General features: G+C 43.6%; 102 protein-coding genes, 2 tRNA genes and 2 pseudogenes (1 of these 106 running past the window's edge). 68 read left to right on the top strand and 38 right to left on the bottom strand.

Annotated elements, in window-relative coordinates; genetic code table 11:
* Positions 1-1301, top strand: partial view of a winged helix-turn-helix domain-containing protein gene (locus OPS28_RS03600; RefSeq protein ID WP_265608071.1) — the 3' portion only. 730 nt of this gene lie to the left of the window's left edge; only the last 1301 of its 2031 coding nucleotides appear in the window; its start codon lies off the left edge, out of view; it ends in the stop codon at positions 1299-1301.
* 29 nt (positions 1302-1330) lie between these two features.
* Here OPS28_RS03600 and OPS28_RS03595 read toward each other — a convergent pair whose 3' ends face one another.
* From OPS28_RS03595 to OPS28_RS03585, 3 genes are all read right to left on the bottom strand, one after another.
* Positions 1331-2428 carry a Fic family protein gene (locus tag OPS28_RS03595; RefSeq protein ID WP_265608069.1) on the bottom strand — a complete coding sequence of 366 codons (1098 nt, stop codon included), beginning with the start codon at positions 2426-2428 and terminating at the stop codon, positions 1331-1333.
* Positions 2429-2496: 68 nt separating this feature from the next.
* The gene (locus OPS28_RS03590) at positions 2497-4629 is read right to left on the bottom strand and encodes a hypothetical protein (RefSeq protein WP_265608068.1); all 2133 of its coding nucleotides are present in this window, start codon (positions 4627-4629) and stop codon (positions 2497-2499) included.
* A gap of 902 nt (positions 4630-5531) precedes the next feature.
* Entirely contained in the window at positions 5532-6368 is an 837-nt protein-coding gene (locus tag OPS28_RS03585) for a PhzF family phenazine biosynthesis protein (RefSeq protein WP_265608067.1), read from the bottom strand.
* A gap of 164 nt (positions 6369-6532) precedes the next feature.
* Here OPS28_RS03585 and OPS28_RS03580 point away from each other — a divergent pair, with 164 nt between their 5' ends.
* Entirely contained in the window at positions 6533-6982 is a 450-nt protein-coding gene (locus OPS28_RS03580) for an Lrp/AsnC family transcriptional regulator (protein WP_265608372.1), read from the top strand.
* A 302-nt stretch (positions 6983-7284) separates the two neighbouring features.
* Here the strand turns inward: OPS28_RS03580 and OPS28_RS03575 are convergent, their stop codons facing one another.
* On the bottom strand, positions 7285-8259 hold the full coding sequence (locus OPS28_RS03575) for a threonine/serine dehydratase (RefSeq protein WP_265608066.1): 975 nt from the start codon (positions 8257-8259) through the stop codon (positions 7285-7287).
* A 259-nt stretch (positions 8260-8518) separates the two neighbouring features.
* Here OPS28_RS03575 and OPS28_RS03570 point away from each other — a divergent pair, with 259 nt between their 5' ends.
* Positions 8519-9274, top strand: a complete 756-nt coding sequence (locus tag OPS28_RS03570) for a divergent polysaccharide deacetylase family protein (protein WP_265608065.1) — start codon at positions 8519-8521, stop codon at positions 9272-9274.
* A 416-nt stretch (positions 9275-9690) separates the two neighbouring features.
* Positions 9691-10092, top strand: coding sequence for a MerC domain-containing protein (locus OPS28_RS03565; RefSeq protein WP_265608371.1), 402 nt, complete (start codon positions 9691-9693; stop codon positions 10090-10092).
* Positions 10093-10112: 20 nt separating this feature from the next.
* On the opposite strand, the gene OPS28_RS03560 is transcribed toward OPS28_RS03565, so the two are convergent.
* The 4 genes from OPS28_RS03560 to rsgA all read right to left on the bottom strand — a co-directional run bounded on the left by OPS28_RS03560 (position 10113) and on the right by rsgA (position 13995).
* Entirely contained in the window at positions 10113-10835 is a 723-nt protein-coding gene (locus tag OPS28_RS03560) for a glycerophosphodiester phosphodiesterase (protein WP_265608064.1), read from the bottom strand.
* Positions 10835-11710 (bottom strand): DMT family transporter, encoded by an 876-nt coding sequence (locus tag OPS28_RS03555; RefSeq protein WP_265608063.1) that lies wholly within the window; start codon positions 11708-11710, stop codon positions 10835-10837. Before OPS28_RS03555 ends, OPS28_RS03560 begins: the two co-directional genes overlap by 1 nt.
* Before the next feature lie 7 nt (positions 11711-11717).
* On the bottom strand, positions 11718-12596 hold the full coding sequence (gene asd / locus OPS28_RS03550; protein ID WP_265608062.1) for an archaetidylserine decarboxylase: 879 nt from the start codon (positions 12594-12596) through the stop codon (positions 11718-11720).
* A gap of 361 nt (positions 12597-12957) precedes the next feature.
* On the bottom strand, positions 12958-13995 hold the full coding sequence (rsgA, locus tag OPS28_RS03545) for a small ribosomal subunit biogenesis GTPase RsgA (protein WP_265608061.1): 1038 nt from the start codon (positions 13993-13995) through the stop codon (positions 12958-12960).
* Between the two features lie 82 nt (positions 13996-14077).
* On the opposite strand from rsgA, the gene orn reads away from it, so the two are divergent.
* The 6 genes from orn to ilvN all read left to right on the top strand — a co-directional run bounded on the left by orn (position 14078) and on the right by ilvN (position 22145).
* A complete protein-coding gene (orn, locus tag OPS28_RS03540; protein WP_265608060.1) occupies positions 14078-14623 on the top strand; it encodes an oligoribonuclease in 546 nt (181 codons plus the stop codon).
* 218 nt (positions 14624-14841) lie between these two features.
* Positions 14842-14917, top strand: a tRNA-Gly gene (locus OPS28_RS03535).
* A 1995-nt stretch (positions 14918-16912) separates the two neighbouring features.
* On the top strand, positions 16913-18457 hold the full coding sequence (locus tag OPS28_RS03530; RefSeq protein ID WP_265608058.1) for a tetratricopeptide repeat-containing sulfotransferase family protein: 1545 nt from the start codon (positions 16913-16915) through the stop codon (positions 18455-18457).
* Positions 18458-19236: 779 nt separating this feature from the next.
* Positions 19237-19740: a DUF4442 domain-containing protein gene (locus tag OPS28_RS03525; RefSeq protein WP_265608057.1), complete on the top strand. Its 504-nt coding sequence runs from the start codon at positions 19237-19239 to the stop codon at positions 19738-19740.
* A 189-nt stretch (positions 19741-19929) separates the two neighbouring features.
* Positions 19930-21648, top strand: coding sequence for an acetolactate synthase 3 large subunit (locus OPS28_RS03520; RefSeq protein ID WP_265608056.1), 1719 nt, complete (start codon positions 19930-19932; stop codon positions 21646-21648).
* Positions 21648-22145 carry an acetolactate synthase small subunit gene (gene ilvN / locus OPS28_RS03515; RefSeq protein ID WP_265608055.1) on the top strand — a complete coding sequence of 166 codons (498 nt, stop codon included), beginning with the start codon at positions 21648-21650 and terminating at the stop codon, positions 22143-22145. The genes OPS28_RS03520 and ilvN overlap by 1 nt, the downstream gene beginning before the upstream one ends.
* Positions 22146-22158: 13 nt before the next feature.
* Here ilvN and OPS28_RS03510 read toward each other — a convergent pair whose 3' ends face one another.
* Positions 22159-23157, bottom strand: a complete 999-nt coding sequence (locus OPS28_RS03510; RefSeq protein WP_265608054.1) for a hypothetical protein — start codon at positions 23155-23157, stop codon at positions 22159-22161.
* A gap of 152 nt (positions 23158-23309) precedes the next feature.
* On the opposite strand from OPS28_RS03510, the gene tatA reads away from it, so the two are divergent.
* From tatA to hemB, 7 genes are read left to right on the top strand one after another with little or no spacing between them, the layout of a single operon-like run.
* Positions 23310-23552, top strand: a complete 243-nt coding sequence (gene tatA / locus OPS28_RS03505) for a Sec-independent protein translocase subunit TatA (protein WP_265608052.1) — start codon at positions 23310-23312, stop codon at positions 23550-23552.
* Positions 23552-23851: a Sec-independent protein translocase protein TatB gene (gene tatB / locus OPS28_RS03500; protein WP_265608050.1), complete on the top strand. Its 300-nt coding sequence runs from the start codon at positions 23552-23554 to the stop codon at positions 23849-23851. Before tatA ends, tatB begins: the two co-directional genes overlap by 1 nt.
* The gene (gene tatC / locus OPS28_RS03495; RefSeq protein ID WP_265608049.1) at positions 23851-24597 is read left to right on the top strand and encodes a twin-arginine translocase subunit TatC; all 747 of its coding nucleotides are present in this window, start codon (positions 23851-23853) and stop codon (positions 24595-24597) included. Before tatB ends, tatC begins: the two co-directional genes overlap by 1 nt.
* A 17-nt stretch (positions 24598-24614) precedes the next feature.
* Positions 24615-25154 (top strand): hypothetical protein, encoded by a 540-nt coding sequence (locus OPS28_RS03490; protein WP_265608048.1) that lies wholly within the window; start codon positions 24615-24617, stop codon positions 25152-25154.
* Between the two features lies 1 nt (position 25155).
* On the top strand, positions 25156-25935 hold the full coding sequence (locus tag OPS28_RS03485; protein ID WP_265608047.1) for a TatD family hydrolase: 780 nt from the start codon (positions 25156-25158) through the stop codon (positions 25933-25935).
* 4 nt (positions 25936-25939) lie between these two features.
* Entirely contained in the window at positions 25940-27820 is a 1881-nt protein-coding gene (locus OPS28_RS03480; RefSeq protein ID WP_265608045.1) for a GGDEF domain-containing protein, read from the top strand.
* Positions 27817-28827: a porphobilinogen synthase gene (gene hemB, locus OPS28_RS03475; protein WP_265608044.1), complete on the top strand. Its 1011-nt coding sequence runs from the start codon at positions 27817-27819 to the stop codon at positions 28825-28827. Before OPS28_RS03480 ends, hemB begins: the two co-directional genes overlap by 4 nt.
* A gap of 25 nt (positions 28828-28852) precedes the next feature.
* Here the strand turns inward: hemB and OPS28_RS03470 are convergent, their stop codons facing one another.
* Entirely contained in the window at positions 28853-30364 is a 1512-nt protein-coding gene (locus OPS28_RS03470) for a Ppx/GppA phosphatase family protein (RefSeq protein WP_265608043.1), read from the bottom strand.
* Positions 30365-30367: 3 nt separating this feature from the next.
* Positions 30368-31654, bottom strand: coding sequence for an ATP-dependent RNA helicase RhlB (gene rhlB, locus OPS28_RS03465; RefSeq protein ID WP_265608042.1), 1287 nt, complete (start codon positions 31652-31654; stop codon positions 30368-30370).
* Positions 31655-31754: 100 nt separating this feature from the next.
* Here rhlB and trxA (OPS28_RS03460) point away from each other — a divergent pair, with 100 nt between their 5' ends.
* Complete coding sequence (trxA, locus tag OPS28_RS03460) at positions 31755-32081, top strand: thioredoxin TrxA (protein WP_265608041.1); 327 nt, start codon at positions 31755-31757, stop codon at positions 32079-32081.
* 179 nt (positions 32082-32260) lie between these two features.
* Here trxA (OPS28_RS03460) and OPS28_RS03455 read toward each other — a convergent pair whose 3' ends face one another.
* Positions 32261-33580 carry a M24 family metallopeptidase gene (locus tag OPS28_RS03455; RefSeq protein WP_442863964.1) on the bottom strand — a complete coding sequence of 440 codons (1320 nt, stop codon included), beginning with the start codon at positions 33578-33580 and terminating at the stop codon, positions 32261-32263.
* 495 nt (positions 33581-34075) lie between these two features.
* Between OPS28_RS03455 and rho the strand changes: the two genes are divergently transcribed.
* The 9 genes from rho (at position 34076) to OPS28_RS03410 (ending at position 44367) form a co-directional block, all read left to right on the top strand.
* A complete protein-coding gene (gene rho, locus OPS28_RS03450; RefSeq protein ID WP_265608039.1) occupies positions 34076-35341 on the top strand; it encodes a transcription termination factor Rho in 1266 nt (421 codons plus the stop codon).
* A 173-nt stretch (positions 35342-35514) separates the two neighbouring features.
* Entirely contained in the window at positions 35515-36801 is a 1287-nt protein-coding gene (locus OPS28_RS03445) for an amidohydrolase (RefSeq protein WP_265608038.1), read from the top strand.
* 23 nt (positions 36802-36824) lie between these two features.
* A complete protein-coding gene (locus tag OPS28_RS03440) occupies positions 36825-39620 on the top strand; it encodes an ATP-binding protein (protein ID WP_265608037.1) in 2796 nt (931 codons plus the stop codon).
* A 574-nt stretch (positions 39621-40194) separates the two neighbouring features.
* Complete coding sequence (purE, locus tag OPS28_RS03435) at positions 40195-40683, top strand: 5-(carboxyamino)imidazole ribonucleotide mutase (RefSeq protein ID WP_265608036.1); 489 nt, start codon at positions 40195-40197, stop codon at positions 40681-40683.
* A complete protein-coding gene (locus OPS28_RS03430; RefSeq protein WP_265608034.1) occupies positions 40683-41831 on the top strand; it encodes a 5-(carboxyamino)imidazole ribonucleotide synthase in 1149 nt (382 codons plus the stop codon). Before purE ends, OPS28_RS03430 begins: the two co-directional genes overlap by 1 nt.
* A 106-nt stretch (positions 41832-41937) precedes the next feature.
* Positions 41938-42013 (top strand) — tRNA-Thr (locus OPS28_RS03425).
* Positions 42014-42164: 151 nt separating this feature from the next.
* On the top strand, positions 42165-42650 hold the full coding sequence (locus tag OPS28_RS03420; RefSeq protein ID WP_265608033.1) for a copper chaperone PCu(A)C: 486 nt from the start codon (positions 42165-42167) through the stop codon (positions 42648-42650).
* A gap of 120 nt (positions 42651-42770) precedes the next feature.
* The gene (locus OPS28_RS03415; RefSeq protein ID WP_265608032.1) at positions 42771-43244 is read left to right on the top strand and encodes a Dps family protein; all 474 of its coding nucleotides are present in this window, start codon (positions 42771-42773) and stop codon (positions 43242-43244) included.
* Between the two features lie 13 nt (positions 43245-43257).
* Positions 43258-44367: a PQQ-dependent sugar dehydrogenase gene (locus OPS28_RS03410; RefSeq protein WP_265608030.1), complete on the top strand. Its 1110-nt coding sequence runs from the start codon at positions 43258-43260 to the stop codon at positions 44365-44367.
* 764 nt (positions 44368-45131) lie between these two features.
* Here OPS28_RS03410 and OPS28_RS03405 read toward each other — a convergent pair.
* The 4 genes from OPS28_RS03405 to OPS28_RS03390 all read right to left on the bottom strand — a co-directional run bounded on the left by OPS28_RS03405 (position 45132) and on the right by OPS28_RS03390 (position 48814).
* Positions 45132-45620 (bottom strand): NYN domain-containing protein, encoded by a 489-nt coding sequence (locus tag OPS28_RS03405; protein ID WP_265608029.1) that lies wholly within the window; start codon positions 45618-45620, stop codon positions 45132-45134.
* 77 nt (positions 45621-45697) lie between these two features.
* On the bottom strand, positions 45698-45898 hold the full coding sequence (locus OPS28_RS03400; protein ID WP_265608028.1) for a hypothetical protein: 201 nt from the start codon (positions 45896-45898) through the stop codon (positions 45698-45700).
* A gap of 453 nt (positions 45899-46351) precedes the next feature.
* Positions 46352-48430, bottom strand: a complete 2079-nt coding sequence (locus OPS28_RS03395; protein WP_265608027.1) for a S9 family peptidase — start codon at positions 48428-48430, stop codon at positions 46352-46354.
* Positions 48431-48463: 33 nt separating this feature from the next.
* Positions 48464-48814, bottom strand: a complete 351-nt coding sequence (locus tag OPS28_RS03390) for a DUF962 domain-containing protein (RefSeq protein ID WP_265608026.1) — start codon at positions 48812-48814, stop codon at positions 48464-48466.
* A 163-nt stretch (positions 48815-48977) separates the two neighbouring features.
* On the opposite strand from OPS28_RS03390, the gene trxA (OPS28_RS03385) reads away from it, so the two are divergent.
* The 6 genes from trxA (OPS28_RS03385) to OPS28_RS03360 all read left to right on the top strand — a co-directional run bounded on the left by trxA (OPS28_RS03385) (position 48978) and on the right by OPS28_RS03360 (position 54573).
* On the top strand, positions 48978-49838 hold the full coding sequence (trxA, locus tag OPS28_RS03385; protein WP_265608024.1) for a thioredoxin: 861 nt from the start codon (positions 48978-48980) through the stop codon (positions 49836-49838).
* A gap of 28 nt (positions 49839-49866) precedes the next feature.
* On the top strand, positions 49867-51036 hold the full coding sequence (locus OPS28_RS03380; RefSeq protein WP_265608023.1) for an aminotransferase class V-fold PLP-dependent enzyme: 1170 nt from the start codon (positions 49867-49869) through the stop codon (positions 51034-51036).
* Positions 51036-51221 carry a DUF2065 domain-containing protein gene (locus OPS28_RS03375; protein WP_265608022.1) on the top strand — a complete coding sequence of 62 codons (186 nt, stop codon included), beginning with the start codon at positions 51036-51038 and terminating at the stop codon, positions 51219-51221. The genes OPS28_RS03380 and OPS28_RS03375 overlap by 1 nt, the downstream gene beginning before the upstream one ends.
* Before the next feature lie 104 nt (positions 51222-51325).
* Positions 51326-52624, top strand: a complete 1299-nt coding sequence (locus tag OPS28_RS03370) for an adenylosuccinate synthase (protein ID WP_265608021.1) — start codon at positions 51326-51328, stop codon at positions 52622-52624.
* Positions 52625-52738: 114 nt separating this feature from the next.
* Entirely contained in the window at positions 52739-54139 is a 1401-nt protein-coding gene (locus tag OPS28_RS03365) for an aldehyde dehydrogenase family protein (protein ID WP_265608020.1), read from the top strand.
* A 17-nt stretch (positions 54140-54156) separates the two neighbouring features.
* Positions 54157-54573 (top strand): VOC family protein, encoded by a 417-nt coding sequence (locus OPS28_RS03360; RefSeq protein ID WP_265608019.1) that lies wholly within the window; start codon positions 54157-54159, stop codon positions 54571-54573.
* Between the two features lie 44 nt (positions 54574-54617).
* On the opposite strand, the gene ggt is transcribed toward OPS28_RS03360, so the two are convergent.
* Positions 54618-56303, bottom strand: coding sequence for a gamma-glutamyltransferase (gene ggt, locus OPS28_RS03355; RefSeq protein ID WP_265608018.1), 1686 nt, complete (start codon positions 56301-56303; stop codon positions 54618-54620).
* A gap of 314 nt (positions 56304-56617) precedes the next feature.
* On the opposite strand from ggt, the gene OPS28_RS03350 reads away from it, so the two are divergent.
* Complete coding sequence (locus OPS28_RS03350) at positions 56618-58465, top strand: glycoside hydrolase family 3 protein (RefSeq protein ID WP_265608017.1); 1848 nt, start codon at positions 56618-56620, stop codon at positions 58463-58465.
* Positions 58466-58524: 59 nt separating this feature from the next.
* Here the strand turns inward: OPS28_RS03350 and OPS28_RS03345 are convergent, their stop codons facing one another.
* The 3 genes from OPS28_RS03345 to OPS28_RS03335 are packed head-to-tail and all read right to left on the bottom strand — an operon-like array spanning position 58525 to position 64157.
* Complete coding sequence (locus OPS28_RS03345) at positions 58525-61362, bottom strand: FAD-binding and (Fe-S)-binding domain-containing protein (RefSeq protein WP_265608016.1); 2838 nt, start codon at positions 61360-61362, stop codon at positions 58525-58527.
* Between the two features lie 8 nt (positions 61363-61370).
* Positions 61371-62537, bottom strand: a complete 1167-nt coding sequence (locus tag OPS28_RS03340; protein WP_265608015.1) for an exo-beta-N-acetylmuramidase NamZ family protein — start codon at positions 62535-62537, stop codon at positions 61371-61373.
* 42 nt (positions 62538-62579) lie between these two features.
* Positions 62580-64157, bottom strand: a complete 1578-nt coding sequence (locus tag OPS28_RS03335; RefSeq protein WP_265608014.1) for a sodium:solute symporter — start codon at positions 64155-64157, stop codon at positions 62580-62582.
* Between the two features lie 132 nt (positions 64158-64289).
* On the opposite strand from OPS28_RS03335, the gene alr reads away from it, so the two are divergent.
* Positions 64290-65363: an alanine racemase gene (gene alr, locus OPS28_RS03330; protein WP_265608013.1), complete on the top strand. Its 1074-nt coding sequence runs from the start codon at positions 64290-64292 to the stop codon at positions 65361-65363.
* Between the two features lie 4 nt (positions 65364-65367).
* On the opposite strand, the gene OPS28_RS03325 is transcribed toward alr, so the two are convergent.
* Positions 65368-66351 carry a GGDEF domain-containing protein gene (locus tag OPS28_RS03325; RefSeq protein WP_265608012.1) on the bottom strand — a complete coding sequence of 328 codons (984 nt, stop codon included), beginning with the start codon at positions 66349-66351 and terminating at the stop codon, positions 65368-65370.
* Between the two features lie 214 nt (positions 66352-66565).
* Between OPS28_RS03325 and OPS28_RS03320 the strand changes: the two genes are divergently transcribed.
* On the top strand, positions 66566-67456 hold the full coding sequence (locus tag OPS28_RS03320; RefSeq protein ID WP_265608011.1) for a BadF/BadG/BcrA/BcrD ATPase family protein: 891 nt from the start codon (positions 66566-66568) through the stop codon (positions 67454-67456).
* A gap of 15 nt (positions 67457-67471) precedes the next feature.
* On the opposite strand, the gene OPS28_RS03315 is transcribed toward OPS28_RS03320, so the two are convergent.
* From OPS28_RS03315 to ubiD, 15 genes are all read right to left on the bottom strand, one after another.
* On the bottom strand, positions 67472-68113 hold the full coding sequence (locus tag OPS28_RS03315) for a YitT family protein (protein WP_265608010.1): 642 nt from the start codon (positions 68111-68113) through the stop codon (positions 67472-67474).
* Positions 68114-68264: 151 nt separating this feature from the next.
* A complete protein-coding gene (locus OPS28_RS03310) occupies positions 68265-68786 on the bottom strand; it encodes an O-acetyl-ADP-ribose deacetylase (protein ID WP_265608009.1) in 522 nt (173 codons plus the stop codon).
* 11 nt (positions 68787-68797) lie between these two features.
* Positions 68798-69151, bottom strand: a complete 354-nt coding sequence (locus OPS28_RS03305; protein ID WP_265608008.1) for a DUF1428 domain-containing protein — start codon at positions 69149-69151, stop codon at positions 68798-68800.
* A gap of 116 nt (positions 69152-69267) precedes the next feature.
* Entirely contained in the window at positions 69268-69732 is a 465-nt protein-coding gene (locus OPS28_RS03300) for a GNAT family N-acetyltransferase (RefSeq protein ID WP_265608007.1), read from the bottom strand.
* A 512-nt stretch (positions 69733-70244) separates the two neighbouring features.
* Complete coding sequence (locus tag OPS28_RS03295) at positions 70245-71288, bottom strand: hypothetical protein (RefSeq protein WP_265608006.1); 1044 nt, start codon at positions 71286-71288, stop codon at positions 70245-70247.
* Positions 71288-72463, bottom strand: a complete 1176-nt coding sequence (locus OPS28_RS03290) for a tyrosine/phenylalanine carboxypeptidase domain-containing protein (protein ID WP_265608005.1) — start codon at positions 72461-72463, stop codon at positions 71288-71290. The genes OPS28_RS03295 and OPS28_RS03290 overlap by 1 nt, the downstream gene beginning before the upstream one ends.
* Positions 72451-73263: an N-formylglutamate amidohydrolase gene (locus OPS28_RS03285; protein ID WP_265608004.1), complete on the bottom strand. Its 813-nt coding sequence runs from the start codon at positions 73261-73263 to the stop codon at positions 72451-72453. The genes OPS28_RS03290 and OPS28_RS03285 overlap by 13 nt, the downstream gene beginning before the upstream one ends.
* Positions 73264-73541: 278 nt before the next feature.
* Positions 73542-74003 (bottom strand): nuclear transport factor 2 family protein, encoded by a 462-nt coding sequence (locus OPS28_RS03280; protein ID WP_265608003.1) that lies wholly within the window; start codon positions 74001-74003, stop codon positions 73542-73544.
* Positions 74004-74014: 11 nt separating this feature from the next.
* Positions 74015-75025, bottom strand: a complete 1011-nt coding sequence (locus OPS28_RS03275) for a cytochrome d ubiquinol oxidase subunit II (protein ID WP_265608002.1) — start codon at positions 75023-75025, stop codon at positions 74015-74017.
* Between the two features lie 8 nt (positions 75026-75033).
* Positions 75034-76395: a cytochrome ubiquinol oxidase subunit I gene (locus OPS28_RS03270; RefSeq protein ID WP_265608001.1), complete on the bottom strand. Its 1362-nt coding sequence runs from the start codon at positions 76393-76395 to the stop codon at positions 75034-75036.
* A 31-nt stretch (positions 76396-76426) separates the two neighbouring features.
* Positions 76427-76969 carry a GbsR/MarR family transcriptional regulator gene (locus tag OPS28_RS03265; protein WP_265608000.1) on the bottom strand — a complete coding sequence of 181 codons (543 nt, stop codon included), beginning with the start codon at positions 76967-76969 and terminating at the stop codon, positions 76427-76429.
* A gap of 730 nt (positions 76970-77699) precedes the next feature.
* The gene (locus OPS28_RS03260) at positions 77700-77921 is read right to left on the bottom strand and encodes a hypothetical protein (protein WP_265607999.1); all 222 of its coding nucleotides are present in this window, start codon (positions 77919-77921) and stop codon (positions 77700-77702) included.
* 80 nt (positions 77922-78001) lie between these two features.
* Positions 78002-79021 carry a substrate-binding periplasmic protein gene (locus tag OPS28_RS03255; protein ID WP_265607998.1) on the bottom strand — a complete coding sequence of 340 codons (1020 nt, stop codon included), beginning with the start codon at positions 79019-79021 and terminating at the stop codon, positions 78002-78004.
* 9 nt (positions 79022-79030) lie between these two features.
* Positions 79031-79726: an NAD(P)H-flavin reductase gene (fre, locus tag OPS28_RS03250; protein WP_265607997.1), complete on the bottom strand. Its 696-nt coding sequence runs from the start codon at positions 79724-79726 to the stop codon at positions 79031-79033.
* A gap of 60 nt (positions 79727-79786) precedes the next feature.
* Positions 79787-81277: a 4-hydroxy-3-polyprenylbenzoate decarboxylase gene (gene ubiD / locus OPS28_RS03245; protein WP_265607996.1), complete on the bottom strand. Its 1491-nt coding sequence runs from the start codon at positions 81275-81277 to the stop codon at positions 79787-79789.
* 77 nt (positions 81278-81354) lie between these two features.
* Between ubiD and OPS28_RS03240 the strand changes: the two genes are divergently transcribed.
* The 27 genes and pseudogenes from OPS28_RS03240 to OPS28_RS17125 all read left to right on the top strand — a co-directional run.
* Positions 81355-81882 carry a hypothetical protein gene (locus OPS28_RS03240; RefSeq protein WP_265607995.1) on the top strand — a complete coding sequence of 176 codons (528 nt, stop codon included), beginning with the start codon at positions 81355-81357 and terminating at the stop codon, positions 81880-81882.
* 70 nt (positions 81883-81952) lie between these two features.
* Positions 81953-82198 carry a TIGR02647 family protein gene (locus OPS28_RS03235; RefSeq protein WP_265607994.1) on the top strand — a complete coding sequence of 82 codons (246 nt, stop codon included), beginning with the start codon at positions 81953-81955 and terminating at the stop codon, positions 82196-82198.
* Between the two features lie 59 nt (positions 82199-82257).
* Positions 82258-82908: a tetratricopeptide repeat protein gene (locus tag OPS28_RS03230; protein ID WP_442863968.1), complete on the top strand. Its 651-nt coding sequence runs from the start codon at positions 82258-82260 to the stop codon at positions 82906-82908.
* A gap of 146 nt (positions 82909-83054) precedes the next feature.
* On the top strand, positions 83055-85349 hold the full coding sequence (rnr, locus tag OPS28_RS03225) for a ribonuclease R (RefSeq protein ID WP_265607992.1): 2295 nt from the start codon (positions 83055-83057) through the stop codon (positions 85347-85349).
* Positions 85350-86093: a 23S rRNA (guanosine(2251)-2'-O)-methyltransferase RlmB gene (gene rlmB / locus OPS28_RS03220; protein ID WP_265607991.1), complete on the top strand. Its 744-nt coding sequence runs from the start codon at positions 85350-85352 to the stop codon at positions 86091-86093. It abuts the gene before it with no gap.
* Positions 86094-86605: 512 nt separating this feature from the next.
* The gene (locus OPS28_RS03215) at positions 86606-88243 is read left to right on the top strand and encodes a S8 family serine peptidase (protein WP_265607990.1); all 1638 of its coding nucleotides are present in this window, start codon (positions 86606-86608) and stop codon (positions 88241-88243) included.
* A gap of 148 nt (positions 88244-88391) precedes the next feature.
* Positions 88392-90455 (top strand): GAF domain-containing hybrid sensor histidine kinase/response regulator, encoded by a 2064-nt coding sequence (locus OPS28_RS03210; RefSeq protein ID WP_265607989.1) that lies wholly within the window; start codon positions 88392-88394, stop codon positions 90453-90455.
* A gap of 210 nt (positions 90456-90665) precedes the next feature.
* Positions 90666-91034, top strand: coding sequence for a 50S ribosomal protein L14 (gene rplN / locus OPS28_RS03205; RefSeq protein WP_265607988.1), 369 nt, complete (start codon positions 90666-90668; stop codon positions 91032-91034).
* A 12-nt stretch (positions 91035-91046) separates the two neighbouring features.
* A complete protein-coding gene (gene rplX / locus OPS28_RS03200) occupies positions 91047-91361 on the top strand; it encodes a 50S ribosomal protein L24 (RefSeq protein ID WP_265607987.1) in 315 nt (104 codons plus the stop codon).
* 16 nt (positions 91362-91377) lie between these two features.
* Positions 91378-91917, top strand: a complete 540-nt coding sequence (gene rplE, locus OPS28_RS03195; protein ID WP_265607986.1) for a 50S ribosomal protein L5 — start codon at positions 91378-91380, stop codon at positions 91915-91917.
* Positions 91918-91928: 11 nt separating this feature from the next.
* Positions 91929-92234: a 30S ribosomal protein S14 gene (gene rpsN, locus OPS28_RS03190; RefSeq protein ID WP_265607985.1), complete on the top strand. Its 306-nt coding sequence runs from the start codon at positions 91929-91931 to the stop codon at positions 92232-92234.
* A gap of 12 nt (positions 92235-92246) precedes the next feature.
* On the top strand, positions 92247-92639 hold the full coding sequence (gene rpsH, locus OPS28_RS03185; RefSeq protein WP_265607984.1) for a 30S ribosomal protein S8: 393 nt from the start codon (positions 92247-92249) through the stop codon (positions 92637-92639).
* A 14-nt stretch (positions 92640-92653) separates the two neighbouring features.
* Entirely contained in the window at positions 92654-93187 is a 534-nt protein-coding gene (rplF, locus tag OPS28_RS03180) for a 50S ribosomal protein L6 (RefSeq protein ID WP_265607983.1), read from the top strand.
* Positions 93188-93199: 12 nt separating this feature from the next.
* Positions 93200-93553 carry a 50S ribosomal protein L18 gene (gene rplR / locus OPS28_RS03175; RefSeq protein ID WP_169210718.1) on the top strand — a complete coding sequence of 118 codons (354 nt, stop codon included), beginning with the start codon at positions 93200-93202 and terminating at the stop codon, positions 93551-93553.
* A gap of 9 nt (positions 93554-93562) precedes the next feature.
* Positions 93563-94063 carry a 30S ribosomal protein S5 gene (rpsE, locus tag OPS28_RS03170; RefSeq protein ID WP_265607982.1) on the top strand — a complete coding sequence of 167 codons (501 nt, stop codon included), beginning with the start codon at positions 93563-93565 and terminating at the stop codon, positions 94061-94063.
* A gap of 6 nt (positions 94064-94069) precedes the next feature.
* Positions 94070-94249 (top strand): 50S ribosomal protein L30, encoded by a 180-nt coding sequence (gene rpmD, locus OPS28_RS03165; RefSeq protein ID WP_044058207.1) that lies wholly within the window; start codon positions 94070-94072, stop codon positions 94247-94249.
* Between the two features lie 3 nt (positions 94250-94252).
* Positions 94253-94687 (top strand): 50S ribosomal protein L15, encoded by a 435-nt coding sequence (rplO, locus tag OPS28_RS03160; protein WP_265607981.1) that lies wholly within the window; start codon positions 94253-94255, stop codon positions 94685-94687.
* Positions 94688-94692: 5 nt separating this feature from the next.
* Entirely contained in the window at positions 94693-96012 is a 1320-nt protein-coding gene (gene secY, locus OPS28_RS03155; RefSeq protein ID WP_265607980.1) for a preprotein translocase subunit SecY, read from the top strand.
* A 25-nt stretch (positions 96013-96037) separates the two neighbouring features.
* The gene (gene rpmJ / locus OPS28_RS03150; protein WP_005417265.1) at positions 96038-96151 is read left to right on the top strand and encodes a 50S ribosomal protein L36; all 114 of its coding nucleotides are present in this window, start codon (positions 96038-96040) and stop codon (positions 96149-96151) included.
* A 162-nt stretch (positions 96152-96313) separates the two neighbouring features.
* Positions 96314-96670 (top strand): 30S ribosomal protein S13, encoded by a 357-nt coding sequence (gene rpsM, locus OPS28_RS03145; RefSeq protein ID WP_265607979.1) that lies wholly within the window; start codon positions 96314-96316, stop codon positions 96668-96670.
* A 15-nt stretch (positions 96671-96685) separates the two neighbouring features.
* Positions 96686-97078 (top strand): 30S ribosomal protein S11, encoded by a 393-nt coding sequence (rpsK, locus tag OPS28_RS03140; protein ID WP_265607978.1) that lies wholly within the window; start codon positions 96686-96688, stop codon positions 97076-97078.
* A 24-nt stretch (positions 97079-97102) separates the two neighbouring features.
* The gene (rpsD, locus tag OPS28_RS03135) at positions 97103-97723 is read left to right on the top strand and encodes a 30S ribosomal protein S4 (RefSeq protein ID WP_265607977.1); all 621 of its coding nucleotides are present in this window, start codon (positions 97103-97105) and stop codon (positions 97721-97723) included.
* Positions 97724-97742: 19 nt separating this feature from the next.
* Positions 97743-98732, top strand: coding sequence for a DNA-directed RNA polymerase subunit alpha (locus OPS28_RS03130; protein ID WP_265608370.1), 990 nt, complete (start codon positions 97743-97745; stop codon positions 98730-98732).
* Positions 98733-98774: 42 nt separating this feature from the next.
* The gene (gene rplQ / locus OPS28_RS03125) at positions 98775-99173 is read left to right on the top strand and encodes a 50S ribosomal protein L17 (RefSeq protein ID WP_265607976.1); all 399 of its coding nucleotides are present in this window, start codon (positions 98775-98777) and stop codon (positions 99171-99173) included.
* Between the two features lie 1240 nt (positions 99174-100413).
* Entirely contained in the window at positions 100414-101664 is a 1251-nt protein-coding gene (locus tag OPS28_RS03120; RefSeq protein WP_265607975.1) for a nucleotide sugar dehydrogenase, read from the top strand.
* A gap of 416 nt (positions 101665-102080) precedes the next feature.
* Positions 102081-103272: pseudogene (locus tag OPS28_RS03115) on the top strand (IS256 family transposase).
* A 45-nt stretch (positions 103273-103317) separates the two neighbouring features.
* Positions 103318-103510, top strand: a pseudogene (locus OPS28_RS17125) (IS66 family transposase); the annotation flags it as partial.
* Between the two features lie 412 nt (positions 103511-103922).
* Here OPS28_RS17125 and OPS28_RS03110 read toward each other — a convergent pair.
* On the bottom strand, positions 103923-107510 hold the full coding sequence (locus OPS28_RS03110; RefSeq protein ID WP_265607974.1) for a glycosyltransferase: 3588 nt from the start codon (positions 107508-107510) through the stop codon (positions 103923-103925).
* Between the two features lie 1283 nt (positions 107511-108793).
* On the opposite strand from OPS28_RS03110, the gene rfbA reads away from it, so the two are divergent.
* From rfbA to OPS28_RS03085, 5 genes are all read left to right on the top strand, one after another.
* Complete coding sequence (rfbA, locus tag OPS28_RS03105; protein ID WP_265607973.1) at positions 108794-109672, top strand: glucose-1-phosphate thymidylyltransferase RfbA; 879 nt, start codon at positions 108794-108796, stop codon at positions 109670-109672.
* A 93-nt stretch (positions 109673-109765) separates the two neighbouring features.
* A complete protein-coding gene (gene rfbC / locus OPS28_RS03100; protein WP_265607972.1) occupies positions 109766-110311 on the top strand; it encodes a dTDP-4-dehydrorhamnose 3,5-epimerase in 546 nt (181 codons plus the stop codon).
* A 9-nt stretch (positions 110312-110320) separates the two neighbouring features.
* Positions 110321-111199, top strand: coding sequence for a dTDP-4-dehydrorhamnose reductase (gene rfbD, locus OPS28_RS03095; RefSeq protein WP_265607971.1), 879 nt, complete (start codon positions 110321-110323; stop codon positions 111197-111199).
* Positions 111196-112275 carry a dTDP-glucose 4,6-dehydratase gene (gene rfbB / locus OPS28_RS03090; RefSeq protein WP_265607970.1) on the top strand — a complete coding sequence of 360 codons (1080 nt, stop codon included), beginning with the start codon at positions 111196-111198 and terminating at the stop codon, positions 112273-112275. The genes rfbD and rfbB overlap by 4 nt, the downstream gene beginning before the upstream one ends.
* Positions 112276-112351: 76 nt before the next feature.
* The gene (locus OPS28_RS03085) at positions 112352-114061 is read left to right on the top strand and encodes a glycosyltransferase family 2 protein (protein WP_265607969.1); all 1710 of its coding nucleotides are present in this window, start codon (positions 112352-112354) and stop codon (positions 114059-114061) included.
* A 12-nt stretch (positions 114062-114073) separates the two neighbouring features.
* Here the strand turns inward: OPS28_RS03085 and OPS28_RS03080 are convergent, their stop codons facing one another.
* Positions 114074-114841 carry a hypothetical protein gene (locus OPS28_RS03080; RefSeq protein WP_265607968.1) on the bottom strand — a complete coding sequence of 256 codons (768 nt, stop codon included), beginning with the start codon at positions 114839-114841 and terminating at the stop codon, positions 114074-114076.
* Positions 114842-115343: the final 502 nt, after the last annotated feature.

Genomic DNA, 115343 nt, shown 5'->3' with positions numbered 1-115343 from the left:
ACTCGGCAGCGTACCTGGGACAATTATCTGCGCTAAAAAGCCTCTATCATGGCATCGGTGCTTTTAAAGAGGCCAGGCTGCTTGCGGGTCGTGTAGAACAAGCTACCGACAGCGTATATGGCGTCGACTCTGAGGAATCGATTCGGGCCAAACTCAGCACACTCGACAGTTTAATTGCGCTTAAAAACAGGGAAGAAGCATATAATACCGGAACGCATATTCTGAAGGTGCTTGAGCAAAGTAGTGCGTACTCCGATCTCTTAGTCGCAGATGCGCATATTCAGGTTAGTCGAACACGTCTGATTTGTGTTGAGCCGTATTGTCATCGTGAGCGCGCTTTAGCGCGAGGCCAAAAAATGGCCCAATTGGCCAAGAATATTTATATACGGCAACTTGGGAGCGACAGTGTAAGCGTGGCCGATAGCAATGTACTATTGAATTGGTATGAATTCGACGGTGATGTTAAGCGCCAGCTTATGGAAGACGCCATTCGTATTTATAAAACAAAGCTTAGTCGATTTGATTTAAAAGCTATCGAAGCCCAGGAAGAGCTTAGCCGCATCGTTGCTTTTTTTGACTATGACTGGGCGGAAGCGGAACTCCTGCTGATATCTGCTATAGAAGCTCGACAACAAATTTTACCGCACACGCATCAAAGTGTTGCAAGGCAGAAACGGTATCTGGGGGAGCTTTATTTTATGAGCGGCCAGTATCAAAAAGCACTCACAGCACTATCTGAGGCGAAAGAGTTAACTCGCGCCAATATTGGTGCGGAAAATAATGTCTACCTTGAGCAAATTATGTTGAAGTCGAGAACCCACTTATATAGTGGCGAGATAGAGTTAAGCCAGCATGAACTAGAGCAAGCGAGAGTGATAATTGATGAGTCTAATTTGACCCCAGCTACCATTATCAAACGTGCATTAGAAGTAACGCAACTGCGAATCGATAGTGTGCGACCAGCGAAATCAATTCCATTTAGACAGTTACGTCTGCTAATTGATGAGCAGAAAGACACCTTCAAGTCACCTAAATCGGTCTATGTTCATGAATATTTAACTACGATGTTGGCTCATTACCCAAGCGAAACTGACGAAAATTATATCTCAACGTTACGTGAACTAAGCAATCATCTGAGCATCGAAAACCGCTATTTCTACCCAGCTGACTTAAATTTTATCATCGCTAGGGCGCGAAAACTTTGTTCGCTGCACAGTGAACAGCTTTGTGATCAAGTTGAAAGCGTGATCACAAAAACGTCTGAAAAAAGTGTAAATTTAGCGAAAACCATACCAGACTGATTGGGCGAGTTGCAGCCACGTGTGATGGGTTAGTATTCATCACTGAAAAGTAGTGCGTCAAGTTCAGACCACAGTTGAAAAATCGGTTCGCAACTAAATACTACCGTTCCCAGTGGACGCTTTAACGCAAAACGTTTCAACACATTGTTGTGGCAAAACAACTCCAGCAGCGTATTCGCTGTTAAAACATCTATCTTCAGCCGTTTACATATGTACTCGAGTGTGACCACAGGTTGTTCGAACAACAGGGTTAATAATTCCTTTGTATGCGTAGTCGGGCTTGCCAAAAGTAACGCATTATCCAATAACCTTTTGGTAGTATTGACCTTCTCAGTCATTGCAAGCGAGATTTTACGTTGCCACGTAAAGGCTTGTTTCCAATAAGATAACACGGGTGACCACTCACCTGAGAGTGTTGCTTTTGGGGTGGCGGATAATTCTTTTTGTGTCTCAACGGGATGATTTAGTCTATACAATGCGGGGCTGACGAACCCTGGACGGTGTAAACCACCCGACAGGCAGCGAGATAAGATGAGCCGCGACAGTCGCCCATTACCATCGCTAAAGGGATGTAGAATGATAAAATAGCTGAAAACGAGAATTGCATTAAATGGGTCGTCGAGTTTGCAGTTAAGCGTAAATTGTTGCCACTCTTTTAATAATACAGGTAAACATTCTGGAGAGGGGGGGAGCAATTTCGCTGATTCTGCACTGTCGCCACCCACCCAGTTTTGATGTTGGCGAATGATGCCGCGCGAATCATGTTCTGGTGAGAGTAACTGATGAATATCGCTAACAGTTTCGATTGAAAGTATATTTTCAGCAGCAATGGTTGTCGCAATTTCGTAGCGCTCTATACGTTGGGCTAAAGTCGTGGCTAACTCATCTTCGGTATGTATTCCCGCCATCACAGTACTTATCCGCTTTCGGCTCACTGCTCTGCCTTCCTTCAAACTTTCTGCGCCGCACATATACCGGCCGGCAAAGCGTGTCATATTAATCAGAGGAATAGCAGGATAAAGTGGGGGGAAGTCGGTTGATTGCGAGCGTAAGCTTTGCTCTTGTGCCTTAATTGATAGCGGCTTATCAATTATCGTTTGAATAGTGCTGTGTAAAGCCATTGTCATAATCCCTTCCATGATAAACACTGAAATAAAACCATGAGGCAACGCGCACCCCATGGTTTTACTATGCGTTAAAGTGAGTAACCTTGGTTTCGCGTGGTAAATCCGAACATAATATTGTTAGATTCGTATCTACCGCCCGATCCCCAGCCGCCTTGACCATATACTTTTGCGTAAGCAGAAAAGCAGAATTGACCACTACTATTTTGATACACACTGTTGCGTGCTTCTTTAACATTCCATGCTCTGTCAATAATCGCAGTCAAACCGCGCACGGCACCTGTTTGGTAACTGCTCGATATAACCTTATTTCGATTGAAATCAGGCACAGTACTTACGCTAGTAAAGCATTGGTCAATTTTTTCTGACTTATAGCAAGGACCAATCATGCACCCCCCTCTTGCAACATCCAATCGTTGTGCAATTTTGGTCGGTGTTTTGTACGTGATTCGTTCAGCGCGCGCAAGACATTGAGAGCCGTTGTTGTTGTCCCAACAATTGCTTTCGATTGGCTGATAGCATTTTGACCATTCACCTTGGTTGGTACAGTATTCAGTAAATTTGGTCACCATGTTTTTTACAGCCTGACACATGTCCATCTCGTTGGTTGTGCCTTGGAAGTAGGTTTCACCGAAGCCATCAATAAAATCTGCTAAAGCGTCTTCACCTACTTTATTGGGATCAAGCATCCAGCATCGACGAGAAAGTTGTGAATCAAAGTTACTCCACGTATATAACTTGTCGCGAATAACAGTGTAGTCTTCAAATACATCAAAATGCCCTTGTCCAAGCATAGAAGTTGGAATAGGGTAGTCTTTGTCTGTTGAGTTGATATTGACCAGCGCATCATTTGAACTGTTCGCAAAATTTTGCAATACAGACATAAATTCACCAATATCGTTTAAGTTTAATAGGTTGCTTGAGGAATCGGCCCCTGCTTGATAACCTTTAATGTCAAACGTGTAGCCTTTAAAGTTCTTTTCGATTTCGCTTCGCTCAGTTGAATCGAAGTTACCATCAGCACTGTATTGTTCCAGTGATGCCTTCAACTCAGCGGTTTTAGTTTTAATTTGAGAATTGGACTCTGACGTACTTTCCATGCGAATGGTGAAGGTTATTTTTCTGCCAGTGGTGACCGAGTCTACATATCTATCGCCGCAGTGTTTACGAAACTCTTTAGTATACCCATTTTCCAAATAAGAAATTTTGTCACTAGTCATTTGCAACTCTGACGCTTGTTTGGCTTTGTATTTATTTTGCTCGTCTGTAAACGATGCCACGATGACGGACGTATCAGTGACCTTTTCCGTTTTACTGTACAAGGAAGAACTACCTGAGCCCCCCACCGAAAATCCGCCAAATGAAAGGTTAAGTCCACCTGAACGTTTGATGTCCAGTGTTTCTGCGAGCTGGGTATAAGTATCTACTTGAGTGAACAAATAATCTTGTTCATTGACATACTCAATATTATCGAGCATGTTTGTGCCGCTTGTACTCCAGCAGGTAGCGTTATAAACCTCTCCACTCAGTGCATCGACGCCTGCACCTAGCGCGGATAACGCAGTATCTTGTGCAGTTGCTGTTGTACGCAATGGATCTGAAAGGTCCTTACTTAAAAAAAGTGGACTAATAAGTTGTGGCTTTTTTTGGTCGAGCGGTTTGGTAGCAATGCCATCATTATTGAATTGGCCGTTTATCAGGAGGTAAGGAGAGTCTTTATAACCACTGCATCCGACGCTATTACATGCGCGAACTGAATAGCGGACATTTTTATTGGTCCCAGCATAGTGAGCCTTGCTTCTGCTGGTGCCTGAATAGATACGAGAACGGCTTCCACCTTTAGGTTGTTGGTACACTTCATATTTGAAATCTGTGCCCGTTCCCTTGGACGTGGTCGGCCAGCTTAACGAAACGCTACCCGACCCCTTTTTGTATTTAACAAAGATATGTTCAACTGATCCCGGCTTAGTCAATGTCGGGTTACCGCCCCCGCCTCCCGTCGTATCGCAATCTGTATCATAGATTGAGCATACTGCATTCCAACCCCACCCGTCTGCGAGTGGTTTTGAAGTTGAAGCATAGTCACCTTCATCTTCAAAAAAAGGGCCGTCTGAAACCTCTAATGGGGTATTGGCTAAAGTCAAACTACTGAATCCAATCCCAATCGTACCAAGTAATATTGATAGCTTAGTTAATTTAGACACTCTACTGTCCTTAATATATTAAAAGTAAAAATAAAAAATAAATTTAAAAAGTATCCACTAGAAAAGGTTTGAAATAAGAAAAATCAATGCCATTTCTACGCGTTCTTCGTGAACGACTAAATCAGCGAAAGTGCTATGCCATTCTAATGTGAGCGACCTGGTAATAGGTTCGAAACACGGTTAAAAAGTGCGCTATTTTGTTGTGAAAAAACTGAAAAAATTGTGAAATGATGTTGATTTAACAAAAGTTTAAGGAAGGCAGGAATTAGAAAGGATTTTTAGCGTAAAATTCGAATCAATCGCGTAGCGAAAACATATATATGAGTTTTTGTGGTACTTATTCGTCTTAGCGAGAGGACGGTAAGCTTATTTTTCATGCTAGTACTCTCACGATAAGCACTCGTGTTACGTTAAAAAATAGAGCTACCGAATTTTGAAACATTCAGATTCATTTTCGTAGAAAGGGTTATCGAAATATTTCTTTTAATACAGAACTGTTGAAGCGGTCGCTCTTTTTAATAACGCAGCATCGAGGGGACGATATTGGGACGCTATGAAATGTTGGGACCGTTTGTCATAACAGTGACCGAGCTTTGTAGGATAATAATTACTTCGTGTCCCGACAAACAGGGGGAAGATATATCAACGTTTACTCTTTTAGAATTGTGTTTTTCCTTTAAGCTTTCTTCAATAAATATACCCTTACTTCGCGCTATTAAAAGAACGGTATTCATTTCAGTTAGACACCCTCATAACGTGGAAAATACCACCGCATTTACAGGCTGAATTATAAGCCACAAAGGTGAAATCCGGGACGGTAGGTTTTATAACAAGCGGTGGTCAATTTTACATCTGTGTTAGTTAAATTTTGCTACGGTAAAAGAAGCAAACCACGAAAAGTGTCAGATGACTCTCGCCTGACCCGATACTTCTACAGCGCTACCTTTTTCGGAGCTTATTTTTACGTTAATCAAAGAAGGTTGTCCCATATCTTCACCCTGTCGAATAGTAATGTTATTGTGATGCGGCCAGTCGATATCTCTTAAATAACCAGCGAACGCGGCCGCCGCAGCGCCAGTTGCAGGGTCCTCTAACACCCCGCCTGAGGCAAATGCGTTACGAGCAATAAAAGTTTGATTATCTTCGATAAACACTATCATAATCGTCACTAAACCGTGGCGTAGCATAAGGTTACGACCCTCATGTAATTCATAATTCATTGCAGCCAGCTGTTCTCTGGATAGTAGTGGCAGTACGATATGATCAGCTCCGCCATGAATTCGCGCCGGCGGTATTTTGGTATCCAAATCTTCATGGTGTAAGTTAAATAAATTTAGCGCTTCAGATAGCTCGGCTTCTGTCACGTGCTGACTTTTTGTGGGAGGCGACATAAGGCTAGCAACGATTTTGTTGCCAACACGCTTCGCCTCAACAGAAATAGCGGCATTATTTAATGTCAGATCGTATTTACCCGCACCTATAGTTTCCCCTAGAACAGTACTGAGCGCTAAGGTTGCATGGCCACAAAATGGGACCTCAGATTCGGGTGAAAAATAGCGAACCCGCCAACTTGTCTTTTGTTCATTTTGGGCCACGGCAAAAACGGTTTCTGAATAACCTATTTCAGCGGCCATGTTAGCCATTTCGCTTTCACTTAACCATTCTGTAAGTAAGACCACACCTGCCGGGTTGCCTCCTGTATCGCCACAGCTAAACGCTGCAATACGTTGTATTTCCATCAATGCTCTCCTGAATATTGGTAAGGTAACAATGCTTATTTTACTAAAGCGAAGGGAGGGTATTCACTGTGATTTGACCGAAAAAATTGATGATTAGGTTTTAATTTGTTTTAGTATTACCGAATTTTCTTTCGAAATGAATGGGGAGAGGAGTTGGCGTGAAAATGTTGGATTATTTAGATGCAGCCATCATTGGCGTATTAGAGCATGATGCCCGAGCCAGTTTAGCTGATATTGGTAAGCAGGTTGGTATATCCGGCCCTGCCGTAGGTGAACGTTTACGACGATTAAGAGAGTCGGGGGTTATCGAAACCTTTGGTGTCAATATTAATTTAAAAACGCTAGGATTTACGCTTCAGGCATTAGTTAGAATAAAGCCACGTAGCGGACACTTAAGAAAAGTGGAAGCCATTATCGCGGAACAAAACCGCTTTTTATGGTGCGATAGGGTGACCGGTGAAGATTGTTTTATTGCCAAGTTAGCATTAGTAGATGTGGCGGAGTTAGATGATATTCTATTTGAGCTTCACGATTACGCAGAAACCCATACGTCTATTGTGAAATCTTCAATCATATCGTCTAGACTTCCACCTGTGCTGCCGCATAAAAAATAATGCGTTTTAGCAATTAGTAAAACCGTTGAGGATGTAATCAGTATATTAGATGAGTACTGAGTCTACTTATTGAATTTGTAGAGCTCACGCGGTTTCGCGGTTATCAGGTGGCTGACTTATGGGGGGCGTTGGCGTAAGAACCGCTATTGCAGCAAACAACAGGAAGTTCTCTAATTATTAAAGTGGTTGTATACGAACAGTGAATTTTGTTTCTCTCAAGCAAGTTTACTTCGATAAAATCTTTCCAAGCAGAAAGATTTTATCAAGCGCGGGGGAGAGCGTAAGAATAATAGCGCAAGCCACTACGTTATGATGGAAAATAGGGTTTCATACGCGATGTTTCTGCCACACAAAATAATTGCTACGTTTTTTCCTTTTAATGCAGATCCATACTTTATCGCTCCCGCCAGCGCTACTCCAGCAGCACCTTCAACAACCAGTTGCTCGTTTTTGAGCATATCTAGCATTTGATTACGAATTTCATTTTCTGTAACTAATACTTTTTCATCGATAACCTGTTGGCATACTTCGAAAGTGATTGCGTTGTCTTCTACATTGCCTGCCGTCCCATCGGAAAGGGTGGGGGACTCATCAACCTGAATAATTTGACCAGCCTCAAGACATCGCGCCATCGCTGGGGAATTGGACGGCCAACACCCTATAACTTTGATATCAGGCCGTTTTGCTTTTAGCAGTGCGCCTACACCACCAATCAGGCCGCCTCCGCCCACCGCAATAAATACCGCATCCAATTCCGGTAACTGAGTAAGTAACTCTACACCTATGGTGCCTTGTCCAGCCATCACACTGTGGTTATTGTATGGAGAGATATAGGTTTTGCCTTGCTTTGTTGCTTCCATGCGCGCCTCAGTCTCGGCGTTAAGACAATCGCCCGCAACTTTTTTTATTGTGGCGCCAAGGCTTCCAATTTTCTTCAACTTTAGCGCTGATGCATTCTCAGGAACATACACAGTTAACGGGACCGATGCGGCTTTAGCTGCCATCGCGCATGCCATACCGTGATTGCCAGAACTTGCGGTTAAAGCGCCAGCGGCTCGTTCCGTGGACGACAACGACAAAATACAGTTAAGCGCGCCTCGGTATTTAAAAGAGCCCGTTAATTGCATTTGCTCATGTTTAAGAAAAACCTGCATGCCGGTTAATTCTGAAAGTCTATTATTTCGTTCAAGCAATGTTCGATGAGGTGGAGTTGGGCAGTGGCTAAAACGCTCAACCGCTGCCAACACGTTTTGGCTGATACCCTTCAGTGAATTCATACGTTATTAATCCCGTTACCGTGCAAGTTGTGCCAGTGGCAATATTTCATAACCCATGTACCGAACAAAACTGCTGGCAATGGAAAGCAAGGTTAGCAAGTATTTACTTTAGCAGTTGATTTGCTTAGATGCGCTGGTATGCTTTAGGCATAATAACCAAACTCAATAATAATTAAAACGAATTCCCGTGCGCAAAACTTGTAACCCTTCATGTCCAGATACGCGGCCTCGCTTGTCGGTTAATTGCAGCCGTTTCGTTATGGCGTGGTTACTATTCTTGCTTAGTCCTTTCGCCTTCTCAGCGCCACAGATAATGTTGATCATGGATGATATTGGTTATCGTCATACTGACAGAGCCGCTTTAGCGCTTCCAAAGGAAGTCGTGTTTTCTATTCTTCCGGCCACCCCGCTCGCACAAGAGTTAGCTTACGAAGCTAATGCGCAAGGTCGCGATGTAATGTTACATCTGCCGATGGAAGCATTAAATGGGAAAGCGCTTGGCCCCCAAGGCTTGCAGGCGGGAATGTTTCCCAGTGCTATTAGCGAAACTTTTTCAGTTGCGATAGACAGTGTACCGTTTGCAATTGGTGTCAATAACCACATGGGTAGCAGGCTCACGCAGGAAGCAGCGCCCATGCTTGCATTAATGCAGGAAATTAAAGCCCGCGATTTATTTTTTATTGATAGTCGCACTACCGTCAATAGTGTTGCCGAGCAAATTGCAACAGACATTGGGTTGCCGGTTGTATCGCGTAATGTGTTTATTGACCATACGCTAACCGTAGAATCGATGAAACAAGCACTGGAGCGCTTAATGACACTGGCTAAGCAAAAAGGGTTTGCCGTGGGTATCGCTCACCCCCATCCGCTAACTGTTAGTTTTTTATTAGACGCGCTGCCATTGTTAGAAAAAGAAAACATCCGCCTGGTGTCCGCCAATCAATATTTTAAGCCTGCAACCGAGATGTTAGCGATAGAATCTTCGGCCCCAGAAACCAATTCAGCCCCGCAATAATAGTAACGATCCCCAATAGATAGTAATTGATGCCTAATTTAGGCAAGAATTTTTCACCTTATGACAATCCATTTTGTTGAAAAGTGGTGGGGCTAAGTCGAATGAAATTGGAACAAGTTCAAAGGTGTAAAAGCTTCGTCCGATAGGTAATTGAGAAATTTATCTGTCAGCGTTACGGGGGTTTGAAAGTTCATGGTATGCACCACATTAACCCGGTTCAGTGGTGTGATTCGATTCACAACGCCCGCTTTTCATAAACGGCTCTGATACTTTTTTAAAGAGGTATAGGATTTGAAGCCTACCAAAATTTAATCATTCTCTATTTTGCATTGTTGGCATAATGTTATATTATAACGTCATTGATTTGATTCTTGAGATGGGCAAAGACAGTGAAACCTGCCGTAGGAACACAAGGTATGTTGGATAAGTTAGGCATTTGGGTGTCTGGCCTATGTGCATTGCATTGTCTCTCGTTACCTATACTTGTCCCCCTTATTCCTCTCGTGGCAGCAAGTTTTTTTGCGCAGGCATGGTTTGAGCGAACAATTCTGTCCATTTCCATCCTAGTAGGTTTGGTGGCGTTAGTAAGTGGCGCAATACGTCAACATGGACAAGTTTACCCCGTAATACTACTTATTTCAGGGGCTACGATTTACTGGTTTAAGAATATATTTGGTGAGAGTTTTGAGCCTTTTACCATAGCTTTTGGTGCATTACTCATTGCTATAGCGCACGTCAGTAATTTACGTTTATGCCGACAGAGTGGCAAATCGGATACTAACTACGCTGGGCGGCAACTTGCTTCAGCTTCCAAATAGTTTATTAATAATTTTTAGAACTATCGAACATCCGCAAATTGATACATCTCACATTTTCCAAGGGCTGAACGCGCCGTATCAGGTACGTTGGTAAATATACCGTCAACTCCCCATGTACTGAGCATAAGCATATCTTCTGTTTTATCCACAGTGAACACCAGGACTTTGGTATTCAGCGTTTTTAACTCTTCAATATATTCTTTGCTGACAACTTCTAAATCGACGTGGAATGAATATGCATTCATCGTGTCTACGAGATCCCGACAGTTCTCTAGGACTGCCGAGGTTAAAATACCTAGTTTTATGTCAGGACGCTTGTGACTGAGTTGCTTTAACCAATGGTGATTAAATGAAGAGACAATGATATTGTCCAATGGGAAACCACTCGAATCCATTGCTTTGTCAAAATGCTTAAGCCAGCTATCTAAATTTGCTATATGTTTCATTTCTACGTTACAAATGCAATCGTGCGGTAGCATGTGCATGACTTCACTTAACAACGGGATCACTTCACCGTTGCCTGCATCTAACGAACGTAAATAATCAATTGGTTTATCTGCAACCAGACCCTCACCATCCGTTGTTCGTTCCAGCCAGCGATCATGAAAAATAATGACATGATTATCAACTTCAATGGTATCAAACTCGATTCCATCAGCACCCTGATGAATAGCGAGATCAAACGCACTTAGCGTGTTTTCTGGTGCTGCCTTGCTTGCACCTCGATGACCAAGAATAAGCATTATCCAACCTCCTGTTGGTGAGAACGCCCTGTATTGACAGTTTCGTATATGGATGCGGAGATAATTAATAAACCTCCCAAAAGAGTGGTTAATTCAGGTGTTTCATTCAACAACACCACCGCTAAAAACACACCATATAGGGGCTGCATACAGGCAATTAATGAAAAGGTTTTTGCTCGAAGATAAATTAATGAATTCGCAATGAGGGCATGGGGTAAGGCCGTAAAAAGGGTGCCCAGCGTAGCTAGCAGCAACCCGGTAGGTATACTTAAATCGGTCAGCTCACTGCTGCCGACCGGAATAAGGACGATACAAATAACTAAAATTTGCCACGCCATCGCTTTCGCGCCACCATAATGTGAAAAATACTGCCGGTGAAGCAGATTTCTTAATGAATAAAGTATGGCAGAGGCTATGCCAATTGCCACTCCCAGCGTAATATTATTGTTAAGATCTGGGGTCGGAACCAAAAGGTATATACCCGTTAATACCACGATTGCGCTTACCACATCCTGCCATTTCAGTTTTACTGCTTCAAAGAAGGGCTCCATAAAAACGGTAATGACGGGGAAAGTAAATAAGGCGATGAGACCTACCGATATACTTGCATACTGCATAGCCGCGAAATAACTAACCCAGTGCGCAGCCATTAATGCACCCAACCCAAACGCGGTAAAGTAGTCGCGGGATCGTGCTAGCTTTAGCGACTCGCCTGTCCAAAGTAGATAGATAAAAAGTGCCAGGCAGGCGAATACTGAGCGCCCAATAGTGATATCAGTAGCGTTTAATGGGATAAGGTGAGAGAACAAGGCCGTCCCGCCAAGCAGGACGACAGTAAGGTGAAGCGTTATCAGGCTTCGCTTTACCGGATTCATGCCCTATTTATTTGGGTACGGCGTGGGAGGTAGTCGTTGTCGCCATAGGCTGACCTAAGCGCGTAACCTGTAGTGGCGCAAGATCGGTAAATTCAACTTTATCAGGCTCAAAGCACACAACGATAGTTGAGCCCAGTTTAAAGCGGCCCATTTCATCACCTTTTTTAAGATGAACGCTGGCTTCATTATCGGTTTCATACTTCCAATGTTGGACATTCTTACCAGCGGGCGGTGTTATGGTGCCAGCCCAGACCGTTTCAATACTCGCAACAATAGTGGCACCCACTAATACCATTGCCATTTTGCCTACAGGCGTATTAAAGTAAGCAACGACACGTTCATTACGGGCAAATAAACCCGGAATGTTCGCTGCGGTAAGAGGATTAACTGAAAACAGTTCACCAGGAATGTATACCATATCAGTCAACGTACCATCAACGGGCATGTGAATGCGGTGGTAGTCTCTCGGGGCTAAATAGATAGTAGCGAATTTTCCATTTTGGAAGGGTTTGGCTAATTCAGGCTTCCCGCCTAATAGCGTGGTCAAGCTGTAGTCGTGTCCTTTAGCCTGAAAAACACTGTCCTGACGGATATCGCCAAACTGACTAACCGCGCCATCTACCGCGTGAATAATAACATTCTGATCAGGGTCAATGGGTCGGGCGTCTTCCCGAAGGGGCCGGGTGAAAAATTCGTTAAAGGTTTTGTAATGTTCAGGCTCAGGATGCAAAGCTTCATCCATATTCACTTTATATTTTTTAATAAAAAGCTTAATCAATCCTGTAGTTAATCCACCTGCTTCGGCACTGGCTAGTTTTCCTATTAGTCTTGATAACAAATGTTTCGGCAATAGGTACTGAAGGTTCACTTTTAACCAATCCAACACAACGATTCTCCGCTTTTAATCCTGGTATTTAATTTTCGGGCGCGATTGTAACCTATCTGTACGTAAAGTGGTGTACTTTTGGGTTATACCGTTTCAGATTGCCCCCCCAATCAGTCCATCGGCCGAAGGATTAAGCTAATTTCGGCAAATAGGTAATTAGTAGCAGGGAGCGGGAATTATCACTCTCTTCGAAGCTGAGTAGTTAAATTTTTCTATCCCCAAAAAAACGCTGTTATTAAAACTTATCAGCGGCTTTAATTGTCTATCGAAGCGGGCCTGCAATTTAACCATAATGGGCTTATTGCAAACCGAACAGTCCAGCCACGCAATGCATACACTTTAGTGCAAACGGGTATTATACCTAATTCGAAGAAATATAACTTGGACGCTGCTCTTCCATAGTCGCAAGGATCTTGTGATAGCTATCAAATCTGGTCTGATTGATTTCCCCATTTTCGACGGCTTTACGAATCATACAACCCGGATCATTTAGATGTTTGCAGTCGCGGAACTTACAGCCGCCGACGAACTGTCGAAATTCGATAAAGCCCCACGTGACTTCTTCTTGCGTCAGATGCCAAAGACCAAATTCACGCACTCCAGGTGAATCAATTAAGTCTCCTCCACAGGGCAAGTGAAGTAGTTTAGCAGCGGTAGTGGTATGTTGTCCGAGGCCGGAGGTTTCAGAAACATCTCCCACCACTTCGTGTGCCTGAGGAAGAATTTGATTAATTAGGCTGGATTTACCTACGCCAGATTGACCCACAAAAATATTTGTCTGTGCGCTCAATTGTGTATTTAATTCATCCAAGCCAACTGTAGTTTTGCAACTGGTATAAATAGTTGTGTAGCCAAGTTCTTGGTAAATTTGCAGGTCAGCTTTGAGCTGTTTTTCGGCTTCTGAACTCAGGAGTTCAACTTTATTCATTACGATTAAAGGATGAATGTTAATATGTTCACAAGCCACTAGGTAGCGGTCGATGATATTCAACGATACCGCAGGTAGCACTGCGCTAACGATGATGATTTGATCAATGTTCGCGGCTACGGGTTTAATACCATCGTAATAATCAGGGCGACTCAGTATACTGCGGCGATCTTTTACAATTTCAATCACCCCCTGACGTGTCGCGCTGGTGTTTTCATCTTTACTGATCAGGACGTCGTCGCCACAAACCACTGACGCAATTGTTCGACGAATATGGCAGCGATAGATTTGATGACCTTCATCGTCGTAAACTTCAACGTCTGCGTGTTTGCCAAATCGCCCTACCACGCGACCTTCAATTAAATCTGCGGTATTGACCTTTTCTTCCGCAGGGCCTTTTCCAAGCCTTTTGCTGCGATTGGCTGCTACTTGTCTTTGTTGACGGTGTGTCAATTTAGGTTTCTTAGCCACGATATCCTGATAAATTAGCGTATACTTTGACAATCATACCGTTTGTTGGGCGAGCATGCTACGCCAATACACTGAGGACATTATGACAAAAGACAGTAAGAACCTGGTTTGGATAGATATGGAGATGACAGGGCTGGATCCTGAGACATGTAAAGTGTTGGAAATTGCTACTATTGTAACCGATGCTCAGCTGAACGTCTTGGCTGAAGGACCCGTTATCGCTGTACATCAGCCTGATGAGATTCTCGATAATATGGATGAGTGGTGTGTTCGCGTCCATGGCGAAAGTGGGTTAACTAAGCGCTGTCGAGAGAGTCGTTATTCAGAGCAACAGGCCGCAGATGCTACCATTAAATTTCTTAGTGAGTATGTCGATAAAGGTGTTTCACCGCTATGCGGCAATACTATTGGGCAGGATCGCCGCTTTATGGTGAAATATATGCCAGAACTAGAAGACTACTTTCATTATCGTAGTATAGATGTATCAACGATCAAAGAGCTGACAAAACGCTGGAAACCCGATGTACTAAACGGTTTCACTAAAAAAGGCGTTCATTTAGCGCTCGATGATATTCGTGAATCAATTGAAGAACTTAAGTACTATCGGGAACACGTTTTTAGTATTTAATTTCTGCGTTATTATAAAAAAATTGCAATTAGGTATTGCGTTAGCAAAAATTTTTTGTAAAATGCGCACCTCTTCAAGCAAAGCGATGTTTGAAGAGGTCTTCGTAATGCGGGAATAGCTCAGTTGGTAGTGTACATACCTCGTCACGACAGTGATTGCCAAGTTTGGCAGGTTGTGCAGAGTGTAAACTTCGACTGAATTACAACGCCATACAATACGCGGGAATAGCTCAGTTGGTAGAGCACAACCTTGCCAAGGTTGGGGTCGCGAGTTCGAGTCTCGTTTCCCGCTCCAAATCTTCTTCATTTTATCTACATCTAAGCATTGTTTAGTGGCGCTGATTTGCGTATAAAGCGTCGTATTTGCTGTGATTGCCAAGGTTGGGGTCGCGACCGGAGTGCCGGCCAGTTACGACTCTGTTTCCCGCTCCAAATCTTCTTCATTTTATCTACTCTAAACATTGTTTAGTTGCGCTGACTTGCGCATAAAGCGTCGAATTTGCGGTGATTGCCAAGGTTGGGGGCGCGACCGGAGTGCCGGCCAGTTAGGACTCTGTTTCCCGCTCCAAATCTTCTTCATTTTATCTACATCTAAGCACTGTTTAGTTGCACTGGTTTGCGTATGAAGCGTCGAATTTGCGGTGATTGCCAAGGTTGGGGTCGCGACCGGAGTGCCGGCCAGTTACGACTCTGTTTCCCGCTGCAAATTTTCTTCAGTTTATCTACATCTAAGCATTGTTTAGTGGCGCTGATTTGCGTATAAAGCGTCGAATTTGCGGTGATTGTCAAGGTTGGGGGCGCGACCGGAGTGCCGGCCAGTTACGACTCTGTTTCCCGCTGCAAATCTTCTTCAGTTTATCTACATCTAAGCATCGTTTAGTTGCGCTGATTTGCGTATGAAGCGTCGAATTTGCTGTGATTGCCAAGGTTGGGGTCGCGACCGGAGTGCCGGCCAGTTACGACTCTGTTTCCCGCTCCATACCTTCTTCATTTTATCTACATCTACGCATTGTTTAGTTGCACTGATTTGCGTATAAAGCGTCGAATTTGCTGTGATTGCCAAGGTTGCGGCCGCGACCGGAGTGCCGGCCAGTTACGACTCTGTTTCCCGCTCCAAATTTTCTTCAGTTTATCTACATCTAAGCATTGTTTAGTGGCGCTGATTTGCGTATAAAGCGTCGAATTTGTGGTGATTGCCGAGGTTGGGGTCGCGAGCGGAGTGCCGGCCAGTTACGACTCTGTTTCCCGCTGCAAATCTTCTTCAGTTTATCTACATCTAAGCATCGTTTAGTTGCGCTGATTTGCGTATGAAGCGTCGAATTTGCTGTGATTGTAAAGGTTGGGGTCGCGACCGGAGTGCCGGCCAGTTACGACTCTGTTTCCCGCTCCAAACCTTCTTCATTTTATCTACATCTACGCATTGTTTAGTTGCACTGATTTGCGTATAAAGCGTCGAATTTGCGGTGATTGCCAAGGTTGGGGTCGCGACCGGAGTGCCGGCCAGTTACGACTCTGTTTCCCGCTCCAAATTTTCTTCAGTTTATCTACATCTAAGCATTGTTTAGTGGCGCTGATTTGCGTATAAAGCGTCGAATTTGCGGTGATTGCCAAGGTTGGGGTCGCGACCGGAGTGCCGGCCAGTTACGACTCTGTTTCCCGCTGCAAATCTTCTTCATTTTATCTACTCTAAACATTGTTTAGTTGCGCTGACTTGCGCATAAAGCGTCGAATTTGCGGTGATTGCCAAGGTTGGGGGCGCGACCGGAGTGCCGGCCAGTTACGACTCTGTTTCCCGCTCCAAATCTTCTTCATTTTATCTACTCTAAACATTGTTTAGTTGCGCCGACTTGCGCATAAAGCGTCGAATTTGCGGTGATTGCCAAGGTTGGGGTCGCGACCGGAGTGCCGGCCAGTTACGACTCTGTTTCCCGCACCAAATTTTCTTCAGTTTATCTACATCTACGCATTGTTTAGTTGCGCTGATTTGCGCATAAATCTTCAGAATTTTAATTAAATTCTAATCCATTATCTCCAATCGACGTACCTTCTGCACGTCCCAATCAATTTTAAAACGGGGCTTTTACTGTGCGCGTCTATTTAATAAGCCCTTATTTCGCGTGCCAGTCGTTTACCAATACATTATACGATCTGATACGACCTCATCTAATCCGGTTACATCAAATCGCTGTAATCATTTATAATCGCCCTGAATTCGTAAATCGGAGTAAGACGACTACTTTTCGTTAAGAAAAATGTATCAAAATCATAGTTAGTCGTTGCAGTATTAAAAATGGAAACCCGTAGTCAGTTATTCTCAAAAGCCGAAGCCGCATGTGATGCAGGGGATGTTATCAATGCACAACGAACGTGTTCAATTTACCAACGAAATTTTGGTGAAGATGCGAATATTTTATATTTGTCTGGCCGAACGCATCTAAACCTTCAGCAGCATCAAAAAGCGGTTGAAGCGTTAGCGCAATCGTATAAGCAGGCTACGAATAATCTAACACTGGCTTACCTTATTGTGGCGGCAGCCGCGGCATTTAACCGTACACTCGTTCAGCAATATGCGTCACAGCTAAAATTAGACCAGATTGACCGCGCCGAATTGCTTTTGGAGCTGGGCCACGGCTTTGCGGCAATGCATTTAGATGAACACGCGTGTACTGCATTTTTTCAATTCAGTGAAAAGTGGCCGCACCATCCAGAAGGCTATTATCACTTAGGGATGCTGCTGATGAAACAGAATAAATCTGAGAGGGCAGCAGAACTGTTTTTGAAAGCGATCAAAAGTGAGCCAGAACATGCGCTCGCCCAACATGCGTTATCCATTGTGAATCCTGCCCACTTTGACGCCATAAATTTATCTACGCTTCAATCGCACCTTGAATATGTCCAGCGAAAGGGTGCGTTTGAAACCAGTACGATCATCGCCCATGCTCTTAGCAGAATTCATGCACATCAAGGTTGTTTTAGTAAAGCTGAAGACGTATTGCTAAACGCAAAACGCCCGTTTATCAGTAAAGCTAAGAAGACTGAAGCTAAAAATGCAGCTATTTTTGATTGGTTGCTGGAAGGCAAACGTGAAAGCTGTTCTGGTTCGCTTGGAAGCGCAAGTACTCAGCCAATCTTTGTGGTGGGGATGCCAGAAACGGGATTAGACATTGTGGCTCAAATTATATCGAGTCATCCCGATGTGGCCAGTGCATTTAGCGCAAACCACTTTGCCCAAGCCGTTAATCAACTGTGTAGTGGTAAAAATAAAAAAACGCTAAATATAAAGGCTATGTTAGCCGCTGAACAAGCAGATAATCAGCAGCTCGGCGAACACTACTTGCGGTTAACAGGCAACTTAAAGGCGGATGAACATGAATATACCCTAGACGTTCAACCGCTGAACTTTTTAAACGTAAGCTTAATTAAGAGAGCACTTCCGAATGCTAAAGTCATTATCATGCTTCGTGAGCCGATTGAAACCGTGCTACTTAATTATTTACGTCTTCAGGTGCCTTTCAATCAATCGAACGGATATCGTTACGATCTACTGTTAAGCTGCCGATACTACCGTCATTTTTACAATCTCGTATTACGGTGGCAATCAATTTTCGGGGAGTCAATCAGAGTCCAGTCTTATGCATCTTTGAAAAGCAATTTTGATAAGGAAGTGACTGCTCTGATGGATTATTGTGGCCTAGCGACCGATGATAGATACGCGGATAGTAGCTGCGTTGACTTCTCAGCTTATACACAAATGTTCGCAGAAGAGCCTCTTCACCAATACAGCAAATTTGGTGAAATTATCCAGGCAAATCTGGGTGATCTTATTGACCATTGATTAGCAAAGTAGAAAACCATCTGATACTTCTTGGCCTTTAGGTATCGTCTTACTACTCAGAAATATGAAGGATTCGATATGATTTTTATTGACTAGAAATGAATGATGGATGCGCAAAGAAAATTTAAATTAACGTAATGTGCGAAAAGTCACTGCACAACCGCTGTCACTGCGATCAGTGCAGCGAAGTAACAAAAGGAATAGTATGTATTTTTATTTGTTCAACTAATACGGCCAAGAACATATAACATACATTATTCAGTCTGAATACGAGCTGACATAAACACATATTCAAATTCAAGAAAAATGGATTAGGCAGCTCTTGCACAGGCATTGATAAAATGACACTACACACCCAGTGATAGAGTAACCAAAAAGCGGCACGGGTAACTATTCTGTAACCAAACAAATAGTGGGAGCCAGTTGGATTACAATGATTGAACAGTTATTAATCGACAATAAACACGCGAATTATAAATACACACATCCTCTAAATTAGACCACTGATACGCGCTGAAAACGCCTGTTGATACATCATTTAACGGGGAAAAAAGTATAGGACAGGGATCTCGAAGATCAACGTATGCGGTGGGTAGCGAACTAAACACTAAATCTTATAAAAGCAATTGACTTCCATTTCCCCTCAGCAAAGCAGAGTCTCTGTCATTATATGGATAATCTAGCTCACTTTTGTACTTGTTAATATTGTAATCTCACCTATATCCAATTAGGCTGACTGGTCTAACCAGATAAGCGGAATGTGAGAAGTGAAAAATAGCGTGTCGAAAACTAATCCTTTAAGAAAATTTGCCACATGGGCAATTAATAAACCTGATTGGCTGAGCCGAAAATTATTAACGTGGATGTTTCGTTATAAGGTCAAGTTAACAGGTACAACTAAATTAGAAATACTTAATACTGATTTAACGACGGTAACATTTCGTCAGCGCAATTTAAAACGGGTACAAAACCATATTGGTAGCGTGCATGCAGCAGGAATGGCGCTATTAGCTGAGTCGGCCACAGGTTTCGTTGTAGGTGTGAACTTACCCGGCGATAAATTGCCTCTTATCAAATCAATGGATCTTAAATATGTTAAACGTGCTACCGGCGATATGCAGGCAGTGGCAACTCTCACCAAAGATCAACTTGAACTAATGCAATTAGAAGATAAAGGTGAAGTATGGGTTGATGTCAAAGTGACGGATGCCACTGGTATTGAACCAGTAGTATGTCAAATGGTCTGGGCATGGGTTCCGCGGAAAAAACAGGTGGTCAATTGAAATCCGCGATGTAAAAAAGATGTTAAATCACCTAATTTCGCAAGGAATTCCGGTGCTATTGTGATGTGCATCCTATTTTTTTCATATATAGGGATATGTGTCTCACTTTTTTTAAAATGTAGTTTAACCTTCCTACTTCCTTCGATATAGTCTTCAGACGAGGCTTTTATAGACGACGGTGGAGGGAGTGTGAAAACGATGTCAGGTGCGGCCATGGTGGTCGAAGCATTGAAAGATGCTGGTGTAAGCCATGTTTTTGGGTATCCGGGGGGGGCTGTTCTTGACATTTACGATGCGCTATTTGCACAGGATGCTGTCAAACATATCTTGGTTCGTCATGAACAAGCTGCTGCGCATATGGCCGATGGTTATGCGCGATCAACGGGAAAAACAGGTACTGTTTTGGTTACGTCTGGTCCGGGGGCAACCAATACTATAACCGGAATCGCTACAGCTTATATGGACTCGATTCCCATGGTGGTATTGTCTGGTCAAGTGCCTTCTATGCACATTGGGGAGGATGCTTTTCAGGAAACTGATATGGTCGGGTGCTCCCGACCTATAGTAAAGCATAGCTTTTTAGTCAAACGCACAATAGATATACCCGATGCCATAGCTAAAGCATACTATATTGCCAATACCGGACGACCAGGTCCGGTGGTGGTCGATTTACCCAAAGACCTGGTTAATATTCAAGAGCAACACCCCTACAATTATCCGCAGTCGATATCGATGCGTTCATATAACCCAACGCTGAAAGGGCACAAAAAGCAGATCAAGAAAGCGGTAGAAACGCTTTGCGATTCGCAGCGGCCCGTGCTTTACGTCGGAGGGGGCGCAATAGCCGCCAATGCCGCAGAAACAGTGATTGAACTCGCCGAACGTTTACATGCGCCGGTTACCTGTACACTGATGGGGTTAGGTGCGTTTCCCGGACAACACCCACAAAGCTTGGGGATGCTTGGTATGCACGGTACGCTGGAAGCAAACAAAGCCATGCATAACGCCGATTGTATTCTGGCCTTGGGAGCGCGTTTCGACGACAGGGTGACTAATAATGTAGCCAAGTTTTGTCCACACGCCACCATTATTCATGTAGATATCGATCCTGCTTCAATTTCGAAGACAGTTAATGCCCATATACCCGTCGTAGGAAGCGTTGACAAAGTCGTTGAACAAATTTTGGATGCGCTTAAAACTCTGACGACCGATTCGCAACACGAAAAACGAGCAGATTGGTGGCGACAAATTGAACAATGGCGAGGACGACAATGCCTGCAGTATCAAAGCGATGGGGAACAGATTAAACCCCAGCAAGTGGTAGAAAGCGTTTACCGACATACCCAAGGGAAAGCCTTTGTAAGTTCGGATGTCGGGCAACATCAAATGTTTGCAGCCCTATACTATAAGTTCGCGCAACCAAGGCAATGGATAAATTCCGGGGGATTGGGAACCATGGGGTTTGGTTTACCTGCCGCGATGGGTGTACAGGTGGCCCACCCTGATGCTACTTCAATTGTGATCACCGGAGACGGAAGTATACAAATGAATATTCAGGAGCTTTCTACCTGCCTGCAATACAACCTGCCGATAAAAATAATTTCATTGAATAATCGGGCGTTGGGAATGGTCCGTCAATGGCAAGACATGATCTATAAGGGTCGACATTCACATTCCTATATGGAATCAATGCCGGATTTTGCCAAATTGGCTGAAGCGTATGGACATGTTGGCATTCGTGTGGACCATCCGGATCAGCTCGAAGCGGCTATGGAAAAATGTTTCAGTCTAAAAGATCGCTTAGTGTTTATGGATGTAAGGATAGATCAAAACGAGCACGTTTACCCGATGCAAATAAAGTTCGGAGCGATGGACGATATGCGATTAAGTAAAATGGAGCGTACTTGATGAAAAGAATTATTTCAGTGTTGATGGAAAATGCACCAGGCGCTTTATCCCGTATCGTGGGTGTCTTTTCTCAGCGGGGGTATAACGTTGATTCTCTATGTGTTGCGCCAACCAATGATGCAAGCTTATCTCGCTTAACCATCATCACCCATGGCGATGATAAGGTTATAGAACAAATTACCAAACAGGTTAATAAACTTATTGATGTGCTAAAAGTGGCTGATCTTACCGAAGGAGCACACATAGAGCGCGAGCTGATGCTAATAAAAGTGGCAACGCGAACAGAAGCTATTCGCGCTGAAGTAAAACGCAATGCGGATATTTTCAGGGCTCGGATTGTAGACGTTAATATCCATAATTATACTATCGAAATTACAGGCACAACGGATAAACTCGATGCTTTCGCGCTGACAATGAGTCAAGCGGCTGAAATCATTGAATCATCGCGAACCGGCGTTTGTGGGCTTGGTAGAGGAGAACGGGCACTTCGCCCATAGCAAGCAAAGTGTGTTACAAATGATATCGTCCGTAGTACACCTCTATCCGCAGGGCTAAACCATAGGAGGGCTTAAAGTCCTCCTCTCTTAACCAGAGTACAAAGGGTTCCACTTCGTAAAAAAGCCATTCGCGGTGAGGATTCGTACGGTATCGCGCACTAATATAATACTGGTCTAATCGGTTTGCTGGCTTTGTGAAGCCTTCCGTAAACAAATTATAAATTACAGCAGAGTCATCAGTAAGAGGTTGTAAAAACTGCACTTCGTGCCGCCACATCCAGTCTTCAGTTAAATCTCGATAGTAGTAGCGGTTATTAAAGCGAAAAACATGGTCCGACTCGCTTACTCGCTGAAATGAAGCTCCCAGCTCTGCGCCAAACTGATCGCGGGTGTAATAATAAGCTTCCGCATCGTATAACATTGACCAGTTTTCGGTGATGGGATAAGTGTCGCGATAGCGAGACTTAACATAAACCTGTCCTCGTCTACCTGTTCCTAAGCGATAAGATAAGGGGGAGTCATCTGATTGCTTGAATCGTAGCGCAATAGTTGTACTTTCTTTGCGTGGTAGCCCGGGGTCTCGAACCGCATTTATTGTATCTTCGTCATCATAGTCATCATCGTCGCTAAGTAGCAAGTCAACTCGGTCTTTTAAAGCAGGCAGCTTCACCCTTACGCGGAACTTCAGATCGAGTTCTGACATATCCCGCGTACGGGGCTCCCACCCTAGTCTGATCCGTCCTTCTGCGCGGGCATCTTTATAGGCGTCGCTACCTTCAACTGCAAAAAAACTATCCAGTTTTCGCGCCGTACTATCCATGGAATCAGTGAAGCTTCTCTGCCAATGATCAAACCAGTATGCATCTTCATTTTCAACCGAATTTTGGGGGAGAGGGCGAGATGTTTCATCGATTTGGCGTTCAGCATCAGCCGCACGATGACTTAAGTTCGTGCTCGTTGAGATGTCCTCAACCGCTAATGAAGAGCAAAACAATAATATCAGGCAAGACATTGGCTTCTATCTACTACTAGTCCTTGTATTACTCTAGCATGCTTGTAGATAGTTGTGAGGTCAAATGAGTTTTTTATCTTATACCGATAAAGATAATGAAAGCGGCTCCCACCAGTGGCATACTGTAGCATCAGATGTAAAGGAGAAAAAATATGGGGATCAGTATTTGGCAATTGCTGATAGTGTTGATTATTGTGATTCTATTGTTCGGTACCAAACGTCTAAAAAATATCGGCAGCGATCTGGGTGGGGCATTGAAAGGCTTCAAAAAAGCAGTCAATGACGAAAACGACGATAAAGATGCTGATTTTGAAGCTGATGAATCGAAGAAGGTAGAACAACAAAATTCTCACAAGCAAAACGCAGTTAAGCAGGATACAAAAGAAAAACGCTAATGTTTGATATAGGTTTTTGGGAACTATTGACTATTGCAGTACTTGCTTTACTTATACTGGGGCCTGAAAGGCTTCCGGGTGCATTACGTTCTACTATTTCAACCGCACGAAAGGTACGTAATATGGCCACTGGTTTTAAGCATGAAGTGGAGCACCAATTGCGAATCCATGAACTACACGAAAACCTTAAAAAAGCAGAGCAGGAAGGACTTGATAATGTCTCACCTGAACTAAAAAAAAGTGTGGAAGAGTTGAAGCAGGCCGCTAGCTCCGTGCAGGAACCTTATAAAAAGAAATAATGTCTGACGAAAACAGTTTGCTGTCCCATTTACTCGAACTTAGAAGTCGAATTTTAAAAGCATTACTAAGCGTATTGCTCGTTTTTCTGTGCCTGGCTTATTTCGCCCAAGACTTATATCAGTTGCTTGCGCGTCCGCTATTAGAGGCGCTACCCGATAATTCATCGATGATTGCAACCGATGTAGCATCACCTTTTTTTGCTCCCTTTAAACTGACTCTGGTACTGTCATTTTTTATTGCTATTCCCTATGTACTTTATCAGGTTTGGGCATTTGTCGCGCCAGGATTATATAAGAAGGAGAAGCGCCTGGTGGCGCCTTTGTTGTTTTCCAGTACATTGCTTTTCTATACGGGGATGGCATTTGCTTATTTCGTTGTTTTTCCGTTGGCTTTTGCGTTCTTCACGAGTGTTGCGCCTGAAGGGGTTACTGTCAGTACAGATATCAACAGTTATCTGGATTTTGTACTGAAATTGTTTTTTGCGTTTGGAATTTCGTTTGAGATCCCTATTGCTATTATTTTATTGTGTTGGACGGGGGCGACAGATGCTAATAGCTTACGCGCCAAGCGTCCTTATATTATTGTGGGTGCATTTGTCGTGGGGATGCTGTTGACCCCGCCCGATGTGATTTCGCAATCGCTGTTAGCGGTGCCGATGTGGCTGCTATTCGAAGTCGGCGTTATGCTTGGTAGCTTATATGCTCGGCGTAATGAACGATCTTCAGACTTGAACATACATGAATAATAAAAAAAGGAAAGAATATGAAATTTTTCTCGCTAATTGGCGCTGCGGCTTTAGTTCTTTCAGCCCATGCACAAGCAGAGACTATCGAAGAAGCACTGGTCAAATGTAGTAAAGTCGAGAACAGCTTGGAACGACTTGTGTGCTTTGACAAGGTAGTCAAAGACGTGAAGCAGTATTCCGGTCTAGAAGCAGCGATTACACGTGGCTATCAAGTACCTAATGCGGCCACTCGTTCGGATACATCGCCGCGTCCTGCTCCCCGCCAACCCTTGGATATCGTTGAGTCAGCTCAATCGGCAACCCCTTTTGGATTGGTCGCGAAGGAAAAAATTGAAGAGATTGACGAAATAACAGCCACGGTAGCGAAAGTCGAAAAAGCGCCTCGGGGCAAATTGATTATCACCATGGCTGACGGTGCCATTTGGCGTCAGACAGATTCTAAAAATTATAGATTGAAAGCTGGTGATATAGTCCAAATCGAACGAGGAATGCTTGGTTCATTTTTCCTCTCCAAACCGGATCTTAACGTGCGGTTGAAAGTTAAACGTACTAAATAACATGGGTTGGTTTGATGCTGGCGTAAATCTGCTGGATAAGCGATTTGACCCTGTTGCTATCGTTGAAAATGCAATTGCGGCAGGGGTGACAAAAATGTGCGTTATTACGACACTACCCGATGAGTGGGAACCTGCATCCGAATTAGCCAAAGCGTATCCAGATAACTTGGTTTTCACCGTTGGGATACACCCTCATCACGCTAAATCGGCTAAACCAGACGATTTTACAGAGCTTGCTGAGTTTTTAAAGCACCCTCAGGCTGTCGCGGTCGGCGAGTGTGGACTAGATTTCAATCGTAATTTTTCGCCACAAGATGTTCAATGTCACGTGTTTGAAAAGCAATTGCAAATTGCTTTGGAGGTAAATAAACCAGTCTACCTTCATGAGAGGGATGCATTTGAACAACAAATTAGTATACTCGCTCAATATGCTGACCGTCTTAAAGGTGGCGTAGCCCATTGCTTCACAGGGTCTAAAGATCAGTTAGAAGCATATCTAAACATGGGGTTGTATATCGGCATTACAGGTTGGCTGTGTGATGACAAGCGTAACCAGTCACTGGTAGAAGCTGTGAAATTTCTGCCGCAGGATAGGTTTCTACTTGAAACCGACGCGCCTTATTTATTTCCTAAAAATAGACGGCCGAGAGTACGCAATAATGAGCCCGCTTTCTTACCCTGTATAGCTGATAAATTAAGCGAAGTGCTTAATATTACAAGCGAAAGCCTGCGTCGGAAAAGTTATGCTAACACCTGTAAATTATTTGGATTAATTGACTAAATCGATGCAACAAACTGCTTTTACTGTGCGTAAATACGATGTGTGGCTACTGGGTGTAACGAGCATTCTGGTCGTTTTATTCATGCTCATTGCGTTTCGGTTTATGCCGGCAGATGTACAAGAACAGCGTATTAAGGATCTTCACTATAGTTTTAGCGTTGCTGAAAATCCAATTATTGAAGCCTCGGATAAATGGATACCTGTTGATAACCCAGTAAATTTAGGAATGCGAGATGAGCCCACATGGTTCCGATTCACCATAGCCCCTTCTCGTGGGGCTGTGCGTAATTTGTTAGAAGTGAAATATCCTTTGCTGGATAACATCAAGGTAACCTATTTCGCGAAAAACACGCTTAAGTCTATAGCGCAGTTTAAAGGGGGTGACATACGAGCCTTTGCTGAACGACCTATTTTGCATGAATCACTATTATTTCCTGTACCCGACAGCGAAGGTGAGGTGACTGTTCTTATCAAAGTGCAATCTACTGGCACCATAAAACTACCACTCAGGCTGTGGAAGAAAACGGAATTCATTGAGTACACTTCGAAGCATAATTTGCTCATGGGTGTATTTTTCGGCTTTCTTGCAGCCATGGGTATAAGTAATCTATTTTTCTTTTTTACCACGCATAATCGTACATTTCTTATTTATTCAGGCTACGTATTTTCGTTAGGACTAACACTGTTCTGTGTACAGGGTTTGGCCTATGCACATATTTGGCCAAATTGGGAGTGGCTGCAAGGGCGGGCAATTAGCATATTTGCAAATGCAGCTATTATGTGTGCAGTGATTTTTTCGAGCTGGTTATTAAATGTTAAGCACTATAGCCCTCGATTAGCGCTTGTACTGAAAGGATTTGGCTGGCTATTTCTATTTAATATCTTTGTAAGTTTGCTATTACCGTATTCTTACTTAATAAAGATCTTTTTCGTTTTACTCAGCTTTGCTGTGGTTGTGACCTTCTCTATTGGTATCTGGCTGGCGATAAAGGGAGTTATAATCGCACGCTACTACTCGTTTGCATGGTCTATTCTATTGCTCAGCGGGCTATTGGCCAGTCTGGATAACTTACAGCTTATTTCCGTAAATATTCAATCAAATTACCTGCTTATGTTTGGGGCAGCGGTCGAGACGTTGCTCCTTGCATTAGCTTTGGCTATTTCATACAACCTAAATCGCAAGGAAATGCTTGATGCGCAGGAAACGGCGATATCACAGGAGAAGTCCGCGTTAAATGCAAAAGAACAACTGTTGGCTGTGCAGGAACAGTATCAAAGCGAATTGGAATATAAGGTTCAAGAACGCACTCTGGAACTAGAGGTAGCCTTGCGAGAACTGTCTGAAGCTAATCGCGAATTAGAAACATTAAATACTATTGATTCGTTGACTAATATAAAAAATCGTCGTCATTTCGATAAACGCTTATTAGCGGAAGGACGACGTAGTCGCCGAGAGCAAACCCCCCTTAGTATCATAATGGCAGACATCGATTATTTTAAAAAGATCAACGACGAGTACGGTCATGCCGCAGGTGATGCCTGTATACGCCACGTCGCCGGCATAATTAAAGAAACCCTCCGTCGACCTACCGATGATGTATGTCGATATGGTGGCGAAGAGTTTGCAGTCATTCTCCCCAACACTGAGTTGGAAGGGGCTGCGATGGTCGCTGAGTCGATGCGCCAAAAAGTCGAAAGCTCAGCGGTCGTGGTAGACAATCTTACAATAAAAATGACCCTAAGTGCGGGAGTAGCCACCGCCACTGTAAAAAGTGAAGACCATGAACTTACTTTACTAAAACAAGCTGATCGTATGTTATATGCCGCTAAACAAGGCGGCAGAAATAAGGTTAAACTTAAAAATTTATCAGGAAGCGAAGAATGAGTAGCAACAGTTTTCCCGACCGCAGAATGCGTCGACTACGATTTAATGAGTCCCTTCGTTCGCTAGTTACCGAACATAACTTACGTGTCAGCGACTTTATTTATCCGGTATTCGTGCTGCCAGGAAGAAACGAACGTCAATCTGTACCATCCATGCCTGGAATTGAGCGTCTTTCTATCGATCAGTTGCTTGTGGATGCAAAAGAGTGGCTCGCTCTGGGTATAAAATCGATAGCCTTATTTCCGGTCACCCCCACAGATAAAAAATCACTATGTGCCAGTGAGTCGTTTAACGCAGAGGGTTTAGCGCAAAATGCTATCCGCGAAATTAAAAAAGCTTTTCCCGACATGTTGGTCATTTCCGATGTGGCGCTAGACCCTTTTACCTCCCACGGCCAGGATGGACTCATTGATGATTCGGGTTATGTATTAAACGATGAAACTGTAGAAGTTTTAGTTAAACAGGCTCTATCTCATGCTGAGGCGGGGGCAGACATAGTGGCGCCCTCCGACATGATGGATGGCCGAATAGGCACAATTCGCCGCGCATTGGACGCCAAAGGCTTTATTAACACTTGTATCATGGCCTACTCAGCAAAGTACGCTTCCAGCTACTATGGACCATTTCGCGATGCGGTTGGCTCAGCGGCAAATATTAAGGGCGGAAATAAAAAATCTTATCAAATGAACCCGGCAAACTCGGATGAAGCAATGGATGAGATTAGGCTGGATATTGAAGAAGGCGCCGATATGGTAATGGTAAAGCCAGGAATGCCCTATTTGGATATAGTCCGGCGTTGTAAAGATGAATTTAACACACCCACATTTGCGTATCAGGTGAGCGGCGAATACGCCATGCATATGGCAGCATTTGAACAAGGTTGGTTGGATAAGAATGCAGTTATACTCGAGTCCCTGCTGGCGTTCAAGCGCGCTGGAGCGAATGGTATATTAACGTATTTTGCCGTCGAAGCTGCCAAGTTACTCAACCAAAATCCAACGCCCTGAAGCCCAAGAATGTATCGAGGGGCTCTCAAATACAGTTTAATGTCCAACCTGCTTTGTGCTGTAACCAGCGTTCGTTGGCCAGTTCAGCTTTAATTAAAGGGTGGTGATTGAGCCACTCTTTGGGAAAGCACAATGTCCAGTCGTGATTATCCACGACGAGCTCAACATTGGGGATATGCTTGTTCTGCCGACGCAGACATAACACAACAGCGATACGCAATACACGAAGCATTCCAATTAACATAGGTTGAATATCAACATGATAACCTTCGAATACACGGGTTTCTATTGGCATGCGATGCGCAGATACTAGATCTCTGATAGCAGCACGTTGCAATCGAGTAAAACCGGGCAGTTCTATGTGATTGAGAATATAAGCTCCATGACGATGGTGTTTCTTATATTCAATATGAAGCCCCGTTTCGTGCAAAATAGCAGCCGCACCTAATACTGCTTCAGTATCGATGTGACAAATATTCTGTTGTGCACAAAGTTGATGACATAGCTTTAAGGCTAAATTTTTTACTAGCTCAGCATGGTGCTGGTCGATGTGATAGCGCAGTACAACCTGATTTAGCGTTTGCTGACGACGATCGTTTTCCTGCATATTGTCTAACATGCCATAAATCAAGCCTTCGCGCAGGGCACCACCAGCAATGTTCATGGTATCTATGCGCAAGCGTTCAAATAGCGTAATAAGAATGGCCAAACCACTAGGAAAAATAGCTTTTCGGCTTTCCTCCAGACCTTCAATATTTAATGTTTTCACAGACGCACAATCAATGCACTGCTGACGAAGATGATAAAGGTAAGTCAATCTAATCGCATCGCTGATCCCTTGCTTCACAAGAATTTCAACAATTGCTTGAGGTGTGCCAGATGCTCCCAGACAATTATGCCAGTCAAAACATAAAAAACTATCTACCCACTCATCTAGTAGTCTGTTCGCCGCATCCTGGGCGTTTTCAAACGCACTTTGGGTAATATTTCCGCCTGGGAAGTAACGCTCCATAAAGGTCACACAGCCCATATCGGTACTGACACAGTGAATAGGCTGTAAGTCATTTCCCAAGATGATTTCTGTGCTAGCGCCGCCGATATCCACGACCAAACTATTACCTTGGTTTGCCGATGTGTAGGCAACCCCCAGATAAATTTGACGCGCTTCCTCTTCACCGCTGATCACATCTAGATGTAACCCCAGAATTTCTTCTGCTCGTTTCACAAATTCGTGAGCATTGCTGGCTAAGCGTAGGGTCGCAGTGGCTACCGCTTTGACATTGGAGGCGGGTATATCCTCCAATCGTTCAGCAAAAGATTCGAGACACTTCCAGCCTCTTTCCATGCTCTCCAGACTCAACGTCATATTGTCATCGAGACCAGCAGCAAGCCGAACCTTTTGCTTTATTTTCCCAACGATTTGTACATTGCCATTAACGACATGTACTACTACCATGTGGAAGCTATTTGAGCCCAAGTCAATGGCGGCATAGTGTTCACCATTGACGAGGGGCTCCTGAAAAATCTCTGCCTGCATAGCTTACGTCTGTCTATTAGGTGGTCTTTTGTTACTGCGACCGCGACGGGGAGCGTTGCGATTGCTGGTATTACGCTTTCTATACTTAGGTTTAGGCGCTTTTATATCATCCAACAATGCGGTTCTGTCATAATCGGTAACCGGAATTGCGTGATGAATATACGACTCAATAGCGGGTAAGTTAAGCGCATATTTTTCACAAGCAAAACTAATAGCGTGCCCACTTTTGCCTGCGCGGCCTGTTCGACCAATGCGGTGCACGTAATCTTCTGCATCATCTGGCAAGTCATAATTGAAAACGTGCGAGACTTTATCGATGTGTAATCCACGTGCGGCAACATCTGTCGCTACCAATATATCCAGCTGATCTTTGGTAAAATCGTCTAATATGCCCAACCGCTTTTTCTGTGGTACGTCACCACTTAATAAACCAACGCGATGCCCATCTGCCTCAAGCCAATCATTCACTTTTTCACAAGCATGTTTAGTATTAGCAAATACAATGGCTTTTTCCGGCCATTCTTCTTCGAGCAGAGTAAGTAGCAGCAACATTTTGTCTTCGTCTGAAGGATAAAATAACTCTTCCTTAACGCGACTGGCTGTCATCTGTTCTGGCTCAATTTGTACGTGAGTTGGGTTGTTCATATGTTCATAAGCTAATTCTTGCACACGATAGGAAAGCGTGGCTGAAAATAGCATACTCAAACGTTCTGTTGGCGGCGGCATACGGCGGAACAGAAAGCGAATGTCTTTGATGAAACCTAAGTCGAACATGCGGTCGGCTTCATCAAGTACCGCAACCTGAATATGCTTAAGGGTAAAAATCCCTTGTTTATTGTAATCCAGTATGCGTCCAGTGGTGCCAATAATAATATCAACACCATCTTCTAAAACTTCCCGTTGACTTTGGTAGCCTTCGCCCCCATAGATCAATCCAAGTGACAAGCCTGTATGTTCACTGAGAAGTTTGGCGTCGTTATAAATTTGCACGGCAAGTTCTCGAGTAGGTGCCATAATAATAGCTCGAGGCGCGTTCGCGGGCCAATTTTCGCTCTCGTTTCGTTTTGAACTCTCCAATAGATAGTGGAAAGTTGCAACGAGAAATGCGATGGTTTTGCCTGTGCCGGTTTGAGCCTGCCCTGCGATGTCCAGTTTCTCCAATAGAGGAGGAAGGGCAAGTGCCTGAATAGGCGTGCAGTGAGTAAAGTTTGCAGCAGTAAGTGCTGCGACCACTTTCTCGTTAATGGGCAGATCTGAAAAATGAGTTTCGGTTAAATGAGTTGTTTGCATAGCTTATAGCTTATCAGTGCTTGCATTAAAAATCAGTTTCTATATAACACTTAGGGTAAAGCTGAGCAAATCAGCAGTAGACCAAATGACGGAGAAAAGAATGAGCGACAAAATTATCAAGTTAACTGACGATAAGTTTGAGGCAGATGTTATCAATGCTAACAGTCCTGTACTGGTTGACTTCTGGGCGGAATGGTGTGGCCCGTGTAAAATGATCGCACCTATTCTAGAAGAAGTTGCGAACGACTTTGATGGCAAGTTAACAGTTGGTAAACTGAATGTCGATGAAAATAATGAAACACCACCAAAATATGGTATTCGCGGCATCCCAACTTTATTGTTATTTAAAGACGGAAATGTAGCGGCAACCAAAGTCGGTGCATTATCTAAAGCGCAATTAACAGAGTTCTTAAACGAAAACCTGTAAGCCACCATTTATACTATGCCTCACCTAGTCATTCGGCTAGGTGAGGCATTATACTTCTCTTTTTCTTATTTACTAACACTAACGTTGTCGAATCGTGCACTGCATCGATTATCATTTGGTGTTGAAAACTACGATTCTGTACTAACGTGATTTGCAAAACAGTCACCATTAAATTGGGGTTAGTTCAGGAGGTTAGTTGAGGGTATCAGTATCAGGTCTTCCTGAGGCGGGATAAGGTATTCTGCCCCATCCTCAGTAATTAGCACCACCTCCTCCATGGAGATCGTCTTTATTGAACCATCGCTTAGTTTCCAGCTGTAAAAACCATCGAACGCGAATGTCATTCCTTGTTTTAATTCAAGCCTAGCTGCTTTTCTGGGGCGTATCTTGTTTCCATCGCTTAATGCGGGTCCGGTATCATGAGCTTCATATCCCACAGGATGACCGGTGGACCATTTTACCGGTAATGATTTCGTTTCTATCAATATTTTGCGTTGGGCGGCATCGACTTGCTGGTCTGTAGAACCGGGCTTCATGGCGCCAAATGCAGCCTTCCTGCCCGCCTTAGCATTTTCCCAATAGCGTGTGATGTCGGCAGGAGGTGCAATCTCATCGGGTTTAAGTACATAGGCAAAGCGTTGAATATCAGTGACCCACGTGTCATGCACCCGTATACCAAAATCTGTTTGAATGACATCTCCAGGCATTATTACTTTGTCAGTAGCATGGCTATGGCCTCTGTCTGCTCCTGATACAACGTTAGGGTTCTGATCTGGAGACCAAGCATCGGTCACCCCAGCGATTTCCATCTTTGCCTTTAAGTACCTGGCTACATCACTGTCTCTCGTTACACCGGGGACGATCTGGGCATAGGCTTCTAACTGCCACTGCGCGGTCAATTTTGCTGCGTTGCGCATTATTTCGACTTCTTCGGGCAATTTGACGGATAACCACGAATAAACTACATCCTCGCTGCTCACAAATTTGCTCGTGTGTTCGCGTCCGATTGCGTCAAGCAACGCTTGATATTGAGAATAACTGAGCCCATCAGCCTGTGGATTGTCAGTAGATACATTGATGGCAATTTTTTCCAACCCCTTTTTGTTGATAAATTCGGCTGCTTTTACTATTGCTGATTCACTGTTTTCGATGGGGATTACCGTATCCAATAAATCCAGATCGGCTAAAGCGAGCGCTTCACCAACCGGAGAATAAGCAATTTTTGATAATTTTCCGCCGTTTAAATAAAACAGAAAAACAGCTGTTTTCCCAGCATTTTCACAGCCAATATGCTTAGCTAACGGATCATTATTATTCTCACGACAAATGATTAACCACGCCTCGGCACCACCTGCTTTCAACGCATGGGGAAGCAATTGGTTAATGCGGTGTTGACGAATGGAGTCCCATGGAGAGGATTGCGCGGCTATGCAGACATTCACTACACTTAACAGCGTACCCAATAAGAAAATACGTAAAGTAATAATCAACGGCGTCATCTCAATTAATTAAGTGGTTGGAACTATACCTATGAAAGTGCCTGTATAGAAATAAACAATTTCAGATTTTTATTCAGAGGATGGTACTTATTTCATAGTCGTTTCATTTTCTCTTGACGAGGTCAAATAACAAGTGAAGCTGTATGGCAGACGGTTTCTAACAAATGAAATTTTATACAATAAACCATTGCACAGGTCCCTGTAGATAATAAATATTTAACTTCCTCACCCAACTTCCCGCCCACCAATTTCCTTTCATTTGCCTCAATTCGCAAAGCGCGTTTTTTTAAATCCATATCAAACCTTAATATGTTTTTGAAGATAAATTTGTGTTTTTTCTGTGAAAACACTGGACGTGATAAAAATATGGTGCTAACTTTCATCTTAGCTCATACCTGAGCTGCGTTCTGCATGCCCATATCCGGGCGGTATAAACTATTCAAATTAAACTAGTGACATTTAGTCCTGTATGCGAAGTCCAAAAGACCCACCAGTATGAATTTAACCGAACTTAAGAATAAACCGATAAGCGAATTGGTTTCCTTGGCCGAAGAAATGGGCCTGGAAAACATGGCACGTGCCAGAAAACAAGATATCATTTTTTCGATTTTGAAAAATCACGCCAAAGGCGGCGAAGATATTTTTGGTGATGGCGTATTAGAAATTCTACAAGATGGATTCGGCTTCTTAAGATCTGCCGATTCATCCTACCTCGCCGGACCTGACGACATCTATGTGTCACCCAGTCAGATTCGACGATTCAACCTTCGCACAGGCGACACTATTGCCGGCAAGATACGTCCACCTAAAGATAGTGAACGTTATTTTGCTTTGCTAAAAATTCGCGAAGTTAATTTTGACAAACCTGAAAACTCCCGTAATAAAATCCTTTTCGAAAACTTGACCCCGCTACATGCAGCGTCACGTATGCGTATGGAGCGTGGTAACGGCTCGACTGAAGATATTACAGCACGGGTGTTAGACCTGGCCTCACCGATTGGTAAAGGTCAACGTGGTCTGATAGTAGCGCCACCGAAGGCAGGTAAAACCTTACTACTTCAAAATATCGCACAATCTATCGCTGCGAATCAGCCTGACTGTGAATTAATGGTCTTACTCATTGATGAGCGTCCGGAAGAAGTGACCGAAATGCAACGCTTGGTGCAAGGAGAAGTTGTTGCATCAACGTTCGATGAACCAGCTAGCCGCCATGTTCAGGTTGCCGAAATGGTGATTGAAAAAGCCAAACGTTTGGTTGAGCATAAAAAAGATGTGGTTATTTTGCTTGATTCAATCACTCGTTTGGCGCGAGCCTATAACACCGTAATACCCTCATCCGGTAAAGTATTGACTGGTGGTGTAGATGCGAATGCACTACATAAACCTAAGCGTTTCTTCGGTGCAGCCAGAAACGTAGAAGAGGGTGGAAGCTTAACTATCATAGCAACAGCACTTATCGATACCGGCTCTAAGATGGATGAAGTTATCTACGAAGAGTTTAAAGGTACAGGTAACATGGAGCTGCATCTTAATCGTAAGATTGCAGAAAAGCGTGTCTTCCCAGCAATCGATTTCAATCGCTCGGGTACGCGTCGTGAAGAGTTGCTGACCACTCAGGAAGAACTACAGAAAATGTGGATCTTGCGTAAGATTGTTCATGAAATGTCGGAAATAGACGCAATGGAGTTTCTGATTAATAAGCTTTCCATGACTAAGACCAATGACGAATTTTTCAATGCAATGAAACGCCAGAAAAGTTAATCATTGAAAGAAAGCGCAGATATTTTCTGCGCTTTCTGCTATTCCTATTCCCCCTAAAACTCTTTTCTAAAAAATCGCTGTTTCAGCAAGTTAGCTCATTATCTCTATCTTCCTATTGGATCGGAATTACGTTACTGTTTAAAACGAGTAAACACACTAATTAGGAAAAAGATATGGTCCGCGCTCTGTTAGGCTCTTCGATACTTTTCTTGTCAGCTACTGTGCTAGCAGATGACAAAGTAAGCACTTTAATCAATAAAGTTGAGCCAGAGGTGATTAAATGGCGTCACCACTTTCACGAATTTCCTGAACTTTCGAATCGTGAATTTAAAACCGCAGAGTATATCGCCGAATATTTACATTCGCTTAATCTGGAAGTAACCACTGGTGTGGCTAAAACGGGTGTTGTAGCGGTGTTAGATAGCGGAAAGCCAGGTCCAGTTGTGGCGCTACGAGCGGATATGGATGGGCTACCGGTCAAAGAACAAAATGACCTGCCGTTCAAGTCGGTTCAAACTGCGCAGTTTAAGGGAGAAACTGTACCTGTAATGCATGCCTGTGGTCACGATACACATATGGCGATGTTAATGGGGGCGGCGAAAGTCCTGGCGCAGATGAAGGATCAACTTCAGGGCAAAGTGAAGTTTATTTTCCAGCCCGCTGAAGAGGGCGCTCCTCCTGGCGAAAAAGGAGGGGCCGAAGTCATGGTGGCTGAAAATGTGTTGAAAAATCCTGATGTGGACGTGATTTTTGGGCTGCATATTAGTGCTAATGCAGATGTAGGCACGGTGCGTTATAATTCAGGCGGAGTCATGGCCGCAGTGGACCCTTTTAAAATTGTTATAAAAGGTAAGCAAGCGCATGGGGCGTATCCGTGGAAAAGTGTTGACCCAATTGTTACCGCTGCGCAGATGGTAATGTCATTACAAACTATTGTGAGTCGTGAAATTAAAGTGATCGACGATGCGGCGGTGGTGACCATAGGCTCTATCCATGGGGGAAATCGTTCAAATATTATTCCATCAGAAGTGGAGTTGGTAGGAACAATCCGGACCTTGAATAAAACTGCTCGTGAGTTGATGTACGAAGCGATGCCTCGGAAAGTAAAAGGGATCGCAGATAGTATGGGCGCGGAAGCTGAACTTACTTTGCCGTTAGACTACAATTACCCAATTACTTTCAACGATCCAGATTTGATGGCGCAAATGCTACCGACCATTGAAGCTACAGCGGGTAAAGAAAATGCTATCCAGGCCAAACCTGTAACAGGTGCAGAAGATTTTTCTTTTTTTCAAGAACAGGTACCCGGTTTGTATTTATGGGTAGGTGGAAAACCAAAAGATGTGCCTGAGAGTGATTCGCCAGCACATCATACACCTGAATTCTATGTAGATGATAGTGGAATGAAGCTAGGTGTTAAGTTGTTGACAAATTTAACGCTGGATTACATGAATCAATAAGAGGCCAGTAAGGGAGTAAGGCTTTGAGTACGGCGAAAAATATATTGATTTACCTGCTTCTTGTCGTAGCAGGTGCTGCAGCAAACAGCCTTGCTCCGCCGATTATATCAGATGGGATTTTTGCTTTCGGGGTCGCGGCATCTATTTTTATTGCGTTGAAGTTCCCACCTCGTTACGCCACCCCAGCCGCACTGATAATTGCCATCCCGCTCGTATTAAATCATCCGGTTTTCGCCGTCGCTGCGTTGTTTCTCCAGCCGCTTATATTAAGCGTATTCTGTTCCCACCAGAAGGTAGTTAAGCCATTAATTTACGGCGGCTTCTACTGGAGTCTGTTGGCGTTACCCATTATCGGGCTCGATTTTATGGGCGAACAAATTGAAACTACCTCTGAACTGATAACAGCAACTATCATCAGCTGGCTGAGCGGAACAGTAGGGCTTATTGTTGGGCATATAGGTTATTGCATAACCAATAGACCAAAAATAGCGGCCTCTTCTGAGCTTATTCCAGCCAGAGGAATGCTTAGCTATATTTTCGCTAGCTTTCTATTTCTCATCATTTTAGCCATTTTCATCGGTTATCTGCATATATTTCAGAAACAGCAAAAAATGCAGATTAATAAATACATTCTTGAACGTACTGAAGTACTCGCTGAACAAGTAGAAGAATTTTTAACAAGTAATCGTAGCGCGATAAACCTGACCGCACACCTGTTAGGGTCGAGCAAAGAGTTTAAAAGTGTAACTGATGAAGCAGTAAATCAATATCTAAAAGCCCTTGCTACTAATCAACCGCATTTTTTAACGTTTCTAATTACAGATGAAAACGGAGAAATCACTAACTCTTATCCTTCTGAACTGATCGAAAAGTCTCGGAATTACGGTTTATTGAGCGTTGCTGATCGCCCTTACTTTAAACACGTCGAAGCATCAATTAAAACCTACCTTTCCAATGCATTTGAGGGGAGGGGATTTGGTGATGACCTCATTGTGGCAGTGGCTGCGCCAGTGATGGTAAACAATCAGTTTGCTGGAATTGTAGAAGGCTCTTTATCGCTAAATTCATTTGCACAATTTGATAAACAAAAAATTCCCGGTTTCGCCGTCATTATTGAAGATGCAGCTAATCAAGTGGTGTATGCAAGTGAAGTACTCAACTTACCTCGCCTCATCCCCGTTAAGTTTGAAGAATGTCTCAATAGCCGCTGTGAACAGGGGGTCAGGCTTAAAGATAACGATTGGATGCAGACACGACTAACCATTGCGAATACCCGCTGGCATGTTAGGCTTTTATACGATGTCTCTCGTTTTACAGACACCTTTAATACGTGGTTACTTTTAGCTTTAGGCGTTCTGCTTTGTCTGGCATTGTTTAGCGTATTAGTTGGGCATACACTCGCCACTGTATTCACCGCACCCATGAAGAATCTCGTGCTCTTTTTTGAATCATTCAATCCCGATAATGAAACTTCTGGAGCAGTGCTAAAGAAAAAACGTTTTTATGTGAATGAGATCAGTCAGCTTAATGAATCATTTATTAAACTACAAGAGCGCTTAATTAACGCGTTTAAAGACCTTGCCCACTCTCGCTCCGAGCAGGAAGAGTTAAATAAGCAATTACGAGTGTTAAATAGTTCACTTGAAGAAATCGTCGCGGAAAAAACGCAATCGTTAAAAGTTGCTCTTAAAAAAGCAGAGTCAGCAAACGAGGCGAAGAGTGAATTTTTAGCCAACATGTCACACGAAATTCGTACGCCTATGAATGGGATTTTGGGTAGCTGCGAAAATTTGCTGGAATTATCTTTGCCTTCTGGGGTAAACAAAAAAGTCGAAGTAATTCATCATTCAGCCGCCCACTTGCTATCAATTTTAAATAGCATACTCGACTGGTCGAAAATTGAAGCAGGGAAAATGACGCTTGATGAGCACCCGTTTTCGCTGCAGATATTGGTTGAGAACTGTTTGTTTTTACATGCCCAAACAGCACAACGAAAACAAGTGAAACTTCATTCTACTATCGACGAAACGATACCGCAGTACCTCAACGGCGATGGAGGTAAACTTAATCAAATTATCAACAATCTGCTCAGCAATGCAATTAAGTTTACTAATCAAGGCACTGTGCAAATAAAAGCTACATACGAAAAGGAAACCGTGACCATAGATATCGTTGACTCGGGCATTGGAATGAGCCAAGCACAACTAAATCGGATATTTGAACAATTCGAGCAGGCAGATTCATCTACCACTCGCGTATATGGCGGTACTGGGTTAGGGTTATCCATCACCAAAAAGTTGGTTGACTTAATGGGGGGGAGCATCTCTGTATCGAGCGTACTAGAAGAAGGGACTTCATTTACAGTAACGATCCCCTTATCTGCACATCATGACTTGATAGATGAAAACGAAATAGTTATTCCCGGACTCCCGCAAAAACTAAAGATATTGTTGGTCGAAGATAACGATATCAATGCTCAGATTGTCGCGGATATTATCAAGTCCCAAAAATGGGTGTATTTATGGGCCAAGGATGGACAACAAGCTTTAGATGTATTATCAAAACATAATTTTGATTTAGTGTTGATGGATTGTCAGATGCCAGTAATGGATGGCCTGGAAGCTACTCGCCGTATACGAGCGGGCGATGAGGATAAGGCGTCCACGCCTATTATAGCGCTTACCGCCAACGCATTTGAAGAAGACAAGCGTAAATGTTATGCGGCAGGTATGAATGCGCATTTGGCAAAACCCTTTAAGAAAGAAGAGTTGCTAAGAATTATTGCCAGTACATTACAACAGCGCTCGCAAGATAGTTAATTCATACTGGCAGCAAGTTTTGAGGCGGGTTCACGAAGCTGGTGAACTATTGCTTTTTGATAAGCTAGCGCAGTCTTTGTTTGATGATCTAAACCGAACATAGTTGAGGTAGTGTTTTTTATTACAATTTTCAATCTGTAAAAGCAGCACTACCTAAGGCAATTGATAAGCTTATCTACTCTCAATGCGTTTGCAGGTATGAGCATCACTCACCTTTCTGTTATTTTAGTTAGATAGATGCGAACCTATGACGCAATATATCCAACCTTCAAGGGGGGGGATTGCAACCGCAAAAGTTGCACGGCAAATATTGAGCCCAGCGCCACAGGCAACTACGTTGTGAAATACGTCTATCAATCGAGAGATGACCACATCTATAAGCGAACACGCAGTTTCAGTTAAAAATGCGCTAGGGCAGGTATTTATAAAAATAAAATCGGCCCCATTTTTTGGCTATGGGCAAGTGCCCGCTTTTACGCTAAAATTGCCTGCTTTTCCGACCACCCTATCTTCGCTTTCACAAAATAAGCTTTTGTGCTCGACGAAGCTAAATTACAGTTATCAGGAGCTGTTGATGGCAAAAGTCGCAATTGTTATGGGGTCAACATCAGATTGGCCCACAATGCAGCAGGCGGCAAAAATGCTGCAATCATTCGGTGTTGAATTTGATGCAAAAGTTGTCTCCGCTCATCGTACACCAAATTTGTTGGTTGAATTTGCAGAAGGAGCCGCCGAGCAAGGGTTTAGCGTTATTATCGCCGGTGCTGGCGGCGCAGCTCATTTGCCGGGGATGATTGCTGCACATACTCATTTGCCAGTATTTGGCTGTCCAGTAAAGTCGAAAGCCTTAAATGGGCTGGATTCCCTGCTATCCATTGTACAAATGCCTAAAGGGGTAGCTGTGGGAACGCTAGCTATTGGTGAAGCTGGCGCTGCAAACGCTGGCTTATTAGCGGCGCAGGTGGTGGCATTACAAAAGCCTGAAGTAGCTGAAGCGATTAAACAGTTTCGTCAAAAACAAACTGATACGGTTCTTGAAAACAGTAAGTTGGAGCTTGATTGATGCAGGTACTTGTTTATGGGGCCGGCCAGTTGGCACAAATGATGTACCTGGAAGGTTGCCCGATGGGTATAGAGGTGCTCGCCGTTGATGTCAAAAACGAGCAAGTTGTACATCCTGTAACTAAACAGACAGTTGACATCACGCTTGAGCAAGCAATTGAGAACGCGGTGGCTCTGACCGTTGAATTTGAACATGTTCCAGAACATTTGTTGGAACAGGCTTCGCGCTCTGGCAAATTACTTCCTTCCATCGATACAGTGTTGGCTGGCGCAGACCGTGTTCGCGAAAAACGCCTGCTGACTAAACTTGGCGTCGCCAATTGTCCGCATCAAGTAGTAACCAATATTCACCAATTAGATGATTGTGTTGAAGATCTAGGTGAGCGACTTATTCTGAAAGCGAGCCGTGATGGTTATGATGGATATGGGCAGTGGCGTCTCACTGCGCACTCAGGCCTGGCCGCCCTGAAATCCACTTTGCAGGGTTTAGATTTGGCAACAGTTCCTTTAGTTGTAGAACAGATGGTCGATTTTGACCGCGAAATCTCAATTATTGGCGTTAGAGATAAGTTGGGGAATACGCGTGTATATCCTCTGGCTGAAAACTTACATCATAAGGGACAGTTACATGTTTCCGTTGCCCCGGCGTTAAATATTACCGACTCACAGCAAAAACAGGCAGAATCTATTTTTGCGACATTAGCAGAAGGCATGGATTATGTCGGCGTATTGGCTATCGAGCTATTTCAGTGTGGCGAACAGTTATTGGTTAACGAAATTGCGCCCCGTGTTCATAACTCAGGCCATTGGACCTTGAGCGGTAGCGATGTGAGTCAATTTAATAATCACCTGCGGGCAGTTACAGGCCTACCTTTGGGGCAGAGTAACGCTCTAAATGTTAACGCAATGGTGAATGTCATTGGTTGTAGTTCTTTCTCGAGCGATTTATTGAGTATTCCGGGTTGCCACCTTTACTGGTATGGAAAAACAGCTCGCGAGAAGCGCAAAATGGGACATATCAATTTAACGGCCGAGAACTACACAGAGTTGGGCGATAAGCTTCTCTCATTAAGTGAATATGTTCCTCTCGAACACTTTCCCAAGCTTGTAGAAGAAGCTAAACGATTAAAATCACTTAGTGTCGCTTGACAAGTGTGATGCGATCGCTAAAATACGCGTCCACTTCGAGACTAAACTGTCTCAAGTGAAAGTAAGAAGTAAAAAGTAAAAAGTAAGAAGTAAAAAGTATTAGTGTGCCGACTTAGCTCAGTTGGTAGAGCAACTGACTTGTAATCAGTAGGTCGCCAGTTCGATTCCGGCAGTCGGCACCATTTTAATTTTACGTTTTGCTTTGTTCCTTTCGATACCCCATTGTTTTACTGCTCTCTAATTTTGTTTGCCTCTATCCCAAAATATTAGCTGTACCAATTGGCATGTTACTTTGCTAACGTAGTATTTCCTCAATTTGACTAAGAAAAAAAGATGATGAAATTACGTATTTTAGTGGGGCTGTTTTTAATCGGTGTGGTCAACTTTTCAGCACTAGCGGCTGATAAAATTAACGTAACTGACGCTTATGCCAGGGCGACGTTTGCCATGGCGACCACTGGAGCCGTTTACTTAACCCTGCAAAATCACAGTTCAGAGCAGCGAACGCTGACTTCAGTATCTGTCGATAAATCACTGGCCGATGATGCGCAAATTCATACTACCCAAATGATGGGCGAAATGGTTAAAATGCGCGAAGTAAAGGAAGGCGTAAAATTACCCTCTCATCAAAACGTATCTTTCATGCCCGGCGGGCATCATATAATGTTATTAGGGCTTAACCGGCCACTCAAAGAGGGGGAAAGTATCAATCTTACTTTGCTATTTGATAACGGTGCTACTAAAGACATACGTGCCACTATTCGAAAGACAAATGGTAAGGACTCTCAGGCAGAACATCACAGCCATGCCCATCATTAAAAATTAAAGCTGTGTTAATTACGTGGCTTAGGTAATCCAAAATTAACTTCTGCGTATATTAAATATGTACTATTCGGGGCGGATTCGCCCTGTTTTTGTTTAATTAACATGGAGTAATGCATGAGTAATATTGATATCGGTATTTCTGAAAATGACCGCAACCAAGTTGCAGATGGTCTCAAAAACCTGTTAGCAGATACTTACACGCTGTATCTTCAAACGCACAACTTCCATTGGAACGTTACAGGTCCGCAGTTTCGTGAACTACATTTGATGTTCGAAGAACATTATGTCGAGCTAGCAGAAGCCGTTGATGACATCGCTGAACGCATCCGCACACTCGATATTGCTGCTCCGGGTACCTACAAAGCTTTTGTCGAGTTAAGTTCGATAGAAGAAGTGGACGGAGTACCTGAAGCAACCGAAATGGTGCGCTTACTTACTCATGGTCATGAACAAGTAGTTAAAACGTGCAGAAAAGTGTTGAAAGTAGGCCAGGACGCTGATGACGAGTCCACGGTAGCGCTGGTATCGGACCGTATGCGTGTACACGAAAAAACGGCCTGGATGTTACGTGCATTAACCCAGAAATAAGAAAGGAAATATTTTGAACACAACTACCACGTTCGGACGCATAGCTGCGCTCACTCTTCTTGTCGGCTCATCTTCGGCACATGCCGCCGATTCGGTTAATTTACAGGTTAACGAATTGGCATCGGGTCTTAATCATCCCTGGGGTATGACGTTTCTCCCGGACAACAGGTTGGTTATTACCGAGCGTGGTGGGTCAATTCAGATATATGATGCTAAAAACGGGTTAAGCGGAAATCTGGAAGGTGTTCCAGATGTCGCTGCAAATAATCAGGGCGGTATGTTAGATATTCTTGCCGATCCTGATTTTGCCAACAACCATACTTTATATTTCTGCTACAGCAAACCTGGCGATGGGGGAAGTAGCTCGGCAGTAAGACGCGCCAAATTGGAAGGTGAGAAACTAGTAAATGGGGAAGATATTTTTATCGCCAAACCTCTGATTGACAACGGCTTTCACTTTGGCTGTCGATTGGGCTTTGATGCACAAAAAAACCTGTATATCACCTTAGGCGATCGCTACAAGTACATGCAGGAAGCGCAAAACCCTGATAATCATTACGGCACAATTGTTCGTGTTCGCGCTGACGGCAGTGTCCCAGAGGATAATCCATTTACAGAGGGTAAAGCCCCCGAGGTATTTAGTTACGGGCATCGCAATGTACAAGGACTTACTGTGCACCCAAAGACGGGGGATATATGGGCAATGGAGCATGGGCCTAAAGGTGGTGACGAAGTAAATAAGTTGGGCAAAGGGAAAAATTACGGTTGGCCAGTCATAACCTATGGTGTCGATTATAGTGGCGAGATTATTTCTGATAAAACTGAGCAGGAAGGAATGGAACAACCTGTTATTTATTGGGACCCTTCCATTGCACCCAGCGGTATGACCTTTTATTACGGTGATAAATTTAAAGAGTGGGAAGGCGATTTACTTGTGGGTGCCCTTAAATTTACCCACCTGCGTCGAATTGAGATGGACGGCGATAATCCTGGAAAGGAGCATGAATATTTGCGCGACCGTAACCAGCGTATTCGCGATGTTGAAGTGGGGCCGGATGGCTTGATTTATCTACTTACTGATGAAGCGAATGGTAAGTTGCTGCAAGTTTCACCGAAGGGTTAGCTAAATCGGTCGATATTTTTAGGTATTCGTGGCCTGCGTCACGATGGCGCCCCGTATGCTATAACAATGGCGCAAAAAAAGGATGGATAGCGCTATTTTATGTACGAAAGAGTTTTTGTTAATTACACCACGTGGTTGCAGCGATAGCTGCAACCCCCGAAATATAGCTAGCCTTCAATAATTGTGGCCCTTTCAGTATTAGCTTTTACAACTTTATATTTGGATTCGGGTCATGTTCGAATCCAGTTAAAAAAATCAGTTCTGCAGTCAAATAGAATTGCGTACTAAAAAATCTAGTAGCCCTTAAGATGGGGCGGAGATAAGGCTAATGAATTTGAGCTACTGATTTGCATATTCGTATTGAAAGGTCAAAAGGTGTAAAGGTGTAAAAACCAAACTGCACAGACACGTTATGACGCATATATTGTGAACATACCGTAAGTGATGCCAAATCGGAAATAATATGTACTCGCTAAATGAAAGAGTATCCAAGGATTTCCAAACCAATCTTTGAATAGGGTTGTGGTGTTACTTCTAAGGGTAAAACCCTACCTCATTCTCATTAAAACGGCCGACCCTAATGCACTGTTCTTTCATTGAGCAAAAATCCCCTTAACTGAGGTTGGGTATAAAGATTTTTTCTTTCAACATGGTACATTGTAGGCAAGTACAATGTACGACTGTTCCACTGTAATTGCTACGTTCAAACTACTTAAACGAGCGGTTGATGTACGCTTTCAACATCGACTTCTTTAATTAACATGTTAACTAAGTAAAAGGTTATTATCGATTTCTATATACTGACTAGCAGCATTAACCAAGCTTGTTGCTGTTAGCGCAGGCACGCCGTAGACATCTACCTCTACACCTTTACCTGACTTAAGCCTTTCGACCAATATATCAAAGTCACCATCGCCGGAGACAAGAACCACTTTGTCTACATCGTCCGAATAATCCATCACATCAATGGTAATGCCTACATCCCAGTCGCCTTTTGCACTGCCGTCAGCGCGTTGAATAAACGGCTTTAATTTTACCTCAAAGCCGATAGCTCGTAGAATATTTTGGAATTCTTGCTGTTTTTTGTCTCCGCGGTCTACAGCGTAAGCAAAGGCTTTAACAATTTCATACTGTGAAGAAATGAGTCGCCAAAACTTATTGTAGTTAAAGTTTTGTTTGTACGCTTGTCTTGTCGTGTAGTAGATGTTTTGAACGTCGACAAATACAGCTACTCTTGGTTTTATTATATCCATAGCAACTTTTTTCCTTTGACTTAAAATTTTGATCTAAACGATGTTAGCTATGAAGGATATAATTAATCGCCGCTGCGCTAAGAAAAATATGCGTCATATTGCAAACCTAACGAGGGCAAAATAGCGATAACGAATCCAGCTGTCAAACACACATGCAGGATAGAACTCGTCTGGAATAGGTTGGCTGAAGCTCGTCCATCGGTATGGCCCCCCTTCCAAGCGCGCTGCAAAATGAATAAGCCATGCCTAGCGACATACAGAATACGCAAGTAAGTCATGCCGCCACCCAGTTAACTCCTGGTCATCTATTGCGCCCAATGAACCTATAATAGCCTCATGGACATCAAGTCTCGGTGAACGGCTTACTTTATAGCAGATGCCGCCCTTTACTGGTCTCATTATTGACGATGAATAGTTCCCTACTCTTATTATTACTTTTTACTTATTACTTATTACTTATTACTTATTACTTATTACCTATTGTATTGTGTTAAATAGCCGGTGCGTATAGATATGCCGACAGGTACTCCGCACCCTTACTACTTCACACTTCACACTTCACACTTCACACTTCACACTTCACACTTCACACTTTACTCTGAAGCTGAAGAATAAAGTGTTTGGCCAATCGTTGTACCAGCGGCCCGGGCTGCAAGTGTATCGACCATTCAGGTCAAGAAGGACAGTACAAGGTGTTAATGCTAAAAAGCGCCCCTTAGGGCGCTAACTCATTAATGTGCAGTTGCCGTTTCGCTTTGGTTGGTAGCTTCTTTATCCTGGTAGCGCTCAAACCATGCCAGGATATTGCCTACTTTTTGAATTAGGCGTGAAGGTTTGCTGGCAATTCCATGAGGAGCGCCTGGAATTCTCACCATAGCCGCGTCTACGCCTTTTAAGCGTAATGCCTGGTAAAACTGCTCTGACTCACTAATGGGGGTGCGGTAGTCAGCTTCACCCGTTAACATTAGCGTTGGCGTGGTTACATTACCAACGAGGGAAAGAGGCGAGCGCTTCCATAACTGGTCCGCAATATTCCACGGCATATCAGGCATCCAGTATTGGCTGAAGAAGGGGTAAGCATCGGCAGTTAACGTAAAACTCATCCAGTTGATCACGGGCTTGGCAACCACAGCCGCTTTAAATCGATCTGTTTTACCGATAGACCACGCAGTAAGTACGCCACCACCAGAACCGCCAGTAATAAACAAGTTATCGGCATCCACATTTCCCTTGGCTATCGCTGCATCTACCACATCCATCAAGTCGTTGTAGTCCTGAGAGGGATAATTGTGATGAATAAGGTTCCCAAAGTCCTCACCATAGGAACTACTACCGCGAGGGTTAGACCATACCACCATGTAACCTTTGGAGGCCATCAACTGTACTTCCATTGAAAAGTGGGGGCCATAGGCGGCGTGCGGTCCCCCGTGAATTTCTAAAATAAGTGGATAATTTTTATTGCCGTCAAAATTCGGCGGATAGGCCACCCAGGCATCAATTTTTCGCGCGTCAACTGATGACTTTACTTCAAGCGGTTTCACTTCTGCTAAGGTAAGATGGCCCAGCGCATCACTGTTTAAATCGGTAAGTACTGTATGTTTATTATTCCCTGCTTTTATCAGCGCCAAATCTGCAGGCTTATTCATGTTGGCGAGGGTGAAAGCAATATCACCGTTTTTGTTAATAGCGAAGTCGCCAGAGGTATAAGGTCGGCCCATCGACTGACCACCTAAAGTCACAGCAATCTTATCAATGTTGCCAGTCAAATCCGCATCCGCAATTCTGTGCTCACCGTGATCAAGATAAGAAAATATAATGCCCTCGCTATCCGGTTTCCAGTAAAAATCTTGTATAGCGCGATCGAAAGATGAAGTAATTCGCATGAATTCGCCAGATGCAAGATCTAACACCATCACATCTGCATTTTGATAAGAAAGCTTTCTATCATTTAGTTGTTTAAACGCGAGTTTTTTACCGTCTGGACTTAATTGAGGCGAATATTCCGGCCCCTTCATACTCGTGATTTGGGTAATTTCTCTAGTGTTAATATTGACCTGATAGAGATCTGACGAAAGAGGATTCAGCGCATAATCTTCTGTACGATTCGCTGCAAAGTAAATCGATTTGTTATCCGGGGCGAATGCCAGCGAACCTGAACTAGGAAAATCCCCAATAGTTAGTTGCCTTGGTGTTCCGCCTGTTACGGGAAGAATATAAAGCTGCTTATGTCCACTTGGTAGATACCCCGCGCCGTCAGACCGGTAATGGGTTCGCTCGATAAATTTTGCACTATCTGCCCACTTCGCGCCCTTTGGTTTATGTGGCATGCCAGTGAATAACGACTTTTCTTTAGCTTGCGTGAACATACTGAATGCGAGCGATTTACTGTCGTGAGACCAGGTTACATTCGATGGACTAAAGGGCAACGTCGCTATTTTCGCATGCTCGCGGGAATCAAAATAATAGAGATAAATTTGAGAGCCCGATACATAGGCTAATGTATTCCCATCCGGCGAGAGCGTTGCCTGGCTGATACTGTCTTTCTGCGCAATGAGTGGGCGGTGTTTTTTTCCACCCAGTGATACCTGCCACAGTGCGGTGTGGACGCGGTCATTCATAATATCCATTGAGCGACGTTCATAAATAACGTTTTTTCCGTCGTGAGTGAACAGTATTGAACCAGGGTATTCAAGGTTAAATGTATCTTCATATTGCAAGGTAGTGGGAAGCGTGGTTGCTTCCTCTTGTGCTGTCGCACCTATACTGCAGGTTACTGCTATAAATAATGGTGCGCACCATGAATATCGCATTATCGTGTTTCTCCTTTTACATGCATTGTTCGGCTAGTTATTGTTATATCCAGAAGAGGTCGTTGATTTTTTTAAACTCACCCGGCCTAGTAAAATATCTTTAAACATCACCCAGTCGCCAATAAAGCTATAAAGCGGGTAGCGAAAGGTTGCTGGCTTATTTTTTTCGAAGAAAAAATGGCCCACCCAGGCAAAGCCATAGCCGATTAATGGAAGCAGCCATAAAAGCCCCCATCTCTGGGTAACTAATGATGCAATCAATACAACCAAAACGAGGGTCGAGCCAATAAAGTGTAACAAGCGGCATGTAGGATGGTTATGTTCATTCAAATAGGAGGGATAAAATTCACTAAATGTTTGGAATTGCTCTTCAGTTGTATTCATTTAAAAACCCCTTTAACTATTTAATCTAACATAGCATTAACATAATCACTAGAACAGGGCAGCTGCTTGCCCTGGTGTAATGAGTAAGAAAATGTAACATTGTTGTTTTTCTTACGGTGTACCCCATATACACTGTCACGATTGCACGAAAAAGGCAGAACAAATGGACAATTTAGTCGCAAACAATATTGTTGATATTACGCTTGAGAACTTCCAACAAGTTATCTTGCAAGAGTCCCGGGAAAAAATGGTATTGGTCGACTTCTGGGCTGAGTGGTGTGAGCCATGCAAAGATCTAATGCCAATTTTGGAAAAAATTGCCGGTGAATATCCAGACAGTATGATTCTGGCCAAAGTGGACTGTGAACAGCAACAAGAGGTGGCTGCACAGTTTGGCATTAGAAATCTGCCTACGGTAATGGTGGTTAAAGATGGCCAACCCGTCGATGGTTTCGCAGGGGCGCAAACTGAGACTCAAATTCGTGAAATGCTTGCCAAATACCTTCCGCAGCCAGAAGACGAATATCTAGAGAAAGCAATGCAAGCTATTTCTCAAGGTGATTATCAAGGCGCGTTCCCCTTGGCCAAACAGGCGTTTGAACTCGGTGAAGATAATCTCGAAGCCAAACTTCTTTATATAGACTGTATGATCGAAACAGGTTCTATTAACCAGGCAAAAGAGTTGCTCGCAACAATCAAGATGGTTGAGCAGGATAATCGCTTTCACGCGCTTAACAGCAAAATTGAATTAGCCGAGCAGGCTTCGCAAAGTCCAGAAATGCAGAAACTAAAAGAGGCTGTGGAACAAAACCCCAATGATTTGCAATTGAAAGTGGATTTAGCTGTTCAACTACAGCAGGCTCATAAGGCCGACGAAGCATTAGAGCTGTTATATCAGGTTTTACTGGAAGATCTAAACTTTGGCGATGCGAAGAAAATAATGTTGGATATGATTAATGCACTCGCTGATGGTGATGCGTTGAAGTCGTCTTATCGCCGTAAAGTGTATAGCTTGCTTTATTAATCACACTGCGCAAACAATGGGGATTCGGATGTATCAACAATTTTACCAACGTTTTTTAAAAGCGAATCAAGGTAAACAGCATTACTCATGTCATAGCCATTATTTTTGGCCCGATGTAACCCGTGATGCGATGCTGGCCTATTGGGATGATAGCGCTAAGTGGGTGGACGATAAATGGAGTCACTTCTTTAAAGATGTGGTGCCATGTGTGCAGCGACACATTTCACATACGTTAGGCACAGATTACCCAGAACAAATTGTTTTTGCACCGAATACCCATGAGTTTGTGTTTCGCATTTTGTCCTGTCTTGATTTGGCGGCGACACAAACTATCGTAACTACGGACAGTGAGTTTCATAGTTTTAACCGGCAAATTAACCGACTTGATGAGATGGATAATATTGAAGTAGTGCGTGTGCCGACTCAGCCATTTGCAACCTTCAACGAACGTTTTATCAATGCGATTCAACAGTGCAAACCAAATTTAGTTTTCTTCAGCCAGGTGTTCTTTAATTCAGGCTATAGCGTGCAGAATATTGATACAATCGTTGAAGCAGTGAAGGATGAAGACACCTTAATTGTAATTGATGGCTATCACGCGTTTATGGCGCAGCCAGTAGATATCAGTGCAATTCAGCAGCGCGTATTTTATTTGGCGGGGGGGTACAAGTATGCGCAAAGCGGTGAAGGTGTGTGTTTTGCTCATGTGCCACCTAATACAACACTACGGCCTGTATATACGGGGTGGTACGCTGAATTCGGGGCGTTGGAAAAGCGAAAAGATAGCAATGTTCAGTACAGTGATGACGGCATGCGTTTTGGCGGGGCCACGATGGATTTTTCGGGGCTTTACCGTATGCGCTCGGTATTTGAGTTGTTGCTTAGCGAAGGGATCAGTGTGGGCGATATTCATGCTCATGTAAAAAGTATCCAACACGCATTTTTGTTTGCTCTGGATAAACTCAATCACCATTTGGTTAATCGCGATGCGTTGTTAGTTAAATCGTTAAAACAAAGCGGCCACTTTCTTACCTTTTCTATGCCAGATGATGATATCACTGCGAGATTAGCGGCTTTTCTGAAAGAACATGGTGTATTAACTGATTATCGTGGCGACCGCCTTCGGTTTGGATTCGCCCTGTATCACAACGCAGATGAAATAGATTTAACCTGCCTAAGTAACTTTAAGGAAGGTTGATGGAATGGATATGGCCCGCACTGGCTATAGTGTGCATTATTGAAGGCTTAGGTCCTTTAATTATGCCGAACCGTTGGCGCCTGTATTTGTTAGAAGTCAGTCAGCAACCAACGAACACCCTACGTCAGATAGGGGGCGTATTGGTGGTAACTGGAGTGGTCAGCTTGCTGTTTTTAAGCCGCTAGTTATAAGGCAGGTTTAATTTGCATTAAAATTGTACATAAAGGGGGTGATCACTAAGGCACATTTTTGGTAGAATCCCCGCCTAATTTTTTTACACTTCTGATCCATGGCAAAAAATGTAGTCGTACTCGGCACCCAATGGGGTGACGAGGGTAAAGGCAAGGTCGTTGACCTTCTCACCGATCGAGCGAAGTATGTGGTGCGCTATCAGGGTGGCCATAACGCTGGTCATACGTTAGTTATTGATGGCGAAAAAACCGTTCTCCACCTTATTCCTTCTGGTATTCTTCGTGACAATGTTACCTGTATTATAGGTAACGGCGTGGTGCTCTCTCCAGAAGCACTCATGAAAGAAGTATCCATGCTGGAAGAGCGCGGTGTTCCTGTTCGTGAACGGCTGAAAATAAGTGAAGCTTGTCCACTTATTTTGCCTTACCACATAGCCTTAGATGTGGCACGAGAAAAAGCCCGCGGTAGCAAAGCTATTGGTACGACTGGGCGTGGTATTGGGCCTGCGTATGAAGACAAAGTTTCGCGCCGAGGCTTGCGTGTAGGGGATTTATTCAATCCTGATGACTTTGCCGCCAAACTAAAGGAAGTATTAGCCGTCCATAATTTCACACTGACACAATATTACGGTGAAGAAGCGGTAGACTTTGACAAGACGTTAGAAGATGCGCTTGCTGTGGCTGATATTCTGAAAGCTATGGTAGTCGATGTAACAGATGAGTTAGATAAAGCTCATCAGGCTGGCTTGCCCATTATGTTCGAAGGGGCGCAAGGTACGTTACTGGATATTGACCACGGCACATACCCTTATGTTACTTCGTCCAATACTACCGTTGGTGGTGTCGCCACCGGCGCTGGCTTTGGCCCGTTACGGTTAAATTATGTGCTGGGTATCGTAAAAGCTTACACTACACGGGTGGGGTCTGGGCCGTTCCCGACCGAATTAGATTGTGATGTGGGTGAGCACCTGGGCGTTAAAGGTCATGAATTTGGTGCTACTACCGGCCGCAAACGTCGTACAGGATGGTTTGACGCGGTTGCCATGAAACGGGCCGTACAAATTAATTCTATAACGGGTTTCTGTTTAACCAAGTTAGATGTCTTGGATGGTCTTGAGACCTTGAAGATTTGTGTAGGTTATAAAGACGCAGAGGGCAATATCAAAGATGTTCCACCTATGGCTGCAGACGGTTATGATTTAATTACCCCTGTATATGAAGCTATGCCCGGCTGGAGTGAAAACACCTTTGGGGTTACCGAATACGATAAGCTTCCCCAAGCGGCGAAAGATTATATTGCGCGACTTGAACAACTTACGAGTGTACCAGTGGATATCATTTCAACTGGCCCTGATCGTAACGAAACTATCGTACTTCGTCACCCATACGACGCATAATCTCCAAGCTCTTCCAGCACCCGCTGGAGGAGCTTTCTATTCAACCCACTTTTTCTTCATTATTTCCCTGATATACTGATAGTCCCATTTCGCCATAAGTATATCGGTAACGCTATGACCGTTTCTTCTGTTCCGTCGTTTCAAATCAGCAAAGCTGGTGATATTCAACAGTCACTTAGAAGCTGTTTTTTTACGGGTAAAACGCGCGCTTTATCATGGCGTAAACAACAGCTAGGACAATTGAAAAAGCTATTGGACGAAAACGAAAAAGAAATTTTTTCAGCCCTGGCAAGCGACTTAGGTAAATGTCAGACTGAGTCTTGGCTTGGCGAATTCGGCTTTTTACAGAACGATATTAAGCATACCCTGGCCCATTTGAAAAAATGGAGCGCACCGCGCAAGGTATCTACACCATTAATAGCACAACCCGGAAAAAGTTACTTACATGCAGAACCGTTAGGTACAGTACTCATAATTGGTGCGTGGAACTACCCTTTACAATTGTTGTTAGCCCCTTTCATCGCGGCAATAGCGGCAGGAAATTGTGCCGTATTGAAACCTTCTGAGCTGGCTGAAGCCACCTCCTCCTTGATTGCCAAACTCATCCCCAAATACATGGATACAGATGCTGTGCAGGTGGTTGAAGGGGGGAAAGATGAAACCACTGAGTTATTGGCTCAGCAGTGGGATCATATTTTCTATACGGGTGGCGAGCAAGTGGGCAAGGTCGTTATGCGAGCGGCGGCTGAACACCTAACCCCCGTTACGTTAGAGTTGGGTGGCAAAAGCCCCTGTATTGTAGACGGCGAAACGGACTTGCGCACCACGGCTAAGCGAATTGTTTGGGGTAAATGGATGAACGCCGGGCAAACCTGTATTGCACCAGACTATATTTTGGTTGAACAATCCTTAAAAGACGCCTTGATTGCTGAACTAAAGAAGGTGCTAAAAAAGCAATATGGTGATAACCCATTAGACAATAATGACTACGGGAAAATTATTAACCAACGTCATTTCCTTCGGCTTGTAAACTACCTAAATGATGCAAAGATAGTCTACGGTGGAAATAAAAATGAGCAACAAAACAAACTAGAACCCACACTTGTTGAAGTAGCGGATGATACTCATCCATTGCTTCAGGAAGAAATATTCGGTCCCATTTTACCAATTGTCACGGTAGAAAAAATTGAGAATGCAATTGGCTATATTAATCAACGGCCGAAACCGCTAGCTCTCTATTTGTTTACTAAGCGAAAAGAGTTTGAACACCAAGTGCTTGCACAAACCAGTGCAGGTAGTGTTTGTGTGAACGATACCCTGATGTTTATGACAAATCCTGAATTACCCTTCGGTGGAGTAGGCAATAGCGGAATGGGTAATTATCACGGTAAAGCGGGTTTTGATACTTTTAGTCATTTGAAAAGTATAATGAAGCGTTCATTTAAGTTCGATGTGCCAGTGCGTTACGCGCCGTTTAAAAAATGGAAACTGGCGGTATTGAAGAAGTTAGCTTAACTCATAGGTAAGTAGCGATGCCCCAACCGTTTCATTTAGCCATTCCAGTAGATGATTTATTAGCAGCAGAAGAGTTTTACGGTGGCCTATTAGGCTGCGATAAGGGAAGAAGCAGTGAGCATTGGATTGACTGGGACTTTTTTGGTCATCAACTGGTCACTCATTTAGTGAAGTCCATGCCATCGCTTCCTGAATTCAATAGGGTGGATAATCATCAGGTGCCCGTGCCGCATTTTGGGGTTGTACTGACTATGCAGCAGTGGCGAACACTCGCCACCCGTCTGGAAGATGCGCACATCGCATTTGTCATCAAACCCTATATCCGATTTAAAGATCAACCAGGTGAGCAGGCAACAATGTTCTTTATTGATCCGGCAGGGAATGCTTTGGAATTCAAAGCATTCGCCTCAATCGATCAGTTGTTTGCTACCTGATATTGATTAGCAGTCATAGGTGACGACAGAAGACGCTAATTTTATCAATTTTTACGATTATCTATTTCTATCACCAGACTTCGTCCCCGGCCGTTTTCTTCTGATGCGGCTTCCAAACCCGTTGCGGTGCGCTTAATTAATTGCAGATCACCGAATCGACGTTTATCTAATACATACCCCATATCACTCAGTTCTTTTAACGTTGTTTCGTCAAACCCCTGATGAACACGAATGGTGTCTTTAGGCAATAATTGATGATGGAAACGCGGCAGGTTCACCGCCTGATCTGCGTCTAAATTAAAATAAAGTGAAGACAAGATAGATTGAGCAACGGATGAAATAATGGTAGTACCACCGGGCGAACCTGTAACCAGCTTCACAGTATCACCCTTCAGCACAAGGGTGGGAGTCATAGAAGAAAGCATCCGCTTGTGAGGCTGAATTTCATTCGCTTTTCCACCCACTGCGCCAAAGAAATTTGGTACGCCGGGTTTAGCGCTAAAATCATCCATCTCATCATTTAACAAAAAGCCAGCGCCATCTACTACTACACCGCTTCCAAAACTCAAATTAATAGTAGTGGTGTTAGCAACAGCATTGCCCCACTTATCAACTATCGAAAAATGGGTAGTATCTTCACTTTCTTGCAAACCAGGTCTAATTGATTCTGTTGCAGAAATAGCGTTTAAGCTAATTTCTGCTGCACGAGATTGAATGTACTCATCGTTAATAAGCTTGGTCTGCGGCACGTTAACAAAATCGGGATCGCCCATATATTGGGCACGATCAGCAAATACCCGTTTGCTGATCTCTGCCATAAGATGGAGGTACTCAGCGCTATTGTGTTCGAGCTTTTCAAAATCATCCGCCCGTTGTGCAAACATTCCCAAAATCTGAGCAACCGCTACGCCTCCTGAACTAGGGGCCGGGGAGGTGACTACCTGATAATCCTGCCACTCAATTATGAGAGGCTCGCGCCACGCTGCTTCGTAATTCTTTAAATCAGCTTCGTTGATCAGCCCATTATTGTGTTGCATATAGGTGTTTATAAGCTGAGCGGTTTTTCCGTCATAAAATCCTGCGCGTCCATCCTCTTGAATGCGCCTAAGCGTGCTCGCCAGTTCTGGCTGACGAAAAGTTTCGTTCGCTTTCATGTGACCGAAATATCGATCAAAATTACTCGCCAACTTTTTATCCGCTAATTTCTTTTGATACCACACAACGTTGTCCGCTAATGCCTGTGGTACTTTAAAGCCTTCTTCTGCCAGAGTTACAGCGGGTTGTAAAAGACGTGCCCATGGTAACGTACCGTAACGATTGTGAGCGGCCCACATGCCTGCAACCGTGCCGGGGACGCCTGCTGCGCGTGCTCCGTATAGGGAGTCATTTGTTTTGACGTCTCCGTTTTCATCAAGGTACATATCGCGGGTGGCATTTTCAGGCGCCATCTCTCGATAATCCAGAAACGACGGCTCACCGTCCATCAGTAACGTCATAAAGCCACCGCCGCCAATATTACCTGCTTCCGGTAAAGTAACCGCCAGTACGAATTGTGCAGTAATAGCCGCATCAACCGCATTGCCCCCTTCTAACAGCACGTCCATCGCGGCTTCTGCACTGAACGTATCAGGCATCGCAACCGCGTGTTCTTCATATAGGAGAGTTTTTGAATCATTAGCAGCACAGCTGGTAAGAGTTAATGCAAACAAAAAGGGTGCAAATAAGCGCATAAAATTATTCAATCCTGATTAAGCTGGTAACAAATAAATCACTAACGTTAGTCCACTCGCCCTTAATTCATGCAGCAGTGGTTTCTCAATGCGAGTGAGGGAGCTCTCACTACAGCATTTGCATATACAGTAATAGCAGTGTGGTGGGATGATATACATCCTTTGCATAGAATCTCCTGGCACTCGAATAGATATAATTGCTATTCTGGCCAGGTTTATTGACCACGAAGACCTGAGCGCTCAAGTCATCATACTGTCATACAATTAAGTTTGAAACCTTGCGTGACTAAATTTCATTTAACAAGCAGAGAGTAATGAAGCCATTATCGTTTGTCATTTCCACTTTAGTTTTACTTTTACTTTTATTGTGTACAAAACAGGGTTTAGCGAACAGCTCAGAAGAAAGCTACGAGCATATGATTGGTCAAAAAATCATGCTGGATTTTCGTTATTATTGTGCTGAAAAAATATCCGGACGGCCATGTAACGAGCCTGTATTAGGTCTCACGGACGATGTGGCGGATATTCTAGTTACAGGGCAAATCGGTGGCGTTATTTTGTTTTCGGAGAATATCCAAAGCATTGAACAAGTGATTACGTTTATTTATGACATGCAAGCCCTAATGCAAAAGCACAGCTTGCCCCCTCTTTTTATCGCTGTCGATCAAGAAGGTGGCAGGGTAGCCCGCTTCCCGGATCAGATCACAACGCGTTTTGTTGGCAATATGGCCATAGGTGCCACATTTGAAAAATTTGGTACTGAATATGCTACCTCTGTAGCTGCTGGAATCGCACAGGCAATGAATTTATTGGGGGTAAACGTCAACTTTGCCCCCAATGTTGATGTAAACGTAAATCCCGCTAACCCGGTGATCAATGTGAGAAGTTATGGTGAGTCGCCCGCCGTAGTGGCTGAGCTAGGATTGGCAACGGTAAGGGCCTTTCAACAACAACATCTAATCAGTGCGATTAAACATTTCCCGGGGCACGGAGATACCCATGTAGACAGTCATTCAGGGCTACCCCGTGTAGATCATACTCGTACAGAGATTGAAGCCAAAGACATTTTTCCCTTCCGGACTATTATTGGCAGTAAAACCCCGCCGGCTATGGTAATGAGTGCGCATATTCAATACCCGGCGCTTGACGATAGCGAAATAATGTCAAAGACGGGGAAAAAAACCATCGTTCCCGCCACGCTTTCTCGGAAAATTCTCTATGACTTACTTCGGAAAGACTTATCGTTCGAGGGTGTTATTGTAACAGATGCACTAGACATGCAGGCAATTTCACAGTTTTTCACCCAGGCCGATGCCGCGTTACATGCATTTAAAGCCGGGGCTGATATCGCGCTCATGCCTTACATGATAAGAACGAAGTCTGACATTAAAGGTTTTTGGAAATGGCAGCAGCGACTTGTCCAAGCGTTAAGGTCAGGTAAGCTGGACAAAACAGAATTGTTAGAATCTGCCTCGCGCATCAAAAAGCTAAAACAACAATTTGAGGTCGGACGCATCTTAAATGAATCAAAGAAAGAAAGAATTAAACAAGCTAAAGATTTGTTGCCTATAGAAGCCAATAAAAAGCTTGAAAAACAACTCGCCAAACATTCTATTACGCGCTTAACTGATAATGACATATTGCCGCTATCAGAAAAGCAGGGTTGGGAAGTAGTTATGCCGGATAAAGCCAGATGTGATGCATTTATCCGCAGTGTCAAAAAAAGCAGTAGCGCGGTTAAAATTAATTGTACAAGTTTGGCTGCAATTCCAGCAGAGCCAATTCACGTATCCAAAAACAAAGTACTTGTTGTCGGCGATATTACCCCTTTGCATTCAGCCTACGAGATGGGGGGGATGGATCCCACAGACGTGCTGATAAAACGGGCGAGTAACCAACAACAACACGAATGGATATTGTCAACTATGCAGAATGCGAGAGCCAATAATGTTCCCGTTATTTTCGTAGCCTTGCGAGCGCCCTATATTGTTTCTGACTTTGCGCCTTACATTGATTCAGCTTTGGCTACCTATGGTTACAATGTTGAAGTACGCAACAACGTTGCTTCAGGTGCTGTGTATGAATCAATAGTAGAGGTTTTACTGGGCACGACCGAGCCGAAGGGACAACTACCAGTAACGGTTGAACTTCATTCTAAGTGACAAAAAGACGATAATATAGGAACCAATTTGTATGGTAGATCCCTAAGACGTAAAACTATCTACTTACTGACTTCATCGAGTAAATAGGCAACATGGGAAAATTCAATGCCGCTATAGCGGCTTAAACCTATTTCACAGCTGCGGTTGTTACTCACGCCGCGACGACAACTTGCGATGTCCGTTTCTTTAATTGGTGCTAATGCAGATTCATTTAATTCAGGAAGCCAAAACCCTTTTTCTCCTGCAAAACCGCAGCAACTGATTTCATCTACTTCAATAATCCTATCAACACACAACTGAGTAAGCTGTCTCAACATATCTGCTTGTTTGTTTCTTTTAGTCGAGCACGTTGTGTGTAATAGAACCGTTTCATTTAAAGGAACAATTTGGAGTTTGGGGACCACGTGCTCAAGCAAAAAAGCACTGAGCTCCCAATAAGATTGCCCACTTAGCTTAAACTGCAGCGCACATGAACTGGCATCTGTTAAAACAGGGTACTCTTTACCCGAATTCAAATGATGAATAGACTGCGATGTCTGGTTGTTCTTTTTGTCTGCAAGTTCAGCATAGCCTTTTGATTGCCAGGGTTGTCCACAACATAAGTTGTCGGAATCCTCTGGAATAATAACCTGGATGCCCGCCTTATTCAGCAGGGACGTGACCACGTATTGTAAAGGTAATTGCTGCTTATTGGCTGCAAATACACGCGTTGGGCAACTGGGTAAGTAGATGACCTTTTCATCGAATTGAACCGATTGACAATGTTTGGAAGATGCGCCTGATGGCGTTGTATCAAGCCAAACAGGAATGCGTTTACCAGTGAACCTATTCATCTTGCGGCTCACTTTTTCAAGTTTAGCGGGTGAGATGATATTGCTAACAGAGCGAGCGAGTGATAATGAGGTGCGGACAGCTTGTGTAACAACGGGAAAATGATGCATGGACAAGCGACCAAACCATGCATTTGTATTGCGTCGCCTGCGCAGATCTCGCACCCAGTCTCCAGTATCTATGTCCACCGGACAGGCAGATGCGCACATTCCTGTAGCTGCGCAGGAATCTACCCCTAAATATTGAAACGCTTTTTCTACCTGCTGTTTTTCGCCGACCTCAAGGTGGGTAGCTCGCCGCATTAGCGCGATTCGCTGACGGGGCGTCAAGGTTAAATTTTTGGACGGGCAACTGGGTTCACAAAATCCGCATTCAATACACGCGTCGACCTTGTCATCCACTTGAGGAAGTGCTTTCAAATGTGTCAGATGTGCATTCGGATTATCATTAAGAATGACGCCTGGATTAAAAATGCCTGACGGATCGAGTAAAAATTTGATTTTACGCATTAAATTGACGCTTTGCTGGCCCCATTGGTTGGATAAAAAAGGGGCCATGTTGCGACCAGTTCCATGCTCTGCCTTTAATGTGCCATCATATTTTATAGTAATGAGTTCAACCACCGCATCCATCATTGCCTGATAGCGTAATACTTCTGCTTGTGTGTCGAAGCGTTGGGTAAAAACAAAATGCACATTACCATCCAACGCATGACCAAAAATAATCGCTTCAGGATAGTTGTGCTCCTCGAATAAATTGTTAAGATCATTCAGCCCCTCAGCAAGTTGCGCTAAAGGTAAAGCGACATCTTCAATGATAACGGTGGTACCAGTTTTTCGCACCGCACCTACCGCTGGGAACAAGCCTTTACGAATGGCCCATAGCCTCTCAATGGTGTCTATCTCACTGGTAAACTCGCAGATAGGCCTTGCTACTGCCGTGGCTTCAAGTAATCCTTCAATAGCTTTCTTATTCACAGCCAATGAATTATCGCAATCAGCACCAATCTCGATTAATAATGCGACCTCTCCATCTGCGATAGGCTTAACTGTAAATGAGGTAAGTAAATGTTGGACTGCGCGCAAAGCTCTGGTATCCATCAGTTCAACCGCGTTAACGCTAAGCGCCTGAAGCCGGGCGGGAAGAGCACATGCCTGAGTCAGCGATGGAAATAAATAAAGTGCCACACTGCGGTGCGCGGGTATGGGAATGGTGTGATAAGTAATATTGGCAATAAAACCGAGTGTGCCTTCCGAGCCAATCATCAAATGCGTTAGCATGTCCAGTGGATCATCAAAATCCAGCAGCGCGTTGATCCCGTACCCCATGGTGTTTTTAAGCCTGAACTGGTGGCGAATAAGTTCACATTGAGGAGGGTCTGTTTGTAACTCGTCACTTAATTGTTTTAATTCGGCTAGCAATGGCGCCTGGGACGCCCTGAACTGCCGAGTGCTCTGCGGATCATCGGTTATAACCTCGCTACCATCGGCGAGGATTAGATGCATTGCCGAAAGCGTGTGATAACTATTGTGCTTTATTCCACAACACATGCCTGAGGCGTTATTTGCAGCAATACCACCAACTTTACATGCGTTGATAGAGGCTGGATCAGGGCCTATTTTCCGGCCGTAAGGGGCGAGCAGTCGATTAGCCCGAGCGCCAATGACACCGGGTTGTAATGCGATTCTAAGGCCATCTTCCAGCACTTTGCCAATTTGCCAGTCGGGGGTCAGCATTATTAGTACGGAATCAGTAACCGCTTGCCCTGATAAACTTGTTCCTGCTGCTCTGAATGTAAGCGCAATCGCGTATTTCTGTGCCAGCGAGATCACTTGCCGCATTTGTTGGGGGGTGGCAACGTGTAGAATGAGGCTTGGCGTTAACTGATAAAAACTGGCGTCGGTACTAAAGGCTAATCGGCGAGCAAGGTCGCGAATAATTTGGGGTGGCGGCAATAATGCGTCAATAGCATCGTCAAACGCGGCTCGTTGGGCGGCTGGCAGCTGATGCAGCGACTTGGCGGAATTGAGGGGCACCATGGCGATGTTGTGCGTTCGGTCGGCCATATAGAATCTTATTGTACTGGATATAACAGGTATGGCTCGCGAAGCTGGTGAAACTTATCGAGATCATGTTGCCAACTGGTGCGTATGGTCATTTCATCCAGCCCTTGTTCAATCGCTTCACGCAGTGCATGAGTACCGGCCAACTTATCCATAAACCCAGGGCGGTCGAAAAACGTTTCACCTGCTTTTGTAAAACGCCTATGTGCTTCAATAAGATACGTTAGCTGCAACCCTTGCCGCGGGCTTTGGCGCAAGTCCTGAGCAAAAAGCCTTTTGCCTTCTAATTTAGGACTGATCGCAGCCGGCTGACTGATAGGCGTAACCGACATATGACCTAGTTTTACCCTGTCATGTCCGATTAACTGAAACGGATAGGGTGTGCCACGTCCTACACTGACAACGGTTGCTTCAAAAAAACACAGAGAAGGGTATAAGCTTACAGCTATGTCATTAGGTAAGTTTGGACTGGGAGGAACGGGCAGCGGATAAGGTTTAGTTTTATTGTAATCCGCTACTGGTATCACATGCAAAATCAGCTCTTCTGCCTGCTTAATCCATTGTTCACCTTTAATCATTAAAGCCAATTCGCCAACTGTCATTCCATGTAGTACGGGAATAGGGTGCATGCCTACAAATGATTGTTGTTTACTGTCCCGTATAGGACCGTCAACATATTTACCATTGGGGTTAGGTCTATCCAGAATAATTAAAGGAATGCCCTGTTCGGCAGCGGCTTCCATAACATAGTGCATAGTACTTATATAGGTATAAAAACGAGCGCCCACATCCTGAATATCAAAAACCAGAATATCTATGTTTTTAAGCATGGAGGGTGTAGGCTTTTTGGTTTCACCATACAACGAAAGCAATGGCAAATTATTCATGGGGCTAACCGAATCTTTAATTTTTTCACCGGCTGAGGCTTGCCCTTTAAATCCATGCTCAGGGCTATATATTTTACTAACGTTAACGTTCTGAGAAAGTAAGAAATTCACTAAGTGGCGCTCGCCTACCAGTGAAGTGTGGTTCACCACGACGCCGACGTTTTTACCCTTTAGGAGCGGCAGATATTGTTCAGGTCGCTCAGCTGCCACAGTAATGGCCCGTGCCCAGCTACTTACAAGCAATAAAAGTAAAAGTAAAAGTAAAAGTATACCTATTCCACTGTTCTTCATTCTTGGAATGCCATTATCTTGTTCTTAACAACTAATCTGTTTTTAGGTTTGCTTATCATAAACTTCGGCGCGTACGGTTTCGTTAAACGTAGGCTTGCCCAACCAGCATACGATAGTCGCAGTAACTGTGCCAATGATAAGTTGCCAGGTAAACGCTAAATCGAATTGCCATGATCTTGGATAAAAAGCAACAATATAAGGTTGCATCAACAATGGCGTGATAAAACCTACTAACAGGGCCAGGCCGACTGAACAATTATTTCCTCGTTTGGTAAATAAACTCACAAAGTAAACCCCCAAAAGGCCACTGTAAGAAAAAATCATAACGCTTAAGGCAAATTCAAGTAATGGCGTATCGCTGTATTGCTGCCAGTAAAAACACAAAAAAGCCATGCCGCCTAATGCTATTGCGACACATGTCATCGATAGACGTCCGGCCTTAACTAAATGCCGGGGCGTAGGCGTTATTCCCTTTTTTTGTTTTATGGGGGCATAGAAATCTTGTACGATCACGCTCGCCATCGAATTCAAGCCCGAGTTCAATGAAGAAAGCGCAGCCGCAATTATTCCTGTCGTGACCAATCCTTTTATGCCAGGTGGCAAATCCGTCAGTACGAAATACATAAATATGGTGACGGTCTGGCCTAAGTAGTATGGCGAATTAGCCGCTGATTGTGGAGATACGTGCTGGTAATACAGGTAAAGCAATAACCCAATCGTGATAAATAGAAACATCACGCCCGCGGTAACCAACACTGATAGAAAAAGCGCTTGCTGGCTGGCTTTACTATCTCGACAGGTTAGCAAGCGTTGGGTCATGTCTTGATCGAGGCCAAACGCAGCCACGTTCAGAAGAACCATGCCTAAAAGAATGTTAGGAAGTGAAAATACCTCTGCTGCACTTAAAGAAAAAGAGGGGTTAATAAGCTGAAGCTTTGAGCTACCTTCATCGGTTGGCTGAGCGAGTAAATCTACTATCTCATTGATAGGCAGCGAAAGCTTATTATATAGCACAACGATAACAGCAATGGCTGAGGTAGTGTAAACAGCAGCTTGCAAGGTATCAGAAAAAATTACGGAGCGAATCCCCCCGAGGACTGTATACATAAGCCCGCACATCACGATTAACCCTATTGAAAAGAGAATGTTGGTGGGGGCTATATCGGCAAATAGAATCATCGAAACGGCCAAAGCCGCGATATAAAGCCTTGCGCCACTGGCAAACACGCGTCCTTGCAAGTACATCAAGCCTGCATATTTTCGCGCTCCTGAACCAAACCGTTTATCCAATAATTCATAAACAGTGTAAACATTATGCAGATAAAACTGAGGTAACAAATAGCGACTGACTATAAGAGCCGCTATTAGCGCCGATAGCGTGGTAGAAAGGTACGTTAAGTCACTACGGTAACCCTGGTCTGGGCCACCTAAAAAAGTGGCGGCGGATTGCGAGGTAGCGAGTACGGAAATCGCTACTAACCCCAAAGGCATAGCGTGATCACCTAGAAAGTAGCTTTGGTTGGAGGCCTGATGACGATTAATTAACCAGCCACTGCTTACCAATAACAGAAGGTAAATTAAAAGTACTACGCCATCTAATGCGGAAAACTGATGAAACATAAGAAAATTAAGTGCTTATCTTCAGCATGTTATAGCATGTAATAAATTAAATAGATAACCGCACGGGGAATTTCCTTCTTTCGATAACATGTTACACTTTGGTTTATATCAAAAGAAACAGTATACATTCCATTGAGTAGACAGACTCGGGCAATTATTCACGCTGACGCGCTTATTCATAACTTTGAAGTTTTAGCAGCCTTATCCCCTGATAGTAACACTATCGCAGTGATAAAGGCGGATGCATATGGTCACGGTGCGGTGAATGTCGCCACAATCCTTACCGGACGTTGTCAGTGTTACGGCGTAGCTATATCAGAAGAAGCATTATTATTACGAGAAGCAGGTATTAACGAGCCAATCGTAATTTTTGAAGGGGCACACCAACAACAAGAATGTGAAAGAGCAGCTAGACTGAATTGTATTTTGGTCGCCCATAACTTTCAGCAGTTAGATTGGTTAATGGATACTCCAAAAGATCAACGTCCCCCAGTATGGATTAAAATTGACAGTGGAATGCATAGACTGGGCTTTGATCCCTCCCAGGTCGAATACATCATGTCCGAATATGCGGATTTGGTAACCGCTGAAACAGTGCTCGTTACTCACCTGGCATGCGCCGAAGACATCTCCAATACGTTTACCCAGCAGCAACTGGATGAATTTGCGCAGCTACAGCGGCGATATTCATTTAAATCAAGTATTGCGAATTCATCTGCAACCCTAGGGTGGCCTGCTTCTAGAGCAGCCTGGAACCGAATAGGAATAGCCTTGTTTGGTGGCGGCCCTTTACCTCAATTAAACGATATTCCACCCCTCAAACCTGCAATGACGCTGGAAGCATCAGTTATGTCATTACGAACCATCGCCCCCGGCGAATCCGTAGGTTATGGCCAAACGTGGATTGCGCAAAGAAAAAGCGTCATTGCCACCGTTAGTATCGGTTACGCGGATGGATATCCAAGACATTGTCCGAACGGCACGCCTACAGTAATTAGAGGTGAACGGGCGCCGCTTGTTGGGCGGGTATCGATGGATATGATCACCGTTGATGTAACCGATGTGCCCGCAACTCAATTAGGCGATAAGGTGGAGTTATGGGGCACACAGGTATCCATTGATGAAGTGGCAGAGCGGGCGGGAACGATCTCTTATGAGTTGATGACACGGATATCGCCGCGGGTGCCCCGAATTATTTCGAAGTAGCCATCTAAAAGGGGGCGTCGGAAGCAGCGCAAGTTGTATTACGTCCGGACGCTTTTGCTTTGTACAACGCAGTATCGGCTCGTTCAAGCCAATGCCATTGATTTTCGTCCAGTGCGTATTGTGCAACGCCGAAAGAGGCGGTCAGTGAGCACTCACTTTTTAGTTCGACTTCTTCTATAGCGCGTCGCAATGATTCCGCTAGAGTAATAGCTTCTTCTTGTGACGTATTTTCAGCCACCACGACGAACTCTTCCCCACCATAGCGGTACAATTTATCAGTTACGCGAATTCTATCGGCAATGGTCTGGGTAAATTTCTTTAATACCTGATCCCCGAAGCTGTGTCCGAAACGGTCATTAATAGATTTAAATTCATCTAGGTCGATTAAGAGTACTGAAGAAGATAGATTAGGGTAGCGTTTTATTGACTCGATTAATTCAATTAGTTTTTCTTCTAGCGCTCTACGGTTGCCCACACCCGTAAGCGCATCCTGCGTAGCCTGAATGGTTAATTCATCCTGTTGCTGGCGCATTCGGTAGGCAAACGCAAAACAAAATAGTGTAGTAGATCCTGTGGCAGTAAAAAATTGTAGCGTACTCACGCTGTCAAGTTCAGGCCAGAGGATAACCGTAATCCCTGATAAAAATACAATTGCGATGATTAAGGCCAATAGCGGAGTCAAAGCAAAAAATAGCGTGGTAAGAGCCGGGAACACCCACAAAATGTTTTGGTAACCTTTCAGGTAAATCGTGAATGTCATCACCACTACGGCTAAAAAGGCGATGACCCATCGGGCTATTGCCGTCCTACCAGTGAAGTACACGTATGCGAAAATTGTGCTAAGCCCTGCAAAAGCCGAGCTATTCAGCAATACCATTATCCATTCATTTTGTAGGAAACGAATAATGATGAAGGGCAAAATTCCCAAAGCAATTGAGCCACTTAAAACTAAGATGATAAATTCGTCATTACTTCTTTTTTTACTCATCGACTATCACTGCTAGCCACCTTTATACTAACACCCGTTTCATTCACATTGAATTTGCGTTTAATCAATCACAAATATTAATGCAATCGATTCCATGCGTGAAAGAAGTTTTATTCTTTACAACTCAGTAAAGTGTATATTCTGCTAAATGCAAATATTAAGATACTATATAAGCAACTAATTATTTGTTTTAGACGTGAATAGAGGACGAGGATTGGCGCATTCGGATACTTATTACGTGGGCATCGATGGTGGTGGTACACGTTGCCGCGCGAAAGTGTTTGACCAGACAGGACGGTGTCTCGGCCTAGCCGAGTCAGGAGGTGCTAACGTCGCATCGTCTATTGAAACGTCGAAACTGGCTTTAATTGATGTGATAAATAAAGTCTTAGTTGATGCTGGCCTCGAAAACACGGTTAACCTTAAAGAGGTGCACGTCGCTGGTGGCTTCGCAGGCGCAAATTTGCCTTCCGCGCATCAAGCGCTTAAGAACTGGCAGCATCCTTTTAAGTCTTTTAAATTCACTTCCGACTTGTACACCGCCATAATCGGTGCTCATACGGGGAAAGATGGCGCGCTGCTCATTGTCGGCACCGGATCTTGTGCCGCCTCTTGGCATAAGAATAAGCTGACACAATATGGTGGGCACGGATTTATACTTGGAGACAAAGGAAGTGGGGCGTGGCTAGGGAAACAGGCGGTCATCCATACCCTTGAAAGTCTGGATGGAGTATTACATTCTGCATCGTTTTCTCAACGTGTTTGTCAACATCTACAACTTTTTACTGCAGAAGACCTTACGGATAGGTTTCACGCGGCGCCTCCTGCGTGGTTCGGTGAGTTGGCTCCGTTGATCTTTCGGTTAGCGGAGGAAGGGGATAAAACCGCTCTTTCGGTTATAAAGGATGGCGCAAATTATCTCTCAAATATTGCGCGAAAGGCATTGGCAAATGGTGAAAGAAGGCTTGCTTTATGTGGAGGTGCGGCGAACTCAATCAGGCATTATCTTCATAAGGACGTCAGGGATACAATCGTGCCCATAGCACGTGGTCCCGAGTGGGCAGCTGTGCATCTCTTCTACCGGAATAAATGTCGATTAGAGTAAGATACTAATTCTATGTTAGCTACCCTGTGGCTGGGCATGAGGTAATTCCATTTCGTCTGATTTTTTTCCAACGAATGGATATCGTTCCGGTCTGTGGTTTAAAGATATAACCGTGTTTAGGCAGAGCGCTGCTAAAATAGAGATCAAAACCAGCGGCCAACTTATTGCGAACAAGGCACTACTTAAAATTACACTGTCGACACATAGTTGAAGCACACCCGCTCTTACACCCCATCGCTGTTGTAAATAAAAACTTAATATACCGATGCCGCCCAAACTTGAAGTATGCCTAAACATAATAAGCATACCCACGCCAATTAAAACACCCCCGAATATCGCAGCAAATAACGGGTTAACATGAGCGATATTGACAACTTGGGGAAGCCACTCACTTAGCACGGAAATTGTGGAAACGGTAATTAAGGTATTTACCGTAAATCGTTTACTGATTTTCGTCCACGACAAAAAATAGAAAGGTATATTGATTAGAAAAAATAACAACCCGAAATCGAAACTTGTGAAAAATGTACCTAATAATGCCAGCCCGGCAGCACCGCCAACCATGAGCTGCTGAGTCTGGAAAAGCACTAAACCAAAAGAGACAAAAAGGCCCGCGCAAAGCAATGCAAAAAAATCTTCAAACAGGCTGTGTTTCATCTGGGTGTCTACATCTCTACTAAGCTGGAATCGTCGCTATTATACGCGTACGGGCTAAGAAGGATGTAGGCTGGAAAAAGAATCCCAGTCTTCAAATTTGGCGTCAAGTAGCTTTCACTTTACACTTTATTATTAGCACGTGAAAATGCTGTTAGCTAGTTGTGAAATTAACAAGAGTTTGCTCATAAATTCGTTGCATTGACGCATCAAAGCTCACCAAAAAGACCGTTTCTAGCGAGCCCGAATTCTGGCTAACCTCTTCATGAATTGTTCTAATGCATAACTTGGCCGCTTCAGTTATTGGGTAACGATAAATGCCGCAACTTATTGCCGGAAAAGCAAGAGTTTTCAGTTTGTGTTTACGAGCTAGTTCGAGGCATTTTACGTAACAGGATTGCAATAATTCTGGCTCATCATTATGTCCACCACGCCAGATGGGGCCCACCGTGTGAATGACATACCTACAGGGTAAATTGAACGCTGGAGTTATTTTAGCTTGCCCCGTTTCACACCCATTCAGCGTTCGACAAAAATCTAGTAGATCAGGACCTGCTGCTCGATGAATAGCCCCATCTACGCCCCCCCCACCCAACAAACTGTTATTGGCTGCGTTAACAATTGCATCGACATTAAGTTGAGTGATATCTCCAAGATGAAGCTTAATCTTCGCCACTATTATGTGCCTTATATATCCAGCACGACACTAAAGCCACCATATATCAACCTTGAACCATCAAAAGGCATAGGGTTATTCTCGCTCTTCATTCTGGCATCGTTCATTATTTTTTTCATACCAATATTGCGAATTTCACGTGAAGGCCAAACGATCCATGAAAACACTACCGTTTCATCAGCCTGACATTGCACGGCTTTAATAAACGAAGTTGTTTTTCCCTCCGGCACGTCGTCCCCCCAGCATTCTATGATTCTAATAGCGCCACATTCCTTAAAGCACTGAGCAGCCAATTTAGCATGCTTGATATAGTCTTGCTTTTTGTCGGTAGGCACCGCAGCAACAAACCCGTCTACATAATCCATATTCGCCCCTGCTCTTTGTAATTTATATGAATAGAGTATAGGGGGTGTTTGCGCGATGTGTTAACTGATTAGCTTGTTGTTAAAAAAGAGAAGAAGTAGTGAAAGATTGGTCGATTTTACAGCAACTTTTCCATGAAGAGGCTATTGGGATCCAGCTTATAACTGGCAAAGGGAGCACATTCAACAAAACCAAATTTTTTATACAGGTGATGTGCAGGGGTGAAAAATGCCTGGGTCCCGGTTTCCAAGCTAATCGCGTTATATCCTCTGTTTTTTCCTTCTTGAATAAGATGGTCCAATAGAAACGAGGCAACCCCCGTACCACGTGCCTCTTTTGTGGTGCGCATGGATTTAATTTCAGCATGAGCGGGCGTAAGTTCTTTAAGCGCTCCAATACCTAATAAGAGGCTTTTTTGGCGCACGCTATAAAATGTGATGTCAGCGGCTTGTAGAGCCTCTACGTCCAAAGCGTGCACGCTATCAGGTGGTGAAGTTTCACGCATATCGATTAAATGCAGTTTCAGCATACCCACAATATCTGGTGTCATGGGGTCTTCAATAGCTATCGCGAGGTTATGCATAGTTCAAATCTTGTAAACACACTCAATAGTAATACATTATCGATACAGCAATTACTGTGTGCTAGAGACGCTTGCTTTGCGTCTCGTACCACTTGTTGTGCCGCTCATTTAACTGCGTTTTCTTCTATTTCAGATAAAAAAAGTAGTAGAGGCTAATTTTCCCGCCAATACCGGGTCGCGCGTAGGCAGTAAATTGATCGCTAAAACACGTTCGTTTGGCTTATCCGACGTCACTTTTTCGGCAACTATTTCAAGAATTTTAACGTGCCGGTAAGATTCCGCTTATTAATCAGCATTGGCCTTCTGTTGGCGAGTGCTGAAATACGTTCCTAATGATCTCGCCATCGCTAAAACCATCGAAATAATGAGTTTTTCTAGCCAATTTTTCTTCTCATTCATAAAGACTGTTTTTAGATAGATTATAACGCAGGGTTCATCATACGAATTCAATGCCTAAAAAGCTACACCCGCGTCATACTGAAAAGATAACGAGGGTCTTGACGGTTACTATTTTAAACCGCTGATAGCTCAGAAATCGAAATCTGCTTATATAGTTTTTTAAGACGTACTTTGCGTTCTAAGTCGGCAATGATATAGCCAGAAAAATCTTTCCCCGTTAAATCTTCTGCCATATTAATCCCTCCTGGGGTATCCACATTTATTTCCATCATTTTATCTCCGACTATGTCGAGGCCGGCGAAATACATCCCATCTCTAACCAATTTAGGACCTACCGCTTCTGCAATTGCTAACGCCTGTTCATCTGGTTCAACAAGTTCATATTTACCGCCTGCAGAGATATTGGAACGACCATCGCCCGTATCATTATAACGGTGAAAGCACGCATATACCCCGTCTATTTGAAGAGGCTTGCCATTTAACGTGATTAAACGCAGGTCGCCTTTTGCTGCAGCGGGTAAGTATTCCTGTACAATGGCGTAGCCATCACGAATACTAGCGTCGATAATTTGATTTAAATTGGCTTTACTATCATTGTTGATAATAAATACGCCTTGCCCCCCTGACCCTTGCAAAGGCTTGATCACAGCGTTCCCCCCAAACTGGTTCACGGCGCGTTTTATTTCTTCAGCTGAACACGTTATTTCTGTTTTGGGTCTGACTGTCTTAGGATAGGTTTGAAAATAGGTTTTATTAGACGCGTCGGTGAGATGCGTAGGGTCATTTAGCACTAATACACCTTGATTCGCCAACAGCTGGGCAAACAACAAGGCTGAATTGGGCGCCCACGGCCGCTTGAGTAATTCATCCGCTGGATCAGAACGAAGTAATACAACATCATAGTTACTTAGGCTTATGCGTTTAAGTTTTTTCGACTGTCGCTGCAAACTTTTAAGTAAATCAACGTCATTATCGTACTGCCGTTTACCCGGCTTACAGGCAAGTGCCGATACGGATTCATCTGCTTCGTAAATTAAGTCAGTAATACCTATCAACGCCACTTCGTGCTCCATTTTTATTGCACGGCGAGCTAATCGTATGGTTGTGTAGTTATCTTTTTCAGTATGTATATCATTTATGATAAATGCGATTTTCATTATTCGGGTTCTTCCTGAAATAACTGCTCGAGATTAAGGTTGCGCACGCGTTTAAGACGTTTTATTGCTCCTTCATCAGTAAGGTGGCGTGGGAGCAGGCGAGGACGGACTAGCCAGTTCCTGTCTAACAACGACTGAATAGTCGTACGTTGACCCATAGCGAATTTGCCTAAAAAAAGAAACTCAAAATCACCATCGTCAGCTAGGTAGGCCATTAGTTCTCGCAGACCACGCAAATAGACAGAATCTTTCGTCAAGCCGCCTCCCCGACATGCACGTACAGCAATATCAAACGCATCTACGGGTTGAAGGCCATACTCTTCATGTAACTGGCTGAAAATTTGGGTAATATCTTTACCCTGTAGCGCCAAATCTGTTGCCACCACTCTGGCGGCAATAATTCTGAGACGACGGGGTGGTAGGTAGCCTGCTAAATATTCCGACAGCGTACCGAGACCTTCTTGCAGGGGGTCGTAATGTGCCAATCCAAATTCCAGTAACTTGATAGGCTGGCAATAGCCGTTGTATCGAGTAACGATGTGAGTACCCACTTCGTGCGCCACTAAAGGGTATATGCGCTCGTTAGGCAGTTTCACACTTTTGGCTATTTTTAGATGACCATGATGAACCATCATCATCGAGTTTAAATCATCTAACACATCCACCTGGGAATATAGGTCCGGGACCTGTTTACGATAGGCAGCCAGTTCTTGCTCAGACGCTTTTACTACCTGCTCACAGTCTGCATCATCGGCGGGACCGGAAACCCGCGGCACTGTCCTTAGTATGTTTCTTGCTAATCGGAGTAAGCTTGGCTCAGCTTCACCAAACAGTTCTACAGAAATAGGTTTAAAACCAGGCGTGTTACGCATTTGTACCAGTTCGACCTGAAGCTCAAGTTCCATTTGTTTTTCAAAAAATAATACATGAAGGGCGTCATCTTCAATATCGTCGATAGGAAGATCCCTTAACTTTTGCATGAGGCTCGCGTAATCGGATGGGATCGCCGGATAAGACAATTTAGGTGTCTGAGTAAAGTGACTGTCTTTGAATTCCTGCCACATTTGGTCATTCCCTAGGGGCGACAAGTAGTAAAGCCAATCTATTTTCGCATCAATTTCGGCCAGCGCTGCATCTACTTTTCGAGCGACAGGCGGTAACGTTATTTCGGACATGCTGAAAGTGCCTCTTTCGCAGCCCCCACCGCTTTACAGAGACCCGCACGGAGATCTTCGACGATGGGAAGTGAGCTTTGTGCTGTCCACTCATCCATATAGAACTTCTTATATTCTAATGTAATGGTGCAAACATTCTTACTATAGTTGGCGAATATCCATTCTGGCCAATTTCCCCCATCTGGATAACGAACATTTTCGCGCACGTCTAATTTATTACCCTGATAAGGTGTTGCTTTTAACCCCTCAGCTAACGCGTTGGCCACCCCGGCAAATTTTTCATGCTGCATGGTGGTTAAACCTAAGTCTATTTCAGGGTTTTCACTGGCAGGGGAGGCGGGTGCGTCTGGCCCATTTCGTCGGTGGTTGTAGCTGTGGATATCGAGCACCAGCACGTTTCCATGTAAATCAATAAGTTCCTCAATCCATAGGGCCATCATCTGGTAAAATCGTTCGTGTTGTTTAAGCGACTTATCTATCAAAATCTGCGGCGGCCGTTCACGCCAAATTTGTAATCCCCAGGTATCTTTTGGGTCGAACGTGCAGGCTTTCTCTCTTGGACGATTTAAATCGACTTCAAAACGAGATACATAGTTTGTAAAGAAATGATCGCCTGCAGTCGCCCAGATATCCGTGATCGGGTCTTCTTCCCGGCGACGCGTGTCATCGTCTGCCGCTAAATAAGGATGAAGGTCTTCACGAATTTCATGTCCCGCGTGCACCGCAGTTGCTAATACCGGACCTTGACCTTTATGAATTAACCACCGTCTGTCATTGGATTCAGCGTTATCGGATGACATAATCATTCTCACGAATTAGGATAAATGTCTCCACAACAGCAGGATCTATACCAGCAGATTGATTTTCGGACGCACTACCCTCGAAACAGAGTGGGAATAGGTAGCGGAAAGCGAATAGAAAGATAGTAACAATGAAACAAAAAAGAACATCTCGCCAACACAGTCTATGATGGTTTGGTATATGCTGCGCTAATGATGAAAATTTTACAGTTTTGAAACTTACTCCCAGACAAATAGAGCCTTATTTAGCCGAGTCATTGAATCACCCTTCGCGGGCCTTATTCGCTATAATGTCTGATAACAGCCACTTTGCCTTCATAGATTTCAAGCACATCCACCGAGCGATAATTTAGTGCGGTCGGGAGTTGGGTATCTGGATGAATTCCAGACACCACTGTACGGTACTGAAGGACAATAACATTATGGCCGATTATGACATTGTCCAACGTGGCTTTATACGATGCAGTCGTACCCAAGTAATACATCAATCCTTTTTTCATTTCAATTTTGCCATTAGCCCTGCGAAGACCACTGGGGACGTACGGCAAGTGCTGATAGCCAACGTCATCGGTTAAAAGCGCAAGGTACGCGTCAATATCTGACTCGGTGGCGTCAGGGGTCTGCGTAGCCTGCCATGCACTAAAGTATTGCCGGGCGAAAATATGTTTTGCCTCGTCATTTATTCCAGCCCATGATAAGTATGACCAGCAGAACCCAAATAAAATAAAAACTACGCGCAAAACGGCCCCTTTTAATAATAGGAAAGCTCTTCTGCTTTACCCGCGAATATACGGTAGACCAGAAGGGTGTACGCGAGTATGCATGGCACAACTATGACAATGCCTACCAGCAAGAAACGTAATGAACCAGCGGAACTTATGGCACCTTCAATAGTCATTTCTCCCGGCACCACATAAGGGTAATAGCTAACTGCAAAGGCAGCAAAGCACAAGCCGAAGACCACCAGCGCGATGGCGAAAGGTAGCCAGTCTGCCCGCCCTTTATAAGCGGGTAGTTTTTTGAGTGAAATGGCGCATAAACTCAATAAAATGAAACACGAAATAGGGATGGCTGCTAAGTAATATCCGGATGGAGCGGATAGCCACATTTCCCGTACATCCTCATGTAATGTCAGATTGGCCAAACTGACGGCACTAATTCCAATGGCTAGCGCTAACAACCCACGTCTCGCCCAGTGGAACGCTTTTTCTTGTAATTCTCCCTCAGTTTTCAAAATTAACCAGCAAGAACCGATAAACGCATAGGCAGCTGATACGCCTATAGCTGAGAGTAAGGCAAACCCCTGCGCCCATAGGTCAGTGCGCAAACCGGTGACATAAATGCCTAACATATATCCCTGGGTAAGCGTTACCACTAGCGAACCATATTTAAACGATAAGTCCCATTTGCGTTTTTTAACCTGCGCTACCTTCGCTCTGAAGTCGAAAGAAACGCCTCGCATAATTAGACCCAGTAGCATAAATGTAGCGGGTAAATAAAGGGTTTGTAAAAAACGATTGTGCGCATCAGGAAAGGCAAATAATAGAATGCCAACCGCTAACACCAGCCAAGTTTCGTTGGCATCCCAATACGGACCGATTGAAGAAATCATAGTGTCGCGATAGCCTTCGTGCCGCGGAGGCATCAATATACCTACGCCTAAATCGTACCCGTCAAGAATAGCGTAAAGTAGTACAGCTAAACCGAATACGCCGATATAGATATCACCAAGTGTTTCTAAGGATAAACTTTCAAATGGCATAACAACTCCTACGTATTGGCCGGTGACATGCGGCTGGCTTTAGCCATCTCTCGCTCTTCTGAGGTAATTTCTTCAATTTCAACCGCTCGTCTTGCCATCAGCCCTAACGTGGCGATATATGAGACTAACAAAAACATGTATATAAGTGCATAGAGGGTAAATGACAGCCCAACATTAGCAGCGGGAACGGTGGTTACTGCATCCTCAGTAAGCAGTATACCGTTTACCAAGTACGGCTGGCGGCCCACTTCGGTAACATACCATCCTGCCAACGTGGCTAACCAGCCACTAAAGGTCATTCCTACCAACACTTTTTTTCCCCATCGGGGCAGCTTTTTGTGCTTAAGGAGAACGGCACTGCTAAACCATGACACCAGTAACATCAGCAAACCAATGCCAACCATAATTCTGAAGCTATAGAAGACGGGAGCAACAGGAGGATGTTCACCAGGGAAATCGTTTAAACCCTTAATCTCACCCTCGGCCTCATGCGTAAGGATTAAACTAGCTAGTTTCGGGATTTCTATAGAGAAGCGGTTTTCTCTTTCATCTTCATCCGGATAAGCAAATAACACTAACGGCGCACCAGACTCAGTTTCCCATACAGCCTCCATAGCGGCAATCTTTTGCGGTTGGTGCTTCAACGTATTGAGTCCATGTAAGTCACCCGCGAGTATTTGTAATGGTATTAATACTGCCGCTGTATACATTCCGGTCCGCACAGCGATTTTAGGGGCAAGCTTATTATCTCCATGCAGTTGGCGATAAGCCGCTAACCCTGCAATTAAAAAACAGGCAGTGAGGCCGGAGGCTAACAACATGTGAGTTAATCGATAGGGGAAAGAGGGGGTAAATATAATTTGCCACCAGTCCTTAGCGTACACCACCCCATCTATTATTTCGTGACCCTGAGGTGTATGCATCCAGCTATTTAACGCGAGTATCCAGAAGGCGGATACTGTCGTGCCGAATGCAACGAGGAGGGTAGAAAGGGTGTGCAACCAGCTAGGTACTTTTCTTATCCCAAACAGCATGATGCCCAAAAATGTTGCTTCAAGGAAAAAGGCCGTAAGCACCTCATATCCCAGGAGGGGGCCGGCAACGTTACCGACCTTCTCCATAAAACCGGGCCAGTTCGTACCAAATTGAAATGACATAGTTACGCCACTAACAACACCAAGGGCGAACGATAATGCAAATACACGAACCCAAAATCGATACAGTCTCATCCAAACCGGATGGTGGGTGAGCGTAAAGCGTAATTTAAAATAAAACAGGAACCAGCCCAGAGCGATGGTGATGGTGGGAAAAAGAATATGAAAGCTCATATTCAATGCAAATTGCAGACGAGACAACAATAATACGTCCACTTTTTAGTCCTCCTGAATATTAGTTAGCTGGCTATTTGTTACCGATTTTTAATTTATCTTTAAACTCCAGAACCTTGCCAACCCCAGCACCCAACTTCATTAGCGTTAGAAGCTTGTCTGGACCCATACGCTGAAGTTCTTCTGACCAACGCGTAACGGATTCCAACAAATCATGGATTTCGCACAACTTATCTTGCGCGAGCTTATCTTTATCGGTCGATGGTGAGTCGAGTAAGAGATCACGAAGCAAACTTAAAGTCGGATCAATTTCTCTTTTTTTTCTTTCTTCCAACACGCGGTTCGCCAGCGTCCAAATATCACCCGCCGCGACAAAAAATTCTTTACGTTCGCCTGGGATGATATGAAGTTTAACCAAGCGCCAGGACTGCAACTCTTTTAAACCCATGCTGGTGTTTCCCCTCGAAATACTTAAGGTGTCCGCTATTTCTTGCGCAGAAATAGGTTTATCGTTAAGTACAATAAGAGCAAGAATTTGCCCAACCGTGCGGTTAAAGCCCCAGCGACTTCCCATTTCGCCAAAGTGCATGACTGCTGACATTGTGATTGATGACATATCTACATATTGAAGTTTCAGAAATTAGTGAAAGTTTAGGTTGCTGCTCTGAGTTTGTCAATCGCTAAGTTCAGTAGAAAAGTTATAGAATAGTTTTTCCCTCATATTTTCATCAGTGAAATGCGCAGCGCATTGAGTGAAGTAAGACACTATTGCTTTATTCGCTGCTTGGCCAGTTGCAGTCGTTCAGTAAATTGAAAAAAAGTTGCCGATTTTAAGCGATTACCTATAGTTTAAGGCTTTATTTGAGAGGGCAAGATTACGGGTTTAATAGGTTAGCGTGTTAAGGAGGTTGCGGCCTCCGCCACAATGACGACTCCCTGTCGTTACTTTTCGATGGAACGTTGTGAGCTAGTGTGACAAAGCCGACGACGTTGCCTTCTTTTCTGATTTTTAAATATGCCCCATTTAGAGAATATGAGATTCTCCTTGTATTTGGCAATAAATAAGAGTTTATAGAACAATAGAAATTTAAGTTATCAGGCCAATTATAAGCTAGCGTCAACGACACAGTGGTTAAGCTTTCACTTCTCTCTCGGGTAGTTGAAAGCGCATTTTAGCTATAATAGAAGTGTATTCCCGCTGAACGCGGGAACGGCTCGGTGCTAACGCATGATCGTAACTAAATATTACTTTTTCGCCGTTCTCAATAGACTCAGGCGAGATACGAATATGAAGGGCGAGGCCTTCATTTGAGCCGTCGGGAATGAAAAGAAGAATGATTATTTACCTATGGCGTCGCAGGTGTATCCTCTATCATTTTTACAATGGCTGGGGTCCCGTTCGATTTCGCCAGTTCCACTAGATGGCCCTTTTGTACCTCATCCAAAATTTCGTTTGTAAGCAATAGTTTCACACGCTGAGAGTCATGTGCTGAGATAGCTTTTTGAATTTCAGCGATTTCTTTAGGGATTTTATCTTCGTACTCAGGACCCGTGTTCACTTCAGACATAATTTCCTCCAGTAAATGTGTAGCTCTTTATACTGATATAGGGTGTGCTTAGGTTTACTGTTTGTACGTATAAATTGTAGTTACCATCTACGCATCATGCGACTATAGATGGTCTCGTCTAGTAAGCTTTTTCTTTCCTGATGTCTGATATCGGGCAGTAAAGCCTTCACCTGCTCCCACGATTCAACTTCATTACCGTCAATGATGTACACAGCGGATGTGGCAGCGGGCGTACCATCAAGCGAAAAAGCGTCGAGGGGGGTGGGCGGCAAAGAATTCTTGTTTAGTACACCGAGGGAGCTGATAAATTCTGCCTCCCCATCATTATTGACATCTTTGAGTAGCCAAGGTAACTGAAGTAGCTGATTGTAGGTTCCATCCTTTTGCATCTGTTCAATGGCCGAGTCAAACTGTGCTAACAATGACTTGATATTTGGGATGTTTGCCCGGGCGGCTACAGTAAACTTAGCGGTTACCAAAGGGTGGGGTGAAGAAAAAAGCTTGGCTTCCTGATGATTCTCAAGCAAGCGATTGAATTCATTTACTAATAGACCTGAAGTGATTAGCGCGGGCGAACGACCATCGGCCAATTGTTTAAACGCATCAAATGTATCAGGGTTTCTTGACCATTTAATGGCTTTTTCTATACGTAATCGATCAGTATTAGCGAAACGATTCTCTATGGCGATGCGGCTATCCTGCAAGTGCGCCAGATTGCGCACCTCTTTAACATAAGGGCGCTTACTTACAGCAACAAGATAAAGGGGCAGATAGGGCTTTGAATAAACAAAGTTATCTTTTTTGCGGTCAAGGTCGAGAAACGCAAAATCACCGTCTAACGATTCGTTACTGAGCCCACTGCCGAGAAACGCTGGTCTCAATACAGATAAGCTCGCCTCAATCTGACTACGTTTGAATGCCTCTTGGATAATGTCATTGATTCTGCCATTACCATCTTCTTCTGCCACATAAGTAGACAGCGGAATTGAAGCCAAATTAAGCTCAGAATATGTGAACGTGCTGGTAAGCAAACTCAATACCCAAGTGAACAAAATTGCAACTTTTTGTATCAAGTGAAACTTACCTTGCGGTTTTATCATTTCTTCAACCTAAATAAATGCGAAAGCATCCCCGAATAAATCCTTATTGTTTAATTGGTAGCGTTGATAATCATCTCTTACCGCTTTTGCCATCTCAAACCGGCCAGCCACATAAATTTGACAATTGCTCATATCCGTAAAGTCTTTCATAACGGCATGATGGACATAGCCAGTGTGTCCTTTCCAGGAATCGTCTGCTTCTTCAATTACCGGAACATAGGTAAAATGGGGATGCAATGTAGCAAGTTGTTTCATTTTTTCTGACATATACAAATCGTCGAGTGTTTTGCCACCCCAATACAGATGAATTTGGTTGTCATGCTCTTCGTGCAAAAATTGCTGTAAAATCGAATGGGTATAGGAAAAACCAGTTCCACCAGCAATCAAAATGATGTCTTTCTCTGTTTTGCGCAAAAATGCCTCACCATGTCCGCCACTTATTTTGATACAGCCTTCTTTACGCATTTTCGACAACACTTCAGACGCATACGTATTGTCCTTGTCAGCACCAATATGTAATTCTATACGCTCATGGTCATAAGCAGGACTCGCAATGGAGAAGGGGCGCTTATCGTCTTTACCCATATGTACCAAAATATATTGACCTGCCTTAAATTCGACATGTGCCTTTGGCTTAAGTACAACTTTAAAGACGGATTCAGTAAGTGGCGTAATCGCGCTGACCTGACATTCAATTTCTGACATTAAATTCCAACTTAATTTAGCTTTATTCTGAAGTTTTCATTGCCGCTGATATTAAATAACTCAATCAGAGGAAGGTTTAGCGTTCTGCATAATACCAAGATCATCCCAGATGTCATCTACCCTCGTCTTTACATCTTCATCCATTACAATGGGTATGCCCCATTCGCGGTCGGTTTCCCCTTCAAATTTGTTCGTCGCATCCATTCCCATTTTAGAACCTAACCCAGAAACGGGCGAAGCAAAGTCAAGATAATCTATCGGCGTATTTTCAACCAATAATGTATCTCTTGCGGGATCCATACGGGTGGTAATGGCCCAAATAACATCATTCCAGTCCCTGGCATTCACGTCATCGTCGCACACAATGACAAATTTAGTGTACATGAATTGCCTGAGAAATGACCACACCCCCATCATTACGCGTTTTGCATGACCCGGATATTGCTTTTTCATAGTGACCACAGCCAGGCGATAGGAACATCCCTCTGGAGGTAGATAAAAGTCGACTATCTCAGGGAACTGTTTACGTAATATGGGTACAAACACTTCATTTAATGCCACACCCAAGATAGCAGGTTCATCTGGTGGCCGACCAGTATAAGTTGAATGATAGATTGGCGATTTTCGGTGCGTAAGATGAGTTACCGTGAAAACCGGGAAAGTATCAACTTCATTATAATAGCCAGTATGGTCCCCATACGGACCTTCGGGTGCCGTTTCATCTTGGGCGATGTAACCTTCTAACACAATCTCCGCGCTAGCAGGCACCTGTAAGTCGTTGCTGATAGACTTGACGACTTCCGTTTTATCACCTCGCAACAAACCGGCAAATGCATATTCTGATAGCGTATCTGGAACGGGTGTGACCGCGCCTAAGATGGTCGCCGGATCAGCGCCCAGGGCAACGGAAACGGGGTAGGGCTCGCCCGGATGCGCTTCGCACCACTCGCGAAAATCAAGCGCGCCCCCGCGATGGGATAACCAGCGCATAATAAGTTTATTTCTACCGATAACTTGCTGTCGATAAATACCCAGATTTTGGCGCTTCTTATTTGGACCCCTTGTCACCGTGAGACCCCAAGTGATAAGAGGAGCTACATCGCCCGGCCAGCAACGCTGAATAGGAAGCATCGACAAATCGACGTCTTCGTCAGTCAGCACCACTTCCTGGCACGGCGCTTTTTTCAGTTCCTTGGCAGGCATGTTCAACACTTGTTTAAAAACCGGTATTTTTTGCCATAAGTCTTTGACACCTTTTGGCGGTTCGGGCTCTTTTAAATAGGCGAGCAGCTCACCCACATCTCTAAGCGCCGCCACGGAAGACTGACCCATCCCCATCGCCACGCGTTCCGGCGTTCCAAATAAATTAGCTAAAACAGGGATATCGCTTCCTTTAGGGTTCTCAAATAGCAACGCCGGGCCGCCGGCTCGAAGGGTCCGATCAGCAATTTCAGTCATTTCCAAGTCAGGATCAATTTCCTGAGAAATACGCTTCAGTTCACCTTGCTTTTCAAGCTGTTGAATAAAATCCCGCAGATCTTTGTACTTCATTTGAACACTATTGTCCTTGCGACTACGCTTTACCAAGAGTATACCATTGAATAATCGGTTTATCAGAGTCTTAAGCCATGAAACGAGTGAGCGTAACATTTCTATTTTTAATTATATGCACGCTATTGAAGCCCGTTCACGGCGCCCAGTGCGAGCAAGACGAATATAACGATTTTGACTTTTGGCTTGGTGTCTGGGTAGTGACCACACCAGATGGTAATTCTGCTGGCAATAATACTATCCAAAAAGATTATGATAATTGTGTGATAACCGAACACTACGAAACCAAAGACGGTCCGTATGGAATGAGCATAAATATCTACGACAAAACGACTGGCAAATGGTATCAAACATGGGTAGATAAAACGGGTCTGCGTCTTCAGCTTGCCGGCGGCCTGCATAATAACGCAATGATTTTATACGGCAAAAGAAAGACTAAAGAAGGAAAAATGATAGACCACAAAATAAGCTGGACACCGCAGCAAAATGGTAGTGTGATACAACATTGGGAAATGCGAAAAGTCGATAACGGAAGCTGGCGAACTTTGTTTAAAGGCATATATACTAATTCATCCCTAAGCAGCAAAAATTTGCATGTGAATTAGTCTAAGCAGTTATAGTGGCGGCGATTTGCCTATTGATACCCGATTCTTGCCGGTAAAAGAGGAATAAACGATGAGCGTGTTTGATACTGAAATGACAGAAGAGTTAAATTTACTGTTGAAGTTTCCCGATGACAGCTTACATCAGGGATTGAAAATTCACCACGATGCGAGTCAATCGATGGTAAGTGCAGCATCCCGACTGTATGCAAAAGGCGTAATTACGCAACCCGATGGCGGTTATTTAACAGATTTAGGCGTGGATATTGCAGAGCAACTCCGACGGATTCAGGCTGCGCTTTCTACTAAATTTAATTAACGCACTGAATGAAATAAACTGAGTTATGGTTCGTCATTGCCAGGCGAGCCAGAATGGTAATGTGTAATGAGAATGCCATGGCATTAAAAAAGTTGTATTTTTGTATTATCGCTGTAGCTACACTGGTCGTACCCAGTGCAGCTACAGCGCAGGAGATAAAGGCAGTTCAACTGTATACACAGGATGAGCTACTAAAAATGATAGCCGAAAACTCCCATCTTACTCGGGTCGTTGAAGATCGCTGCCAACTTGTGCAAGATATTGAAGCGCGCGCAGAAGTGTTAAAGGTACCTGCTTATCAGTTTCTATGGGGCGACATGCTTGCATGGGGCGTCTGTGTCGAGGCAGAGCCGGAACGTGGCATTGATTTTATGTCTTTAGCAGCTCAACAGGGCCTACCAGAGGCGTTGGAACAGCTTGGACGCTATTACGCAAAAGGCATATTGGTTCAGGAAGATAAAACGCGGGCAGTTGTGTTTCTAAGAGAAGCGTCAGCCTTAGGAAACTTAAAGGCACAAATTCAATTAGTTGAACTATTTATTGATGGTCATGGCAGCCCTTATGATTACGAAGACGCGTATCGCTGGTTATATAATGCTGTCACTGACGATAAGAAAGTACATGCCCGTATTGCCAGTTATTTGCAAGCCTTAGAAAAGCTGATGCATCCAAAGGCAGTGCGCGCTGCACGACGTCCACTGGAGAGTTAAGTATACTCATTTCTATTTATGTGACGCGTTACCATAATGTTACTTGACTCATATGACTTTCGTGGCGATCATTAGCACTATAAAGTAGCGCTATTGCGCCCAATACATCATTCATCATCGTATAATTAAAAGGTAAACAGATATTCATGAGCGACGATCCGCATTTTCAACGTGAACAAGCAAAGTATGATAAACCGGTTGCTAGCCGTGAATTCCTACTCAGCGTGCTTTGCGAGAACGAGCGGCCCATGTCGTTTTTGGAAATTTGTAATGTGGTTAAGGCCCACGACGAAGAGAGCAGAATAGGTATTCAACGGCGGCTACGTGCTATGGAGCGTGAAGGCCAAGTCGAGTTTACCAAGCATAAAAAGTATGCGCCGGGTGATCAATCAGCCCTAATTCGTGGCAGAATTATCGGGCATCGCGATGGCTATGCCTTTTTGCGCCCGCACGACAATTCAGGCGATTTGTTTATCAGCAAAGGCCAGATGCAGCTTTTTTTACATGATGATGAAGTGGAAGCCAAACAAAGCGGTACTGATCGTAGAGGCCGCAAAGAAGCTTATATTACCCAGGTTATCACCCCCCGTGAGGAGCCCATTGTCGGTCGTTATTTTACTGAACAGGGAATAGGCGTGGTGATACCTGACGACAGCCGAATCAATCACGAGATTATTATTCCACCGGAGCACGTCAATGGCGCGCGCATGGGACAGGTGGTAGTGGTTGAACTTACTCAGCGTCCTCGCCGCCGCGTAAACCCCGTGGGTAGAATCTTAGAAGTACTAGGTGAGCACCTGGCCCCTGGTATGGAAATCGAAATGGCGTTACGAACGTTCGATATTCCTCACGTTTGGCCAAAAGCGGTCGAAAAACAAGTAGAAAATTTAGATGAACAGGTTTCTGAAAAAGCTAAAGAAGGGCGGGTCGATTTAAGGCAACTACCGTTAGTGACCATAGATGGTGAAGATGCGCGTGACTTTGACGATGCTGTATTTTGTGAACCCCTCGATAACGGGGGGTGGCAGCTTTGGGTGGCTATTGCGGATGTTAGTTATTATGTTCGTCAAGGTAATGCCTTAGATACGGAAGCGCTAAATAGAGGAAATTCTGTTTATTTTCCTGATCAGGTTATTCCCATGTTACCTGAAGTCCTTTCAAATGGTCTGTGCTCACTCAATCCACAGGTTGACCGGTTATGTCTGGTCTGCGAAATGACAATCAATAGCCAAGGAACATTACAGTCCTACCAATTCTATGAAGCAGTGATGAATTCCCATGCACGACTCACATACAATAAGGTGTGGAAAATACTTGAGGGTGATAAAGACCTGAACCAACGTTACGAAGCGCAGGTTCCTCATTTGCGGAATTTACACGATTTGTATAGGGCATTAAAAAAGGCCAGAGCTAAGCGTGGAGCTATTGAATTTGAAACGCAAGAAAGTAAATTTGTGTTTAATGCCGAACGTAAAATAGAAAATATCGTTCCCCTCACGCGCAATGACGCTCATAAAATGATCGAAGAATGTATGATCATGGCGAATGTGAGTGCAGCAAAATTCCTTGAGAAACATAAAGCGCCAGCGCTCTACCGTGTACATGACAAACCAGACGCAGACAGACTTAGCGCATTTATCGCTTATCTTGGCGAAATAGGTGTCCCCCATCAAATAAAGGATGACGCAGCGCCTGCTGATTTTACTGATGTCGTGCTTAAGACCCAACAACGCCCAGATCAAGAATTGATTCAAACTATGTTGCTTCGCTCCATGAAACAGGCAATTTATGATGGTGATAACATTGGTCACTTCGGTTTGGCGTTAGCGGCTTACGCACATTTTACTTCGCCTATAAGGCGTTATCCAGATTTAGTCGTGCATCGCGCAATAAAAGGTATCTTAGCTAAACAAAAGCATAAGGTCACAGGTGCAAAAGCGTATACAGAGGAAGAAATAGAGCAGTTGGGCGAACAATGCTCTATGACAGAACGTAGAGCAGACGACGCAACCCGTGATGTGTCTGATTGGCTAAAATGTGAATTTATGCAAGATCACGTAGGGGCTACGTTTGATGGTGTGGTCAGTTCGGTGACCAACTTCGGGCTTTTTGTCAGGTTAACCGAGTATCATATTGATGGTTTGGTTCATATCACTTCACTGGACAGCGATTATTATCACTATGATAATGTCAAACAATGTTTAGTGGGAGAACAATCCAAAACGCAGTTTAGATTAGGCGACGCACTAATGGTAAAAGTAGCCTCCGTAAATCTAGACGAGCGCAAAATTGACCTTATACTCGATAGCAAGGTTTTAAAAAGCACTAACGGCCGTCACGTTAAGGTTAAGTCTGCCAAAAAGAAGCCACGTTCTTCCGCTCAATCCCAAGAAAAGAAATCATCACGTAAGCAAGCTAAATCCAAGGTGAAAAAACGATAAATGGCTCAGCAAGAATGGTTATACGGTATCCACGCATTATCTGCAGTTGTGGCAAATGAGCCTGAACGACTAATAGAAGTCTTAGTACTAAAAGGCCGTAACGATGATCGTTTAAATGATATCGTAAATCAGGTTCGTCGACATGGCATCAGCGTACAATTTTGTCATCGTAAAGTACTTGATGATAAAGTGAATGGAGAACAACACCAGGGTATTGTTGCGCGGGCTAAACCCGCTCGCGTGTTAACAGAAAATGACCTTGATGAAGTATTGCAAAACCATAAACAGCCTTTCTTATTAATTCTTGATGGAATTACCGATCCACATAATCTGGGTGCATGTTTGCGTAGTGCCGACGCGGCCGGTGTACACGCTGTTATTGCCCCGAAAGATAAATCAGCTGGATTAACCGGAACAGCGAGAAAAGTCGCCTGTGGGGCAGCAGAAAGTGTGCCTTTTATACAAGTGACGAACTTAGCGAGAACACTACAGGATATTCAATCCAAAGGCGTATGGGTCATTGGTACGACAGGCGAAACCGATAAATCTCTCTACGATTGCAAGCTTACTGGCCCATTGGCGCTGGTGATGGGCGCTGAGGGGAAAGGTATGCGCCGTTTAACGAAAGAACGTTGTGACGAACTGGTCAAATTACCTATGGCGGGCAGCGTATCCAGTTTAAATGTCTCAGTCGCCACAGGTATTTGTCTATACGAAGCTGTAAGACAACGCAGTTGCTCATAATTCTCCCGCAAAGGTCAAAAAATGTACACTTATCTTTACGTGAGTGTAATTAAATTGTAATAAATTATTAATGTTTATTGCTGTATTTTTATAGTTTATACGTTAATCTAATTTCTCAAACTTATTCTTTTTGTTAATCCTATAAGCTGTAGCTTATGTTTGCTGCAATATCGCCGCATTAGCTTAGCGCTTCTCCAAACTAAAAGGGTGGACTGAACAGTTTCAGTCATCCCGCAGCATTCCTGCTAATTCTTGTTGTAACAGGAAATTAATTACCACGACAGATTAGCGACGCATGCCGCGTGCATGGTTGCGCCGTTCTTCCGAGAAACGGGAGCTGCTGTTAGCGTACAGCAGATAACTGGTCTGACGGACGTGATTTTTTGCTTTTGAGACAACCAAGGAGTGGTTGAGGACTTCCCTGAGCTTAGTCAAATGCCAGGCCACTCACTCAAGCCCATAAAGGCACCACTTTTAGAGTGCGGGCAATATACAACAAGTTAGGAACATCAATGAAGGAAAGTAACCTTTTAACGAAAAAAGCAGCGCTTGCGGCAACACTTACACTATTAAGTGTGTCTGTTGGCGCTGCGGTGAACACACCAGTTGAAGTTAAAGCTCAACCTCAGGATATGCGAACTTTACTTAAAGAGCGACTCCTCCTATCCAAACAGGACTTCGCAGAAGAGCGCTATATAATTGAGTTTAAACAGAATGCCGCAGATGTATCGGTAATGGAATCGGGCGCTACTCAAAGTAATAGCAAGGGAAAAGGAAAAGGTGTATTTAATGCTAACGCTGCCAAATCCTTTGTTAACAAAATGGGCGCGAAAACCAAGAAGGTATTAAGCGAGCAGCGTATGGTTGCCGCTACTATGAACCGAAGTGTATTAAACAAACTTCGCAATAATCCAAATGTAGCAAGTATCTCGCGCGACGCTAAAAGAAAGCCATTAGCGCAAACCGTACCTTATGGCTATAACATGGTTCAGGCGAATCAGTTGTCGCAAAGCAATACCAGCGCGCGGAAGGTGTGTGTTATTGATACGGGTTACAACTTGGGCCACCCTGATTTACCCGATCAGAATAACGGTGTGACAGGAGAAGCTAACAGTAGCGCAGTTGGCAACTGGTATAACGATGGCAATGGCCACGGTACGCACGTAGCAGGTACCATCGCAGCTTACGATAACACCCAGGGCGTCATCGGCGTTTATCCGGGAGTTAATCTGCATATCGTTAAAATATTTGACGATAATGGTAACTGGACATTCTCCTCTGATTTAATTGCTGCAATCAACCAGTGTAAGAGTGCTGGCGCAAATGTAGTTAATATGAGCTTGGGTGGAAGCTCTTCATCTACAGCTGAACGTAATGCAATGAATGGCTTTCAGGACGATGGCATTCTATTAGTGGCTGCGGCAGGCAATAGTGGTAATAGCTCACTCTCTTATCCGGCATCTTATGATGCAGTAATGTCTGTTGCCGCTGTAGGTTCAAATGAAAGCCGTGCAAGTTATTCGCAATACAATTCGCAAGTCGAAATTGCCGCGCCAGGAAGCTCCGTTTATTCCACATATCCTACTAATACTTACGCTACGCTAAGCGGGACATCCATGGCCTCACCTCATGTGGCCGGTGCTTCTGCTTTAGTATGGAGTTTCTTCCCTCAATGTACTAACGATCAAATCCGAGCCGCGATTAATGCTACAGCGAAAGACAAAGGCAGCGCAGGGCGAGATATTTATTATGGTCACGGTATAGTCCAAGTAGCGGACGCATATGATTACCTCAATACCAATGGGTGTAGCGGTAGCGGCGGTGGCGGTGGTGGCGGCGGCGGTGTCGACCCCGTATCTGGCCAGCTGACGAACCTATCAGGATCTTACGGCTCATGGAGACGCTATACATGGGATATCCCCTCTGGCGTTACTACGTTAACTGTATCTATTTCAGGGGGCTCCGGGGATGCTGACCTTTACATGCGTCTCGGCGCCCAGCCAACCACATCAAGTTGGGATTGTCGTCCATACAAAAATGGAAATAATGAAACCTGTACATTCACCAACCCATCTGCCGGTACGTGGCACATAGGTATTCGTGCATACGCGTCTTATAGCGGTGTAACAATGGATTACTCTTACGAGTAAGTTGCGTAACCACTATAATGTCGTTTAAATAAAGCCCGGTTTCCGGGCTTTTTTCTTTTTGTCGCTAGTAAACAAGATTAATAGGAATAACATTTAAGGTAAGCTACCCTTAGGTTACTGACTTATCTAAAGATTAATCGACCTTAGAATGAGAATACTGCGCACACTTCATACAATCTCTTCCGATATCAATCTTTCGTATGATGAAAAACTAATACGTTTACTCAACGTCGGATGTAACTTATTGGAGCTGGAAATTGGAATTGTCAGCAAAATAGATAGACAAACTTACACCGTAATAGCGGCAAGTTCACCCGATGATTCGCTAGAGCCAGGTACTATATTCGAACTTGAAGATACGTTTTGCATAGATACGTTAGATGCGAATGCTATTGTTAGTTACCACGATGTTGAACAGGTATGCGGTAAACACCCGGCAGCAGAAAAATTTCAGCTTTTTTCGTATATTGGTATTCCTCTGTATGTTGAAAGAAAGCTATATGGAACGGTGAATTTCTCATCGCCGTCGGCTAGAAAATATCCCTTTAAGGAAGTGGAGCTAGACTACGTTATTCTCCTTTCAGAGTGGATAGGTACAGAGTTAAGTCGCAAGTTAGCGTTTGAAAGTGTGAATGCGAAAAATGAGGCACTCCGACGTCAAAATAAAATGCTCAGTCAAATCAGTGAGCTTGCGGGGGTTGGGTCATGGGAAATTGATGTGCCCAATAATGAAATATTTTGGTCAAAAGCGCTGAAGAAACTATATGAGTTTCCGCCTGACTTTGATATTTCTTTAGAAGCAGGCATAAGCATCATCAGACATGAAAGCGAGAGAGAGCGAATGAGTAGCTTGCTTGCTGAATGTATTGAGAAAGGAACGCCTATTTCTACCGAATTAGAAATATTGACCCCAACGGGCAAGGTTCTATGGATTGCCGTTAGAGCACAGGCTGAATATGAGGATGGTGTTTGCACGCGTATACTCGGCGCTTCACGCGATATCACTCAACAAGTTCAAGTAGGGAAAGATTTAGAAGATAAACGAAAAATAGCAGAACATGCACTGCAGGCGAGAAGTCAGTTTTTAGCCAATATGAGCCACGAAATACGCACGCCCATCAACGGGGTTTTGGGGATGCTCGACACGTTGGCTAAAACAAACCTTACCGAACGACAACAAGAGTTGTGCTCAATTGCTCACCAGATCGCAGAATCATTGCTGGGCCTGATAAATGACGTACTCGACTTCTCAAAAATTGATTCCGGAGAAATGTCGTTTGAGACGGTTCCTCTAAGTCTGGAGGCGCTTATCGAACAACAGATTAAATTATTTGAACATACAGCAAAGAAAAAAGGAATTCAGCTACAGACTGATATAGAAGCCGTAAAAGGGCTTCATTTTCAGGGGGATCCAATTCGGATTCAGCAAATCTTAACTAACTTGATAAACAACGCAATTAAGTTTACTCACGAGGGAACAGTAAGTGTCAAAACGCGCGCACTTAAACAACCAGATAAAAAGTATTTGATTCAATTAATGGTTGAGGATACAGGAGTAGGCATAGAAAAAGAGCGGCAGCGGAAAATATTTTCTCCATTCCATCAAGGCGATAGCGCGACAACACGAGAATTTGGGGGGACGGGATTGGGCTTAAGTATTGTTTCGCAAATAGCAGAAATGATGGGAGGGGGTATTCGCGTCGACAGTAAACCCAATGAGGGTTCGATATTTACCGTTTCTATTCAGTTAGCGCAATCAGATGAAGCATATATAGAACCTGAACCCCATGAAATCGACGCGAGTACCTGTTCTTTCGCGGGCTATAAAGTGCTGGTAGTTGAGGATAACACAATTAATCAGATCGTTATCACCGAACAATTAAAAGAACTCAAGGTAAATATCGATTTAGCGGAAAATGGTGAAATAGCGGTAAATAAAGTTGCTAAAGCACTTAAAACCAATCAAATATATGATTTGATATTAATGGATTGCCAGATGCCAGTGATGGATGGCTACACCGCGGCGGCCAAGATACGAAAGATGGGACCAGAAGGAGAGTTGATACCTATCGTGGCCTTAACAGCTAATGTATTAGCGGGAGAGCGAGAAAAGTGTTCAGTAGCAGGTATGAACGACTACCTCACCAAACCTATTAACGTAAAACGCCTAGGCACTTGCTTACAACGTTTTTTACCGCCGCAAATGCTGTAAAGTTAACATGGGAAATAGCACGAGAATTTACTATACGTACCCGTTTTGAATCGCTTAAAATTAATTCAAATTTGGCCTATCGCTTATCTATCTTTTCTGTTATCATTTCGCGCCCTTTTTATGGGGGTATGGTTAAAAAATGGCTAGTTCGGCCGTTTTTAGCAGCATAAACGACTCGGCAGAGTCTTAATTTAATAGCGGAGCACTAACATGATCCAAATGCAAACTAACCTGGATGTAGCCGATAACAGCGGCGCTCGCAGGGTTCAGTGTATTAAGGTTCTTGGTGGCTCGCATCGCCGTTATGCAGGTATCGGTGACATCATCAAAGTTACTGTTAAGGAAGCAATTCCTCGCGGTAAAGTTAAAAAAGGTGACGTACTGAACGCAGTGGTGGTGCGTACTAGAAAAGGCGTTCGTCGTGCAGATGGTTCTACCATCCGTTTCGATAATAACGCGGCTGTATTGTTAAATACTAACAAGCAACCAATTGGTACGCGTATCTTTGGCCCGGTTACACGTGAGCTTCGAAGTGAAAACTTCATGAAGATTATCTCACTGGCCCCAGAGGTACTATAAGGAGTCACGATAATGGCTAGAAAAATTCGTCGTGATGATGAAGTAGTCGTATTAGCGGGAAAAGACAAAGGCAAACAAGGCAAAGTCCTGAAAGTGCTTGTGGCTGATAACCGCATAGTTGTAGAAGGTGTAAACCTTGTCAAGAAACACCAGAAGCCAAACCCTCACGCGGGTGAAGCGGGTGGTATTATTGAAAAGGAAGCTTCTATTCACGTTTCTAATGTAGCGATTGTTAACCCGGCGACGGGTAAAGCGGATCGCGTTGGTTTCCGTATGGAAAACGAGAAGAAAGTTCGTTTCTTCAAGTCCAACGGTGAACTCGTTTAATTAATTGGAGAGTACGATGGCGAAACTGCATGATTTCTATAAAGAAACAGTAGTAGCTGAACTTGCTAAGCAGTTCGGGTACCAAAGCGTCATGCAAGTCCCTCGGATTGAAAAAATCACTCTAAACATGGGTTTAGGTGAAGCAGTTGCTGACAAAAAGGTGCTTGAGAATGCGCAAGCTGATATGACGGCTATCGCCGGTCAAAAGCCTATTGTCACAGTTGCGAGAAAATCTGTTGCGGGTTTTAAAATCCGTGAAGGTTATCCGATTGGCTGTAAAGTAACCCTACGCGGTGAGCGTATGTGGGAATTCCTTGAGCGTTTGATTTCAATCGCTATTCCACGTATCCGTGATTTCCGCGGTTTGAACCCGAAGTCGTTTGACGGTCGTGGTAACTACAGCATGGGCGTGCGTGAGCAGATCATTTTCCCTGAAATCGATTTCGATAAAGTGGATAAAGTTCGTGGTATGGATATTACTATCACTACCAGCGCGAACTCGAATGAAGAAGCACGTGCTCTGTTGACTGCGTTCAACTTCCCATTCAAAAAATAAGGTGTAGGGTTATGGCAAAAGAATCAATGAAGGCTCGTGAAGTCAAACGTGCTAAGCTAGTAGCTAAGTACGCTGAAAAACGTGCCGAACTTAAAGCGATTATCAGCGATGTCAACGTTTCTGAAGAAGAACGTTGGGATGCTGTGCTTAAGCTACAACAACTACCACGTGACTCAAGTAAAGCACGTCAGCAAAATCGCTGCCGCATTACGGGACGCCCACATGGTTACCTACGCAAATTTGGTCTAAGCCGTATTAAACTGCGTGAAGCAGCAATGCGCGGTGAAGTCCCTGGCCTTAAAAAAGCCAGCTGGTAAGGAGTAGCTGATATGAGCATGCAAGATCCTATCGCGGATATGTTTACCCGCATCCGTAACGGCCAAATGGCGCAGAAAGTATCTGTAACTATGCCTTCTTCAAAACTTCGCTCAGCAATTTGTGAAGTATTGAAAGCAGAAGGTTACATTACTGATTATGCAGCATCTGGTGACGTTAAGCCTGTTTTGGAAGTGACGTTAAAGTACTTCGAAGGCAAGCAAGTTATTGACACAATCGAACGTGTAAGCCGTCCTGGTCTGCGCATCTATAAGAAAAAAGATGAGCTTCCAAAAGTACTAGGTGGTTTGGGCGTGGCTATCGTGTCGACTTCTAAAGGTGTGATGACCGATCGTGCTGCGCGTAAAGCGGGCATGGGTGGTGAAATCATCGGTTATGTAGCGTAATCGGAGGAGTTGAAATGTCACGAGTAGCAAAAGCCCCAGTCGACTTAAAGTCAGGATTAGATGTTTCTATTTCAGGACAAGAAGTCACTGTTAAAGGTTCGAAAGGTACACTGACACGCGTATTTAATGACGCGGTTGAAGTAGTTCAGGAAGAAAACCAACTTAAAGCATTACCTCGCGAAGGTTTTGCTGACGCTTGGGCACAAGCAGGTACTGCACGTGCGCTTCTGAATTCAATGGTTCAGGGTACTTCAGAAGGTTTTGAGAAAAAGTTGCAGTTAAATGGTGTTGGTTATCGTGCACAAGCACAAGGTGCCAAACTTAATCTGACACTTGGTTTCTCACATCCTGTTGTATACGAGATGCCTGAAGGCATTACAGTTGAAACTCCTAGCCAAACTGAAATCGTCGTCAAAGGCGCCGATAAGCAGGTGGTAGGACAGGTTGCGGCGAACATTCGCGCCTATCGTCCACCAGAGCCTTATAAAGGTAAGGGTGTACGTTACGCTGATGAACATGTACGTCGTAAAGAAGCTAAGAAAAAGTAGGTGGGTGATACGATGGATAAGAAAACAGCTCGCATTCGTCGCGCAACTCGCGCACGAGCAAAAATACGTGAACTGGCCGCGCATCGCCTGGTAGTAAACCGTACACCTCGCCACATTTATGCTCAGTTAATCGCTCCAAACGGTTCTGAGGTATTGGCGGCAGCTTCTACCGTTGAAGCCGATCTAAAGAAAGATCTTAAATCAACTGGTAACGCTGAAGCAGCGGCGGCAGTCGGTAAGGCAATCGCAGAACGTGCTATCGAAAAAGGCGTGAAAGACGTCGCTTTTGATCGCAGTGGTTTTAAATACCACGGTCGTGTGAAAGCATTGGCTGATGCAGCTCGCGAAGCTGGTCTTCAGTTCTAGGAGTTTATAATGGCTAAACAAGAAGTTCAAACAGGTGAACTGTTAGAAAAATTGATTGCTGTTAACCGCGTATCTAAAGTGGTTAAAGGTGGTCGAATCTTCAGTTTCACTGCATTGACAGTAGTGGGTGACGGTAATGGTCGCGTTGGTTTTGGTTACGGTAAAGCACGAGAAGTGCCTGCTGCTATCCAAAAAGCAATGGAAAAGGCTCGCCGTAATATGGTGAACGTTGATTTGAACGGTCATACATTACAGCATCCAATCAAAGGTCGTCACTCTGGCTCTAAAGTTTATATGCAGCCTGCATCAGAAGGTACCGGTATCATCGCCGGCGGTGCAATGCGTGCAGTACTTGAAGTAGCTGGTGTGCAGAACGTACTTTCAAAATGTTACGGTTCTACAAACCCAATCAACGTTGTTCGTGCAACAATCAACGCGCTGACAGAGATGAATTCTCCAGCGGGTGTTGCTGCGAAGCGTGGATTGTCTGTAGAAGAAATTTTGGGGTAATCAGACATGGCAACGATTAAAGTAAAGCAAACGAAAAGTGCGATTGGCCGCTTGCCAAAGCACAAAGCGACGCTTAAAGGTTTAGGCCTGCGTAAAATCAACCATGTCCGTGAACTGGAAGACACCCCAGCTGTCCGTGGCATGATCAACCGTGTAAATTACATGGTTGAAATCGTGGAGGAGTAAGACATGCGTTTAAATACGATTTCTCCTGCACCAGGAGCAAAACAATCTGGTAAGCGTGTTGGCCGTGGTATCGGCTCTGGCCTTGGTAAGACTGGTGGCCGTGGTCACAAAGGTCAAAAAAGCCGTTCTGGTGGAACGGTTAAGCCAGGCTTTGAAGGCGGTCAAATGCCAATTCAACGCCGTCTACCTAAGTTCGGTTTCACTTCGCGTATAGGCATGGTAACTGATCAAGTTACATTGACTGAGATTGCGAAAGTTGAAGGTGATATAGTTTCTCTTGAAACTTTAAAAGCTGCTGGTCTTGTAAAGAAAGAAATGCAGTTCGTTAAAGTTGTAAAGAGTGGCGAATTGTCACGCAAGGTAACGGTTAACGGGTTGAAGGTTACTAAAGGCGCGCGTGAAGCAATTGAAGCTGCCGGCGGTAAAGTAGAGGAATAAGCTAGATGGCTAAACCAGGATTGGATTCAGGCGCGAAAAGCGGTTTAAGTGAGCTTAAGGCAAGATTGTTGTTCGTCTTCGGCGCAATCGTAGTATTCCGGTTAGGTTCGTATGTACCTATTCCTGGTATTGACCCTGCGGTTTTAGCTGACTTATTCGAACAGCAAAAAGGCACTATTGTAGAGATGTTTAACATGTTCTCTGGTGGTGCCCTTGAGCGTGCATCCGTTCTGGCTTTGGGCATTATGCCATACATTACTGCATCCATTATCATGCAGTTGCTCTCGGTGGTTCATCCACCGATGATGGAGCTTAAAAAAGAAGGTGAAGCGGGTCGACGTAAGATCAATCAGTACACACGTTATTTAACGTTAGTATTGGCGACATTCCAGTCAATTGGTATTGCGACCGGTCTGCCGAACCTGATTAATGGATTGGTGATAAGTCCTGGCTTCGGATTCTACTTTACAGCGGTAGTGAGCTTAGTCACAGGAACTATGTTCCTTATGTGGTTAGGTGAGCAAATTACTGAAAGAGGTATTGGTAACGGTATCTCGATATTGATATTTGCTGGTATTGTTGCCGGTCTGCCAACAGCGATAGGTCAGACTGCGGAACAAGCAAGACAAGGCGATATTAACATGTTGCTCGTGTTATTAATTGGAGCAATAGTACTGGGTCTAACTTACTTGGTTGTGTTCGTTGAACGCGCGCAACGTCGTATTGTGGTAAACTATGCAAAGCGTCAACAGGGCCGCAAGGTCTTCGCAGCGCAGAGCACACATTTACCATTAAAAGTAAATATGGCCGGTGTTATACCACCTATCTTTGCATCCAGTATCATTCTTTTCCCTGGCACCATTGCGGGCTGGTTTGGAACGAATGAGTCAACGGCGTGGTTGCAGGACGTAGCATTAATGCTTTCGCCTGGTCAGCCGTTATATGTGATGTTGTATGCTGCTGCGATTATTTTCTTCTGCTTCTTCTATACGGCGTTGGTTTTCAACCCGCGTGAGACCGCAGATAACCTGAAAAAATCCGGTGCGTTTATCCCGGGCATACGCCCTGGTGAACAAACATCACGCTATATCGATAAAGTAATGACTCGTCTGACTTTGGCTGGCGCACTGTACATAACCTTTATTTGTTTAGTGCCTGAATTTATGTTGATTGCTTGGAACGTACCGTTTTACTTTGGTGGAACGTCGCTTCTTATCATTGTGGTAGTCATCATGGACTTTATGGCACAGGTGCAGACACATTTGATGTCTACTCAATATGAGTCTGTTCTGAAGAAAGCTAATCTTAAGGGCTACGGCCGCTAAGATTGGTTCACTACGGAGTGATGTAATGAAAGTTCGTGCATCAGTTAAGAAAATTTGCCGTAACTGTAAAGTCATTAAGCGCAACGGTGTTGTGCGAGTGATTTGCGTTGAGCCTAAGCATAAGCAAAGGCAAGGCTAATTTACGCGGTGAGTAATCACTGTAAAGTGTAAGCAGAACCTGACACAAGGTTCTGCTTTGCCAATTACAATATTACGAACCTTAATTTGCATTTTGTTCGACGGGTAAGTATCCTATCGGGCTTTTTAGGTCGTCGACAATTAAATGAGAGGAGTGCTGTTAATGGCCCGTATCGCTGGCATTAACATTCCTGAACACAAGCATGCTGTGATTGCTATTCAAGCGATCTTCGGTATCGGCCCAACTCGCGCTAAAGCGATTTGTGCTAATGCTGGTGTTGCAGAATCTACAAAAATCAAAGAGCTTGACGAAGCAACTGTAGAGAAGCTTCGTGAAGAAGTGGCTAAGTTCACTGTTGAAGGTGATCTTCGTCGTGAAGTATCAATGAGCATCAAACGTTTGATGGACCTGGGTTGCTTCCGTGGTATTCGCCACCGTCGTAGCTTGCCTCTACGTGGTCAGCGCACAAAAACTAACGCGCGTACCCGTAAAGGTCCTCGTAAGCCAATTAAGAAGTAAGCGGGGGATTTAGTTATGGCAAAAGCACCAGCTCGTAGTACGCGGAAGCGCGCTAAACGTCAGGTTGCAGACGGTATGGCTCATATCCATGCGTCTTTCAATAACACAATTGTGACTATCACAGATCGTCAAGGCAATGCATTAGCATGGGCTACATCTGGTGGGTCTGGTTTCCGTGGTTCACGTAAATCAACACCATTTGCTGCACAGGTTGCTGCGGAGCGTGCAGGTGTTGCTGCACAGGATTACGGTCTGAAGAACCTAGAAGTGTTCGTTAAAGGTCCAGGTCCAGGCCGTGAGTCTGCGATCCGTGCGCTTAACGCCACTGGGTATAAGATCACAAACATTACCGATGTGACGCCTATTCCTCACAACGGTTGTCGTCCACCGAAAAAACGTCGCGTTTAATCGACGGACAGTTGGAGAAAGATCATGGCAAGATATTTGGGTCCTAAACTCAAACTAAGCCGTCGCGAAGGTACAGACTTGTTCCTTAAGAGCGGCGTTCGCGCAATCGATTCTAAATGTAAGATCGATACAGCGCCTGGTCAGCATGGTGCCCGTCGTGGCCGTTTATCTGACTATGGCGTGCAGTTGCGCGAAAAGCAAAAAGTACGTCGTATGTATGGCGTATTAGAAAAGCAATTCCGTAACTACTATAAAGAAGCTGCTCGTTTGAAGGGCAATACAGGTGAAAACCTGTTGCAACTTCTCGAGAAGCGTCTTGATAACGTAGTTTATCGTATGGGATTTGCCAGCACACGTGCTGAAGCGCGTCAGTTGGTAAGTCACAAAGCAATCATGGTAAATGGTCGCGTTGTGAACATCCCATCGTTTAACGTTTCTGCCGAAGACGTGGTTTCTGTTCGTGAGAAAGCTAAAAAGCAATCGCGTATCAACGCAGCTTTAGAATTGGCTGACCAACGTGAGAAGCCAACCTGGATTGAAGTAGACAACAGCAAACTTGAAGGTACGTTTAAACGCGTTCCTGAAAGAGAAGATTTGTCTGCGGAAATTAACGAACAGTTGATCGTCGAACTTTACTCTAAGTAAAGCTAACTAAAGAGGAAGCATTGTGGGTTCTGTGACTGAATTCCTAAAACCGAGATTAGTTGAGATCGAAAACGTTTCTCCTACTCGTGCCAAAGTAACTTTGGAACCACTAGAGCGCGGTTTCGGCCATACTCTAGGTAACGCACTTCGTCGTATTTTATTGTCATCTATGCCTGGTTGCGCAGTGACAGAGGTTGAAATTGACGGCGTATTACACGAGTACAGCACCAAAGAAGGTGTGCAGGAAGATGTAATTGAAATTCTGCTTAATCTAAAAGGTTTAGCGGTTCGCCTTGAAGGTAAAGATGAGGCAACCCTAACTCTAGTGAAGTCTGGCGCTGGCCCTGTTGTTGCTGGTGATATTCAGCACGACGGTGATGTAGAAATTGTAAACCCTGATCACGTGATTTGTACGTTAACTGGTGAAACTGAAATCAGTATGCGTATTAAGATCGAGATGGGGCGCGGCTATGTGCCTGCGTCTACGCGCCGTTCCTCTGAAGAAGATGATCGTCCTATTGGTCGTTTATTAGTTGACGCATCGTACAGCCCAGTAGAACGTATTGCATACACAGTAGAGTCTGCACGTGTTGAACAACGCACAGACTTAGACAAGCTAATCATTGATATGGAAACAAATGGTACGTTGGATCCTGAAGAAGCGATCCGCCGTTCAGCAACAATTCTTGCTGAACAGCTAGATGCCTTTGTTGATTTACGTGACGTTTCTGAACCAGTTCAGAAAGAAGAGAAGCCGGAATTCGATCCGATTCTACTGCGTCCGGTCGATGATTTAGAACTTACTGTACGTTCTGCTAACTGTCTGAAAGCTGAAGCTATCCAGTACATTGGTGACCTGGTACAGCGCACTGAGGTTGAGTTACTTAAAACGCCTAACCTTGGTAAGAAATCGCTAACTGAAATCAAAGATGTGTTAGCTTCACGTGGACTGTCTCTAGGCATGCGCTTAGAAAACTGGCCACCTGAAAGCATCGCTGAGAAAGATTAATCAGGTTTTTCACAAAACTGATTTGTAAAGAAGGATAAAACTATGCGCCATCGTAAGAGTGGTCGTCAGTTGAATCGCAACAGCAGCCATCGTCAAGCTATGTTCAAAAACATGGCCGGCTCTTTGGTCAAGCACGAAGTGATCAAAACGACGTTACCCAAAGCAAAAGAATTACGTCGCGTAATCGAGCCTCTAATCACATTGGCTAAACAAGACAGCGTTGCAAACCGTCGTCTTGCTATGGCACGTACAGGTGATAAAGAGGTTGTTGGTAAACTATTCAACGACCTTGGTCCTCGTTATGAGGGTCGCCCTGGTGGATATACTCGCATTCTTAAATGCGGTTTCCGTGCAGGCGATAATGCTCCAATGGCATTCGTAGAATTAGTAGACCGCCCTGAAGTTGAAGCTGCGGAAGAAGCAGAAGCGACTGAAGAGTAAGCGTTAGTAGTTACATTACAAAAACCCGGCTTATGCCGGGTTTTTTTATATAAGCAGCGTCCAATATCCGTACTGCCTCGATAGCTATTAATTCTCAGCTGTAGTGAGGAACACGGTCGAAGAAAATTCGCTTTTTTGACTCAAAGCCCGCTTAAACTGGATTTTGCTTTTCAATCTCCACTTCTATTCAGGATGCCCATATTGAAGTGTTTCCTGAAGCCTCATTTAGACCCCTCGATATGTATAAGGCTAGCAAAGCGAAGCATTAGTGCTGATTCGCCGTCCTGGAACGAACCAACCACCCGAGTTCGGCATCTGAATCATCACAAAATACGCTCTGAAGGGTTTTCGTTTTTCAGCCATATCCAATGCTGCTTAGAGAATCGATAAAAGGTAGATGTCTCGAGTATAGATGTAACTATTTTGTGAGCAGCAGCGTTTAGACGCATGTTGCACAGCTTATCGAGTAGAAGTTTGGCGTTCTCTTGTGAGGAAGCTAGGTCTTCCTGAACATAAATAGGTTAGAGCAAATCTGTGACATCAGGGTTTGAGTACGAGCTATTCCGCTAAATACGTCGGGGGAAAACTGGACTTTGCTACGTTACAGTAGAGCCTCTAGGTTTGCTTCACCGCGCGTTTCTATTCGGTCTTTATACATCGCTAAAAAAATTTTAACTGTAGATGCACACTGATTTTGCCTAAGCTTTATTTTTTGCAACTTTGCTATCAGTTTCGTAAATCATTCAAAGACTGCTAAAATATCTTCGTTAGCGTTATTAGTTTACAGTGTGAACAAATATATGACCACGTAGCCATATTCTAGAGTTATTTAAATAACATTTTAGTTTTCGAATAGTATTTTAAAATATCCTCAATCCTTAGCATTTACTAAAATAAAGAATAAAAATATAATGTTTAGACTTAAGTGTATTTTACAAACCTCTACAAAATAATGTCTTTTCAAGATTAGACCGCTGTATTAAATGTTGTCTTTGTTCCAAGTGCACCAATTTGATTTAGATTATACCGATTCCGTGGGCTATCCAAGCATGATAATATTACAAAGTCCTGAAATTTTGGTGACTCTAACACGGTTTAGGTAAAGGGAAAAATAAAACGCATTATCATATTTATGGGAATAAATCGAGTTTGGACTATTTATCATAGTTGAACTAAGTTCATTATATTTTTTGGCAGCATATCAAAGGGGAAGCTTCCTCTTATTAGAAGGTAATAAACGATGAAAACAGACGAAAATACTAAGATTGGCATAATTGGCTTAGGTTATGTGGGTTTACCCCTAGCGGTGGAGTTTAGTCGTTTATATAACACCATTGGATTTGATATTGATGAAGTAAGAGTCTCCGAGCTGAATGCGGGTCACGACAAAACTCTAGAAGTGGAAGATAAATTTCTCTCCTCGAATGAGAAACTTCATTTTACTACAAATCCTGAAGTACTTCGCGAAGCTAACATTTTTATTGTTACGGTCCCGACACCTATTGATGCACATCAACAACCTGATTTAACGCCATTAAAAAAGGCTTCAAGTTTAATCGGAAGTATAATTAAGAAAGATGATATCGTCATTTATGAATCTACCGTTTTTCCGGGTGCTACAGAAGATGAGTGTATTCCTGTGGTTGAAGAAGTTTCTGGATTGACGTTTAACAAGGATTTTTTTGCTGGGTATAGTCCTGAGAGGATTAATCCGGGCGATAAAAGCAGGCCCGTTACAAAGATTGTTAAAGTTACATCTGGTTCAACGCCCGAAATCGCCAAATTTGTTGACGAGCTCTACGCATCGATTATTTCCGCTGGAACCTATCTTGCGAGCAGTATTAAAGTAGCAGAGGCTTCAAAAGTAATAGAAAATACTCAAAGAGATGTGAATATAGCGTTGATAAATGAGTTATCAATGATATTTGATGTGCTTGATATTCCCACTAACGATGTGCTCGAAGCTGCGGCAACTAAATGGAACTTCATTAATTTGAAGCCAGGCTTAGTTGGAGGCCATTGCATAGGTGTAGATCCCTATTATCTTCTTCACAAATCTATGAGCGCAGGCTTTGTACCCGATATAATCAGAACTTCACGAGAAATCAACGATGGGATGTCTAAGTATCTCGCTTCTAAGTTTATAAGAATGATGATATCTGAAGGTGTAAGCATAAAAGGCTCAAAAGTAGTAGTGTTAGGTTACACATTTAAGGAAAACTGTCCTGATGTTAGAAATACTAAGATAAAGGATTTCGTAAATCAGCTAGAAGAATTTGGTATTGATGTAGTAGTACATGACCCGCTGGCGATGGAAAATCCAGAGCATCTCCCGGAATCGATTAAATTTGTAGATCTTGACTCACTCAAAGCAAATAAAGCGGATGCGGTATTTGTTGCTGTCGCTCATTCTACTTTTAAAGAGATATCTCTTGAAGATATTCTTAATGAGAAATCTGTTATTTATGATTTCAAACAGCTTTATAAGTAGTTAGTTTGTAAGCATCCGGTAAACCACACCTTCTGAATTAAAACCAGTTAACGGAAAATACCCCTTAATTTTGTCAGGAGGTAACATGAAACGAAAAAAGGTTGGATGACTGGAAACAGTTAATTGGTAACCCTGACCTTTCCCCCAAAAATAACACCATGACGTCGATGAGATTTCCAATAAATTGGAGATAATGGAGATCTCACAATGTAAAATCGCTACAGCGAAGCACAACTTATCAAGGCCATCAAGCAGCATGAGGCTGGCGCGAAGGTGCGCGAAGGTGCACGAAATTTGCCGCGAAACGGGTATTTCGTGATAACGTAAAATATTTTTCGCTTTTTTGAAAAGCAGTGCTCCAGTTTGGTAGGTTATTTAGCGACCAAACTTCACAACCGACAAAAAAGAGCAACGCCATGAAAGATGATAAGAAGATTGTAAGCATAAATGAAGGTTTAGTTCATGATGAATTAGACAATATGGTTCGTAGTACTGTTGAGCAGACGCTCAATGATATGCTCGATGCTGAAGCCGACCAGCGGTGTAACGCCCAGAAGTTTGAACGTTCAGAGCAGCGCAAAGATAGCCGTGCTGGATATTACGAGCGAGGCTATGAGACCAAAGCTGGCAAGGTTAAGTTAAAGGTGCCGAAGCTTCGGAACAGCACCTTTGAAACAGCATTAATCGAGCGGTATAAACGGCGTGAAGCATCCGTTTAGGAAGCATTAATTGAAATGTACCTTGCAGGAGTATCAGTGCGTCGCGTCGAGGATGTCACCGAAGCCCTGTGGGGAACCCGTGTCAGCTCAGGCACCGTATCCAACCTCAATAAAAAAGCGTTTAAAAACATTGAACAATGGCGTAACCGCCCGATAGAGGGTAACTATCCTTACGTTTATCTCGACGGTATTGTACTTAAGCGAAGTTGGGCGGGTGAAGTGCGCAACGTTTTCGTGTTGGTCGCCATAGGCGTTGGCGAAGACGGTTATCGTCGTGTGCTCGGCATTGCTGAAGGGGCAAAGGAAGACAAGGCCAGATGGTCAGGTTTTTTATCTCATTTAAAGCAGCGCGGCCTAACAGGCGTTAAGCGCATCATCAGCGATCATGTATAGGTCTGGTGGAATCGGCCGGTGAATACTATCCTGATGCGCTGTGGCAACGCTGTACAGTTCACTTTTACCGCAACGTCTTCAGTGTTGTAACACGCAGCAAAACCAGAGATGTTGCAGACATGCTCAAAGCTATTCACGCCCAGGAAGATTTGGCTACCGCTCAGGAGAAAGCGAAACTGGTAATCGATAAACTTCGAAGCATTAAACTCAACGCTGCTGCTGCCAAAATACAACAGTCCATAGAAGAAATATTTAGCTATTATCGATTCCCTAAGCAACACTGGATAAGGCTAAAAACGAACAACCCATTAGAACGTATCATGCGAGAAAGAAGACGTAGAACGAGGGTTGTAGGGGCATTCCCAGACGGAGAATCAGCATTAATGCTTAGCGCTGCTAGACTCAGACATATCGCGGGGACAAATGGGGTACCAGAAAGTACATGAATATGGACTTACTGAGAGAAATGGAAATCGAGAAGCAATTTCTAGCTTAACTTTGCTGTGGATCAAAAAAGCGAAAGATCTTTGACACTATCGTAGAGTGCGCTATCAAACCCTTCGTTATCGGCAGAAGGATCTGGTTGTTCAGCCAAACCGTAAATGGCGCTCATGCCAGCGCCACTCTATACAGCATTATCGAGACAGCAAAAGGAACACAGAATCGACATCATTCGACCAATTTATGACCTGCCTGATATCGAAAGTCTGTTACCTTGGACCTATCGAGCATAGGTGTCGATCACCCGACGGATACGTTAGTTTGGGTAAACCGATTGGACTGAAGCCTCCAAAGCGTTAAAAAATTGTGAAACTTACAAGAAGTGTATCCCTAAGAGAAGTGACATTCAACGTGTATGTATTTTAACTTCCACTGAGAGCTTGCAGCATACCGCAATAGTAGTGTTGGCAGGTAGGTTGCGGAAATTTTAAATTTATTTGGTGGGGACGCTTCTTTGCTCTTTGGTGTGCCAAACAGAGCATCCTCAACCTACCAAGTTTACAGATTAAATGCTTCAATAATTCAGCTAATAAGGGCTACAGATGAAGCCACTAACTTTAATCTAAAGTTAAACGAGAAGCAGATTACTCACTTGTAGTTGTAATCCGCTAAGTCACTTAATGTTCTAACTATATTAATAATACTTTATTCTTCAATTAAAAAACCGTCTAAAGCACCTGCTGGTATCCTGCGCTTTTCAAAGTTTTTAAATGCAGTTACCCATTTTTCCGGCTCGTTATCTAATAAGGTAACCCCTTCACAAGAACTAAGAGTCTGATAAGTATCGACATTAGAACAAAAGGCTGGAATCCCTAGCGCAAGGTATTCTAAAGCTTTTAAGTGACTTTTACTCTTATTAAATTCGCTTTCTACTAACGGTGCCACACCAAGATCGAATGACATCTTATTTGCCTTCAACCAATCAACAAATTCGTCATACCTCACACTGGGAGGGTCAATAAATTTAACAAAAGAAGGAGTATCATCCCTCTGGCTGGTCACGCCGACAACTGTAAGACTAAACTGAATGTTCAAGCTTTCTAACTGTTCTAAACTGGTTAGTAGAAAGTGATAATCTTCAGTATGTGTGCGCGAACCGAAAAATAGAATATTTAATTCATTTTCGTCATTGCTTATTTTTGGCAAGCTATCGTCGTTAACAGATCCCATCCATCTAGACTTAGAAATTTTATTCGGGCGTATTTCTACATTTTGGCAAAATTGCTTCATTTTGTTAGCTAGTGTTTGATTCGTAACATGAATGCAATCTGCTGACGATAGTAGCTTTTCTAAGGATGATTTGTATTTTTCGTAAATACCGTTCGAATCCAGTGACTCAGGCACATCTAATAAGTCATCGTCGAGCTCTAACGATAATCTCACATTATGTTTGCTCAGTTGATGGATGAAGTTATCCACATACTTTGACGGGATAGCATCCCTTTGAACTACTAATTCTTTAAATTGACAGAAGTTTGTCTTGAATATCTCAGCCCCGTTTAAAAACTCAGTTTCGGTGTTGAATTTTTCGTCGAAGTAACTCTTCCAATCTACCATGCGAACGTAAGCAGTGGGGGGAACGTCTGGAAACCTTCCTTTCAGGACAAGACCAACCCGCTTCAATTCCTGAGGAAGTTTTGGCTGGCGATCATTGATTAAGCTATAGTATAGCTGAGTGTAATGGGACGCCATGTTTTCGATAGTATTTTCTGACCCGTATCCTGTTTGCCATTGGTTGATACGTTCAATTTTATTTTCCCAACTTTGTAAATCTATCTCGGTAATAGTTTTAAATATCTTGTTCACATCCTTTTCAACAAGCCACCCTCCTTGATGTTTTGCAAGTCTTTCTCCTACCGCACCAATATTAATGCCGACCACTGGAACGCCACAGGCCCAGCACTCCGTCAGGGTATGGCAGTACGTTTCCGGACATATTGATAAGATAGCAGCTAAATGAGGCTGTATTGCTTTTACTCTTTCGGCAAATTGGTTTCGTTCATAGGAGCCGTGGCGTACTACATAAGGCTTAAGCTCTTTTAAACCATTCCCTAAAAGATGAAACTCAATTTTATTTTCAGTATCAAGCTTTTTTAATGCCTTTACAATTTCTGAACCTTTTTGCAAATTCACATTGCCCGGAAGCAAAACACGAATAGGCTCACCCTCTTCAGGAGCCTTCGCTAAATTTGAAAAGCTACTAAAATCTCGACCATGCGGGAAAACAACAAATGAGTCTTCAGGTTTGTTTTCAAATACGGAGGGGAGCGCATCTTTAATTATTGTTTTCGCACTCTGGCTGGTTGTTACATACGCGTCAGATAACTTTAACACCGATGCCATTTTAGACTGCCATCGCTGATTCGTCTTTTCACTGTATTCGAATGGAGAGTTTTCCTGCCATAGCGGATTAGTGGATTTTACTGTTACTCCAGTCTTGTGAAAATTGCCTTTATCATCGATAAGATTAACTGATGGGCATACAGTATAAAAATCATGAAAAGAGTTTACCGTCAGGACTCCTAAAGACTTGCAGACGGCAAAGATATCTAAACTTTGCCAGACAAGATGTCGCACATGAACTATTTCTATGCTGTACTTTAGCAAAATCGTTTTGAGTATGTTGTTGTACTCTAAGCTCCTATGATAGGAAAAATTAATAGGATCCTTTAGATTGAATTCTTCAATTAGGGCATACCCGTTTTTCGTTGCTTCAAGAACCTCAATTTTTCTTCTGTTACATGCTAAGGCGATAGGAGTAAATTCTCCCTTGATACCTCTCATCAAATCTAAATTTGTTTGCGGTGTCCCCCCTGTACGGGTTGAGATAACGAAAAGTATTCGAGGTTTTACAAACGGCTCAGGCTTTTTCCATTTTGACAGCATTTCAGTAATAGATGCACGGGCTTTTCTAAAATTAGTCGAGCGACTTATCATACGTATTATATCCGGGTACTCGGAATATACTTTAAGCAACTCTCGGTTGCCGTGCTCAGCAAGTTTAGTCTTTTCTTCCTTGAAAGAGGCGGAGCGCTTGTGAAAAACATAACAGTTTGGATCAACGATATTTTTAAAGCCGAAATCGATCGCTCTCATGCAAAAGTAGTTTTCTTCCCCATATCCTCTGGGGAATAACTTACTATCAAATTTACCTATCGAATCAATTAAAGTCCGTTTTATATAGAGGCAAAATCCGTTTCCTGTAGGTACTTCGACACTCCGATGAGGTCCACAGTCGCGTACAAGTCGTGACATTTCAACTTCTGTAAAACCGCTTGGGAGGTCGAATAACCCGACATCAGGAACAGAAAATGCTCCCGCGCCATTTGACACAGCGGTGACTGTCCCAATTTCCTCATTTTGGTAAGCTGCAAGTTTTAGGCTTCTAACCCAGAAAGGAGTGACACGCGTGTCGCTATTCAGCAGAATTACGTCGCTATCGCCAGCTAAATCTATGCCCTTATTGACGTTCTTCGTATAACCAAGATTTACATCATTAAAAACGACGCTTAAATTTTTTAGCGATGGAAGCTTACTGAGAAGTTTCTTAACTCTGGGATCGCTGCTGTTATCGTCCAGCAAGATTATTGAATCGACTTCCAAATCAACATTTTCTAAAAGAGAAAATATACATTCTCGAACCTCTTCATATGCATTGTATATAGGTACAATTATGCTCACAGGCTTGTTATTTATATTAATAAAGTACGAAGATGGAATATCTTGTTGCGCTACAGTTTTTAACGTGTTTTTTTGTTCAAAATGTGAAGCACAACCTTTTCTGCCTTCTTTCCTTCCGAAATGAATATAGTGAGCGAGAGGATCAGTCTTCGCTTTTCTCACGTCTTTATTCTGTTCGAGATAGTATTTGACATCAAATGTACCAGAGAGGGCTTTGAAGTGCTTTTTGTTTGTCTTGACGTAATAAACGAGAGGGTTTTGGAGTTTTTTATTATCTCCAAGTTTACTCATATAGGTGTTTTGAAAAAATCGAGTATCAAAAGCTACATTAGGGTTTCTTCCTTCCTTCGCACCGCTATTTAAATAATGAGTAAGAGGGTCGACTTTAGCTTTCCGAATGTCTTCGTAAGTAGCTAGATAATAATCCGGATCAAAAACCCCCGCGCTCACAATCAAGGAACGATAGTCTTTTTTCAGTAGGCGCTTTAATCGCTTTGCAAGCCACTCTCCAAAACTGTCCTTCGATACCTTTTCACTATTCTTTTTCATCATTAATAACTTTTAATCTCATTAATTTTTGGATATTCCCAAAAAACAAATTCCGGGGGTTTAGAAAGTATTTTGGGCGTCGTGTTTACAATGCTTCCGCAAAAAGCTTTCCAAAAAACATAAATAAACCGTATATTTTGTACGATCTTGCCATATTTGTCAGCTATAAAATGCATAAATCACGCTGGCAACCCTTGGGATCTAAACAAATAACTCGTTATGTTAAGGCTCAATATCCAGGTTTTTTGGGGGGGACTATAAATAAACAGTCAAAATGCGATGTTATTCTCTTACCCCAATTAACATAATTCAGTTGTAGAGGGTTAGACGCGCACCCTCCTTTTTTTCTCAATGGAGTAATATGTCATCAAATTTATTAACAAACTAATGCCCTTTCCCAATACGGATGTTCTGTTGACGAAGGTTAATGGCGCATCAGTATTGGAGCGATAAAGTGCGCACACCTTTGTTAAGGCAGCACACTTTTTTCGACAATATTAGCGACTAACTTAAAGCATAAAACTGCATCACCTTTTATATCAAAAATTTGTCTTCAGCGATTTAGTTAACATGTGCCTTGAAACTAAAATTGAAAAGCAACGTATGCTCTGCGTTAAAAATCAATCTTATTGTATGGGGCTGTAGGCGTATTGGCGCATTAAGCTAAAGAAAAACGGGCAGTCGAGTGATTAAAATAGCAATGTATCGAGGACTTTACTGCTAAGTGTAATTATTAAACAATCGCGCGCTGTTGTTTATTACACCGATCTTTAAAGTCAGCGCTTTTACCCGTAACAGCCTTAAGTGAAAAACGCATTCATCCACTAAATTACTAGTGCGAGTTGACCTTTACTATTAAGTTGGTTGGTACGATGTTTTGCACGTTTCCCTGAAAACTTGGCGCATTATGCTTTTTCATTTCTATGGGCAGTCCTAAATGGAGCGATACTATTCGTTTAACAGTATGTGGGAAGTGCTTCAGCACAAAGGTGATTGAATAGTCTACTTAAACGCACTGTATTGTTAACTAAATAACTACCATTGCTTCGTAATAAGGCCAATATCAGCTTACGTTCCTCAGCTGATATCAAATTGCATATAGATCAACTTTGAGAGCTGTTGTTTCAGCGTTCCTTTTACGCTTTTAACACCCAAAAGATGAATATTTATAAGGGCTTCGCGCGGGTGAATTGATGTTTGTACATTTGTTATTTTCTATAATTCCATTATACTTTCCTAAATTTTTTTAGCTGTATACTCAGCTTTTCTAGGACTAGGATGTGAAAATGAGAAAAGCAATAATATTAGCTGGTGGTTCAGGCACGCGCCTATATCCGCTAACGAAGGTGGTCAGCAAACAGCTGATGCCAGTTTATGATAAGCCGATGATTTTTTATCCATTGGCAACGTTGATGATGTCTAATATCAGAGATATTCTTATCATCACAACCCCTCAAGAACAGTCAAACTTCGTTGAACTTATCGGTGATGGCTCAGCGTGGGGCATCAATATAGAATATGCGGTACAACCAAGTCCTGATGGACTTGTACAGGCTTTTTTGATTGGCGAAAAGTTTATTGGTAATGATGCTTGCACGCTTATTCTTGGCGACAATATTTTTTATGGTCATGATCTGAAACTATCACTTCAGAGCGCTTATAAACAAGAGCTCGGTGCTACTGTTTTCGGCTATCACGTTAACGATCCAGAACGCTACGGAGTCGTTGATTTCGATGCCGATTGGAATGCGTTATCGATTGAAGAAAAACCCGCTAAGCCAAAATCAAGTTATGCAGTAACAGGCTTGTATTACTATGACAATCGAGTGGTGGATCTCGCCAAAGAGGTTAAACCTTCGCCAAGAGGTGAGCTGGAAATTACCGATTTGAATAATCTATATCTTAAAGATGGCAATTTAAAAGTCGAATTGATGGGCCGTGGCTCCGCATGGTTGGACACCGGAACGTTGGATAGTCTTTTAGATGCGGCTAACTTTGTCGCAGCCATTGAGAAACGCCAGGGACTAAAAATCTCCTGCCCGGAAGAAGTGGCTTATCGAATGGGGTATATCGATGCGGAACAGCTGGAGAAACTGGCTGCACCATTGAGAAAAAGTGGATATGGTGAGTATTTATCTAAGATCACACATGAGAGGATTAAGTAACCGTTAAATTATCCGGTTAACTTCCCTCAGTGCATTATTCAACTTTGCTTTAGCCGATCCGAGGCTTTGCTAGCCAAAGGAAATATATAATCCATGCAAGTAGTTAAAACCGATATCCCCGATGTCAAAATTATTGAGCCGCGAGTGTTTGGCGATGAACGGGGCTTTTTCTTGGAAACCTTTCGTACAGACTGGTTCAAAAAAGAATGTGCTGACGTTGATTTTGTGCAAGATAACCACTCTAAATCCAAACAAGGTATTCTTCGTGGACTGCATTATCAACTCAAGCAAACGCAGGGCAAGCTGGTGCGAGTTGTTAGTGGAGAAGTCTTTGATGTGGCCGTGGATATGCGTAGAGGTTCACCAACCCTAGGCAAATGGGTAGGTGTAGTCTTATCAGCAGAGAATAAGCGTCAGCTGTGGGTGCCAGCTGGCTTTGCACATGGTTTTTATGTGACAAGCGAATCGGCAGAGTTTGTTTACAAATGTACTGATTATTACCATCCAGAGTCCGAGGTGTCGGTGAAGTATGATGATCCAACTATCGGTATCCAATGGCCGTTAGTCAATGGCGAATCCCCCGCATTGTCAGTGAAAGATGCAGAAGGCTTATCGTTCAATGATGCGCCAACTATTTAAAGGTATATAATGACTATTTTGGTTATAGGGAAATCCGGCCAGCTAGCATATGAGCTAAAGCAAGTTGCAGGTGACGATGTTATCTGTCTAGGCCGTAATGAAGTTGACATAACTAATAAAGAATCACTTTATGAGACGTTGAATAAAGTGAAACCTGCTGCGGTTATCAACGCGTCTGCATATACTGCGGTAGATAAAGCAGAGTCAGAACCTAAGGTGGCTGAGCTTATTAACGTGCGGGGCGTTGCTAATTTGGCTGCAGTGTGCAAAAAAGCCAGCGTGTTTCTTGTGCATGTTTCAACGGACTACGTATTTAACGGCCATAAGGGGGCGCCGTATACCGTAGACGATAAAATTGAGCCCCAAGGCGTATACGGTAAAACCAAAGCTGAAGGTGAAAAAGCGTTACTTGACAATTTACCTGATTCCAGTTGCCTTATTCGTACGGCTTGGGTTTATTCGGTTCACGGTACTAATTTTGTGAAAACCATGCTTCGGTTGATGGCGGATAAACCGCAATTGGGAGTGATAGATGACCAAGTCGGAACACCGACTTGGGCTAGAGGTTTGGCTGAAGCGTGTCTATTTGCAGCGAAAAACAGAGTCCACGGAGTCTATCATTGGACAGACGAGGGCGTATGTTCATGGTATGACTTCGCGTTCGCTATACAAGAACTCGGTGTAGAGAAAGGCTTGCTTGAACAAGCTGTTCCTTTATTGCCTATTCCATCTTTACAATACCCCACACCAGCAAAGCGACCGCACTATAGTGTATTGGATAAGTCCACCACACGCGAAACTTTTTCGTCAATACGTCCTTCGTACTGGCGCACTCAATTGTCGGCTATGCTGGACGAATTGAAAACGAATCAGAGCGCAGAGAAATGAGTAAAACAATTTTAGTGACCGGCGGAGCCGGCTTCATCGGGTCAGCGGTTGTCCGTCATTTGATTAACGATACGGATCACGTAGTTATAAACGTTGATAAATTGACTTACGCGGGCAATCTAGAGTCACTTAACACGGTGTCCAATAGCGAACGTTATCACTTTGAAAAGGTAGATATTTGCGATGCAAATGAACTAAAACGTGTTTTTACCACCTATCGACCAGATGTTGTCATGCACTTAGCCGCTGAATCCCATGTAGATCGTTCTATTGATGGTCCAGGTGAGTTTATTCAAACTAACATTGTGGGCACATATACGCTTTTGGAACAGGCAAGAGCTTACTGGCTTGCTTTAGCTGAAGATAAAAAAGCAGGATTTAAATTTCATCATATTTCAACTGATGAGGTATATGGCGATTTACCTCACCCCGATGAGGTCTCAAGCGGTGATGTATTGCCCTTGTTTACCGAAAATACACCTTATGCACCAAGTTCGCCATATTCTGCAAGTAAAGCGTCGTCAGACCAACTAGTTAGAGCATGGTTAAGAACCTACAAGTTACCTACACTAGTAACTAATTGTTCAAATAATTACGGTCCGTATCATTTTCCCGAGAAACTCATCCCGTTAATTATACTGAACGCATTGGCAGGTAAACCTTTGCCGATGTACGGAAAGGGAAATCAAATTAGAGATTGGCTGTTTGTTGAAGACCACGCGCGAGCATTAGTATTGGTGGCGCTGCAAGGAGAAGTTGGTGAAACGTATAACATTGGCGGACATAACGAAAAACAAAATATAGAAGTGGTCAGAAGCATTTGTCGTATTTTGGATGATATAAAGCCTAAAGAGGGTAACTATGAAGATCAGATTACCTATGTCGCAGATCGCCCTGGTCACGATATGCGTTATGCCATAGACGCTTCGAAAATAGAACGAGAGTTGGGATGGACACCTCAAGAAACTTTTGAAAGTGGCATTCGTAAAACCGTCAAGTGGTATTTAGAAAATGAAGGCTGGTGGAAAGCCGTATTAGATGGTAGCTATAAGGGAGAACGGCTAGGCGCTGGCTAGTAGGTCATATCTTTTTCATGCTAGAATAAAATACCGCTTCGTAGCGGTATTTTATTTAGAATTTGGAAAGTATTAAATGATAAAAAAACTCTCCATGTTGACTGTCAAGGCCGCCATCGGATTGTTACCAGTAAGCATTAAGAACAATTTAAAAAAGAATGCCAGACTGACGGAATTTTACAGTCGCTCCTTGAAACGTTCAGGCTTGTTTTTCGGCTATCCAAGCCCAAAGAAGATACAGGCTCTTTACGTTAAAAGGCTCGCCGTTCAGAAGAAGGAACTCAATGGCTATAATACTTCAGGAGTTAGCTGTAAAGTCGTTATATCAGGCTTCAATATCAAGCTGATTTCAGAATCGGTATCATCTTTTGATGGGCAATCACTAAGCGTTAAAGCTTTTTTCGTCAACGATAGTGTCGTTGAACAATTGAACGGCTTTATGCTCCCTGGTATTGATATAAAACCTATTTCTTTATTATCAAAAAACGAAGGATCTCCAGTACTGTTGATTAGAGAAGGCGAAAGTGTTTGTTCAAAGCAATTATTACAAGCCTTGTCTAAATATGAAGCTAATTCTAAAAACCAATTAATCTATTTTGACTGGCACTATTTGGATAATAACGGTAAGCCTACTAAACCGCAGTTATTACCAGATTGGAATCCTGACCTACAGCTTTCTACCGGTTATGTAAAGACAGCCATCTGGTTATACGAACCTGCGACATGGTTCGGCAGGTTCCCCCTGGGAGAGGAATACTATTGTTGGCTAGCCCAAATAGCTTTATGTGAAGATGTATCAGTTTGTCATGTACCTTATGCTATTTTGTCAGCATCAGACAAAACCTCAATGGACAAAGTAGATCTTGAGTTGCTCAAGAGGACTTCAGCGAGTAAAGCAACCGGAGTAGTAGATCATAATAATAATAGGGTTAGCTTGATGTGGCCGCTACATACGCAACCTTTGGTCTCATTAATTATACCCACATACAATGGCAAGAAGTTGGTTCAGGCTTGCATTAATTCTATTCTCGAAAAAACAACTTATTCAAACTACGAAATTATACTGGTTGATAATAATTCAGATGACTTGGAAAGCCTGAATTACTTTGAAGTGCTTAATGCCCACCCTAAAATCACAGTCTTAAGCTATCCTTTCCCCTTTAACTATTCTGCAATTAATAATTTTGCTGCGAAACAGGCAAGAGGCGAAATAATAGGGTTAATTAATAATGATATAGAAATTATCACGCCTGAATGGCTTGAGTTTATGGTAGGGCACGCTAAAAGGCCAGAAATTGGCTGTGTGGGGGCCAAATTGTTATATGCAGATGGTAGCGTACAACACGCGGGTGTCGTTATGGGATATGGCGGCGGGGCAGGTCATGCGCATAAGTATTTTCCACGTACGCACCCCGGTTATCTTAATAGATTAGTCTCGACCCAGAATTTTTCAGCAGTTACAGCAGCGTGTTTAATGGTCAAAAAATCACTATGGAATGAAGTTGGAGGCTTAAACGAGGTCGACCTTAAAGTTGCATTTAATGATGTTGATTTTTGTTTGCGGGTTCTAGAAACAGGAGTACGGAACTTATATTGCGCCGAGGCAGAAATGTTTCACTACGAAAGCATTTCTCGAGGATTAGATATCTCTCCTGAAAAAGCACAGCGATTTAAACAAGAGCTGGACTATTTGCAAACTACGTGGGCAAAATACATTCAACACGATCCTGCTTACAATCCGAATCTTACACTTGCGCGAGAGAACTTTTCTATTAGGGAAGATTAAAGCAATTATGTATTAATCCGCTAACGCTAGATTGATGTCTTCATTTGATATGCCAGCACCTGAGGCATATTCTCGAATCATATTCTCATCCACACCCGCATTCTGAGCTGCACTCAATATACGAATTTGTTGTTCTCTTTGGTCTCGGGTGTTGTTTATAGCGGTCTTTACAACTTCATCTTTTCTCATCGGAAAGACTGCCAATAACGCTTCAACGACATATTCGCCAACATAGGGGACAGTGTTTAATGCGGTCGTCATGATTTCAATTATTTTATTAGGATGCTCGATAGATAGTGTCTGAACTATACTATCCGCAGAATCTGGCTCAGTTAAAACAGCTACTCTAACAATTTCATCAAGTTCTTCTGGGGTTGCATTGGCCGCTGCCTGAACTACGAAATCTACATAAGTCGGTTCCGCATTTATAGCTAATTTCACTATAGACGGACACGAACTGACATTCTTCTTTATTGCTAGTTGAACAATTTCTTCTGTCGCAGCAGGTTGCGTCGAAATGGCTGCATGAATAATTTCCTGATAGCGGTCGGGGTAAGTATCTAAAGCAACATCTACAACCGAAACTATATCTTGCGGATAATGACTGGCTATTGACCGAATAGCTCTTCCCACGGACATAGTTTGTGAAACTTGTCTTTTTAGGAATTTTTTCTGAAACTCTAAATTAGCGCTATCATTAACGGAAGGCGTTACGGCCTGAAGACCAGTGCAAACCATTGCACAAGCAATTACATTTAAAAGCCAAATTTTACGCACCATTACTTCAAACCCTCAAGGAAACAACCACAACTTATTAATATTATTTAATCCATATATTATGAACGTATGACTTCCCTGAAAGTTCAATTTTCAAAAAATTAACAATATAGAATGAAAAGTAACCGTTTAAACAAAATAATGCAAATTTATTGGGTATAGGTATTGACCTTAAGTTATTTATCTCTACAATGCGCATCCGCTTCGGCAGGAAAGTCTAAACGACAACTTGCTGGATAAGGTGAAAGCCTTATCAGAAGTGGTTTTCAGAGAGACGATTGAAAAAATAATTTCAAAAAAATGTTGACACTGAAAACGAAGCGCGTAGAATGCGCATCCCGCTTCGGGGACAACCTGAAGCAACGCAGAGTAGGATGATTTGAATTAGTCACCGAAAAGCGTGCTTATCGGCAAGGCCGATAAGCAATATGTTCTTTAACAATTTATAACAAGACAATCTGTGTGGGCACTCGTTAAGAGTGTCAACCGACGATTCATATATATA

Source organism: Alteromonas sp. ASW11-130 (genome assembly GCF_026183735.1).
Classification (GTDB): domain Bacteria; phylum Pseudomonadota; class Gammaproteobacteria; order Enterobacterales; family Alteromonadaceae; genus Alteromonas.
Note: the sequence above shows the minus strand (reverse complement) of the source record. Positions and strands in the feature narration are given on the sequence as shown.

Bases quoted from the DNA above. Each gene is read 5' to 3' on its own strand.
- OPS28_RS03215 (WP_265607990.1), top strand. From the start codon at position 86,606: ATGAAGGAAAGTAACCTTTTAACGAAAAAAGCAGCGCTTGCGGCAACA.
- OPS28_RS03360 (WP_265608019.1), top strand. From the start codon at position 54,157: ATGCCCCAACCGTTTCATTTAGCCATTCCAGTAGATGATTTATTAGCA.
- OPS28_RS03415 (WP_265608032.1), top strand. From the start codon at position 42,771: ATGAGTAATATTGATATCGGTATTTCTGAAAATGACCGCAACCAAGTT.
- OPS28_RS03510 (WP_265608054.1), bottom strand. From the start codon at position 23,157: ATGTCTTGCCTGATATTATTGTTTTGCTCTTCATTAGCGGTTGAGGAC.
- fre (WP_265607997.1), bottom strand. From the start codon at position 79,726: ATGTCAGAAATTGAATGTCAGGTCAGCGCGATTACGCCACTTACTGAA.
- ggt (WP_265608018.1), bottom strand. From the start codon at position 56,303: ATGCGCTTATTTGCACCCTTTTTGTTTGCATTAACTCTTACCAGCTGT.
- OPS28_RS03235 (WP_265607994.1), top strand. From the start codon at position 81,953: ATGAGCGTGTTTGATACTGAAATGACAGAAGAGTTAAATTTACTGTTG.
- OPS28_RS03485 (WP_265608047.1), top strand. From the start codon at position 25,156: ATGGGTTGGTTTGATGCTGGCGTAAATCTGCTGGATAAGCGATTTGAC.
- OPS28_RS03120 (WP_265607975.1), top strand. From the start codon at position 100,414: ATGAAAACAGACGAAAATACTAAGATTGGCATAATTGGCTTAGGTTAT.
- rplE (WP_265607986.1), top strand. From the start codon at position 91,378: ATGGCGAAACTGCATGATTTCTATAAAGAAACAGTAGTAGCTGAACTT.
- rpsK (WP_265607978.1), top strand. From the start codon at position 96,686: ATGGCAAAAGCACCAGCTCGTAGTACGCGGAAGCGCGCTAAACGTCAG.
- ilvN (WP_265608055.1), top strand. From the start codon at position 21,648: ATGAAAAGAATTATTTCAGTGTTGATGGAAAATGCACCAGGCGCTTTA.
- OPS28_RS03595 (WP_265608069.1), bottom strand. From the start codon at position 2,428: ATGACAATGGCTTTACACAGCACTATTCAAACGATAATTGATAAGCCG.
- OPS28_RS03285 (WP_265608004.1), bottom strand. From the start codon at position 73,263: ATGTCATCCGATAACGCTGAATCCAATGACAGACGGTGGTTAATTCAT.
- OPS28_RS03560 (WP_265608064.1), bottom strand. From the start codon at position 10,835: ATGCTTATTCTTGGTCATCGAGGTGCAAGCAAGGCAGCACCAGAAAAC.
- rlmB (WP_265607991.1), top strand. From the start codon at position 85,350: ATGGCTCAGCAAGAATGGTTATACGGTATCCACGCATTATCTGCAGTT.
- OPS28_RS03390 (WP_265608026.1), bottom strand. From the start codon at position 48,814: ATGAATACAACTGAAGAGCAATTCCAAACATTTAGTGAATTTTATCCC.
- rplX (WP_265607987.1), top strand. From the start codon at position 91,047: ATGGCTAGAAAAATTCGTCGTGATGATGAAGTAGTCGTATTAGCGGGA.
- rfbA (WP_265607973.1), top strand. From the start codon at position 108,794: ATGAGAAAAGCAATAATATTAGCTGGTGGTTCAGGCACGCGCCTATAT.
- OPS28_RS03260 (WP_265607999.1), bottom strand. From the start codon at position 77,921: ATGTCTGAAGTGAACACGGGTCCTGAGTACGAAGATAAAATCCCTAAA.
- rpsN (WP_265607985.1), top strand. From the start codon at position 91,929: ATGGCAAAAGAATCAATGAAGGCTCGTGAAGTCAAACGTGCTAAGCTA.
- OPS28_RS03110 (WP_265607974.1), bottom strand. From the start codon at position 107,510: ATGATGAAAAAGAATAGTGAAAAGGTATCGAAGGACAGTTTTGGAGAG.
- OPS28_RS03290 (WP_265608005.1), bottom strand. From the start codon at position 72,463: ATGTCCGAAATAACGTTACCGCCTGTCGCTCGAAAAGTAGATGCAGCG.
- rho (WP_265608039.1), top strand. From the start codon at position 34,076: ATGAATTTAACCGAACTTAAGAATAAACCGATAAGCGAATTGGTTTCC.
- OPS28_RS03305 (WP_265608008.1), bottom strand. From the start codon at position 69,151: ATGGATTATGTAGACGGGTTTGTTGCTGCGGTGCCTACCGACAAAAAG.
- OPS28_RS03585 (WP_265608067.1), bottom strand. From the start codon at position 6,368: ATGGAAATACAACGTATTGCAGCGTTTAGCTGTGGCGATACAGGAGGC.
- OPS28_RS03275 (WP_265608002.1), bottom strand. From the start codon at position 75,025: ATGCCATTTGAAAGTTTATCCTTAGAAACACTTGGTGATATCTATATC.
- OPS28_RS03080 (WP_265607968.1), bottom strand. From the start codon at position 114,841: ATGGTGCGTAAAATTTGGCTTTTAAATGTAATTGCTTGTGCAATGGTT.
- OPS28_RS03555 (WP_265608063.1), bottom strand. From the start codon at position 11,710: ATGAATCCGGTAAAGCGAAGCCTGATAACGCTTCACCTTACTGTCGTC.
- OPS28_RS03370 (WP_265608021.1), top strand. From the start codon at position 51,326: ATGGCAAAAAATGTAGTCGTACTCGGCACCCAATGGGGTGACGAGGGT.
- OPS28_RS03340 (WP_265608015.1), bottom strand. From the start codon at position 62,537: ATGAAGAACAGTGGAATAGGTATACTTTTACTTTTACTTTTACTTTTA.
- OPS28_RS03575 (WP_265608066.1), bottom strand. From the start codon at position 8,259: ATGAATTCACTGAAGGGTATCAGCCAAAACGTGTTGGCAGCGGTTGAG.
- OPS28_RS03230 (WP_442863968.1), top strand. From the start codon at position 82,258: ATGTGTAATGAGAATGCCATGGCATTAAAAAAGTTGTATTTTTGTATT.
- rpsE (WP_265607982.1), top strand. From the start codon at position 93,563: ATGGCTAAACAAGAAGTTCAAACAGGTGAACTGTTAGAAAAATTGATT.
- OPS28_RS03430 (WP_265608034.1), top strand. From the start codon at position 40,683: ATGCAGGTACTTGTTTATGGGGCCGGCCAGTTGGCACAAATGATGTAC.
- trxA (WP_265608041.1), top strand. From the start codon at position 31,755: ATGAGCGACAAAATTATCAAGTTAACTGACGATAAGTTTGAGGCAGAT.
- rpmJ (WP_005417265.1), top strand. From the start codon at position 96,038: ATGAAAGTTCGTGCATCAGTTAAGAAAATTTGCCGTAACTGTAAAGTC.
- OPS28_RS03470 (WP_265608043.1), bottom strand. From the start codon at position 30,364: ATGCAGGCAGAGATTTTTCAGGAGCCCCTCGTCAATGGTGAACACTAT.
- OPS28_RS03365 (WP_265608020.1), top strand. From the start codon at position 52,739: ATGACCGTTTCTTCTGTTCCGTCGTTTCAAATCAGCAAAGCTGGTGAT.
- OPS28_RS03530 (WP_265608058.1), top strand. From the start codon at position 16,913: ATGGAAACCCGTAGTCAGTTATTCTCAAAAGCCGAAGCCGCATGTGAT.
- rnr (WP_265607992.1), top strand. From the start codon at position 83,055: ATGAGCGACGATCCGCATTTTCAACGTGAACAAGCAAAGTATGATAAA.
- tatB (WP_265608050.1), top strand. From the start codon at position 23,552: ATGTTTGATATAGGTTTTTGGGAACTATTGACTATTGCAGTACTTGCT.
- OPS28_RS03395 (WP_265608027.1), bottom strand. From the start codon at position 48,430: ATGCGATATTCATGGTGCGCACCATTATTTATAGCAGTAACCTGCAGT.
- OPS28_RS03565 (WP_265608371.1), top strand. From the start codon at position 9,691: ATGTTGGATAAGTTAGGCATTTGGGTGTCTGGCCTATGTGCATTGCAT.
- OPS28_RS03350 (WP_265608017.1), top strand. From the start codon at position 56,618: ATGAAGCCATTATCGTTTGTCATTTCCACTTTAGTTTTACTTTTACTT.
- trxA (WP_265608024.1), top strand. From the start codon at position 48,978: ATGGACAATTTAGTCGCAAACAATATTGTTGATATTACGCTTGAGAAC.
- rpmD (WP_044058207.1), top strand. From the start codon at position 94,070: ATGGCAACGATTAAAGTAAAGCAAACGAAAAGTGCGATTGGCCGCTTG.
- OPS28_RS03445 (WP_265608038.1), top strand. From the start codon at position 35,515: ATGGTCCGCGCTCTGTTAGGCTCTTCGATACTTTTCTTGTCAGCTACT.
- OPS28_RS03240 (WP_265607995.1), top strand. From the start codon at position 81,355: ATGAAACGAGTGAGCGTAACATTTCTATTTTTAATTATATGCACGCTA.
- OPS28_RS03295 (WP_265608006.1), bottom strand. From the start codon at position 71,288: ATGAAAATCGCATTTATCATAAATGATATACATACTGAAAAAGATAAC.
- rplQ (WP_265607976.1), top strand. From the start codon at position 98,775: ATGCGCCATCGTAAGAGTGGTCGTCAGTTGAATCGCAACAGCAGCCAT.
- orn (WP_265608060.1), top strand. From the start codon at position 14,078: ATGACAAAAGACAGTAAGAACCTGGTTTGGATAGATATGGAGATGACA.
- OPS28_RS03255 (WP_265607998.1), bottom strand. From the start codon at position 79,021: ATGATAAAACCGCAAGGTAAGTTTCACTTGATACAAAAAGTTGCAATT.
- OPS28_RS03405 (WP_265608029.1), bottom strand. From the start codon at position 45,620: ATGGATATAATAAAACCAAGAGTAGCTGTATTTGTCGACGTTCAAAAC.
- OPS28_RS03455 (WP_442863964.1), bottom strand. From the start codon at position 33,580: ATGACGCCGTTGATTATTACTTTACGTATTTTCTTATTGGGTACGCTG.
- OPS28_RS03490 (WP_265608048.1), top strand. From the start codon at position 24,615: ATGAAATTTTTCTCGCTAATTGGCGCTGCGGCTTTAGTTCTTTCAGCC.
- rplR (WP_169210718.1), top strand. From the start codon at position 93,200: ATGGATAAGAAAACAGCTCGCATTCGTCGCGCAACTCGCGCACGAGCA.
- OPS28_RS03210 (WP_265607989.1), top strand. From the start codon at position 88,392: ATGAGAATACTGCGCACACTTCATACAATCTCTTCCGATATCAATCTT.
- rfbB (WP_265607970.1), top strand. From the start codon at position 111,196: ATGAGTAAAACAATTTTAGTGACCGGCGGAGCCGGCTTCATCGGGTCA.
- rpsM (WP_265607979.1), top strand. From the start codon at position 96,314: ATGGCCCGTATCGCTGGCATTAACATTCCTGAACACAAGCATGCTGTG.
- ubiD (WP_265607996.1), bottom strand. From the start codon at position 81,277: ATGAAGTACAAAGATCTGCGGGATTTTATTCAACAGCTTGAAAAGCAA.
- OPS28_RS03325 (WP_265608012.1), bottom strand. From the start codon at position 66,351: ATGAGTAAAAAAAGAAGTAATGACGAATTTATCATCTTAGTTTTAAGT.
- secY (WP_265607980.1), top strand. From the start codon at position 94,693: ATGGCTAAACCAGGATTGGATTCAGGCGCGAAAAGCGGTTTAAGTGAG.
- purE (WP_265608036.1), top strand. From the start codon at position 40,195: ATGGCAAAAGTCGCAATTGTTATGGGGTCAACATCAGATTGGCCCACA.
- OPS28_RS03085 (WP_265607969.1), top strand. From the start codon at position 112,352: ATGATAAAAAAACTCTCCATGTTGACTGTCAAGGCCGCCATCGGATTG.
- rplN (WP_265607988.1), top strand. From the start codon at position 90,666: ATGATCCAAATGCAAACTAACCTGGATGTAGCCGATAACAGCGGCGCT.
- OPS28_RS03480 (WP_265608045.1), top strand. From the start codon at position 25,940: ATGCAACAAACTGCTTTTACTGTGCGTAAATACGATGTGTGGCTACTG.
- rplO (WP_265607981.1), top strand. From the start codon at position 94,253: ATGCGTTTAAATACGATTTCTCCTGCACCAGGAGCAAAACAATCTGGT.
- rpsD (WP_265607977.1), top strand. From the start codon at position 97,103: ATGGCAAGATATTTGGGTCCTAAACTCAAACTAAGCCGTCGCGAAGGT.
- OPS28_RS03375 (WP_265608022.1), top strand. From the start codon at position 51,036: ATGGAATGGATATGGCCCGCACTGGCTATAGTGTGCATTATTGAAGGC.
- OPS28_RS03265 (WP_265608000.1), bottom strand. From the start codon at position 76,969: ATGTCATCAATCACAATGTCAGCAGTCATGCACTTTGGCGAAATGGGA.
- tatC (WP_265608049.1), top strand. From the start codon at position 23,851: ATGTCTGACGAAAACAGTTTGCTGTCCCATTTACTCGAACTTAGAAGT.
- OPS28_RS03580 (WP_265608372.1), top strand. From the start codon at position 6,533: ATGTTGGATTATTTAGATGCAGCCATCATTGGCGTATTAGAGCATGAT.
- rhlB (WP_265608042.1), bottom strand. From the start codon at position 31,654: ATGCAAACAACTCATTTAACCGAAACTCATTTTTCAGATCTGCCCATT.
- rfbC (WP_265607972.1), top strand. From the start codon at position 109,766: ATGCAAGTAGTTAAAACCGATATCCCCGATGTCAAAATTATTGAGCCG.
- rpsH (WP_265607984.1), top strand. From the start codon at position 92,247: ATGAGCATGCAAGATCCTATCGCGGATATGTTTACCCGCATCCGTAAC.
- OPS28_RS03300 (WP_265608007.1), bottom strand. From the start codon at position 69,732: ATGCATAACCTCGCGATAGCTATTGAAGACCCCATGACACCAGATATT.
- tatA (WP_265608052.1), top strand. From the start codon at position 23,310: ATGGGGATCAGTATTTGGCAATTGCTGATAGTGTTGATTATTGTGATT.
- OPS28_RS03420 (WP_265608033.1), top strand. From the start codon at position 42,165: ATGATGAAATTACGTATTTTAGTGGGGCTGTTTTTAATCGGTGTGGTC.
- OPS28_RS03380 (WP_265608023.1), top strand. From the start codon at position 49,867: ATGTATCAACAATTTTACCAACGTTTTTTAAAAGCGAATCAAGGTAAA.
- rplF (WP_265607983.1), top strand. From the start codon at position 92,654: ATGTCACGAGTAGCAAAAGCCCCAGTCGACTTAAAGTCAGGATTAGAT.
- hemB (WP_265608044.1), top strand. From the start codon at position 27,817: ATGAGTAGCAACAGTTTTCCCGACCGCAGAATGCGTCGACTACGATTT.
- OPS28_RS03315 (WP_265608010.1), bottom strand. From the start codon at position 68,113: ATGAAACACAGCCTGTTTGAAGATTTTTTTGCATTGCTTTGCGCGGGC.
- OPS28_RS03345 (WP_265608016.1), bottom strand. From the start codon at position 61,362: ATGGCCGACCGAACGCACAACATCGCCATGGTGCCCCTCAATTCCGCC.
- rfbD (WP_265607971.1), top strand. From the start codon at position 110,321: ATGACTATTTTGGTTATAGGGAAATCCGGCCAGCTAGCATATGAGCTA.
- OPS28_RS03400 (WP_265608028.1), bottom strand. From the start codon at position 45,898: ATGACTTACTTGCGTATTCTGTATGTCGCTAGGCATGGCTTATTCATT.
- OPS28_RS03335 (WP_265608014.1), bottom strand. From the start codon at position 64,157: ATGTTTCATCAGTTTTCCGCATTAGATGGCGTAGTACTTTTAATTTAC.
- OPS28_RS03570 (WP_265608065.1), top strand. From the start codon at position 8,519: ATGGCGTGGTTACTATTCTTGCTTAGTCCTTTCGCCTTCTCAGCGCCA.